Origin of the sequence: Acinetobacter sp. ANC 3929, from assembly GCF_000369405.1 — a bacterium.
GTDB lineage: Bacteria > Pseudomonadota > Gammaproteobacteria > Pseudomonadales > Moraxellaceae > Acinetobacter.
This window is the reverse complement of sequence record NZ_KB850000.1, coordinates 1,012,768-1,128,110: the sequence shown is the minus strand read 5'-3', so window position 1 is coordinate 1,128,110 and position 115,343 is coordinate 1,012,768. Positions and strand designations below refer to the sequence as shown.

The window sequence follows — 115,343 nt, the reverse complement described above, 5'->3', positions numbered from 1 at the left end:
ATATGAAAAAATAAACCAAGTAGAAAAATAGGTTTATGGCGTGTTAAAAACAGAACGCTTATAAAAAGAGAGAATATATAGAAGAGGAGGGCGGTGCAATGGTGCGCTCAGCGGGACTCGAACCCACGCCACAGGCTTCGGAGACCTGTACTCTATCCAGTTGAGCTATGAGCGCATGCGTGCCACATGATAGGCAAAAAATACAGGCAGGTAAATATATACCTTTCAATAAAGCTGCTTCTTGTTTATTAAAACATCAATTTTATTCTCGACTTATCAAGATTCTGCACATCTAACTATAAATGCTGTACTGAATAATTGATTAATTTCAGCGTTTGATTCAATTGGCTTGGTGGAATTCGTGATTCTTGTAATGAAGTAATCCATTGCATTTGACAGGCTTTGAGCTGTTGTAGCGAACTAATCGATTGAATCTTTTGTACTAAGGGACGAGCCATCAGACCACAATACGTGGTGAGTGTCTGAATCATTACTTGTTGAATTTCTACAAAAGGAAGTTTCTCTAGCTCTATGATTTCGCGCTCGACTTGCGCTTCAGGTTGAATAGATGTTGGTGCAAATGCTGTAGTTTCTTGTGCCGCAACAGGTGTTGTTGATGCAGTTTTGAGATGATTGTTTTTTTGTTCTGGCTCTATACTTTCTTTGCTAGCGATAGACGTTACTTGTTCTGCTAACAGTCCCATATCAATCAATTGCTGAACCAACTCCGTGGGTGCAATCCTTTCCTTATAGTCTTGATCCAGTTCTTTGAAGTCTTCATGATCAATTAAAAGCAATAAACGACGTTGACGCGCAGTCAGTGCAATACTACGTTCTTGTAAGGCTGTTTGCCCGAGCTCTGTTTTAAAAAAATGTGACATCTCTTAATCTCCCCCAATCAAGATATAGACGGAGATTAAGATAAGGTTAAAAAATGACAATAATGTTAACAATTTATTAAATATCATTGCCTTGTTTAAAGTAACTGGCAAATAACTTACAAACTGAGAACTTTATCCTTTATTTTACTAGTTTTGCTTCTAAGGCTTTGCGTAAATATGGGTCAAGATCATCCTGACGCATCAGCCATTGAATATAGTCAGCAGGGAGGTCTTGAATGGCTGTACCTTTGTGTTTGCCAAAGGTAATCGTTTTGGGAATACGCGCTTCTTCTGAAGCAATATAAAGTTGTTCAATATCTTGAATGTTAAGTTGATGGATGATATGCATCAAGATATTCGCAGTCAGGATAATATCGGCATCTGCACGATGTGCACCTTTGAGCATTTCACGTGCTTTGTCACTGCCTTTTGAGATCAAGTAAATCAAGGCTGAAATGTTATGTGCTTCGGCATCTTCCCAAACACGACGGGCTAAAGCCAAGGTACAAATTGGTTTTAATTTTGAGGTGTCAACACCACAACGCGCAATAGCTGCAATATCGTAGTCAACATTATGTCCAATGATATAAGTGGTTTCAGAAGGAAGCTGAAACTCATTATAAAAAGGTTGATCAATGAGATCCGACTCTAAAATATGATGTACCGCCATCGCAGCGAATGAGATGGGCTGACCCACTTGATAAAGCTGATCAAAAATTTGTTTTTTATCGAGACTTAATTTTCCGTTTTCAATTTCAATTGGGGCATAAGCAATTTCAATTGGCAAACCATTTAGCGTATGTGTTTCAGTATCTAAGATGATTGCTTGCATAAAGTTGACCTAGCTGGAGTTGAGAGTTTGACTATCTTACAAGAAATCCGTAGCAAGCTGTGTTGAATGAGAACACATCAATTTCAATTTTTAGAAATTTGCTAAGGGGTTTGAATAAATAAGCAGCAAAATGAAAAAATACTTGAACAATTTGTTATTAAGCGCATTCTAATGGAAGCATTTGCCTTAGTAAAAGAAATGCTAAGCATTAAAATGACAAGAAATATAGTTAAGGAAAAACTACATGAATATGAAATTACTAACAATTGCGATGTTAGGCTCTAGCCTGTTATTAACTGCCTGTGGTGGCGGTGATGGTGATACAACTTATACCTTTAAACCAGAGGTTCCAGAGAACAATATCAAAGATCCAGTGGTTGGTATTCCAGTTAATTATACATTAGACGGGATGGCAGCCGTATCAACAGATAGTGTTGTCATGACATATAAAATGCTCGGGGTGAATGGCAAGGAAGTACAGGCTACAGCTCTTGTCTTTACACCACAATCACCAGCACCCGCAAATGGTTGGCCAATTGTTGTTTGGGCCCATGGTACGACTGGGGTAGCAGATCAATGTGCACCAAGTAAACAGGGTTTAAAAGGCAATGAATACCTTCTAAAAGCACTTTTGGCTTCGGGCTATGTCGTTGTAGCACCAGATTATGAGGGATTAGGTGAGCCAAGTGGACAAGAAGCCCATCCGTTTTTAAATGTTAAAAGTGAAGCATATTCAATTACCGATGCTGTGGTTGCAGCTCGTGCTTATTTAACTGGTTTAGGTAAAAAAACCAATGGACAATGGCTTGCAGTCGGTCATTCACAAGGCGGACAAGCTGTTCTTGGTGCTGCACAATATCAAAGCCGAGCAAAGTTGGATTATAAAGGTACTATTGCAGTTGCACCTGCATCTAATCTGACTTTAATTTTGGCTGGAGGAGAGAATAAAGCTAATAATGAACCAGATCCAAGTAAGAAAATAAGTATTTTAGCTCCTCTTGATACGTTTACAGCATTAATTACAGCAGGGTTAAGAAATCAGTATCCAAATCTAAGATTTAGTGATGTATTTAACTCACCGACAGATCTAATTGCAGCAACAGCAGAAACTTCCTCTCCAAACTCTGTTTGTTATGATGGTTTGGGCCAAGCTTTGGGGGGAGCTATGTTCAAATATCTAGGTGATAATAAAACGCTTAATGGATATCCAAGAACCAAAACCAATTTTATGGCAATACCAAGTATAAATACTTTCTTGACTACTGATTCACAGCCTTTACAGAAAAAAGTAACTATGCCTGTAATCATCTATCAAGGAACAGGAGATGAAACTGTACCTAAACAGGTAACGGATATTCTTGTGTCATCGGCAAGAACAGTGGGAACATCAATCCCTGATGCAAATTATCGGGTTGGTGCATGGGATCATACAACAGCTTATAGTTCAAATATTGCAAAAATCGTGCAAGATGTGAATATTTTAATGTCGGTGAAATAGTAAAATTTCATAGAGTCTAGCTCTCTTATTAATAGAGAGTTAGACTCTATAGGTGGTAGAGTAAAATTAAAATGTCTAAAAAAATAGCTTATTGATTTTAGTCTATTAATGCCATTGGCAGTAATGAATAAAATTCACGAATAATTAAGTAAATATCAATCTCTGAAACCACAAACTTCGTGCTACAATATGTGCCAATCTTTAGCACGGCTTAAAAGCCCTAATTTATAGGACCCTCCGCTAATGTTTGCCAATATTTCTATTGCTGAATTTGATCCAGAATTAGCTCAAGCGATTGCTTCTGAAGGCGTACGCCAAGAAGCGCACATCGAGTTAATCGCATCTGAAAACTATTGCTCACCAGCTGTTATGGAAGCACAAGGATCAAAACTTACGAATAAATACGCAGAAGGCTATCCTGGCAAACGCTACTATGGCGGTTGTGAATATGTGGACGTGATTGAACAGCTTGCGATTGACCGCGCTAAAGCATTGTTCGGTGCTGACTATGCAAACGTTCAACCACATGCAGGTTCACAAGCAAACTCTGCGGTTTACTTGGCGCTTCTTAACCCAGGTGATACCGTTTTAGGTATGAGCTTGGCTCACGGTGGTCACTTAACTCACGGTGCTAAAGTAAGTTTCTCCGGTAAAACATATAACGCGATTCAGTATGGTTTAAATACTGAAACTGGCGAAATTGATTATGAAGAAGTAGAACGTTTAGCGTTGGAACACAAGCCACGTATGATCGTTGCTGGTTTCTCTGCATATAGCCAAATCGTTGATTGGCAGCGTTTCCGTGACATCGCAGACAAAGTAGGTGCGTACCTTTTTGTTGATATGGCGCACGTTGCTGGTTTGGTTGCTGCGGGTGTTTATCCTAACCCAGTGCAAATTGCAGACGTAACAACGACAACAACGCACAAAACACTTCGTGGTCCACGTTCAGGTTTAATCCTTGCTAAAGCAAATGAAGAAATCGAGAAGAAACTTCAATCTGCTGTATTCCCAGGCAACCAAGGTGGTCCTTTGATGCATGCAATTGCTGCTAAAGCAATCTGTTTCAAAGAAGCAATGTCTGATGAGTTCAAAACTTACCAACAGCAAGTGGTGAAAAATGCTCAAGCGATGGCTGAAGTATTAATTTCACGTGGTTTTGATGTTGTTTCTGGTGGTACTGAAAACCATTTATTCTTATTGTCTTTGATCAAACAAGACGTAACGGGTAAAGAAGTTGATGCTTGGTTAGGCGCTGCTCACATTACAGTAAACAAAAACGCGGTTCCAAATGACCCACGTTCTCCGTTTGTGACTTCTGGTATCCGTATTGGTACACCCGCTGTGACGACTCGCGGTTTCGGTGAAGCTGAAGTACGTGACCTTGCAGGTTGGATCGCTGATGTGATCGACAGCAAAGGTGATGAGAAAGTGATTGCTGACGTAAAAGCTAAAGTAGAAGCTGTTTGTGCAAAATTCCCAGTATATGCAAACTAATTTGTATATCTAAAAAAGCGCCGTAAGGCGCTTTTTTTATGGATAAAGAAAACCTAAAAGTATCAATCATTTCAATCCCGCAGCATCATATTGGTGCTTTCTTTTTAAAAGCGCACCCAGAACAATCTAAAAATGATCATTTTAGTATTACGAATATGGAAAATCGTATTACTAAACTGGCATGTCTTTTGCTTTATAACAACATAGATAAAGTTGTCTAGGGTTCCGATGTGTCCGCATGGAGACATGACTGGTCCGAGAGATAACGGTTCGATAGAACTACACGGAGGGATAAAAGCCCGGGAGGACAGGCATATTGCCATAACGAGGTTAAGCATCCGCAAGAGGTTTGTTATGAATCAATCGTTCTATCACGACAATAAAATACTGTGGGAAGAAACATTACCCGGTGGCCATCATTGGTCTGGTCGCATTCAACGCGGTGCAGTTTTACAACTGGAAGCACTGGAGCATCATGCCAATGTGTCTTTGTATTGTGTCAATGCAGATGACAAGCTCGAGCGTTTTAATATGCCCGATAGTCTGAAAGCACAACATACGGCTTTTCTCTCGACAGGGCATGTTTTGTATTCTGATCTGGGGCGGGTAATGGCTTCCATTGTTCAAGATCAACATGGCTGGAATGATGTGTTTTGTGGCCCGAGTACGGCACAGCATATTGCAAAACAGTTTGGTCAGAAAAATTTTCAGAATGCACGTAATGACATGCATCAAAATGGTCTAGATAGTTTGTTGGTGGAATTGACCAAATTTGGTCTAGGCCAAGCGGACCTGAGCGCGACGGTGAATTTATTTTCAAAAGTCCAGCCCGATGATCATGGCCGATTAAGCTACATCACAGACGATAATCAAAATCAAAAGATTGAACTGCGCTTTGAAATGGATTGTCTCGTCTTTCTTTCTGCGGCACCACATCCGCTGGATTCATCGACACATTATCAACCCTCCGATATCCAGCTTCGCCTATTTAAAGCCAATGCCTTAACTGAACAAGATGTCTGTCGGGATTCATGTGCTCAAAATCAGCGTGGTTTTGCCAATAACACACGCTATTTCGCATTGTCGAATTAAGGTGAGGAGCGAGAAAATGACAGCATCAGCAAAAATTGAACAGATTGTTTTAGATGAGATTTGCCTTGCGGGCGAAGCATGGATGGGCGAAGTGAAGCAAGGTCAGTACTTTCGTATTATTGATCTGGAAGGAAACCAGGCAGTGGACACCTTATTCATCAGTGCCAATAATGCCGAAGAGCGTTATAGCGCGACCGATACCTTGGCGCAAAATCAGCAGCTTTATCTGGAAAAAGGCACGACCTTATTTAGTAATTTTGCCCGTCCAATTGCCAGCATTGTCGATGACACTTGCGGCAGACATGACACATTGGGCGGTGCATGTTCTTGTGAAAGCAATACGGTACGTTATGCACATGATAAATATCCGATGCACAGTTGCCGTAATAATTTCATGTATGCCTTGGCACAACACCCAATTGCCAAAAAACATCAGCTCAATGTCCGTCATATTGGACCCAATATTAACTTTTTTATGAATGTACCCGTGACCGCTGAAGGCCATTTAAAGTTTGAAGATGGGGTTTCTGCACCGGGTAAATATGTAGAGATCAAAGCGGAAATGGATTTGATCGTTCTGATTTCAAATTGTCCGCAATTGAATAATCCTTGCAATGCCTACAATCCGACGAAAATCCAACTTGTTATACGTGACGCGTGAGGTAGCATAATGTTTAAAAAAGTACTCATTGCTAATCGTGGTGCGATTGCCTGTCGCGTTATTCGTAGCTTAAAGAAACTTGGGATTCAATCTGTTGCGGTCTATTCCGAAGCGGATAGAGATTCTTTACATGTCAGTTTAGCGGATGAAGCGATTTTTATCGGTGACTCACCTGCACAGCAAAGCTATTTAAATATTGAAAAAATCATTGCCGCAGCACAGCAAACCGGGGCTGAAGCGATTCACCCTGGTTATGGTTTTCTATCAGAAAATGCTGCATTTTGTGATTTGTGCGAGCAACAGGACATAGTCTTTATTGGTCCGACCTCAGAGCAAATGCGTGATTTTGGTCTAAAACATACCGCACGAGCATTGGCAATTCAGAACCATGTACCCTTGCTACCCGGCAGTCAGTTGCTGCTCGACTTGGATGATGCACTGCTTCAGGCCGATCAGATTGGCTATCCGGTGATGCTGAAAAGCACAGCAGGTGGTGGTGGTATTGGTATGCGACTGGTCTGGAATGAGCAGGAGTTAAAAGAAGCCTATCAAACTGTTTCCTATCTGGCGCAAGCCAATTTTAAAGATGCAGGCTTGTATCTGGAAAAGTTTGTCGAAAATGCGCGTCATATTGAGGTACAGATTTTCGGTGATGGTCAGGGCTATGTCATTGCGCTTGGTGAGCGTGATTGTTCAGTACAACGCCGTAATCAAAAGGTGATTGAGGAAACACCTGCACCGCATTTGAATGATGAACAACGCAGGTATATTCAACAAATAGCCATTCAATTGATGCAGTCGGTGCAGTATCGTTCTGCGGGTACAGTTGAATTCGTGATGGATACCGACACACAACAGTTCTACTTTTTGGAAGTGAATACACGCTTACAAGTGGAACATGGAGTGACAGAACAGGTTTATGGCGTTGATCTGGTTGAATGGATGGTGACCTTGGCCAGTGGGGATTGGCATGCACCGCAACAGATTGCGCCACCCAAAGGCCATTCGATTCAAGTGCGTTTATACGCCGAAGATCCGATTAAGAACTTTCAACCTAGCGCAGGCTTATTGACCAGTGTCAAATTTGACGCTCAATCTCGGGTAGAAACATGGGTCGAAACAGGCTCGAATGTTTCCTCATTCTATGACCCGATGATTGCAAAAATTATTGTGACGGCTGAGGATCGCGAGCAGGCGCTTGCTGCCATGCAAAATAGCCTAAGTAATACCGAAATTGCTGGAATTGAAACCAATCTAGAATATTTACAGGAAATTATCGGTGGGGCAGTGTTTCAGCAAGGCACACAGACAACGCGTTTCTTGAATAGTTTTGAATGGAAAACCCAGAAAATAGAAGTGTTGCAAGCAGGAATTCAAACCGCAGTACAAGATGTAACAGGTCGCTTGGGTTATTGGGATGTCGGTGTCCCACCTTCAGGCGCGATGGATGCATTGAGCTTGAATGTTGCCAATCAATTGTTGGGCAATGCATTTAACAGTTCGGGACTAGAGTGTACTTTGCTTGGTCCGACTTTAAAATTTCATTGTGATAGCCTGATTGCCATCACTGGTGGTGAGATGGAGGCTAGATTAGATGGTCAGCCTGTCGCGATGTGGTCAACAATCAATGTCCGCAAAGGTCAGGTGTTAAAATGTGGTCGTATCAGTACGGGTTGTCGTAGTTATATTGGGATTAAACATGGCTTTAATCTGCCTGCTTATTTGGGCAGTTTAGCTACGTTTACCTTGGGGCAGTTTGGTGGACATGCCGGTCGTAACTTACTCATTGGCGATATGTTGCCAATCACCGAGGCGAAAACCGAGCAAACAGTTGCATTAACACCTGAACAGATTCCAAGTTTTAAAACTGAATGGGAAATCGCAGTCATGTATGGCCCGCATGGTGCACCTGATTTCTTTACGCCGAATGACGTTGCCATGTTTTTTGATCAAGATTGGGAAATTCATTTTAACTCGAGTCGTACCGGCATTCGCTTGATTGGGCCTAAACCTCAGTGGGCACGGATTGATGGGGGCGAAGCGGGCTTACATCCGTCGAATATCCATGACAATGCTTATGCCATCGGTGCAATCGATTTCACTGGGGATATGCCGATTATTTTAGGGCCAGATGGTCCGAGTTTAGGCGGCTTCGTTTGTCCTGCGGTAGTGATCAACTCTGAGTTATGGAAGTTAGGGCAGCTCAGAGCAGGCGATAAAGTGAGATTTATTCCTGTTAGTTATGCACAGGCGCAACAGCTAGAACAACGCTATCAATCCGCCTTACAGGATGAGACGCTATTGCAGGTCAATTTTGCGCCTGTATTTAAAGCAGAACCCGTCACTTTAATAAATGCTGTGTTGGCGACTTTGGATCAAGGTGTCGATAAACCTAAAGTGAGTTATCGTCCAGCAGGCAACCAATATCTGTTGGTAGAATATGGTGAACTGGTCTTAGATCTCAATTTACGTTTTCGTATCCATGCTTTAATGCAATGGGTACAACAACAGAATATTCAGGGCATCATTGATTTGACCCCAGGCATTCGTTCATTGCAGATTCATTATGATTCGACTGTATTAGAGCAACTGGATTTACTGCGATTGCTACAGGTGGCTGAAAGCGAATTACCTGATATTGAAAATATGCAGGTGCCTTCAAGAACCGTGTATCTGCCATTAGCTTGGGAGGATTCACAAACGCAGCTTGCAACAGAGAAATATAGTCAATTGGTTCGTTCAGACGCACCGTGGTGTCCAGACAATATCGAATTTATTCGCCGTATTAATGGCCTTGCATCTAAGCAAGCGGTAAAAGATGTGGTCTATGACACTGCTTATTTAGTGATGGGTTTGGGGGATGTCTATCTGGGTGCACCTGTTGCCACACCGTTAGACCCAAGACATCGTTTAGTCACCACCAAATATAATCCTGCACGAACATGGACACCTGAAAACGCTGTCGGAATTGGCGGTGCTTATATGTGTGTTTATGGTATGGAAGGGCCAGGTGGCTATCAATTTGTAGGACGTACCACACAGGTATGGAGTCGTTATCGTCAAAATCCGAATTTTGAACAGCATAAGCCGTGGTTGCTCAGATTTTTTGACCAAATCCGTTTTTATGAAGTATCTGAGCCCGAGCTGTTGGAAATGCGTGAAGACTTTAAAGCAGGACGTTTGCAATTAAGGATTGAAGAGGGGGTACTTAATCTCAAAGACTACAATGCCTTTCTGAAAGAAAATGAAAGTAGTATTCAAGCCTTTAAACAGGTTCAGCAAAGCAATTTTGAAGATGAGCGTCGTCGATGGCATGAAGCTGGCTTGGCTGAATATGTTTCTGAAAGTATGGATGCGGTATTGGATGATTCAGAAATAACAGTTCCGAGCGGTGGGATGATCGTGGAGTCGCATATGCCAGGCTCGGTCTGGAAAATTGAATGTACCGTGGGAGATATTATTGAAGAAGGTGAAACCTTGGCTGTGATTGAGGCAATGAAAATTGAGATTCCAATCCTTGCACCTGCAAAAATGAAAGTGGACAGTATCTTGATTGACAAAGCCCAAACTGTAAAAACAGGACAGGCGTTGTTTACACTTGCACCCGCTATTGAGTGATCAAAATCCATGATGCAGAAAAGGCCCTATGATGAAACATCGGGCTTTTTTTATGTGCATTTACTCAGTATTCCGCGCTTTTTCTCGACCAAATTTGACTAAAAAACTGGCATAGATACTGCATTGAATATTACGAATTATAAATTTGGTATTACTAAGGCTGAGGTGGTTATGAATACGCAATCAATCCTAATTCAGTATTTCAAAGTTGTAGTGTGCTGTGTTGCTAATTTACTGAGCGTCCGAGCAGGTCTGTATGTAAAGCAAACTCAGCGTCCTAAACCGTAGTCTGATCATTATGAATGCTCGTCCTAAACTGACTCGAATCAGTATTACTGTACCTGAAAAGACGGTTGAAGCCTTAGATCAAACCATTGTCGAAGCGCATTATGAAAGTCGTTCTCAGGCGATAGTCGACATGATCAACAAGCATTTAATTGCTGAACAGGCACAGCAAAATGCAGTCATGGTCGGCACACTGACCTTGCTGTACGACGCTAGTTGTATGCCATTGCGTATGCAACTTTTAGATTTACAGCAAAAATTTTTAGAACAGGTGATCAGTTCATTACATATTCAACTGGATCAACAAAAAATATTGGAAGTCATGCTGTTACAAGGTGGCAGTAATGACCTCAAACAGATTAGCCAACAGTTTACTGCTTTAAAAGGGGTCATAAAGGGGCATCTAGAACTCATGGATGCCGTGATGCCACCCTTACAGCAAAATGATTAGGACGCAGCGGCATCCGTATTGTCGCTAAACACATGATTTAAATGATTTCACGGCAAAATTTTTAAAAAAGATAGGGGGTGATTATGAAGCAAGCATTAGCAACATTATCTGTTTCAATGCTGCTGGGACTAGGTCTGACAGCTTGTGATAATTCGGCTAAGATACCAACAGCAGAGAAAGCAACGGAGTCCAAAGATTCGATGTCGACGACTCCAATGACGATTGGTTATAGTGATTGGCCAGGTTGGGTGGCTTGGCAAGTGGCGATTGAAAAGGGTTGGTTAAAAGATGCTGGCTTAAATGTTGAATTTAAATGGTTTGATTATTCAGCATCGATTTCTGCCTTTGCCGCTAATCAACTCGATGCGGTGTTTATTACCAATGGTGATAATTTGGTGAATGCCTCTGGGGGGAGCAAGGGCATGATCATTATGGTTACAGATTATTCTTCGGGTAATGATGTGATTATTGCCAAGAATGGCATCAACAGTATTCAGGATTTAAAAGGAAAATCGATTGCAACGGAAAAAGGTTTGGTGGATCACCTACTATTATCGACGGCTTTAACGGATGCTAAGATTCCTTTTTCAGACATTAAATTGGTCAATTCGGTGACCAATGAACTGCCTCAAGTGTTTGGTAGTCAGGATATTGATGCAATTGCAGTTTGGCAACCCGTTGCCAATCAAGCCCTAAAAGCCGTTGCAGGTTCCAAAATTATTTATAGTTCCAAAGATAAACCCGGCTTGATCTACGATACCTTGGCAGTAAATCCAAGTCATTTGTCTGTGCATAAAGAGGATTGGAAAAAGCTGATCCAAGTGTGGGATAAAACAGTAAAGTATATCCAAGACCCTGCAACACATGCCGATGCAGTAAAGATCATGGCCAACCGTGTTGGTGTTGATCCTCAACAGTATGAGCAATTTATTGAGGGGACACATTTATTGGATATTGCTGCGAATAAGAAAGTGTTCCAGAAAGGAACAGGCTTTGACTCGATTTATGGTTCGACCTATCACGTCAATCAATTCAATCTCAGTAATGGCATTTATAAAACTGAAGTGGATGTAGATGGCTTGATTTATCCAGCTTTGGTGGATGAGTCCAAATAGTGCTTTGTTTGATCAGATTTATTTTCAATGCATCCAAAATAAAAAATCATAGCGGAGTCATATATACATCTCGTCTTATTATTAAATTAACCTTCGGTTTTGCCTACCTTACGAAACGATGTTTCTCATTTCGGGAAAAGTAGGCAAAACCATTGTCATTTGCAAAACCTGTTCTCTTGTTTCATTTAAATATAGATATTGCAAAGACAATAGTTTTATAGATCGCAGGCAGGTTGCAGATGACATTTTCGAGTATCATTTTGTTGATGAATTTAGATTTGTAATATTTAACTTAGTTGAAGAGCGATTTTTTATATTCTCAGATTCTAAATCAACAGGACGATTGTGATAGAACTATTTGTCACAATCGTCCTTGTCCAGATCAATCGCATACAAACAGGATTAGTAAATCCCTGTGGCATTTTTTAATAAATGCTTATGTTCAGCAGCCAACCATTGTTGTGTATCCGTGGTGGTTGCGGTTGTGGTATTAAATACAAAATCAGGTTGATACATATCCAGGTGAAAATAAAGTCGATACAACTCACCTTCAATCTGTTTCAGTTGGGTCAGGGTGGTGGCATTTTCCATTTCAAAATCATCGAGTGAAATTGATTGCTGCAAACGACTGCTGATTGTACTAAAACTGATATTGCAACCATTTAAAGCGACAGACACTTCATAGCTTTCAATTGCTTTTAGATCATTTTCAGGATGATTAATCGGGCCTTTTTTCAGTTGATTTTGTCGTTGTGGAAGGCGTGATTGTGCATAAGCGATATGCTGATCTGTGATGATCAGACCACCGTCCATAGGTATCATCTGTTGTGTTGCCGCATGTTGCATTTGAAATAGACGTAAACCGAGCAATAAGCCCTGTTGAGCCTGTTGCCGCCAATCTTCTACGTACGCATGGGAAGGTGAAAACTCTAAAATACTGTTGCCTATTGGGTAAAGCTTAGCAGGTTCAGGCCATTGAATATGATTCTGATAGTTTTGATGAACCTGCCAAGAGAGTAATTCGCGATCTGAATCCCATAGAGTATCGCCAATCCATCCTTGTCGATCATGTACTGTGGTTTGATTGGCATCGATCAGTCGTAGGTCAATGCTGAAAGATTTGGACTGAAACCAATACACAATGGTTTTTTCGTCCGTCATGCCGTTGAAGAAGCTGATACTTTTACGTCTAAAGCATCCCAGTAAGTAGCGTGGTATAGGCAAGTGCTCATCAATTGGTGTGGGGGCAAGTTGCGTTAATAAATTGATTAGATTCATTCACTTGCTCCTTATTCACTTAAACCAAAGGAGTACAGCGGACGGGCATTTTCAAGTACCAGTTCACCTGATTTAATTCGTTGCTTGAGGTACATAAAGGTTTGAGCGGTTTGATTGAATAGATGCTCACCACCTTTCATTGGCGGATATAATGGTGCTTCATTTGGAATCAGTGGCTGAATCAGATAGTCATAATCACAGGAGAAGAACAGCGGAAAAGAGTAACGTTCTTGCTGAACTCGTCGAACACGATGCTTGGTTGCCAGATAACGGCCATTGGATAAGATTTCCATCATGTCACCAATATTCATCACCATAGTATTTTCAATTAAGGGAATATCGATCCATTCACCTTGTTTATTCAGTACTTGTAAACCATCAGCCGTTGGAAATAAAAGGGTAAAACATTCATAGTCGGTATGTGCGCCAATACCCGATTGATCTTGTGCCTCTGGGTTATAAGGATAATGAATCAGTCTCAATTGGCTTGGTGCATGCTTTAAATGCGGTTCAAAAAAATCTTCATTCAAATCAAGTACTAAGGCGAAAGCTTTAAATAGCTGATTGCCGATGGCTTTGATATGTTGATAATAATTTAAGACGGTGTGTTTAAAGGAGGTGTCCTCAGGCCATAGCGTTGGGCCAAGCAAAGGACGACGATGCAGCTCACCGAGATAGTCATAATTAATGTCATAAGATTCTTTTAAATCATAGACATTGGCTTTGAATTGTTCTTCACCGATAGGCACATAACCACTATGATTTTCGGAAAGACCAATATAATGCTGCATTTTAGTGGCTTGGTCTTGGCTAAAATATTGCTGCGCGGTTTGTTTTAACTGATCGAACAGTTCGGGTTGAAATTGTTCCCCTTGAATGTATAAGAAGCCGATGTCTTTACAGGCTTGATCAAGTTGCTGCACCACCTGTTTACGATCTTCTAAACTCGCGCTGTTTAGGAGTGAAATATCAATTAAGGGCAACACATAATCATGGTTCATGAGATTCACCATTGGCTGGTCGTCCAGCAATAAATGAAGCAGATTGGGTCGTCCCAAACGCTATTTTATTTGTGTGTACTCATTTGGGTCATACGTGGGATTTTAGGTAAATCTTGTAGCGCAGGATCGAGTTGTTCCTCTTGATGATGCACCAACAGATCAACACGCTGCCGTAGTTGTTTAAATTCAGGTGAATGCATCAGTTCCATACTTCGTGGACGTGGTAAATTGACCTCAATAATCTCTTTGACCTCACCTGGATTCGCTTTTAAAGCCACAATACGATCTGCCAATAAAATGGCTTCATCCATATCATGCGTGACAAATAAAATGGTGATATCAATGTTTTGCCACAAGTCCATCAAATGCTTCTGCATTTTTTGTCGGGTGTAGGGATCAAGTGCACCGAATGGCTCATCCATGAGTAAAATTTTGGGTTCATTGACCAAGGCACGGGCAATGGCGACACGCTGTTTCATCCCACCTGAAAGTTCATGTGGAAACTGATTTTCATATTTTTCTAAGCCAATAATATTGATCCATTCACGCGCCATTTCTTCGGCACGAGTTTGACTGATGCCTTTCATCAAAGGGCCAAACATGACATTTTCTTTAACGGTTTTCCATGGAAATAAGGTATAGCCTTGAAACACCATGCCACGCTCCGAACTTGGGCCTTTAATCTTTTGTCCTTCAACCAGAACCTCACCACTGTGGTAGTCATCTAGACCTGCAACCACTCGGCTTAAGGTTGATTTTCCACATCCAGAAGGACCAATCACACAGACAAACTCACGTTTATGAATACGTAAATCAATTTGGTTGAGCACAATTCGTTCTGAAGCACCATGCTGAAAAATTTGCGTCAGTTGCTTGGTTTCCAACATCACGGGACGCGTATAAATATGCTCAAAATATGTTTTGGCATCAAAATCATCCGTCATATTTATACTCCCTTTTTCCATTTAAATAGGTAGCTGCCGAGTTTCATTAGAATCAAATCACATAACAGTCCAATCACCCCGATAATCAGGATAGCTGCATAAACATTGTCAAAGTTCTGATAACGCGCTTGCTGCGTAATGAACCATGTAATTCCTGAGGTCGCACCGATCAGTTCAGACACAATCAAATAGGTCCATGCCCAACCGAGTAATACACGTTGATCGCGATAAATGTCAGGTAGTGCGGCAGGAATCACTACATGAAATAGGCTTTTGAGCTTATTGGTGCCAAGGGTATAACCTGCTTCAACCAAGCCACGATCGACCATACGGGTGGTATTGGCAATAATCAGAACTTGCTGAAATAATGTACCAATCACGATAATGGCAATTTTCGGGGCATCATTAATGCCTAAAATTGCCACTGCCAATGCCCCAAAGGCGGGTGCAGGCAAATAGCGAAAGAACTCGACAAAGGGTTCTGTTAGCTTGGAGATGGTATTTGAGAAGCCACACAGAATGCCAAGCGGTACACCGATCAATGAAGAGATAAAAAATGCTGTAAAAACAATTTTGATACTATGCCATAGGCTTTGATGTAACCAAGGTGCGTCAGCCTGTTGTGGTGGCGTCGTAAACGAAGTAAAAAGTGCTTTCGCTACTTGATGCGGTGCAGGCAAATAAATTGGATTGACTAGAATACCTGTAGGTGGTGTTTTGCCTTGATTGACGGCATCTTGAGCCTCTACATAATAAGCCTGCTTATCTATTCGGGTTCCAGCTTGTAGATAAGTGGCTGAGCCTGCATTGGTAATTTGAACTTGTGGATGCCAGATAAAAGGTAAGTAACTGACACAGCTCCAGATCAGGATGGGAACGAGAAAAGACCCCAAACTCAAATAAAGCTTTTTCCTTTTTGACAATACTGAATGATGCATAGGTGCACACCCGTAGTAATACTAATTGAATAAAACGTAATACTAATTAGCAATTTTGATGCCAGTACTGGGCTTAAAGAGCCAAATCATGATGAGCTGTTGTGCGTTGAGGATGGGATGGGCGCTTTCCATGCTTTTAACGGATTTATATTTATCTGTAAGTAAGTCTTTAATGCTTGAATAAATTGAGGTTATTGAATTTAATTCGTAGTTGCTCTGGAGATTCCACCCACACAGGGTCAGGCTGAATACAATCGATGGGACAGACAGCTAGGCAGGTGGGTGCTATGTAGAAACCGATGCATTCAGTGCAACGTAGTGGATCAATTTCATAGACTTTTGCACCTTCATTAATCGCTTGATTGGGACATTCAGGCAAACACATATCACAATTGATACAAGCATTGGTAATCAGCAGTGCCATATTAATCTGCCGAATAGGCCAAAGTAGCAGATTGCAACTTGGTTGTGGCATGTGGCAGATTGCGAATCAAGAGTGCATATTGAATATCAACTTCTGGGGAAAATGGAATTTCCACGATATGTCCCGAACCTTTGGCACTTTCAATGGGATTGTCTTTGAGATCACGCATCTGTTTTAATTTGAAGTTGATATTACCTTTGGGTGTCATCAACTCAAGCGAATCACCAATCACAAAGCGGTTTTTAACCTCGATCTGGATATAATCACCATGACGTCCAATCACTTCACCACAAAATTGTTGATAGTCAAAATGTGATGATCCGTCTGCATAATTTTGATAATCGCTATGCACATGGCGTCGCAAGAAACCTTCGGTATAACCACGGTTCGCTAAACCTTCTAGTTGCGTCATTAAGCTTGGGTCAAAAACTTTACCTATAAGTGCATCATCAATGGCTTTGCGATAAATCTGTGCAGTGCGGGCACAATAAAAATAAGATTTGGTCCGTCCTTCAATTTTTAAAGAAGCAACGCCGATTTGAGTCAGATGATCCACATGTTGCACTGCGCGTAAGTCTTTAGAGTTCATAAAATAAGTGCCATGCTCATCTTCTTCAGCGGCAAACATGTCTTCATCATTACGTTGTATCAAAACAGTTTGGGCAAGTTCTGTTGACTTTGATGTTTGTGAGCAACATTGCTGTTGAGTATCGACCTGCTGAACTGGAATGACATCACCATTGGCATCTTCTTGCGCTGCGTGGATTTTATAGTCCCAACGACAGGCATTGGTGCAAGCACCTTGGTTAGCATCACGTTTATTCATATAGCCAGATAACAAGCAACGACCTGAATAGGCCATACAGAGTGCACCATGCACGAATACTTCCAGTTCGATTTCGGGGACATAGCTTTGGATTTCTGCAATTTCTTCGAGTGAGAGTTCTCGTGAAAAGATCACGCGACTTAGACCGTAGTCTTTCCAGAATTTTACCGTGGCCCAGTTAATAGCATTGGCCTGTACAGATAAATGAATCTGCATTTCAGGGAAATGTTCGCGCACCAGCATAATCAAACCAGGATCAGACATAATCAGTGCATCTGGTTGCATGGCAATAATGGGTTCGATATCTCGGATAAAGTTTTTTAGCTTGCTGTTATGCGGCTGGATATTGACCACCACATAAAATTTTTTGCCTAACTCATGCGCCTCATCAATACCGATTTTTAAATTGTCATGGTCAAATTCATTGTTGCGCACGCGTAAGCTATAACGTGGTTGGCCTGCGTAAACGGCATCGGCACCATAAGCAAAGGCATAACGCATATTTTTAAGTGAACCAGCAGGAGAGAGTAATTCAGTATTCATGATGCAGAATAAAAAAGGCATATAAAAAATAAGGAATTATTCTAAAAAGTTCAGCGCAAGGATTCAACCTAGCATTTTACTCAGGATTTTATAGATGTTTAGGGAAAATCTGGGCCATAAAAAAGCACCCGAAGGTGCTTTTGGAATTAGTGATGACGGTGCTTTCTCTTTTTCTTGTATTTCTTAGACTGATAATTGTCATAGTCACGGTCTTGACCGACTTTACGCCCTAGAGCAGAACCACCTGCAGCACCAGCAGCAGCACCGATATAACCACCTGTAGTGCCACCAAGGTTTTTACCCACAGTATAACCACCAACGCCACCTAGACCACCACCAATAGCAGCTTCTGTACGTGTACGTTTGCTACTTGCAGCTGCTGCACCACCAGCACCACCTAGGGCAGAACCAATCATTGCACCGTTGTTTCCACCCATTTCTTTACCAATTGCAGTACCTACAACACTACCAAGTGCAGATGTTGCAGCAACACGCGTTGCATTATCAGCATGAGCGGCAGTAACGAGTGATGAACTTGCAAAGATTGCAGCACATAACCAAGCATTTAATTTCATTTTGACTCCGTGTCCGAAACAAAGCGGACCTCTTTCTAATGGCAGCAAATGTAACAAAGTTTGAGTATAAAAATATGGAGAAGCTTCCCTGAATTATTATTCTTTAGTGTCTAGATTGTAGTGTTTTGTTGCTGATAAGAATGAGTAATGAGAGATAAGTTTGATTAAACAATAAGATAGTTAATCGATGCACAAAAAAATGAAACCTTATTTTAAGGTTTCATTCATTTTTTAATTAATCTAATTGATCATTTTTTATAGATTGATCTTCGAGTTTTAGTTGTCGGGGATTGAGTTCAGATTGCAGACGTAAATAATTTAAGTCACGAATATTCTTTTGCGTTGCGACGACACCAAATAGGCTTAGTAGAAACGACATGATATAAAAGCCTTTTTCACTCATGGTGAGTTCTGCATTCCATAAGCTAATCAGTAAAAGAACGATACAAACGGCCATTGAAGCCCAACATAAACCGTAATAAATGGCAGTGACTGGTATTTCCTCAAGTTGGTCACGTACAGTTTTCTGTAAAGAAGCCGCAGAAAAAAGTCCATAAAGCAAGATCACAAAATAGTAGCTTTTTCATGCAGCGGCATATTGGCGTTCCACAAACCAATCATAAAGCCTACTGCTCCAGCGAGTAAGGCTACCCAGCTCGCTGCAATAAAGGCCGAGGTTGGGCGATTTATAAAATTATTCATAGATTATCCTATTGTTTTATCTTTCTATTTATCCTCCATTATTTATATATAAGCCTACACAAGAGAACAAGTCGTAAAGACTAAAACTGAACAATTTGTGATGAAATGAGTGTGGATGAGTAAGTTGGCTGGATTGTCTATGTCTTTTAAGCGGTAGAGTCTGTAAACTATGCGCAATTTTTTGATTTTACTCGTGCTTCATTATTTTTTTGATCGCACTGAGTCTTTAGTTTTGAGATATTCCGCCCATGAAAGCATCACTCCGTTTAAGACTTGATCAACTTTGTGATCGTCACGAAGAGCTGACTGCATTGCTTGCTGATGTAGAAGTGATTTCAGACAATAAACGTTTCCGTAAATTGTCTCGTGAACATAATGACCTAACTGAAATCACCGAGGTTTGGGGTAAATATCGTCAAGCTGAAGAAGATATCGAAACTGCTGAAATGATGAAGTCAGATCCTGATTTTAAAGATATGGCAGAAGAAGAAATCAAAGAAAATAAAGCACTTTTGGTTGCGCTTGAAGAGCAGTTAAACGTGTTGATGATTCCTAAAGATCCAAATGATGCCAATTCTGCTTATCTTGAAGTCCGTGCTGGAACGGGCGGTGATGAAGCTGCGATCTTCTCGGGTGATTTATTCCGTATGTACAGTAAATATGCCGAAACCCAAGGTTGGCGTATTGAAGTCCTTTCTGAAAATGAAGGTGAACATGGCGGCTATAAAGAGATCATTTGCCGTATCGATGGTGAAGGTGTCTATGGTCGTTTGAAATTTGAGAGTGGTGCACACCGTGTACAACGTGTGCCTGCGACTGAATCACAAGGTCGTGTACACACTTCAGCGTGTACCGTTGCGATTCTTCCAGAAGTCGATGTGGATACCACAGTTGAAATTAACCCTGCCGATTTGCGTATTGATACGTATCGTGCATCTGGTGCAGGTGGTCAGCACATTAACAAGACTGACTCTGCGGTACGTATTACCCATATTCCATCTGGTGTCGTGGTGGAATGTCAGGAAGAACGTTCACAGCATAAGAACAAAGCCAAAGCGATGGCTTTGCTAGTCTCTCGTTTAGAGAATGCGAAACGGGCGGCAGCTGATGCAGCAACCTCGGAAATGCGCCGTGATTTGGTCGGTTCAGGTGACCGTTCAGAGCGTATTCGTACTTATAACTACCCACAAGGTCGTATGACGGACCACCGCATCAACTTAACTTTGTATAAATTGGATGCGGTTATGGAAGGTGATTTAACTGAATTGCTGGATAGTTTACATCGTGAATATCAGGCAGATCAGTTAGCGATGCTTGCACAGGAAAATGGCGGCTAATGAATATTGCTCAAGCTTTAGAAATCAAAGGCGAAATTGATAGCTATGAACGTCAAGAGGCGGCATGGCTACTCGAGCACCTTTTAGGTGTGAATGCCTTGGAACTTAAATTTCGGCTTGAGCAAGAACTCACAGAAATGCAGGAGCAGGCCTATTTAGATGGGCTAGCTCGCATTGAACATGGCGAACCTTTAGCCTATATCACGGGTTCACAACCTTTTTGGACGCTCGATTTAAAAGTTACACATGACACTTTAGTGCCGCGTCCCGATACTGAAATATTGGTGGAAACGGTGTTGAAACTGCCGTTAAATCCTCAAGCCAATATTGTGGATTTAGGTACAGGAACGGGTGCAATTGCCTTGGCGCTTGCAAGTGAACGTCCACAGTGGCAAGTCACGGCAACGGATATTTATGCCCCAACTTTAGAAGTGGCTCAGGACAATGCTGTTCGACATGGTCTAGTGCAAGTGAAGTTTGCCTGTGGCGCTTGGTTTGAAGCTTTAGAACAGCAACAGTTTGATTTGATTGTTTCTAATCCACCATATATTGATCCTGACGATGTCCATATGCAAAAGCTTAAGTCTGAACCTGAGCGCGCGTTGATTGCTGACAAGCAGGGCATGGCAGATATTGAAACTATTATCATCCAAGGGAAAGACTGGCTCAATTCACAGGGGTGGATTGTGCTTGAGCATGGTTATGACCAAGGTCAAGCAGTACGAGATATGTTTGAGCAACAAGGTTTTAAGCAAATTCAGACCATCAAGGATTATGGTGGTAATGATCGCGTGACTTTGGCTTGTTGGGCTTAAGTTTGTTTGTGAATGGTATCACGCCAGCGTAATAATCGATTTTCCAGCAGTTTCATTAAACTGTCAGATACTTTTCCAAGCAAAGCCAATAGAATAATCGCAATGATGACAATATCTGGTCGGGATGTTTCTCTACCATCACTGAGTAAATAGCCAATACCTTGAGTTGCCGCAATGAGTTCAGCCGCAATCATAAACATCCAAGAGAGACTTAAGCTATTACGCAAACCTGTCAGGATGCCTGAAGATGCGGCAGGTAACACAATCGATATCACGCGTTGCACTGCATTTAGATTGTAAACTTTTCCAACTTCCACGAGCTTCCGATCTACATTGTGTATTGCAGCAACTGTATTGGTATAGGTTGGAAAAAAGGCACCAATTGCGATGAGCGTAATTTTAGAAGATTCATCAATCCCTAGCCAAAGTAATAATAACGGAATCCAGGCAAGGCTTGGAATTGATTTGAGTGCCGAAAATGTTGGCTCCAAATAAGCTTCCGCCTCTTTGCTTAAACCGACCCAAATTGCAAAAATTAAGCCTAAACCACATCCTAGCGCGAAACCGACGAGAACCCGCCAAGTACTGATATAAATATGCTGCAGTAAATCACCTTGAGTCAATTCCCAAAAGGATTGCCATAAGCTGCTCGGTGCTGGCAGTAAATAGGCTTCGATATAGCCATTTCTGACTAAAAACTCACAAAGTATTAACAACAGGATTGGCAGCAGCAGAGCTTTGAACCAAAGGCTAAGGTTTGGGTGAAAACGTTTTTTATTTGATTGTGCGTTTTGCTGAGTTATAAAACTTGTTAACTCAGCTTTGTTGCTTGAGTTGCGCATGGATTATTTCACAGCTTTTTGAGCAAAACGTGGGTCAAGCAGTTGATCCACCACTTGATTGACATCGGTGCCTTTTCTGACTAAGTCTTCTTCCGTTAAGATTTTTCCTGAGCGTTTCAATGCTTGAGCATGTGTAGCTGATGGAATGTTTTGTTCAAAGTTGGTACGGCTCAATTGTAATTGGGCAACTGGTAAAGGAAGTTTAGATTCACGCGCTAATAATGCTGCAACTTTATCAGGATTGGCTTTTGCCCATTTTCGTGCTTGTTCATATGCTTTAATCACGGCTTCAACAGCTTCAGGACTTTGCTTGCTAAAGTCTTCTTTGACACTTAAGACACTATAGCTATTAAATCCCACATTACGATAAAGCAGTTTAGCACCAGATTGAATTTGGGCTGATGCCATGAGTGGATCAAGCCCCGCCCAAGCATCAACTTGACCACGTTCCAAGGCCGTTTTTCCATCTGGGTGTTGTAAGTGTACTAATTGTACGTCGCGTTTACTGAGTCCAACTGTCTCCAGTGCTTGTAAAGTGAAAAGAAAAGGATCTGTTCCTTTGGTCGCAGCAATTTTTTTGCCTTTGAGGTCTTTTAATGTCTTAATACTTGAGTTTTGAGAAACCACCAAGGCAGTCCATTCGGGTTGGCTTTGTACATAAACGGTTTTAATCGGGCTGCCATTGGCGCGACTGAGTACAGCAGCCAGTCCAGCGGTCGAGGCAAAATCAATGCTGTTACTATTCAGATATTCAAGTGAACGATTACTACCTTGGCTAAACACCCATTTGATTTGCGTGTTTGGCAGTGCTTTTTCTAAAAGTTTTTGGTCTTTAACCACTAAACTTGTGGGAGCATAGTAAGCATAGTCAAGTTTAAGTGTTGTAGGAACAGCCGCAAAGGTTGATGAGACAAATACAAATGCCAACGCTGAACTTAGGGTGATTTTAGATAAAGCAAATTTTGATGTGAATGACATGATGTAAATAGAGCCGCATAAATAAATATAATAGGCAATCTTTACATGGGCGATGTAGGTTCCAAACCGAGTTATTGATGCGCGCCGAGATAATTTCGGCATAATTTTGAGATAATTGGAGATTTAAACAGTTTCATGTGTTGAAAACAAATTTCAATTTTTTATCTTTTAAAGCATTATCCAAAACAGTCACTACATACTCAGCATCAAAAGTGATTGCTGAGTATGTAGTGACTGTTTTGATTGTAGGATTCATGCTGTGCGTCTCCAACGTGCATCAATTATGGATGGTTGCACATTATTGTGAGCTTCATTTGATCCCAAGCTTTCAGTTCGCTGCCTAAAGGCAGTATCTGCTGATCCATCTTTCGCCCAGCCAATATCATCATGATTAAGAATTTCTTCGACATCAGGAGGTGTTGTTCCAGCCCATTGATTAGCAAATACAAAGTAATGTGATGGTAATTGAGCGATTGATAACTGATGTGTAAATGAACCAAAAGTAGAACCTACTGATTTAGTCCATAAAGGATCAGATTCTTGATCAGACAAACCTACAGATGCTTTACCTTCACCATGTCGAACCCACGTTGTCCCAACGTATTTGACGTTTGGATTAAAGTCAGGAATACCAAAATCAATAATTACACCAACTGGATAAAAGTAATCGACAATATTTTCAATGAAGTTTTCAATTGCTGTAGTACGGTCATTAATACCTTTAACAACCATATAAACTTGATTTTTTTGTGCAGGATTTAAAGCTTCGCCAAAACCCTCAATTATATTGGCAATTTCTTCCTGAACATGATTACACCATTCAGGACTGATATAAGTTGCGTCTTGTCCCGAAATATCAGCATTATCATGAAAGCCTTTTTTACCAGCTCCATTAACATCAGGTCGAGCATTTATAGTATTGATACGTTCCATTAGATCACCTCTATGTCATAGCGCAGGAAAGCTGGTAAATAGTTTTGAATAATGCATTGCATGTCTGCATTGACGGGACTTTGTAATTTCAATTTAACTTTGAATCTCAATAAATCGGTATTCACTGGAGCGTTGCATGGTGCTGTACATTGCATCGGCTTGTATGTCACCAACTCAACTAAATTCACATTAAAAACCGTGAGAAGCTGCTCTAAATAAGCAGTATTTAAAACGTTGCGTGTGCTTCTAATCCAATTCACGACTGCCAAACGTTCTTCAAAGGTTTGACCGACATTGGTCTGACATTTAAGTGGCAAACCATACTCACGCTCATATTCCTCTAGTAGTTCTGGTGGAATGGACTCAAGCACGTTCAGCAGGCGTTTAGCGTCAAGATCGGCTTGCGCCAACGCTTTAGCATGACCATAGATGTCATCAGCAATATTGGTATTAGGTGCTTGATCATAACCACCTATGGGCAGCAATGATCGCAGCAAGATTTCATACAATTTTGTTGTTTCTTCTAAAGTCATGGCGCAGCACTCATTGTTAATGTGCCGAGACGTAGCCAATAGGTATGGAATGGATTAACTGTCGGGACAATATTCACTGAAGGACTTAAAACTAAGTCAGTAACTCCAGCAATTGCGACAATGCGTGCAGTTAAAATTGCTGCCTGATAAGGCTTAACAGGTGCAATTTCAGAAAAATAATCACGGATAACTTGTCGTACCAGATTTAAATTTGCTGTACCTGAAATCAACGCTGTGACTGGCACAAGCTGCTCAGTCGGTGAATACGCTCTACAATCCGCCCAAAAGCCAGCATAATCATCAAGAACCGTTTGAACCGTTGCTATTAATGCTTCACTCGGTAAAGTTGGTGGATTTCCAACAGCAGTGATCGCCACATCGAGCGAACCAAGACCACGACGTTTAGCGTAAATATAAGCATCTTTCACATTGGGAACTGAACGTACCAAGGCTTCTAAGTCTTCAGCGCGGTATCGAGATAAACCAAGTTGTTTTTGTTCTAATAGACGTGCACGCCAATCTTCAAGTTCTTCCTCATCTGTACCACCACCAATCGACACATCAGTTGCAGTACCACTGAGACCAGCCAATGGACTCACCCATAGCAAAGTACCTGTAAAATTCCAGCTAGCACCAACACGATCCGCCACGACATCAACTGCTTTGACTGTGTTAGCAACCAATGTCGTATCATTGGTTACTGTCCAATAATGTGCTTTACCGTCTGTTAATTTACTACCAGCAACAATGGTCAAATTCACATTAGATTTAGCCAAAACCGAACCAGAGGCTTGAGTTCCTCCGAGACGTGGTCGACCTAACTCATCTGCATGAATATATAGAAAAGGCTCATCAGCAGTCGCAACGAAAAGCTGTTTCTGAATATAAATTTGATGGTGATATAGACCTTCAACAGTTGCAGCAGTTCCATCTGCACGAATACCAGCATCGCTATCATCAGGAACAGATAAGCCAGTTGAGTTTCGAATTTCCTGTGCAATTTGATTGCGTATTTGAGCAAAGGTTTTAACTGGATAAGCCATATCAACCACCCACCGCAACAAAGTAAGGAATAGACTGCTTTTCACCAGTCAAACGAGTGATCTCTATGTTTAGATCAATTCTGCTTTTGACAGTTTGAGTCGCTGAAACCACCAAAGACTCCAATCGAGCTGGTATTAAGTCTGCCAATGCCTCTTCAGCATATTGTTTCACTGTCTGTATCATGCGTGGTACATCTTTTGACCGACGCAATAGATAAAACCGACTCCCCAAAGATGGATCAGCCCAATACTTTCCACGATGAATATTCAGTCTTAAACAAACTGATTGAACAACATCGTCATTAAAAGCAGCATCCAGACTTGTGAGCACATAGTCTTTTGTTTCTAAATTAATTGTTCCCATGATTTACTCCATTGGTGGTGCAGCTGGTGGACTATTGCCATGCTTATGTTCGTTGTAAACATCACGCATGGCTTGCATTGAACTTGTTTGGTCAAAGACATCACCGTTGGGTACGCGCACATTGCCGTCATCAACAATCAAGTCACCGCCTTTAATATGTGTGCCGTCTTCCTGAAGCCAAACAGAATGCCCGAATTGGTCATAAACACAGGTTTCGCCTTCATCGACATTGATTAAGATTGCGCCTCCAGTCGTGGCAACAATGACTGATTTTGCAGTTGTCCCCTGAAGGGGAATAAGTACAACTTTTGCATTATCAGGAATGTATGAACTGAAGCCGATTTGCTGAAGTAGCTCAACATCGTTCAATGTTTCATTTCTTAAGCCTGTAACTTGAAGTGCTTTTGAGCCACCACGAGCGACCATTCCGAACAATGGGAATCGCAATTTTCTAATGGCTTTTTTTACCTGAGCCATGCTGATCATGCTTTTGCTCCCTTGGTGGTTTTGCCTTTTTTCTTGGTAGATTGTGGGTCTTTATAAATGAGCGGTTGCGCCCAATCGCCTTGGCGTTTGAGTTTTAAACGTGTGGTTTTCCCTTCAGCACGAGACAGCATCAACGTGCGCCCCATGACAGCCCATTTGCCAGTAGCATGGCTCAATGCATTGGTTTCAACATTGACATACCAACCAGCTCGCCACACCTTGCCATCGATAACCCAATCATCAACTGTAGCGGTCAGGCTATACGCCTCTAAATCATTGTCTTTTTTGATTTTCAACAATGCAGCTTCGGCTTCAGCTTGGCTTTCGACATCGCTTAAAGTGATTATTTTTAGACGATTAAAACTGTATTGAGTTTGAGCAAAAGTTTGTGCAAGCAAACCATTTGCTTCAGCGTCTTGGCTTAATATTTGAAGCTGTGTGAATACACTGGACACATCATTGTCGTACTGAAGGCTCAGCAGATTATTTTCATTATTTAGCGGCTTCATTAACCGTAAAGGCTGTTGCACTTGGTATGGGTTAGCAAATGGATCGCCAATATTTAAGTTACCATCTGGCTCAAACCACACGTGCTGGCCAGTGACCTGAGCTGCCTTAATAATTGAGTCCCAAAGTGCCTCACTAGGCTCTACCGACACTTTGTTCTTCAGCCAGCTATCATTTTGAATACGCACTTCATGGATGATTGAGGCAAAGTCACCAGCGAGAACAAAACGTTCCATCAACTCACCCAATGTGACTTGGCGACCATTGAAAATAGGCACAGAGCAATCAATCAGTTGACCAGCTAAATCACGACCTGAAATTTGAAGACCATAACCGTCACGTTTTATGCCTTCAGAGATACGGTCTGCTATTGCAGTTAAAATGATTTCATCACCATAGAACAACTGGACTCTAGCCGCACCTTGCACACTTTCAGGCAAAGCCAAACTATCTTGACGGAATAAAGTTAAATTCCAGTCATCTGCTGGCGTATCAATTTGACTGTCACAGCTCACATTGTCCCAACCATTGATTTGAATATCACCAATGATGAGCCGAATATCCTTACCTGAATTATCTTGCATAGACGGTCAACTCCATGCCGATTTGAAGTAACGCTGGATTCAATAAATCAGGATTTAAATGACGGATTTCTTCAGCACGATCCATGTCTCCATACAGCATGTGAGCAAGCGAATGAAGAGTACAAGGCACAACAATTTGAGTTTTAGTGATTGGTGGGCGTACTTCAATTAACTCTTGAATCTGTAGATGAACCTGATCTGCAACCTCTTTAAAGACTTGTACTTGATTGACTGTTTCAAAGTCTAAAGCAGTGGTTGCCTGTTCACGTTCAGCCTTAATTGCTTGCTGTAATTGAGTTCTGGTCTGTTGACGAATGATCGCAAGGTCAACAGGCGAAAAACTTGGCTGTTTTTTCTCAGCCATTTCCTTGCGTACAGCTGTGACTACGTTTTGAGAAATCGTAACGGTGCTTGCAATTTTAGTTGCACGCCATGTTTGCTTGAGTTCTGGTAAATCGTCATCTTGAAAAAGCCTTTCAAAACGCTGCACGCGCTTGAATAAATCACGCCATTTTGAAATCGCTGAAATGTTGGAGTTAAATGCTGCTATCTTGGTCACTTCATCGACTAATCCAACAATTGACTCAGCTGGAGATAGAGCCGACTCAACCGCATTTTTCGCAATACCAAGGTATTGATACGCTGTATTAACAGCGTTACGGATATTATTGACGATAGTAAAAAACTTATTCGGATCAGTATTTTCAAGCTTATTTAAAGCAGCCTGAAGTGAACGAGCTGGTGTATCAGTGATTGCCTTTGTATCAATTGCTGTAGGTGTTGCAACAGGAATAAATAAAGGACGTTCTTTGTCTTCAGCCTGAATAAACTCAATTGCAATTGTGCATGTATTTACGTCTTCAGCTTTATGAACAATGTTGTAATTTTCGGCATTGACCTGCATCACACCATGAACTGGATGAATGAGTTCGCCAGAGCCTGTTGCGACCAAAGCCGCCCAGAGCGCGTCCATTTCAACTTTGTAGTTTTCACCAGTAAAAACAGCATCAATGCTAATTTTGAGGGGATTATTTCCCATATCCTCAATTGATGCCTTATTCGAATAAGGTGCTTGCTTGATAGCTAAAGACTTTGAGCCAGACTCATTGGTTGAAGTACATTCAAAATGCACACCACGAAAACTCGCATCCTGTAATTCATCTTTCCAGCCCATAACAATAAACCTCACTTTAGTGAGGTTTATTGTGCGAAAAGTTAGGCTTTAATATTAGGCGGAAAGACTTCCTTTTATTTTTGCCCATATGACAATAAATCAAGACCATGTCGCTTTTGCTCGGCTTGGGCATGTTGTGTGATTTGATCCATCAAACCGCCACCCATCATCATTGGCTTGTTTTGTTGAGTGACTGAAATCAAGGTATTGAGTTTATTGACCATATCAGCACTCATTTGAGTCTGTTTCTCAATGAGTTGATTTTGTTGCTCTAATACAGTTTTTTGCTCTTGGCTTTTATCAATTGCCATTTGCATAAAATCAGGACGATCCTCTGAAGCACCAAACAAGCCTGCAATTTTTCCATAGAAAAAGTCATCTAAAGGCTTAAACAGTTCATATCCCAAGTATCCAGCAGCTGCCACTCCAGCAGTTTTAGCTAGTCCAGTAGTTCCTTTTGTAGCAACACCACCGCCAGTATTAGTCCCAGTCGGCAGAGGCAGATTACCTTTACCCATTGTAAAAGCTGCAATTCCAGCTGCTGCACCTAGTCCAGCAATTGCAACTGTTGCACCATAAGTTGTAGCTGCTAACTTCTCATTACCTTGAGACCACTCAACAATCCTATCCTTAGCATTACCCAATGACTCAGAGACAGCATCATAAGCTTTGGATTGGGCAAAAAGTTTTTCTTGCTCCATCGCCATATCTTTTGCCCATTCAGTTTGACGTACCATTGCGGAGTCGGCATCCACAGTACCTCCAGCAGTGGTGAGTCCTTGGCGAATGCTATTTAACTGATCCTTCTTATAAACCACACTTAATGCAGCCATTAACGCTTGTCGATCTGCAATAATTTCACCAAGCTGGCTACCCATTGCAATGTTGCTCATATCTTCAATTGCAGCTTTCCGCTCAGTTGAAGTACCTTTTTTTGCCATAGCCTGTAATCGTTGATATTGCTTATCTCCAGCGAGCTGACGGTCAAGCAATTGCACAAATGCCTCAACACCATAAACGCCTTGGTCACGTTGCTGGATTGAATAAGTGCCCCAATCAAAAACTTGCTTCGGCTTTTTCTTGCCGTCGGATTTAGTTGGATCGCCAGCAACAGGCACAACAGAATCACCAATCGCTTTGCTAAATTCACGACTGGAGAGCTTGGTCAATAAGTTGACTAAGTTATTACCAGCCTCATCGGCAGTTCCAGCTGTAGACATTGCAACCTGATTCATTGCGACCAGCTCCATGAGTCCTTTTTCACCGCTATAACCAGACGCACGTGCGGCAGCCATTTGCTGTGCCAACCATTTCGCTTGATCTTTATATTCAAAGCTACCTAGCTGACCGCCACGCACTGCAATGTCATGACCACGCTGCAAATTATTCACACCAAAATCTTGCATCCGCACAGTCAAAGCTGCGGCATCTGTTACAGCAGCATCAGTTGAAAAGGCAGTTTTTACCGCTGCATTTAATGCAGGGGCAACATTGCTCAGCTCATACTTGCCTGAAGCAATCAATGTGTTTGCAGCAGCAGCTGCATCTTCTCGCGTACCGCCACCAGATCGAACCGCTGACTTAATGTAATCATTCAATTGCGAACGTGCAGCCAAGCGATCTGCAACCGCCATATTCTGACCACCCGTGGCAGTAGCCGCGATGTAGGTTAGCTGTTGGTCATAATCACGGGGTTTCTGCAATGCACTCGATACAATCGCTCCGCCTGCAATTGCGCCCATCGTTGCAGCTGAACCTCTTTGCAAAGCATTGTATCCACTACCATTTGCACGCTGGATTTGTTGAATTTGCTTCTCAGCAGCTACCGTTTTGCCTAACTCTCTATTTAGCTGAGCAACCTTGCTATTCATAGAGGCATAAGCACGCTCCATGTCTTTTGTAGTTGCCAAACCTTGCCGTTGCAAAATACCAAGCTGGGCATATGTGCTGCGCGTCTGTTTAATTTCATTATGAATTTGTTGTTCTGTTCTAATGCCAAGCTTTCGTGCTAGATCAATTGCAGTAACTTCTTTTTTTTGACCGCCTAAAGCCTGACCTTGCTTGGTTAGCTCATCTGCAATCTTTTTAGAATTGCTTACTGAAGTGGCTTGAGCATTGCCGATCTGCGTCCATTGCTGATTGATTTGCTTGGTTGCAGCTATTTGTTGATCAGAAAACTTTTTCATTTCCTGACCAGCTTGTTGACCTTTGATCTGAAGCGTCAAAGAAACTGTAGAATTACCGTCACTCATTTATCTCTCCAGTCTTGGGTTTAGAGTGTTTTCGCTCAGTCGCAACATAAGATTCTGTATTTGTAGATTGTTCTGGTGGTGCTGCATGAGTACTATTTTGCCGCTCATGCTTGAGTCTCTCTAGGGATTCCATCTTTTCAGACAAAAATGCCAACGCATAGTGCGCTGGCATTTGTTCAGCAGTTGATAATTCAACGCCCACATTATGAAGCGCGGTTATTAACTTGATGGGGTCTCTGAACTCTCGGCTTGAAGCTTTACCAATAAATCAAAATCAAGCTCTTCAAGTTTTTTCAGATTTGCACTTGTTGTAAATGCTAATACATCATAAGGCACATCATGCTTATTGCCTTTTTCATCAATGAGTTTGATCTTGGCGCAATACTCAAGAATCTGTAAAAAATCACCAGCCACCGCTTTGCTGCGAGCCTTCAATAAATCAGATGAGTTAATATCAGCAAATTCAATTTTCTTTGAACTGATTGGCTTACCTTTCACCATCACTGTTAGAGCAACAGGCAGAGTATCTACAATACATATTTCCATGATTCACCCAATTAGAAAGTTTCTGTTAAACAATCCATTGCAAACAATGAGAGGTCACGCAATGTTTCACCATTTACATCGTAATTATCGCCAGAGCTAACGACATTACAGTCGGTAAAAGTTTTACGAAAACCACCGTCTGGTGATTCAATTGAAATACGAGCATCTTCAATGCTGTCCCAATCAACCTTATCTTTGCTATTAGGAATCACGACAGTACAAGTCAAGTCATAAACCGTAATACCTTTAGACTTATAATTTGCCTTCAGTCTACGATTCATTGTGAGAATACGTTTGTTACCCGTTGATTTAGTTGAACTAAACTTAGTGCAATCATAATCAAGACCATTTACGCTCATTACAATTGAGCCAACAGCATTTTCAGCCATTTTAAGAGACCTCATAAAATCATGAGGCTATTGTGCATAGAATGATTTTTATTTATTAGGCGGAAAGACTTCCATAAATATTAAAGGCTGCATAAGCAGCCTTTAAAAGTGGTTGTAGTTGGGTCAATAGACATCAATTGTACCAGCAACAACATGCATACCACGCACCCAATCCGCAGGGATTGCAACATTAACGCGAGAACGATCAATTTTATCTTCAACAACCGTTAATTGATCAGCATTCGCACGAACGTTTTGCAATATTTCAGCATCATCTAATTGAATTAAGCGATTCAGAATAATTGAACGTACATTGCGACGCTGGGCAGCTGTATTCTTGCGACGACGTTCCTTTTTCAAATCAGTGCGAATCACTTTTCGTGTGTAATCCACAATCAATGCAGCATTAATATCAACCATCAAATCATCATCTTCTCCAGAGTCTGGATTAACTCGATAAGTGGAAACAGCACGGACGATTTCAGGAATGCCATCTGCACCTGTATCAATCATGCAAATCCCTAGATTGAGTGCAGCTTCAATGCGTTCAAACGTGAGTTTATATTCATCTGCGACAGCAGGAATACCGCCTAAATTGACTCCATCATATGGCAATGCTGGATCATTTGAATTAGCCAATGCCGCTGCCATTGCGCCCGCCAGCTCAGGCTCATAACCTTGAGCACCATGATAGCAAACGCAAAGCACACGATAAGACGTTTCAATCTGAGAATTGACGACAAAATCCTGAGCCTGATCAATATCTGAAAATGGAACAATTAAAATTGCTGGTTTCGCATTAATTGCATCACTTACAGAGTTTAAGTGCTCAATCCATGCTTGCACCGTATTTTCACCTACTTCATCCAGAGGAGCTGAAGATAAAGCGATGATTGTATGCCCAAGTGGGGCGATTTTTGATTGAATAGTCATTTCTGATTAATCCTTATTTCAACTAGGTTTTTTAGCAAAACATATAAAAAATGAACCTCTGTGCCTTACAGCATCCCCTTGGGTAATATCCACATCTTCAGATATTCCCATTGTTGGGTGAAGTTCGATTGCACGACTGTTTACTCCATCCATACTCGAAATTTGAATACGACGATTTGTTTCATCTACGGCAACAACTTCTAGTCCTATGGCTTGCATAGCAGCTAGATTCAATAATCCTTTTTCATGTGCGATTTCGACTCCGTTTTCAAAAATATTAAAAGCTACGTTGGAGAATGACAGAAATGGCAAAGTATCTCGCGCTTTATGTAATTCAACCATTTGCTGTGAATTTTCAAGTGAACAAGAAAATTGAAATTGATATGGCGAAAGACAAAACTCGAAAACCTGATTATTCGGACTATGCAAAGTAGGATTTTCATTTTCTGGAGCAATTGAAAAATCAGTTGCACTTGTCCAAGGTACAAGACTAATTCTTAAATTCACATTTGAAATATTTTTAATAGTCCAATCTGTTCCAAAGCCAGAACCTTCCGTTGTGACCATTATTTTGTCAGAAAGATAATTCTCGACTGCATGCTCTAAATATCCAACAAGAGAAGTATCACCACTCCAATTGAAATCTCGGTAATTAAAACCATTAACGATAAGGTTGTATCCTGTGTTGTAACTACTTACACCAGAAGATTTAAACCTAACTGTATCTGTTGCCCCAACACAGGATATTGATTCATCTTCATTATTGCTAAGACAAACACCAACGCGCTCTCCGAGACTAGGAGTCATTTGAATCGCAGTAGGATTCTCACTTACAACCGATCTAAAGAATTCAGGGTTAAGAATTACAAACTCTAATCGATGAGGTATGGAATCATTGTTAGTGAACTCGTAAACACCATTACCTACTAAAAACCCTTCTGGCACTTCACCCACAGGCATCTCATCCAATAACTCTTTAGAAAGCCAAACTGGAGGATTGTTAATAATATCGACTTGGATTCCATCGACTAAAGTCATTAGTGATATTGCTTGTGATGTCTCATTTTTAACAGCATAAGCCCATTTAAGAATTGAGTTTGCACCAGCACAGCTAATCACGACTGCTGTGCTGGCTTTCCCAAGCATTGAACACTCACAACACGATTTGTCTTAATCGCAGCTGTAATCATACGACCAGCTTCGCTAGTTGTTTCACCATTACCGAAGAGTAAATCAGCTTGTGCTTTATCATAAATATCAACTGGCATAACTTCAGTATTGGGTGGCTGTGCTTGCTGATCATTCGTTATAAACAAAACTTTCTGCGTATTTTCAGGCAAACCACTGCGCTGAGTATTGGTATTTACTTCCAGATAAACACCTGGCGTTTTAATTTGAGAAACAGGCATTGCTATACTTCCTTTAATTCAATTAAATCAGACGCATCTTTAACGCCATCATCTGGCTCAAAGAAATAATCGACATTAATTTTGATGAGATCAGCTTCAGTTTCTTCTTCCTCACGGACGCGATCTGAAGCTTCAATGACATATTGAGTGTGAAATTCTTGGGATAGCACACTGATAGAATTACTTTGAGTCTTGCCATTAAAAATGGTTTTAGTACGTCCAAGGCTAAGCGGAGCTAGACCTTTCACATCTTCAGATGACAAGTCATTACCAATTAAAAGCTTTTGCACATGCTTGAGCATTAAATAAGTGCCAATGTCATTTAACACTCCATGACGTTGTACTTCTTCATTACGCAAAGAACGTGCGCCAACTAAAACAACGAAAGTCACAGGGTACTCGGTTGTGCTATTTCCAATTTTTTTAGGTGTCCCCGAACCTTGAAACGTCACCCAAATTGCTGGGAACGTTTTAACCCATGAAAGTGCGCCATCATCAAACTCGCCACCATAAGTTTTGATTTCTCGAATCCAGTTCCACTTTCCTTCTTTAACTTGTTTAGCCATAACATCTTTGATGCCTTGCTCAACAATTGAAAGGTCTAGGTCTACCATCCACGACCTCCAAAATCCCGACGACCAACAGTAATCATGACGTTATTAGACGAGGATTCTATAGGTGCAGATTCACCAGCTGGCGCACCACCTAAAGCCACTTCTCCTTTAGAAATGGCTTTAAGCGTTTTGACTGCATCGTTGTATCGAATTTTGATCGGATCATTCTCGACGATGATCATTGTGCAAAGATGGTATCGGGCAATGTGACAACCAATAGCAACCAAGAAAGGTGGAATGACTTGTAACGGCAGTTTATAGCGAACTTGCACATAACCATCGATTTCACTGTTTGCTTCACTCAGTGCAGCATTAAGCTTGTCAAAGTTAATTCCGCCTAGGTATGGCTCACGGTTATCTGTCAACTCAACAAGCTCTTGATCACCAAAGCGTTCACGCATTACTTCTGCCGTTACATAAGTCATTTCAGCACCTACCTTTTATGGTGTACCAGAGGTTGTACCAGTTGAGCCGACAGCTAGATGAGGTAAGCTATATCCAGCCTCACCACGTGCTTCAACACCAAATAGATACTCACCACGTTTGAAAACGTCATCGGACTGGATATCAGTTTTCGACATCAGTTCAGGTTTTTGGCGGTTTTGGTAAATAATCGGTTTAATGACTTTCTTTGTTGATAACAAATGCCATTCAGTATCAGTAGCCAATCCAGCATCAACCAATACTTCAGCATTACCTTTGTAGATATTTTCTGTACCATCAGCAAACTTTGAAGCGGTCATTAAAGCTGTAGCAATCGATTCAAGTGCTGGAGGCACAACCAACAAAGTAGGTTTAATTTTAAGACTACGACCATTTCCGTCCTTTAAACTCGTCATCATAGTTTTAGCTGCACCGAAGCTTGCCTCTGCATCTGCCAAACTTGCCCATGACAATTTGTTAGTTAGTTTATTGGAAAAGGTCGATTTAGCTTTATCCCCAACAGGATGGTCAGTTGCATAAAAAGCCTTGCCGTCAAAGCATTTATTTTTAAACCCTGTAGTTAAAGCCTCAAAAACAATATCTTGTGGAAATTGTTTAGCTTCTTCGCCCATTGAAGAGAAAATAATTGGTAGCCCAAGAATATCGCCATCTTCAATTTCATGTTTATGGACAGCTATCGTTGATTCAAAACTTCTGTTGGTAATGGTATAGCCATAACCTTCAAGACGTTTAATGACCTTTTCACCAATCCACTCACGCAACTTTGGAAACTTGCCGAGCCAAGCATAATTTTCTGCTTTGCCCTTAGAAGGAACTTCTGTAGCGATTTGCTGCCAAGTAGTTTCTGTTTCTGTAAATGTTTTATTAAAGGTTGTTTTAAAACCCGTGTATAAATGCGCCAGTACTTGCTTTGCATTTTCTGCGGTAAATTTCATTATGTGATCTCCACCCAAACGTGGGTTGTATATTCAGTGTCAAAGCCCATAAAGATGCCAGCAACAGAACGAGTTCCAGCACCATCCGTTTTTGCAACGGTCTGGTTATCTTCGATATAAATTAATGATCCCAATTCAGCCTGTGTCACTGGATCGGTTGAAGAGTTGGCGACTAGAAAGTGTTTATTACGGCAAACCACACCAAATGCTTCACCATTTGCACCAGTGTTTTCTGCGTCAAACTCCCAGATACCTATACATTTTTGATCTTCACCACCGACATCAGCTGACGAAATTGCATAGCCATTCAAGCCAACAACTGCAAATGTCCCTTGGAGCACGATTGCCGAGGCAAGTAATGCGAGAGGAAATTTAATCCCATCACGATATTCGGTATTGATTCCTGCGGTAGCTTTAGTCATTAGATTGCTCCATATTTTTCGATATCAGCCTTTGACACACCCAGCATGTTGAAGACATCATCTTGCAATTCATCTGTCTTCTCTTGTTGAGTAGTGAGGTCAACAGTGGACGTTTGTTTTTGGCTCAAAGCCGCAATTTTTGGAACACCTTCAATATGAGTTTTGAAGCCTTCAAAATCACGTTTAGCAAAATCATTTGCCCAATCAAGTGATGCTTTACCACCTGTCAAACGACCATCGCTACAAGCTGCTGTAATCAGCTCTTTAATTTCTTTTTCCTGACCACTAGCAGCTACAGAGACTGCTTGTGCTTTGGCTTCGTTGTACATTTCAATCGGCACAAACTTTGATGGATCAGGAGATGACGTACTGTTTGCTGCAAGTTTTAACTGATCAATCGCAGCCATCGCATCAAAAAGGTTTTTACTATTGGCAGCGACGGCTACACCTGTTTTTTCTTGAATTTGTTGCTGAAGCTTATTGAGTTCTGCTGTGATTTCTTCCGCAGTTGCGGATAACGGCAGATTCAGCATCCAACGCAATTGTTCTAATAACTCTTCCATAGAGGAATCCTGTGGTAAATTTTGGGCAAACAACTCCTGAGCCGCAGCAGCAAGACGTGCTTCGGGCAAGTTGTCTAAATTGGGGGTATTGGTTAATGCAAAACTGTGAAGTCCGAGGATTTCACCAGTCTCCATATAGAAAAAAACAGGCGAAGTGTATTTATATTCCTTCGCTGCTATGAATTCCTTGGCTTTATCTGTCCACTCGAATTGATTACTACATAATCCGACTCCCTCTACATAGTGAAATCCAGCAGGTTTAAGCCAGCCAGATGCTGGTGCAGGATCACCAGACTCTTGAGCTTTTAAAGTCGCATGCTCATAGTCAACCACTAAGTCAATAGAACGCTGGCTTAATGCAGCGGCAATTTGACGACCACGTTCTGGCGTTAATATCCAGTGTGGGGCATCAGTTGGACGACCATCTACACCTCGAAAAATTCCTTCAGGAATTAGCACAAGGTATTGAGATGTCGCATCGAGGTCGAATGAGCACGCGGCTACTAATAAGTTCTTTTTCATGCTGGCAGAATCGCACTACCAGCTTTTTTTTATTAGGCGGAAAGACTTCCGTTTATTTTTATGGTGTAAAAATTTTATGCCAGTAATGATCTACATCTAAAAAAACCTCTTGTTCAGCTTCAGGTTGAAGAAATCCATCTTTATCCATTGGCATATAAGGACGAGCTGGAATATCCCCAAAGGGAATAGGTGCACCTCGTGTCGTCTTGCCTGAAGCACCTTGCTTGATCCCAAACTGCATGGCAGCGGCATATGGCATATTGTTGCTGATCATGGCTTCATCTTGGGTGTTGCTGGTCACAACTCTAGCTCTTAATTCACCTGAAGCTTGTAAAACACCACCAAATTTAATGCCTTTACGCTCATAGATTTTCAACGTTGTTACAGAGCGTCCAGCCCACTCAGGACGACCACCATGATCAAAGTTATCATCGGTTACGGTTGCAAATGTTCCTGCAATTGCAGCTGCCAATGGACTTGTATCAAACAGGCGGTCAGCGACCTGATTTAGCCGATCAATTAAAACCTGATCATTAATTTGCATGAAACTCATGTTTATCGAATCACCTCTAGGCTTGTTCCAGCACTTGATTTTTCAATGCTCAAAACCTGCATTACGCCATCTTTAGAATGAATTGAAAGACGGATGACTTCAGTTGCATCATTTTCCATAGCTGGGAGCAAATACAATAGACTCTGACTTTGCGCGTCCCACTGGACTTGTTGAACTTGCTGAAGCAGCTTTGGCAAAGCCAACCATTCTTCAGTACTTAATACATTGGCTGTTTGACCAACTAAAAGCTGATCTGAAATGGTTATCACTGGACTTTCAATCACAACGCTTTTGTTTGTTAATGCCTGAATATCTTGCAGATCAATCACACCAACGGTGCTGGTTTTATTTTGAGGTTTAGCAAAACTCAAAGTATTTTTGACAAATGCTTCATGTGCCTTGATGCGCGGCTGGCTCAACAGCATTTGCTGAACTTGTTGCACAGCTGACTGAGCACCTACCAGATCGGCAGCACGTTTAGCCAGTTCAACATCGAGTAAATAACTTGCGGCTGGATGACTATTAAATCCAGCTCCAAGGGTAAAGTAGCTCGTTTGACCTTCAGCTTGCTTAACTCGAATGCGGGTCTGAGTCGCCACTGCATCTTGACCAGTAAAGCTACTTTTACCGATGACGACCTGTTGCTGTTCAATATCTTCAGGCTGAGTTTCAACATAATTCAAATCTAAATCGGTTACATCGCTGCCACGACGAGCACGCACTTTACACTTGCAACCAAATTCAGTTGGTGGGTAGGCATACAACCAGAAAGGATCATCATATCGACGTGTCTCACCATTACGGGCCAGATGCACTTTTCTTGGGTTAGAAATAGAAATATGTACCCATTCCCACAGGGGACGAGTATCAACTGTTGCCATCAGTGCTTTATATCGACCAGCTGCTAAGCTCTTATGTACATTGGTATCAAAGATGGTTTTTAAACGTCGAGGACTCCCAAGTTGAACCGTTTGCTCGATACCTGCTGGATTGATGACCGCCTTTTTTCCCCACCAACCTTTGTCTTGCAATGTCGGAATAATTGATGCTTTCCATTGTTCAAGACCTTGTCCTTTCTCCAAGGCAGTTATCAATGAGCTTTTGATATCCTGAAGCAAATCAATTCGTGCGACTTTGGCAACAGTAAACGCACGGCTATGCGCTTCATCCAGTGTTTCATGCCAGTCCCAACCGATCTTAAAACCTTTTGATTCTAGGTAGGCAATGGCATCGGCTGGAGGTGATTTAAATAGAGCATTTAGCTCTGGTCGTTGAGGTACTTTAGCCATTTTCAGCCTCAGTACTTAATCGACCAAATACTTCAGTCGCAAAAAATAGCTTGGTTAATTTGTCCTGTAATGCTGGCTCATCATCAGTAGGATATAAATCAGACAAGATTGCTAAAATTTCCTCATCACTTTGCCCAGCTTGAATTTTTTTAATTAAATCCTGTGTCCATTCTTCAGCTGTTTTTTGAGCCTGCTCAGCTTGATCTTTCAGCAATAGCTGTACAGCTTGCTCTTCAAGCGGTATCTGATTATTGGCTGCAATCAAGCCATTTAGCAATTGAGGCAAATAGATATTGGCAGCTAAATTAGGAACTATGGAATGCGCTGAGCTGACTGGATTTTGATTTAATGCAGCAAGGTACTCAGCAGGCGATGCAAAACGATTGGCAGTAATTTGCGCCTGCTCTTTAACCAAAGCCAACACAGGCTCTTTATCATCGGCTGGCTCAGGAATACCCAGCTTTTCATGCGCCCAAGTACGTGGGATTTGAAAGCCAATTTTCACAAGTTCTGGCAGTGCTTCACTGAAGACCTGAATATCCTCGGTTTCAGTCGTATCAAAATAAAACTCAGGGTATCGGTCTTGGGTAACGTTAGGATGATTAAGTCGCATCAAATTAGGAATTAAGCAGTCAGTGATTGACCGAGCAAGCTGCTTGGCATCGGATTTCTTAATGACCTCAAACCCAAGCTCATGGGTGTGACTTTGAGCATTGGTACTGGTTTTGCCATCTGCTTGAGAAAGTAACGTTCCACCCACAATCACTTTTGACTGAGTCTGTTCACACCATTTGACCAAGTCAAAATGATTCTTTGTGTCGCCATCAGTTGCCGCTTGAAAATCAATGCTCATGCCTTGAGGAATAATACCGCCAGCATTTCGACCAATACTCATAATTGCACGGAGTAAGGTTAATTTTTCTTTTTCAGTTGCACCAGAAGGATACTTACCAATTTTGCTCGGCAAGCCATAAGTCTCTAAAAACTCCATTACATCGCGGATGCCATAGTTCTTAAATAAGAACGGCCATGCAAGCACACGATGCAGACCAGAGCGAGCAATATAACCAGACTTAGCCTTATGCCTATGAATAAACCAACCAAAGTCCCAAAAATCCGCACCTTCTGGTGAGCCATCATTCAACCTTAAATCATTGGGCGCATTGTATGGAGTCATGAAATTACGAGGGTTTACATGATCAAAACTTTTAGGCAGCCATAAGCTACCGAGTTGATGCCATTCAATCTCTTGGCATGAATAGCCATGACCGACACCATCCATTGCATCGAATAAGAACATTTCAAAATCTTTGATGTCATCAATCCATTCGGCAACTTCTTCAGCAATTTTACGTTCAGCTTCAGAGGCGTTTTTAGGTGGCTTGACTCCCCAAGACAAACCATTCAAACCCTTTTTACGCTTATCCATTTCACTGAAGATATGACCATCACGCTCTTCCATATCAGAAAACAAATCTGCTTGAGCTTGTAAGTTACCTTGTTCAGCATCAGTCAAAAGGCGATGCATTGCTGTTGGAGTTAAACCGACTACAGGATGGTCTTGCCACTGGTTAGCTAACCAAGCGACCTCGGCAGTCTGGTTTTGTTCCAGTGCAGCTCGATCTTGAATTTTGGATTTAGGTTTTTTCTTAGCCATAGCGCAAACACAATTTGAGGATTTTGCACCATTATTGTTTTTTGGCTTTTTTAAAATTAGGCGGAAAGGCTTCCCTTTATTTTAGATTTTTTATTTCGCGCAGAATGGGCGATTTTAGCGATCCAAAAGCAATTACAGCTCATTGATGCAGAATTGTCTTTAAATCGCCAAAAACGCGTTTATAAACGTTTATAAATCTATAAAACAACCTGATTAATAATTGGTGATGATTAATTCCTGTTTTTCATCACGACTAGATCCAACTTTTCCCACCGAATAATTAATTTTAGTGGTGCTGATTTTGAAGTCGGAAAAGGCTTTTCGTATGTCAGGATGATCGTTAATTGATAGCATAACTTTACTCTGGCAAGTTTTCATCAGCTCAGCCATCCTCAAGTAATGATCCCAACCGAACTCAACTCCATAACCAGCCAATTTCCAATAAGGTGGATCGGCATACATAAAGCTGTGAGGTCGGTCATACTTCAACCAGCATTCTTCCCAGCTCAGATTCTCAACTGTAACACCAGACAGCCTGTAATAAGCATCAGTCAATTGATCTTCAATACGCAGGAAGCTCGGAGCTTTTGAAGTTGTTGCAGTGCCAAAAGACTGACCAGAAGCCTTTGCCCCGAAAGCAGTGTGCTGCAAATAATAGAATCGTGCTGCACGCTGGATGTCAGTCATTAAATCTGTGCTGGCTGCTTTCAGCCATTCAAACATCTGACGGCTAATGATTGCATATTTAAACTGACGTACAAATTCTTCAAGATGGTGCTGCACGACTCGATACAGATTCACCAGCTCACCATTTACATCATTAATGATTTCAACTTTTGATGGCTGCTCACGCATAAAAAACAACGCTGCACCACCAGCAAACAACTCCACATAACACTTATGTTCAGGCATCTTTTCAATCAATTGCGACACCAGACGACGTTTACCACCTAACCACGGAACAATTGGCTTGGTTTTCATGTTTTCACCTACTGCAAAAGCTTTTCATTTTTGATAGCCTGCTATGACTGTGTGCACAGTAGCGAGGCTTAGCCTGCGGTAGTCACTTACCAAAGGGGGCGATTCTTGTTGGAGCAAGGATCGTCACCTCGTTTTCAATTATTAAAAAATTAGAAATGTAGAATTAGGGGGAAATACTTCCATGAAAGATTGGTTTAAAACAAATTTAGGGCTTTTATTGATACTTATAGCCACGGTTATATATTTATACGTGGTGTTATCTATTACTGATCTAAGCTCTTATCATGCACTTAGATTAAATGAGAAAGGCGATTTACTTGCAGGAATTTTTTCACCACTTGCATTTTTATGGCTGGTTTATGGTTATCTTCAACAAGGTAGTGCTATAAAGCTTAATAATGAAAATATTTCAAAACAATTAGATCAGCAAAATGAAATGTTAAAATTACAAATACAAGAACGATTAGAACGCGAACATGCAGTTCAACCTATATTTGATTTCAAAGCTACACCTTCAAGCCACAATAATAATGAAATGTTAAAAATTGATTTAAAAATAAAAAACGTAGGCGAGAAAATTACAGCTTTTCAGCTATTTTTGGGTGCACCTTTATCTCAGCAGCTTACATTTAAGCCATTTTTAAATGTTGAAGAAGAATATACAAGACAAACACTAATCAGTCGTGAATGGATTAACCAATTTAAAGACAAAGTGTATGTACAATTGCCAGTTGAAATTTTATATAAAACTTCAACTGGGCTTCATTATAAGGTTGTTTATGTTTTAAATATATCAACAACAGAAACTGGTTTATTTTATGAAATGTATTCTGATTATATTAAATTAAATTAAAAAACTTCTTTCAAATACAACCAGCTTCACTGTACCACCCATCATAATCATCATGATTCAACTCCAACTCTTCACGAGTTGGAAGTGCCATAAACTCAATAGGACTCGATAGGTGCAGGCTGGCAAACCATCCAAGGATCATTGCCACTGCACCATCACCATGACGATATAATTCAGGGTCTTTAATATCTTTCGCACGTGCTTTTGACACCATATAAATCCCGTCGACTTCCTCAATTGCAGAACAGTCATTTTTTAAATCCGCATCTATTGGCAAGTCAATCATATCTTCCTCAAAGGCTGTGACCAGTTTTGGAGTCCACAAACCATACCATGCTCGGCTGAGTTTAATTTGATGCACCATATGTTCACCAAATTTCTCAGCTGTATTTTCTGCCAAGGTTTCACCATTACCAGTGGCATCCATTGCAATGCCACCAAAGCGCGGTAATCGCTCTAACATGTACCAGAGAATTTTTTGCTGTAAGCGCGAAGGCACTTTGTGCATCTCAATCACAAAAGGTGCGATCCGTCGTAAATCCTGAGCTATGTAGAATGGCAGAATAAAACTAAAGTCACGATGACGGGCATAATCTTGCCCAGCACAATGCTGTTTGGATTTATCAAGCTTTTGCAGCTCAGGCTCTAAATAACGTTGAATCCAGTCATCAATGTACGCATCACGCTCATCTGGTGTAAGTGCTGTGAAATCATCACCAAGGGATAATCGAAGCACTGTCCGTACTTCTGTCATGGCACGCTCAACCCAAAGTGTCGGCAAGCACACTGACGATCCATCACGTGGAATAGCATCTAGCTCTTCACGCATAGCAGCCTTACGGCTACCATAAGCTTTGCGAATTTTCTTATACCATTTCTGCTTACCTTCAATTGTTGCCTCTTTACCTTGCATAAAGCAGACACGCTCATACAAACCATTGGCAACAGCATCATCAAAGGTGACAGTCAATACTTGAGCATCCTCCCCAAATACACCAGCTTCAATATCCTTAACAAATTGGTTAAAGGCATTGTTTTTACCATTGTGAGAACTAATGATAACAATACGCCCCCCCCAAATCAGCAATGCTGTGGCGGCTTCAATCACACCTTGTACGTTCGGGTGAAAGGCTGCTTCATCAATTACAACTTTACCTTGCAGACCGCGAATATTTTCAGGTCGACTGGAGAGAGCCACAACCTGAAAGCCACTTGAATATCGAATACGATAGGCTGTGATCTTACGTGTTTCACCTTTTTCATCCTGATCATCAAATAGAAATTCTTCTATCTGTGATATGCCTTGACCTTGTGCCTCAGCAATCACACGGGAGAACTTAGCACAGTAGCCAACAAACTCCAGACCTTTTTCTTTCGTGTCACCAATATAGTAAACACTCATGCCACCAGCTTCCTTACTCGCTGCGGCAGTCAAAACTGAATCAAAGCTCTCAGCAAATGTAATACCAGTACGTCGACCTTTTGGACAGGATTTAATATCTGATTTAATTTTTATCCACTCAATCTGGTGCTTCATTAAGACACCATCTTCAAACGGATTAAAGTTATTAGGGATATTACGGGCACGTTCTGGAAGTTCATCCCATTCAATGACGCGAACTGTATCTTGGCGAGGCTTTGATGTATTTAACATTATTTAATTCCCAACACTTTCTCACGCCAGAACTGAAGTTGCTCTTCACCTAGACCTTGAGAAATAGCTGCTTTTTTAAGATTTTCATCTTGTTCTTTCAGTAATTCTTCACGTGCCTGACGTCGAATCTCATCACGGTTTTCCATTGCTTTTGACTTGGTCATAATGGCTGCACGGGCAGCACGTGCCAAAGCACCGACATCATCAATACCCATCTGCGGCTTGAGTGGATCATCACCTGTGTTAGTCAACTCATCCATTGCACGTTTAGTGACTACAGCTTGGACAGCCTGAGCCAATAACATACCGCCTTTGTCATCAGGGTCTTCGCCAAATTCTTTTACCAAGACTTCAGACATCGCAGCGATTTGTCTAAATTCTTTAGCTTCAGCTATATAGTTCTGTTTTTCACGACCTAGAGCTGATCGGCTAGGAATGCAGTCCGATGGAAATTCAGCACGAATTTCATCCAGCATTTCATTCAGTGTTAGCTTGTCTTCCTCAAGCATCTTGAAAATGAATTGGCGTTGATCATCAGTAAGTTGGCGCATAAAAGATTTGCTCATGCTTCACCCATTAAGCAGATGGACGTTTCACACCATGAGTAGTGGAACGACCATTCGCAATGTCTTGTCCACGCTCAGTTAATTTGACAACTAAAACAGAGCCAAGATCATCTTCAATTTCAATCAGTCCTTGCTCAGCCAACCAATTAAGCTGTGTCTTAATTCCATCTCTAGTCATGGAAATTGCGTAAGTATCTAACAATGCCGTCAAAGTACTGCTGTTTGCTCGATAACTCGGAAGCTCAACAAGACAACGTAAAATCACAAGTCGAGCTTCTTCAATTAGTTTGTCTAAATATTTTTTAGTCATGATCATTTACTCTTATCAATCAAATGGGATTCGATACGTGTAACAGCCTTATCAACTTTCTCAACAGAATTAGCGATACTTCCAATATTGGCCGTTAAAACTTTAATATCACCTTCAATTTCGGCTAGCTCTTCTTTGGATGGCATATCCTTAATGCTGTTTTCAATCTGAATTACACGTACCCGTAATTCAGCTAATTCTTGTGCAGAGGCGCTATATTTTTTAATTACCCATCCATAAATCCCTATAGCAGTGACAACCAACCAATTAACTTCAGCAAAGCCTAGTTTTAAAAAATCAAACATCGGCACTCTCCTTAAGCGTGTCAGATGCTGGAGGCAAAGGCTTAGATTTGCTTTGATTAATAAAGCGACCTACAAACCCAATTAAAGCGATCAGACCTATCACTTTTAATTGATAAGCTTCAGGTATTAACACAAGGATTTCTTGAGGGATGCCAAACACAGCAATGTATCCGATCAATCCAAACGCCCAAGTCGAAATCCATTTCCATGCGGTATGCCAGTTTTTGACGATCCAGCCTGTATGCAAAGCTTCTTCAAAAATCCCTGCTGTATAATCTGGAATGATTTGTGTAGGTTGTTTTGATGCCTTTTCAAGCTCAATTCGTAACTGCTCAATTTCAATATCATCACGAACTTTTACTTTCACATAAGCTTGATTTTGCTGTTTTAATGCTGCCTCAACAGCAGCATCTACTTTACGTTGCGTTTTTACTGATTGTGGTACTTTGCGACCTTTACCTAAACCCATACATCACCCCTTTAATTCAAAATGTGGATAATCTTTTGAGCTGCGCCAATCGCCACCCCAATCCAATGCAACACCAAGGTCTTTTGCTGCCTGTTTCATGGCTACTGAAATTTTCTTGAACTTATTTAGATCGTTCCAGTCCACTGGATAAGGCACTAGGTCAACAGCGTGACCAGTAACATGCCTGCTAGAAAGAGGGTTATTGAGCCAAGTAACTTTTGCTACTTTAGGCTGAGCATATTGCGCTGGTACGCCTTTGGCTTTGCATTGCTCAGCAGTTCGACCTTTACCGTAATTGATGTAGCATTGCTCTTTAGTACGAACACCTTCAACCACCACAAAATCTTGTTCAGTGATTTCGATTGCACGCTTAACAACAGACTCAAGCTCGACATGCAGTCCGACTAATCGACTAAGACTAAGCTTAGATAAAATATATTTTTTTCTCACAACAAAAAACCTCATCAAATGATGAGGCTAGTTTGTCTAGTTGGTACTTTTTATATTAGGCGGAAAGGCTTCCGTTTATTTTTAATTTTTATCGTATGCAATGGCACATACTACTGGATATCCATCTTTAAAATGACTTGCATCAAGATTAAATCTATATCCATTGCGGACTTGTATCGTTGCTGCGGTTGAATCAGATTTTTCATAACCTTCTATTTTTGCAGCAAGCTCATCAATGATGGCAGGCACACGATTATCTATGTTTTTCCAAACATCCTTACAAGCATTAAATGAAGCTTTTTTAGACTGTTCATAACCTTGCTTATCTAAAACCTCAACTAAAAAGCTTTCCCATTTTTCTGAATCAGCATCTCTAATTATTTTAACGCTATACCAGTCATTAAACTTTTCAAACTTACTATCAGAGGCGGTGTTCTTAGGTAAGAATTTAACTTCTGTAGCATTGGCATTATAACTAGCTTGTGCATGGGGCAAGCTATTAATTGCGACCTCTGTAAGTTGTAAGAAATCAATCTGAGCAGCTGGCTCATTTTCACCGTAATGCTTATTGATATAAGACTTTATCTCACGACCATCTTGAGTATCAGTTTTTGGTAATTCTTGCTTTGAACAAGCTGCTAATAAAATCACACCTAACAATAAAAACTTTTTCATTTCTAAAGACCTAGTTAGTAGAAAGTTGCACGACTTGGTGGAATCCAACGACCAATGATCTCCACATCATTTGCTTCATTCAAATCAAGTTGCATAGGTGGATACAATTTATTATCAGAGATTAAAAGCAACGATCCATCAAATTGTCGCTGCACACGTTTCACCCAATAATTCTCATTATTACGAATTATATAAATAAACCCATCAGTTAATTCTTTATCAGCAGAATTAACGAGTAGCTTTTCTTTATCTTGGATTGTCGGGAGCATTGAATCTCCCTTCGCGTAAACAATTAATAAATCTTTTGAATATAGACCATTTTTTGAAAGCCAATCTTTTCTGAATGCTAAACGGCTCACAGGCTTTGCATCACCAGCACATATTGATCCATGACCAGCGGAAATATCTACATCAAAAACATTCACAAGTGCAAATTCATCTTCAAAGTGAGAATTTGAAAATGCTACCTCATCAAACTTCTTACCTAGTAGAACAAAAACAATATCAAAGCCTTCATTAGCGCATTGAGCAAGCTTGTCACTTGGAATAGACGCACCGTTCTCCCAACGCTTAATAGTCGACTCGCTCACATCTATGAGATTTGCCAAGGCTTCTTGGCTCAGATTTAACCTCTTTCGCTCAGATTTAAATCTTTCGGAAGTTAAAATTGGCATAAATAGACCTAAAATAAGTTGAAATAAGGTTATATATGAACTAATATCAGATTAATAAGGTGCATATGTGCACCATTTCAACACTGATAGGAGTTCATAAAATGTCTAGTGAAGCAACGCTTACTAAAGCAGAGGTCAAAAAGAACCTAAATGCTCAAGGCAAGACACTTAAACAATTCGCAATCGAAAACGGCTTTGATCCAAATGATGTCTATCGAGTAATGACAGGTGCTCGAAAAGGCTTTTATGGAAAGGGGCACGAGATTGCAGTTGCCTTGGGTTTAAAAGTCATTCCAAAACCAACCGATATAGATTAACCGCTTTTTAACCTTTTTTTAACCCTTTTTTTAAAAATTTAGGAAGAAAGTGTCATGAATACATTAACAGGGATCATTTTTGCACTGATGGTGGTTGCATTTATGGGCTGGTGTTTTGCGGAAAATGACAATGAGTTATTGCTCCAAGAAAACAAAATCTTGTCCATACAACTGGAGAGCATGAAGCATGAGCACCGTTAAAGCAGCAGAAAAAGTCCTCAAAGTTCTAAAGGCTTTAAGTGGGCACAGCTTGCAAGGTGTAACCAATCAAGACCTTGCAAAACAATTAGATGAATCGCCTGCACAGATTCATCGCCAATTACAAACACTCATTGCTGAAGGCTTAGCCAAGCAAGAAGACGACGGCTCATACACTTTAGGCACAGCAGTTGTGCGGATCGCCAAAGCGCATGACACAGAAATCGAACGTGCAAAAGCACGTATTGCTGAAATTGAACAACGTACAAGAGCTTATTGAGGTCATCATGGATTTAGAACAAACAACAGAAATTGCTATTTCTGAACATGCACAAAAGCTAGGTCAATTAGCTGTATCACTTGGCTATGAAGGCTCGCTGACTGTAGGCGCATTAGAAGACGAGATTCGCTTTTACCAACGTCGCACAGTTGAAGCTTGCTTAGAGTTGGGTAAGCGACTTGTTCTTTTAAAAGAAGTTACCCCACACGGTGAGTTTAAACAACGCACTGAAATGCTCAACATCAATGAGCGTGCGGCTCGTCGCTTTATGTCAGCAGCTCTTAAATTTTCCAAAACGGACAATTTGTCCGTTTTGAAAGCCGCAGGCAACCAGTCAAAGTTGCTGGAATTACTTGTTTTGGATGATGACGAAATTGCAGAACTTAGTGCTGGTGGCAGCGTTCACGATATCACCCTAGATGATATTGATCGTATGACCACAAGTGAATTAAGAAAAAACTTAAGGGATGCTAAATCAGAAAGTGCTGCAAAAGATCAGCTGATCCAAGCTAAAGACCAAAAAATAAACAAGCTTGATACTGAGCTAAGCAAGACCTCAAGCCAAGCGACGATCTTAAAACGCCAACAAACTGAACAACAGCAACTTCAAAGCAAGGTATTAGAAGAACTCAATAGTGCTTGCCTAACCATGCATAACAACACTGTTCGCTTTACCAATGAGATCAACTCATTCATTGATGCAATTGATGAACACAGTCTTTTCGATCTTCAAGATCAGCTTGAGGCTTCGGTGGTTGCGACTTTCCAGCAGATTGCTCAAACGAGCCTTGCACTTGGTATTCAAATTGATTTTGAAGCGATGGTTAAGCCTGAATGGATGCCAGCAGATCAGATGATAACTGTTGAACCTGAAACAGTATTGGAGCAGTAATTATGACTACTCCAAACTTAGCAAAACAAGACTACTTGCGCGAAGTTGCAGCCAAACTTAAGGCAGCTAAGTTTGGTGGCAAAGCTGAAATTATCAAAATTGCATGTGACTTTCTACAGCTCAGTCGACCACAACTCTATCGTGAACTTGAATCAGTAGGTTTTAAATCTGAGAGAAAGCCACGCTCAGACAAAGGTAAAACCATAGTTTCAGCTCAAGTAGCAGAAACCATTGGTGGCATGGTGCATGTGGCAACACGTGCAACCGGGAAAAAGACTTTACCAATCACAACAGCATTAGAAATTCTCAAGGCTAATGGCAAAGCACCCGACGTTTCAGCTGCGACTATTGCGCGAGTCATGAAGCAGAACATGTGCCATCCAAAGCAACTTGCAACACCAACTGCACATACTCAGCAAAGATCATTGCACCCAAATCACGTCAAACAAGTTGATGCATCAGTCTGCGTACTTTTCTACCTTCCAAAAGGCGGTATGCAAGTGATGGACGAGAAAAAGTTCTATAAGAACAAGCCTGCAAATGTTAAGAAAATTGAGAATGACAGAGTGATCCGTTACGTGATCACCGACCATTTCAGTGGCTCAATTTATGTCGAATATGTGACTGGCAGTGAAAGCTCTGAAAACTTAATTCAAGTTTTTCTAAATGAAATTCAGAAACGCTCTGACCGTGAACCAATGCACGGTGTACCAAACATTTTGTACACAGATAAAGGTTGTGCCAACACTTCAGGCTTATTCAAAAACTTGCTTGAACGTTTAGATGTCACTTTGATCGCCCATGCAACAGGCAACTCACAAGCTAAGGGGCAAGTGGAAAATGCTCAAAACATTGTAGAGACACAGTTTGAAAGCCGCTTACGTTTCATGGAAATCATCAATATTGAACAGCTCAATCAATTGGCTGCTGAATGGCGAATTTCTTTCAACGAAAAAAATAAGCACAGACGTACAGGTCAAACACGTAATGCAGTGTGGCAAACCATTAAGCCAGAGCAACTTCGCAAAGCTCCACCAATGGCACTTTGCAAAGAGTTAATCAGTACTACTCCAGTTGAAAAAACTGTTAAGGCAAATCTGACGGTTAGCCACTCAATTGTTGGTTATGGCTCTCAAGATTATGACGTGCGCCATGTTGACGGTATCTATCCAAAGGCAAAAGTCAAAGTAGTTGTAAACCCATACCGTGCACCATGTATCGATGTGCTGGGGATGGATCAATACGGCAATGAGATTGCATTCACTTGTGAACCATTACAGGTCGATTGGGTCGGCTTTAGCCAAGATGCGGCAATCATTGGTGAAGAAATGAAAACGATGCCACATAGCCCGATTGACGAAAACCGCAAACGTATCCTGAAAAATGCATACAACGCCAACACCCTAGAGCAAGTTGATAAGGCTATTGCCAAGAAAAAGCCAGCCTATCAAGGACAAATCAATGCGATGGCAGATGTCCGCGCAACAGAAGTACCAAACTACATCACCCGTGCTGGTGAACAAATCACCACGCCAGAACAACGTCGCCAAACAGCACCAATCAACCTGATCCAAGCAGCAAAACAGATTCGCGGTTTAGTTGGTGACTTATGGAATGCAGACATCCACATGACTGCCTTAAAACAAACCTTCACAGATGGTCAAGTTCCACAAGAAGCGATTCAAGACATCGTGAATGGAATTAAAGCAGCTGCGGAAAAGCCAAAACCTACTTTACGAGTAGTTGGAGAGTAATCAATGAGCGCATTAAAACAACTACTTTTAAAGCATGACCTGAAGCAAAACCGAATTTCAAAGGCAATTAATGTCAGTGGTGCAACGATCAATTTATTCGTTTTACACGGACAAAAGCCAAAGAAAAAACAAGAGCAGTTTTTAGCGCAATTCATTGCATGTTTAGAGAGCAATGGCATTGCAAAAGAAGACATTCAACAAGCATTAGCGGCTGACCAGCATGCTCGAAACGACCAAGAGCCAAGCATGCCAGCAGCAACTACTCAACCAGAGGAAGAGCAACTTATGCTACTACGCAAACAAACACTAACACCAGCCGCTAAGAAGAAATTCAAGCTATTTAAGGACATTTTCACCGAAGAACTTCGTGAAGCCAGTGAACTTTATAGCAATCCAGATATCAACTATGTCCGTGAGGCAATGTGGCAATGCATCAAAGGCAACAGCACTTTTATTGCCGTTACAGGTCAATCAGGTGCAGGCAAAACCACACTGCATGATGAAACTTTGGATCGTATTGAACGTGAGCGCACACCAACGATAGTGATTAAACCTTATGTGATTGGTGCTGAAGCTGACGACATTAAAGGTAAAACACTTAAAGCCAGTCATATTGCCTCTGCGATTTTGAGAGCTGTTGCCCCAAGTGTGAATCCAAAGCGTTCAATTGAAGCCTTGTATCAACAAATTCACTCGGTACTTAAAGAGTCCAGTCGTGCTGGCTATCACCATGTCATTTTGATTGAAGAAGCACACAGTTTACCGCTACCAACACTCAAACACTTAAAACGATTCATCGAGTTAAAAAACGGATTTACGCCTTTGATATCTGTGATTTTGATTGGTCAAGATGAGTTGAAAATCAAACTTGCAGAGAACAATCCTGAAGTCCGAGAAGTTGTTCAACGTTGTGAAATCGTGACGCTTGAAGCCTTCACACAAAATCAATTATGCGAGTACTTAAAGCACCGTTGTAACTCGGCTGAACGTGACCTTTCAGAATTTATTGACCAGTCTGGTCTTGATGCCATCTGCGAAAAACTTACTCGCAGCGTTGGGCGCAATAAAAAAGAAGAAAGCCTTTTATACCCATTGGCAGTGGGCAACCTCTTAGTTGGTGCGCTCAATGTTGCAGCAGAACTTGGTGAGGCAGTTGTTACCCGTGACGTAGTGATGGAGGTGTAACGATGAATAAAGCATTGATCATAGTTTGGCTGCTAGTTGCAACTTGCATCATTTGTTTAGCCTTAACTGAAATGTTCGGAGGTTGCCATGCCTGATTTTGCAGATGTAGCAGCAGATATTTCTCAAACTGATCTTGACCACGCTTTGCACAATGCAAAGCGTGAGGAATTTACCATCTATTTCCAATGTGAAGAATGCGGCACAGAAATTCCTGAACAACGACGCAGACTTGGCAGCGTGACATTATGTATTGGTTGCCAGACTGCACTCGAAGCAAAACAAAAACATTTTCGAGGATAAACCTATGGGAACAATGACTCCAGTACAAAAAGGCATGGTTGAACGTAAATCTTACCGCCTTGAAAGATTCAAAATTGCGTTTGCAACAACTTCAACTTTTGAGGTGTTGAACTCTCAGTTTCCAATCATGGAAATCTTTGAAATGAACAATGAGAAATTTGCAATTTCGACTGTTCAACAAGCTTATGAAGATTGGCTTATCGAATTAAGACCAACCAAGCGATCAAATTTTATTAAAGATTTAGACAAGTTGTTGAGTGGTGACTATGTCCTTGTCCCAATACAGCCGTCAAAGGAAATGGAACAAGCAGGGATTGGAATTGTCGGATTTAAGGCAAGACAAGCTTATAAGGCAATGATTGCTGTTGCTCAAGGAGTAACTAAATGACTGACCTAAGACATAACAAACCTTTTACCAATAAAGAGCTTGATCTACTCAAAACCATGTATCTCGCTGGAAAGGCTTCAGCAGACATTGCTGCTGCTGCAAAACGCTCCAGAAGTGGGGTTTTAGCTGCTATTCACAGAATGATTCGCACACAGCAAATCCCTGTTGTGAGAAGCATGGCCGTGATCTGCCTTGGCGGTATTAATGCAGCTGAAATAGAACTCCAAAGAGCGAAACATAAAGGTTTCAAACGCATTACCTATCTCACTCCGAACTGCCTCTACAGCAATATTTCTGTCGAAGCATTACAACAACAAATTTCACGTTACAAGCAAGTAAGCCACTTACTTTAGGAGCAACACAATGACAACTCACACCGTGCCAGAAGGCTTTTGGGAAAACGCACAAGGTGCATTTGTTCCACCAGCAAATGTCAAAGAAATTGACAAATTACGCGATCAAACAGTTCGTAAGCTTTTTGAAAAAGTGACTGAACTGCATGAGCTTTTGAAGGATTTCAAAATTCAAAGTTTTGAAGATATAGCCAACTTTTGCGCCATTTCAGCAGACCAATACGATGTAACCGTTGGTGGCAGTAAAGGAAATGTCACGCTCATGAGCTATGACGGACGTTTAAAAATTCAGCGCAACATCGCGCAAACCATCAACTTTGATGAGCGACTGCAAGCAGCCAAAGAACTGATTGATCAGTGTCTTGAGGAATGGACTGAAGGCAGCCGTGACGAAATCAAAGTCATCATCAATAACGCTTTTAACGTAGATAAAAAAGGAGAAATCAGCACGACCAAAGTACTCGGACTCAAAAAAATTGAAATCAATCACCCGAAATGGAAGCACGCAATGCAAGCCATTTCGGACAGCATCAACATTATCGGCAGCAAAGCTTATCTACGCTTTTATACCCGTGATGACGCAACTGGTGGTTATTTACCACTCTCACTCGACATCGCATCGATTTAAAGGCTCTAAAAATGAAACAGATTTCTATTGCAATTATTACCTGTGGATTCATCGCAGGCAGCTTACAAGCAACTGGCTTTACAGAATTTGTTTATGTGCTTTTTGCACTTCTGTCAGCTAGCTCAACTCAACTAAAAGGTAATACACCATGAATAAATCAGAATTAATTAGCCACATCGCAACTACCGCTGGCATTTCAAAAACTCAAGCAACAGCAGCTCTTCAAGCAGTTGAAACAGGTGTCATTGATACCTTGGCAAATGGTGGTCAAGTTGCGTTAACAGGCTTCGGTACTTTCAGCGTTAAAGAACGTGCTGCACGTACAGGACGCAATCCTAAAACGGGTGAAGTACTCCAAATTAAAGCAAGCAAAGTACCTAGTTTTAAAGCAGGTAAAGGTTTGAAGGATGCGGTGAATTAATGGCGACCAATACTAAACATTCAGAGTGCGAGCTAAGCATGCATGGATTACGACTTGAGCGAAAACTCAACCTCAGTGGTTTTTTTGAATGGCACGTTTTGAACGATGCAAATCAAACAATTGCAAAGAATACCGTTCAACACTTTGCGATTGATATAGCTCTAAACACCCTTCAGGCATAAGGATTAAAAATGAAATTTAAAGTTGAAGTTTCCAAGACATATACGAAAGACCACATCGTAGAAGCTGATGATGCAGATCATGCCAAAGAAATAGCAAAAGAAATTTCTGACTTGATGCCGATAAATCATCAAACATTTTATGAAAGTACATGGGATGTAACTCAAGTTGATGACTTAAATAAAGTGACTTACGAGCCTGAGCAAAATTATTTGAAATAGCGAAACACAGGCATTCGTGCCTGTGTCTGCTGGATGTCGTGATCCAGTACTGACGAGCAGCGAGGTAACTATGTTGACCCACGAAGAACTTGAGAATTTACCCGAAGAAATTAAGTCCAGTATCGGTGAAATTCCATGAAAGAAAGACCTATAAGCCGACGTAGAAAACGCAAGTTAAGCAAAAAAGGCAAATGCGTTTACTGGTCAAAAAAACTTGAAACTTATGTATATGTTATGGAGCAAAAATAAATGGGTATGTCACGAGAAGAAGCGATTTTAAAAATCAAAAAGTGCTTAGCACTATCAAAATCAAGCAATGAAAATGAAGCCGCTACTGCTTTACGCATGGCACAGTCATTAATGAAAGAGTTTCAGGTTGATCCAGACTTGCTGGATATTATGGAGGCTAGTTGTGAGAGTAAAGCCACTAAAACGCCACAAGCTTGGGAAGCCAGTTTAGTAATGACTATTGCACGTGCCATGCAGTGTAAACCTATTTTTAGCACAGGCAGTAGTTCTTGGGGCATCAAAGCATCATGGACATTTATTGGTGTCGATCCAGCACCAGAGGTTGCCTCGTATACCTTTGACGTACTTTATCGCCAAGTAATTCGTTCAAGAAAAAGCTTTATTGAAACAACATTAAAACGTGTCACTGTCAAAAAAAATAAGGTCGCTCGTGCTGATTTATTTTGCGAAGGCTGGGTTGATTCTGTTAAGCACTTAATAACGGATTTAAATATTGAAGTGCCAACAAACACCAATGAACGCATAAAAAAACATATGGATCAGTCTCGTGGAGAACTTAGCTCATTTACACCTAAAGACCGCAACAAAGGGAAAGCTTTTAATGATAGAGCTGCTAATGACTATCATGCAGGCAAGCAATCAGGTAAATCTGCCAAGCTTAATCAGGCCATGAATGCTGGTGAACAATATGCCAGATTGGAGACAAAAGCATGAATGAAACTATGAATTGCTTGAGCGTCTTAGCTTTATTTGCTGTTTTTGGCATCGGCTTGGTTACTTGCTGCGCTGAAGCAAAAAAAGCATGGGCAGCACGCAAAATAACTGGTCAGACAGTCTTTGAGCGTAAAGCTTATGGTCTAAAAGCAGGATCATCTTTAAGCCTTGCAGTACTTGCTTTGATCGGTCTTGCAGACGCAGCTAAGGGAGTGTTCTGGTAATGAGCAAACTGACCCTAAAAACGACAACAATAGCTTTAGAAGAAATTCAAGAAGCTCTTGCAGAGTTACGTAATTGTCAGGATGAAATCCGCAAAGGCTTAACCTGTAAAACGTATGTGGATATAGCGAATGGAAAACTATCTACAGCAATTCGTCATATGCTTAATGCTCAGGACTGGATAGATGCTCTAAATAAGGAGAATGTTCAGTGAAATTCAATAAGAAAGCAAACCTGATCAAACTGATCCACGTGGCAAAGACCAAGCTAGGTCTTGATGATGACATTTATCGTGACATTCTCAAAAGTACTACTGGAAAAGACAGCTCTAAACTTTTAACACCAGCACAGCTTGATGCTGTGCTGGACAGATTGAAACAATTAGGTTTCGAAGTTGAGTCAAAAGATAAAACAGGCGTTAAAAACTTAGCTGACGATAAGCAAAGCAAGCTAATTCGACACTTATGGCTGCAACTACATGAAGCTGGCGCAGTCAAAAATGGTAGTGAGCAAGCACTGGCAAAGTTTGTAGAAAACCGTGTCCATGTAAGTGCATTGCAATTTCTGAGTTCTAAAAATGCCGATATGATCATCAATCATTTGCGCTCTTGGTGCAAACGATTGGGCATTGAACGTCTCATAATCGAAGCATAGGAGGTTTAGATTATGGCTTATCGTCCGCATATTATAGATGCCCAACAGGTTTTCTCAGACGATGAGATCATTAACTTGATGCCTAAAAATTTCATCTTCATTGCACGATTGATCAAGGTCGAAAATGCACTGAATTTAATTGATGGCTTTGGTGGTACTAAAATCTATATTCCAGTTCGTCAGGCATTAAATGTGAACTCTAAACTTGCACAGGTGATTGGCTTTAATAACCTACAGTTGCTTTCAGATCAGCTTGGCAATAATCACATTGAAATTCCAATGGGTACACCTATCACTGTTGCAATGCGAAACCGAGCGATCCGTAAACAAGCTTCAACCATGTCAAAAGAAAAGCTTGCTCGTAAATTCAGCGTGACACTTCGAACAATTCGCAGTATCGTAAACTCTGAAGAGAAGCTTAATGTTCAGGAAGACCCCAATCTTGATCTATTCGATGAATAAAATAAGCGGACAAATAGTCCGCTTTTCTATTTCACCAGATGTAAAACCTTTTCAAAACTCATCCCATTCAATCCCACAATATCCCATCAAATCCCACAATTATCTCGTTACTCTTATATAGTTATATTATTAGTACTCAAGTTATTTCGATTTATAAATCAGCATAGAAGATAAACACCAAATTAAATATAAGTCCTAATTTTATATGTTAAAAATATGGTGTTTATCTCGTGAATCAAAAATGACGCTTATCACAAGCTCAATCTTCAATATATTGCTGTACTGCTTTTGCCAAATTCTGATTTCCTTGTTTTTCAAGTCCATCAACAACACCTAATGCATCTGCTTTTTCTCGATTTTGACTAAGTTTAAATTTGCCTATGATCTGGGTGATTGGAATTTCTATTCCAACAATCGCTTCAATTTTCTGTGCAATATAGGCACTAGGTGCATCCGACATTTTCCATGGATTGGCTTGTTTTGCTTCATGGGTACGTGTGAGTCTGGCCAAGATACTACGTAAAGATTTTTCATCATGCAGGAAATTTATTTTTCCTTTTACATGAACAACTTGGTAATTCCATGTCGGGACATCCTGATGGTGTTGCTGCTTGCTTGGATACCAATTGGGTGAAATATAACCTTGCTCGCCCTGAAAAATAATCAGAACTTCCACGCCATTTTCTACTTGCGTATGTAGCGTATTCTTTTTTGCAATGTGAGCGACCAGTGTTGCTGTTTGGTTTTGCTCATCACGCAATAATTGAAAAGGTAGATGATCGGCATTTAAATCCGCATCATTCTGAGTGATCAAGCTTGCAAAAGGGAAATCTTGAATGAGCTGATATAGTTTTTCAAGATCTGTTTCTTCATATATTTCAGGAGTATACATTTGTCTTAATCCTTGAGAAGCACAGGGGAAATCCACATTTATTTTCAATGCTGTATGCAAATATACATCGATCATGGAAACTAAAGTCAGCATACGTTGATTGAAATTATCTGTCTTTGCTTATTCAATACCAATAACTCCAATCTATATCATTTTTTCTTTTGTTGTTTTAAGAGGAGATTGCCAAAAACCGAAGGATTTCTTCTTTTACCATGTTCGGTTGTTCCCAAGCCGTCCAGTGCCCACAGTCTTCAAGTTCGACCGCCTTTGGATTTGGAATCAAAGCTTTATAACGTGTAGCCATGTATTGTCCTGAATTAGGATCATTCTTCCCATTGATGAGTAACATCGGAATTGTACTGTTGGTCATTGCATTTATCAGTCGATCGCGATGTTTAAATCGTGCAAAAATGGATCGATTTAAACTAAGCATACATTTTTATAACGCGCTGTGGATCGTTCGCTTTAGTGTTTTTGCACGATAAGCACCTGGACTCACACCTGTCCATTTTTTAAAGGCACGATGGAACGCGCTCGGATCATGGAAATGCAGATCGTCACTAATCGTTTGAATCGAATCATTGCTTTTACTCAGTCGTTCGATGGCAATATCACAGCGAATATCATTCTTCAGTTGCTGATAACTGACACCTTCTTGTTTTAAACGCCGTTGAATGGTTGCAGTCGACATATTTAACTGTTGAGCTATCTCTTTTAGTTCATCCCAGTGTGAGGGAGGTTGTAAAAGTAATTGCCGACGAATTTGCAAGCTCAAAGAGTTTTCATTTTTAAAACGGACAATCAGGTTATAAGGTGTATTCCTTAGAAAATCATTGAGGGCCTGTTTATCTTTCTTGATTTTATGCTTGAGATAATGGGCATCAAATTCAATCCGATTTTGTTCAGCATGAAAGTGAATATTTTCACAAAAACGCACCCGATAATCCTGTATCTCTACAGGAGGATGGCATCTAAATGCCATTTTATGAAAACCTATGCGTTGATCACTCAACCAGCACATTAAACTATGCACTAACATTAAATAGGTTGAATAGGTAAACATCCGCTTTGGCTGTTCACGATCATGTAAGATCAGATAAGCTTTGGAACCTTGTTGCACCAGTTCACCATGGATATCATCGAGGACCAAACTCAAAAATTTTAAAATCTCTTGAATCGCTTGCTCTAAAGTTTCGGCACCAAATGCAAGTTTTGCTAATAATTTATAACTTCCTCGACGCATTGGATGGCTATCCATACCCAAGAACTCATCATTCATGCTTTCTGCAAGTTCAACCCACAACTGCGCACACTGCGTAACAGGAACACGTGCCTTGGTCGAAGTGAGCAACTCTGCAGAAATGCCTGCACGATTTGCAATATTGACAATATTTAAACCGCGACTCGCCGCGACACTCAATGCTTCACGGATTAAAGCATTTGAAATCGTATCTTTTGCCGAAGTAAGATCGAGGTTAAAGTTTTTGTTCATATACCAATGAAATACAGGAGAATAAATAGGTCGAATGCTCAAAAGCTGCATCAAATTTGCTACTTTTTGAAATTGTATCGGAAAAAAGTTGCCATTACGCTTAGTTATAAAAATTTATATCTTTAATTTGATAGGAAACGTAAATGAAAATTCAGGGAAAACATTTTGTTATTACAGGCGGTGGTTCTGGTTTGGGAGCTGCAACAGCTGAGTGCTTAGTTGCAAAGGGTGCTTCTGTCACTTTAGTGGATATGAATGTTGAAGCGGGAGAACAACAGGCCCAAGCATTGGGTGCTCAAGCTGAGTTTGTAAAACTTGATGTGACTGATGAACAAGCTGCAGAACAATTCTTTAAAGATGTTGTTACTCAACATGGTGGTTTATACGGTTTAGTCAATTGTGCAGGCATTGGCCCATCGGCAAAAGTGGTTGGAAAAGATGCTGTACATGATTTGGCAATGTTTTCTAAAACCTTGCATATCAATGTGACTGGTACATTTAATATGCTGCGTTTTGCAGCAGATGCCATGAGTAAAAATAGCGTACTTGAAGGTGATGAAGATCGTGGTGTGATTGTGAATACTGCTTCAGTTGCAGCTTTTGATGGTCAGATTGGGCAAGCAGCTTATTCTGCATCAAAAGGCGCAGTGGTTGCGATGACATTGCCAATTGCACGAGAATTGGCTCGCCATGATATCCGTGTCATGACCATTGCCCCTGGAATTATGGAAACACCAATGCTGAAAGGTTTGCCACAAAATGTACAAGATGCATTGGGACAAATGGTGCCTTATCCATCACGTTTAGGTCGCCCAGAAGAATTTGGTCGTTTGGTCGTTCATATTGCTGAAAACTCCTATTTGAATGGTGAAGTGATCCGTTTGGATGGTGCAATTCGTATGGCAGCGAAATAAGTTCATCAGAATGCTTAGAATTGTATTTTAGTTAAACCGTTGTGGAGAAAGCTCCACAGCGGTTTTTAAAATTTTGACTTTGGCGTAGTTTGCTATTTGATATTGTTTCTTGATCAATTTCGTTTTAAGGTCGAATCAGGGTATTGATCTGGATGATAATAAAAACGATGAAAGCGATGATCTTTTTATCTGCTGCAATGGCTATATCTTTAGTCGGCTGTGTGGGCAATATGAACCCGACGGGTGGCAACTCAAGACCGAATTATCCGTACTACGTGACGCAACAACCGATGTTGGTCAAAAAGATCTATGTTCCAGCAGGCACTATTTTAACCTATGAGGAACAGCTTTTTAAAAATGGAAAGCAGTCACAGATTATGCCAGAAAGTAAATTGACGGATATTTTGCTGCCTAAAGATGAAACCATCAATTGGGGTGGTGTACCTGTTACCATGATTTCCCAATTTTTTAATTCATCTATGCGTGGCTATTCTGTATATGCCGACTTTAAAAAATTGGATGCAGACAAACGAACTAGATTTTCTCAGCTATGGCAGAGTTGTGATGATGATCTAGGGATTAGCATTAAAGATCGAAAGGATTGGTCATTTAATAAAGCCAATATTGCTGATGTTCAAAGCTGTAGTGGTCTTTATCAACGCTATTTTAAAAATGATAAAGAGCAGCAGCAGTTTTTAGACAGCATGTATAGTGAGTTGATGAAGATTAATGTTGAATAAAAAGGCAAAGCTCATTTGGCTTTGCCTTATATTCAAGCCTATTTTACTTTGACTTCTTCACCAATCAAATAGAATGTACCACCTGCAATGTAATGAAGACTGCGCAACTCTTTGCTGGCTTCTTGGAAGTGCCAGTGTCCATCGCGGAATACACGTGAATCGGCCCAAGCACCCACCACCGAGCCGATAAATAAATCATGGGTCTGTTGATTATGTGGCTCAGGAATCACTTTACAGATCAACCAACCCAGACTGCCTGCAACCAGTGGAACAGGAAAATCATCCAGATAAAACAGTTCAGTTTTACAATCTTGCAATTTGGTCGGCTGATCAAACTGACTGATCGTTCCCAGTTGATGCACCATATCAATCTGAGCATAGCAGGGTACTTGCAAAGCAAAATAACCACTTTGTTCAACCAGTTGCCGAGTCTTGGTACTTTTATCCAACACCACAGTCACTTTAGCGGGTGTTAATTCTAAAGCACACGCCCAAGCCGCAGCCATGACATTGGTTTCTTGTTCATGCTGTGCAGAGACTAAAACGGTTGGACCATGATTGAGTAGACGATAAGCTTTGGAAAGTTCAACAGCGCTAATATCCTGTGTGTGCATACAACATCCGAAAGATTGATATATCAGATTATTGTTGCATAAACTTGTGCAAAGTTTTATTCAATTTCCCAGCGTTTAAAGGCGCGGTTAAAACTTGAGAGGGATGAATATCCCAATTTTTTTGCAACTTCATCTTTGGTGATAAAAGGATTAAGCAGTAATTTCTTGGCTTTTTCTCTGCGAACTTCATCATACAGCGTCTGAAAGCTGATATTTTTTTCCTGCAGCATTCGCTGCAACGTTCTTTTAGTCAGAGTGAGTCTTTGTGCGACTTGGTCAATACTGAGTAAACCTTCTGTTTTATCGTCAATCAAATATTTAATACGTTGCAAAATGTCTTGTGTTGCAACCAATTCATCCAGTTCTTTTTGGCACAGTAATTTAAACTTTTCAGCGGTGAGTGGATCAGCCATGCTGAGAGGTTCATCTAAAAAGGTTGCAGCGGCAATCAAGCGAGTATGAGGCTGTTGATATCGTATTTCTGTAAAAGTTGAAGACAAAATGTCATTAAAGCGGACAAAGTAATCTGGACATTGGCATTGTAGATCCACACTTGGCTTAAATTCTGGAATAAAAAATCTGACCAAATGAACAAAGCCTGTTAAAAAGAAAATGCAGCTAAACTCATAGGCTTGCGTATCTAAATCATCATTAAAATTCAGCAGCGAACTGTCGTAGGCAATATTGTAATAGGCGAGACCATCTTCAACCTTAAAATTTAATTCGACGAACGAACATTGCAAACTTACAAATTGATTAATTGTTTCTATCGCTTCCAATGCATTTTTTGAAATGGCAACGGTAAAACCCAGCAGACCATGAGAGCTAATTTTTAATTGTGTACCTGCATAAAAACCAACACCTTGTTCTTGTGTCAGTTCAATGGTTCGAGTAATGACTTTTTTAAAGGAGTTGAGACTAATTTTATAATTCAAATCATGTAGTTTATCGATCTCAACGCCAGTACCCCAAAATAATGTTTCAACAGAGACATGCCATTGTGAAACCACTTCACTAAGTAAGTGAGCATACGAACTGCTAATAAAATGCTGATTATGAAGACGGGGAATACTCATAGTGTGAAGCAAATTCCATTTTAAAGCTGATCCAATTCACTCCGAAATTAAAGTAGTGTGACGGATTTGAAAATGGACATTCATCGGAATTTTTTGAATCAATCGTAATTTTGGCATGTATTGTTATGATTTTGGCACAGTTTGTTTTAGTCTAAAAATCACGCAATATTTTGAAGGAGTATAATTCTGCCAGTCGTTTGTATATTTGGAATGACTCCATATACAAATATAAAAGACTAAATCTTTGTAATAAAAATGAAAAATGCTAGGAGCAACAACGTGAAGAAAAAATATTTAAATGTCATGGCGCTGATGGCAGGCATGGTGGTGAGTAGCGGATCTGTGGTACATGCAGGTTTGTTTGATTTTTTTGCACCCAAAGCATCATGGCAAAACTGTAATGTGAACTCTTGTTCAGTCGGCGGTAGTACCAGCGTTACATCAAGCTATGCAAAAACCAAGTACCCAATTCTTTTGGCGCATGGGATGGCAGGTTTCTCTGCTGTTGGTCCTTTGCAATACTGGAATGGCATTACTGAAGACTTGGTGGGTAATGGTGCAAATGTCTTTGTCGCACAGCAAGCTTCGTTTAATTCATCAGAAGTACGTGGTGAGCAACTATTGCTGCAAGCAAAACAAGTTTTAGCAATTACAGGTGCAGAAAAAATCAATTTAATTGGCCATAGTCATGGCTCTCAATCGGTTCGTTATGTTGCAAGTTTGTTGCCTAATAAAATTGCATCGGTTACAGCAGTCGGTGGTCCAACCAAAGGTTCTGATGTGGCAGACGTGGTTGACTCAGTGGTGAAATCACCTGTTGGCCCAGCACTTGCGCCTATTATCGCAGCGGGTGTAAATGCCTTCTTCTCACTCGTGGGTATTGGTTCTGGACACTATTATGATCAAGATGCAATCGCGGGATTAAACTCACTGACTACCAAAGGATCTGCCAATTTTAACCAACGTTTTCCAGCTGGTGTACCAACGACGGCTTGTGGGGCGGGAGCCGAGTTGGTGAATGGGGTTCGCTACTATTCTTGGAGTGGGACTAGTCCATTTACCAATGCTTTAGATCCGATGGATTATGCATTAACAGCAACATCACTGCTGATTGCAGGGGAAAATGATGGTTTAGTGCCACGTTGTTCGAGCCACTTGGGAACAGTGATTCGTGACAATTATGCATTTAACCATCTAGATGAGGTAAATCAAATTCTTGGTTTGGTTGGATTCTTACAGAACCCAGTGACACCATATCGTACACAGGCAAATCGTCTAAAAAATCAAGGTCTATAATTCTTTTGCTGAAGGGGCAATACGTTGCTCCTTTGGCTTTTAACGGTTCAAAGAAAGAATGATAAATAGAGCAAGGGATTATGAACGGTAAATTTTTGAATAATAAAACCATCAGTTTAATTTTAATTGTGTGTTTATTGCTCTTGTTGGCTTTAATTTATTGGATATTTAAACCAGATACTCAAAATACAGAGCACCCACTCAATCAACAAACGCAATCTCAGATTATGGGCAACACATCAGAGACCAGTCAACAGAATAATCAGAAAGGGAAAATGCCTGTATTGGCGGCATCATTGCAAGGTACAGAGATTGACTGTCCAATTCAGGTCGATTCCAATGGCAAATTAATTTTAACCGTTGGTATTCGTAGTTGTTTTGATTATTTTTTTTCAAGTTTGGGTGAGAAAACCGAAACTGAATTGGTTGCTGATATTCGCCAGTATCTTACCGCGACTTTACCTGACAGCGCATCTCGTTATGCGATTTATCTGCTAGATCAATATGTGGCTTATACCCATGCTTTAAAAAATATTAAACCGAGTGGTAATTTCAAAACAGGTGATATTGATGGTTTTCAGAAAGTGATTGATCAGATGTATAAAGTACAACAGCAGTTTTTTAATGCGGCAGAGATCAATGCTTTTTTTGGCAATGAACGTAATTTGAACCAGTTTAATATTGATCAAATGCGTATACATGCCAATAAAAGTTTGACTGCTCAGCAAAAGGCAGCAGAATTGGCGAAATTAATAGATCAATTGCCTTCGACCTTGGCAGATGGTGTTCGAGTTTCGATGCAATTTGCCGAATTGCAGCAGTTAACGCAAGAGGTTCGGGAAAAAGGAGGGTCTTCACAGGAACTTCGTAATATGCGTGAAAGTTTATTAGGACCTGAAGCGGCAGATCGTTTAGAAAAAGTTGATCAAGAAGAAGCTGGATGGCAAACACAGGTTAATGGTTATTTGGCAGCGCGTGATCAGATATTAAAAAGTGATGCGAGTATTGAAAGTAAACAACAGTCAATCAATCAGCTACGCAATCAGTCTTTTGGCAGCAAAGAAGATTTATTAAGAGCACAGTCCTATGAAATGATACATGATCGTAAGTAGATAAATCGTGTGATCAGTCAGGCCTGTCGTCGAATCTTACGACAGGTCGTAAGTCATTAAATAAAAATATAAGATAATGCATTGATTGAAAGGAGGAGGTTGTTAAAACAAAGGCGCGATTATAGTGGAATTTCGCTTTCCTCCAATCCCACATCGACTTAAAATCAGCATACCCTTGCAGATAAAGAAGCCATTCACGTGTCAAACCATTTTGAAAACGAATTTGAGCTAAGTAATGAGGAAATGCATCTCTATAGCCGTCAGATTTTATTAGATGGTTGGGATATCGAAGCACAAGAAAAATTAAAACTCGCCAATGTACTGATTATCGGAGCAGGTGGAATAGGCTGTACCAGTGCAGAACTACTGGCTCGTGCTGGCGTGGGGAAAATTACCATTGTCGATGCCGATACCATTGAAATAAGTAACCTGCAAAGACAGATTGCTTTTACTGCAAATGATCTAGGACGCTACAAAGCTGAAATGTTGGCAAAACGTTTGCGAGAGATTAATCCGCATATACAAGTCAGCTATCAAAATATACGATTTGATGAAACGAATGCTGATGACTTAATACAGCATCAAGATGTAGTGTTAGATGGTTGTGATAACTTTAGCACCCGTTATTTAGTCAATGCAGTATCTAGAAAGCATCAAGTGCCACTCATCAGTGCTTCAGCCATTGGTTTTGAAGGACAGATGTTTATGGTGGATTCAGAATCAGCTTGTTATGAATGCTTGTTTCCAAAAGAAGATCATGTCAATGAAGGACTGCGTTGTGCTGAGTCAGGCGTGTTGGCGACCACTCCTGTAATGATGGCGTCATTACAAGCACATCACACTTTGCTGTTTTTAGGGCTTAGTTTGACGCCACTCAAGCAAAAACTGCTGCTTTGGAATGGCTTGAGTTTATCGCAACGTATTCTTAAATTTGAAAAAGATGTAAATTGTCCGATTTGTCAGGCAACTTGATCGGTAAATTGAACAAAATTTGCTAAACTAATGCCATCTGTGAGGCAAGAAAGATTATGAAAAGAAATATTTTATTCGATGGATTACGTTCTGTTGCACGTATTGGCGAAACAGTGGTGGTTGCAGCACAAGCAGGTGTGAAATATGCAACTGAAAAACCGAGCAATGCCAAGCTTATGCGTGAGACATTTGAGTCGCTTGGATCGACTTATATCAAATTGGGGCAATTCATTGCGAGTACGCCATCTTTATTCCCTCGTGAATATGTTCAAGAATTCCAAGGCTGTTTAGATCAAACGCCTAGCTTACCATTTAGTTATATTCAACAAGTTTTGGCTGATGAATTTGAGGGTAAAAATCTCAATGAAATTTTTAGCTTTATTGATGAAAAGCCATTAGGTTCTGCTTCAATCGCCCAAGTCCATGCTGCAAGATTGGTGACTGGTGAAGATGTCGTATTGAAGGTACAAAAACCAGGCGTTGAAACCATTTTATATACCGACTTAAATGTGGTGCATTGGGCAACCAAGCTTTTAGAAAAAGCGGTACCGAAAATCAAATTTGCATCTCTGTCTGATATCGTGGATGAGATCAAAACACGTATGGAGCGTGAAGTCGATTTTATTGAAGAAGCGCAAAACCTCGATGACTTTATTCAATATCTGAATATTTCGGGAAATCAAGCCGCAACAGCACCAAAGGTATATCACCAGTATTCGACTCGTCGCGTCCTCACCATGCAGCGTTTGTATGGGGTGTCATTGACTGACTTTGATGTCGTTAAACAATATGCCAAAGACCCAACACAGGTATTGATTACGGCCATGAATACTTGGTTTGGTAGTTTAATGCTGTGTAAAAGTTTCCATGCAGATTTGCATGCGGGCAATCTGATGTTGCTCGAAGATGGTCGTATTGGCTTTATTGATTTTGGTATCGTTGGTCAGTTAAAACCCGAAGTTTGGACTGCATGTATGGCCTTTATGGATGCATTACAGCACACCAATTATATCGCAATGGCTGAGAACATGCTGAAAATGGGGATGACCCATCAAAAAATTGATACTCAGGTTTTAGCTGATGATTTAGAACGTTTGTTTAGCGGTGTATTACTGGCAGATCCGCAAGAAATTCTGAGTTCGAATCCAGCAGATTTGAATGACATCATGATGGATATGGTGGCTGTAGGTGAGCGTCATGGGATCAAATTCCCTCGTGACTTCGCGTTATTATTCAAGCAAATGTTATATTTTGATCGTTTCATGCGTGTTCTTGCGCCATATACCGATATTTATGCTGACCAACGTTTAAAAATGGTTCACAATATTGAACCTGCTTCGTTTTTAAAGCACTAATTTATTTATCGGTTCATTTAGGTCATTATGGATGCCATTATAATTGAAGGGTTGAAGGTTGATACTGTGGTTGGCTGTTTCAATTGGGAACGCCAGATTATTCAACCTTTAATGCTAGATCTCACCATTCATAATGATCTATCACAAGCTGCCCATTCAGATGAGTTAGAAGATACACTCAATTATGCGCAGATCTGCGCGCTTGCAGCCCAAGTCATACAAGACGCGAAACCGAAACTGATTGAGCACGCTGCACAATTGGTACTTGAATGTCTATTTACGACTTTCCCCTCGATCGAATTGATTAGTATCACCATTCGTAAACCCGCCATCATTGCACAAGCCAATGCAGTAGGAATTCGCCTTGAACGCAACAGAAACAATTTTTGCGCTCGCACTGGCGAGTAATGTCCAGCAGCAACAAAATTTCACTTTTGCTTATCAACAAATCGCAAGTTTGGGCGCAGTGGAATTTTCTCCAATTTATGAAATTCCGTGTCGGGATGGAATCGGTGCAGACTATTGGAATTCTGCTTGTTTATTAAAAAGTCGGCTTAGCGTTGATGAAGTATCGGATATCCTTAAAAAATTAGAAGCACAGTCTGGTCGTGTTCGTCCTTCGCATGATATTAGTTTGGATATAGATGTGATTGCTTGGGGAACAACTTTGGCACATATGCAATTTAATCCAAAAAAGTTACCATTGGCCTTGGATGTTAAAATTCCTTTATATGATTTATGGCAGCACATAGATTTGGTACATCAAAGTACGCATTATCCTGTCATTACAATGTAATACTTTAATCAAGTAACACGATAATAATAGGAAGAATTTTCCATGAAAATGATTTTACTTTTATCTACTTTAACGGTTTTACTTTCGGGCTGTGCGGCCATGAGTGTCGAACAATGTAAAACTGCAAATTGGTTCAATGTGGGCGAGAAAGATGGTTCTGCTGGGCATGATTCACGTTTAGATAAGTACTATTCCTCATGTCAAAAAGCCAACATTGTGCCAAATCAAAAGCTATATGAACAAGGCTATCAAAAAGGTCTGGGGTATTATTGTCGCCCTGAAACTATTTTTAATGAAGCCCTGGAAGGACGTGGGGATTTCCGTGTTTGCCCTATTGAAAAGCGTGAATCTTTACGTAGCTACTATCAAGTTGCCAATGACTATTACCAAGCGGATTCAGAGTTTAATCGTTCGCAAACGGATATGAATCATTATTTAAAAGAATTAGAGCGCAACGATCTGTCGATTAAAGATCGTGATGATTACAAAAAGCGTCTATACGACCTGCGCATCAATAGTAGTCGAGTGCAGTCTCATTATCAGGATGCAGTACGAAACTTAGAGCGTTTTAAAGCAGAACATGGCCTGAACTAATTATTAAAAATCCCCCGATGCCAAAAACCTATGATCTCGATCATGGGTTTTTTTATTAAAACATTTGAATTACATACTCAAACATAGGGGGATGTTTAAATACTTCATCAAGGAAGCGTGAAGGACGGATTAATGCAGACCAAATTACTTATTATTTTAGGTTTTATTGCTTGTGGCAGCATGAATACAGCTTATGCTATTGATGCCAAATATAGACAACAATTAGAACAATCAGGCTGTACACAAGTCAGTGAAATGCAAGGCTGTGATATTCGCAAAAGCAAAGAAGAAAATAGCAAGGCGGGACTTATCGAACAACCCGTAGACGTAGCAAATTTGAGTATATCAACACAGCAACCGCAGTGGATTGCAGAAAGATCAGATGGTACAACTTTGGCTCTGATTAAAATTGATCAGCAACAACGGGTATGGGTCAATGACAGCAGAGTCATTGCTATAAAAAAGAAAGATCAGTTGACGTTCCGACAGGGTAAAATCGACTACACCATTTTTACTGATTTAGATAAACAAGCACAAAGTTTTTGGAGTGATCGTTATTCAACAGATAAAGGTAAAATTGTATTTCGTTAATTTTGATTGTGCCAGCTAAAAGAAAAGGGAATCACCTTGCAATTCCCTTGAATAAGTTAAAGATAATAACTGGTTTTGGTCATTAATTTTGATATGGCGGTCATGGTGATACGTACAGGTGCTGGTAAATCAACGCCTCCTGCTTCTAGAGCTGTATCGCGATGATGTAATTCATCTTCATTCATTTGTAGCAGGATTTTACGTGAACGTTCATCATGTGCAGGAAGTTGTTGAATATGTTCCTGTAGGTGTTGGCTAACTTGACGTTCAGTTTCTGCAACAAAACCTAAACTATATTTGTCGCCAGCGATACCTGCAATTGCACCCATACCATAAGACAGACCGTACCAAATTGGATTTAACATACTCGTGTGGCTATCTAGTTCTTTTAAGCGATCTTCGCACCAAGCCAAATGGTCTTGTTCTTCAATCGCGGCTTGCTGCATTTCTTCACGGACATGCGGTAGTTTTGCAGTCAATGCCTGACCATGATATAGCGCTTGAGCGCAGACTTCACCGCTATGATTCACCCGCATCAAGCCTGCAACATGGCGGGCATCACTCACGCAGAGTTGTGATGGTTCATCATTGGCAGGGTTGCTGCGTTGTGCATTGGTTGCACCTGGTACCAAACTACGTAAGGCTTGATCAAAAGAATGAATAACTTTATCGAGACCTGTGTAATGACGCATATATCAATCCTCTAAAGTATTGGGAGCATTTTCCAATAAAGGTTTTAGGCGTTTTAATAACCAAAATGAAAAAATTGCACTTAAAACAGCGGTAATCGTAAATAATATTTTAATATCAATTTTCAAAATGCTTAAGATTAAAATTGAGAAAACTGCAGAAGAGACCATAAATACAGCATTTAAAATGTTATTTGCTGCGACAACACGTGCTCGGTGTGAACGTGGTGAATAAGCTTGCATCATGGCATAGAGTGGCACGATATAAAATCCACCGCTAATCCCTAATAAAGTCACCGCAAGCATGACATGGTAATAGACTGCACCGAGCGTAAACATATCTTTTAAGCTGAGTAATTCACCCGTACGCTCAGGCACAAAGGCCAGACTTACTGCTAGATATAAAGCGAAAACAGTTAAGCCAATTGCACCATATGGCACCATCTTGATATTGATGTCTGAACCGCCAATTCGTCTGCAAAGTAAAGAGCCGACCCCAATTCCAACAGAAAAGAAGGTGAGTAGAAGGCTAACCACATTTTCAGAAGCATGCAGATTTTGCTGGGTCAGTTGTGGAATTTGGGTTAAATAGGTTGCACCATAGAACCAATACCAAGAGTTCCCCAACAAAATGATGAACACGATTGGAATACTTTTCGCGTATTTAATAGTTTGATGGCTGGTACGCAGGAAGTTCCAATCAATTTTTAAATCAGGTGCTGCAACTTTCTGAGGAAGGATAAAACGACTGCATAAATAGCCTAAGCAAGCAATAGTAACAACAGTCACACTAATCCAGAGCAAATTACCTTCTGACGTGGCAATCACCGCGCCACCTAAAATCATCCCCAGCAAAATTGCAATCGATGTGCCTGACTGGAATAGTGCATTGCCTGACATCAACTCTTGTGGTTTTAATATCTCAGGCAAAATCGCATATTTGATCGGGCCGAAACAGGTTGAATGTGTGCCCATTAAAAATAAGGCAAACAGCAATAACCATAAATTTCCCAGTAGGAAGCCTGCGGTACCGATCAACATGATCACAATTTCTAATATTTTAATGAAGCGAATCAACTGCGATCGTTCGTACTTGTCTGCAATTTGACCAGCAGTCGCTGAAAAGAAAAAGTAGGGCAAAATAAACAATAAGGCAGCTAAATTATTTAAGGTGCTGACAGGCGCACTTTGTTGTTGAATCCACCCATAGGTAATAACCAAAAGCAGCGCTTGCTTATAAACATTATCATTAAGTGCGCCAAAGAACTGAGTGAAAAACATCGGGGCGAACCGACGTGATGTCATTAAGTGCTCGTCTTGTTTCATCGTGTGTTCACTTCATTGTGATTTATAAAAAAATGTGACGAACTGTAAAAATGTGATGAAATGCATGTATGATAGCTCTGTCTGATTGGATGAAAAATCAAAGATTTGAAGTTATTTCACCCATCAAAAACGATAAATTAAAAAACAAATTTAGAGTTTTACATGCCATCTAAAACGAAGTTTAAACAGTCGACACTGGTTCATTCTATGCATTTAATTTTTAAAATGCAGGGTTTTCCTAAACTTATTTGTAGTGGTTTTTTAATTAGTTCTTGTATATCAGTTGCTTATGCTCAAGAGCAAAATCCAGACGTGCCTGAAAATCAAGCAATTGAACAGGTTCAACAGCCTGCTGAGCTTGCTGTTGTTGCCGCTGCGCCAACTCAGCAAGTACAGAATACTGCTGTTGAAGGGGTATTGCCGGGACAGGACAGTTTGGCTGCTTTAAAAGAGCAAGAACAATCAACGCATCAGATTAATGAATTAAAACCAATCCAGCTTGACGACAATTTAGAAAATTTGCCAGTGATTCCGGTGGATCAAAGTATGGCAAATGAAATCTTCCGTGTGGCTGAAGATGCGAAAAATGAAGCACAAACTTATCGTGAAAACACGGCAAGAAATCCTGAACCGATTATCACCGATGCATCACAGACAGAATTGACTGAAATTAAACAGGCACCGCTAAATATTGATCAATTGATGGGTGAGATTCAGGCAGACAGCAAAATTGTGGTTGAGGCCAATGAAACAGGGAAAACATTAGCTGATTTGCAACCTAAGTCTGATCAACCACAGGAAAAAGTTGGATTCTTTAAGCGAATTGTTAATCGCTTCCGCCCAGAAAACCTATTAAATACCGATAAAGTTCCACGTATTACAGCGGATGTAAGCGGTGCGCCACCTATTCTTGCCCTCAATATTAAGGCAAAGCTCTCAAGTTTTACTCAAGAATCATTTGAGGAGTTTAATGTTGCATTGCCTCAACTCCGTGCACTGACCAATCAGGCAGCACAAGCGGTCGGTTATTACAATGCAACGTATACCTTTGTGAAAGAGAGCGACAGCAAAGTTAAGGTGATTGTGGTTCCAAATGAGCCGGTCAAAATTAAAGAACAAAATATTGAATTTACGGGTGCAGGCGCAAATACACCACAGTTTCAGGTCATTCGCTTAATTCCAGAACAAGATGTAGGTGATATTTTTAATCATGGTTTATATGAAGCGACCAAAACTAAAATTACCACGGTTGCCTCTGACAATGGTTACTTTGATGCTTTTTGGCGCTTACATGATGTCAAAATTAGCCAACCTGAAAAAATTGCCGAGATTAATTTAAATTATGAAACAGGCGAGCGTTATAAGTTAAAGCAAGTTGAATACAGGATGAGTGATCCGAGTAAGCCATTGCCACTCACCCAGAAAGTTTTAGATAGCTTAGCTCCATGGAAAGAGGATGATGATTATGCGTTCTGGCGTGTTAATCTTTTGGCGAATAACTTAACCAACTCACGTTATTTTAACTACACCTTGGTTGATACAATTAAACCTGATGCAATTCAGCCGCCTTTAGATTTACCACCTGACCTACAGGCTTTGGTTGATCAACAACGTGTGCAAGAATCGCAATTGATGAGCAGTCAGCAGAAGGCAGATCTGGCTCGTGCAAAAATCACCTCTGCGCAAGAAGTTACACAGGACGTGGTGGATGAATCACAGTTCTCTGGTTCAGAACCAGCGCAACCTGCTTTGGCGCGTTCAATGCCAGTGTTACCAGCACATGACGACGACGATGAAGAGCGTCAGAAGCTCGAAGAACAAGCACGGGCAGAGCGCAAAATTCCTGTGGTCGTGACGCTAAATGCTGATCGTTTAAACAGCCTTGAGACAGGTATTGGTTATGGTACCGATACTGGAGCACGTATTCGTACGCAATACCGTCGTGCCATTGTCAATAAATATGGTCACTCTTTTGACGCGAACGTCGAAGTTTCTGAAATCCGACAATCGATTGATGGTCGTTATAGTATTCCTTATAAGCATCCGTTAAACGACTATTTCAACCTTGTTGGTGGTTATGAGCGTGAAACGCGTGATGATATTGGTCCAGGTGTCAACTTGCTGATCGAGTCCGCTGTTGCGGGCGGTGAGCGTGTCATTAAAAATCCATTGGGTGATTGGCAACATACTTTTGGCCTACGTTATCGTTTAGACCGTTTAACTGAACAAGGTATTGTGGATATTGATGAAATTCCTGATGCTTTTAAAGTTTCGCAGCCTGAGCAAGAATCTTTGCTTTTGAGTTATGAAGCATCTAAAACCAATAGCAATACCCGTTTGAATCCAACCAAAGGTTTTAAACAAACCTATAAAGTGGAATTGGGGACAGAGTCTTTACTCTCAGATGCCAATATGGCAATTGTTAGTGCAGGGTGGCGCTTCATCTATTCATTAGGCGAAAATGACAATCATCAATTTGTTGGTCGTGGTGATGCAAGCTATATTTTTACTGATGACTTTAATAAAGTACCTTATAACTTGCGTTTCTTTACGGGTGGAGATCAGTCTTTACGTGGTTTCGACTACAAAAGTTTATCACCTGAAGAAAATGGCTATAAATTAGGTGGCCAAGCTTTAGGGGTTGGCTCATTAGAATATAATTATCAGTTTAAAGATGGCTGGCGTGCAGCGGTGTTCTCGGACTTCGGTAATGCCTATGACAAACAATTTAGCAACCCAACAGAATATAGTGTGGGTGTCGGTATCCGCTGGAGATCACCAATTGGACCAATTCGATTAGATATCGCATCTGGCATTTCTAATGACAACAATCCAATTCGTTTGCATTTCTTTATTGGTCCACAGCTTTAAAACTTTATTGAGCCCTTTACTTTATAAGGGCAAAACAATCTCGGGTTGATTATGACGGAAGTAGAACAGCAACTTACCCCTCCAACTGAACCAAGACAACAGCGACGTATTTTACGAAATATTCTGCTGATTATACTGATCATTCTTTTATTGTTGGTCAGTTCTCTTGCGGTGATGATGTCAACGGACAAGGGTAGTCGTTTTCTATTAGATCGTGTGCTTCAAAGCCAGAAAACCATTAAATACGAATATGAAAGCGGTAATCTGATCTCAGGCATTATCTTAAAAAATGTGTTGGTACGATTGGAAGGAATTGATGTTTCCTTAGACCGTGCCGAAGTGTCTTTAGGCTGGAGAGCAATCCTTAAAAAAGAAGTACATCTCAGCCATGCCGATGTTCGTAATCTAAAAATTCTTGATAAGAAACCACCATCAGGCAAACCGTTTGGGTTTGATCCAATCAAACTTCCTTTTGTATTGCGAGTCGATGAAGCTAGCCTAGACCATTTGCAACTGCAAACCACTACATCTAAAGTCGATTTTAGCGACATTTATCTAAAGGATGCTTTATGGTCAGAAACCAAATTAAAGTTCAAAGATTCACGCATGAAGATGGAGTTTTTGGCAGTAAATAAGGCAACAGGAGAAATGGATTTTAGTGGTAAATATCCACTCAATGCGACTGCCGATCTGATCATTCCATCACTCAAAAGTCTAGATATTGATGTTATTAAAGTTGCAGCACGAGGCTCTTTAGATACCTTGAAAGTAGGAGTTGCAACACGTACTCCAGACTTACTTACAGGTTGGGCAATTGTTCATCCTGTGCGTGAACATGTACCGATGAATGGCGAGCTGTTCTTTAAAAACTATCATTTACCATTGTTGAAAGATCAAAAACTTTTTGCCAAAGATGGTGTAGCAAAATTTAATGGCGATATCCAAAAATTAGCTTTAAGTTTGAATACAGATTTAAAAGGCGAGCAAGTTCCAGAGGGGCAATATACGGCGCTGATGGATACCGATTTAACGCATCAATTGAATATTCGCGAATTTAATGGTCAGTTAATGGGGGGAGCAGTGAGTCTGCTAGGTTTTGTTAACTGGCATGACCATGTTTCTTGGGATGTAAAAGGTCGTTTAGATCGTCTGAATCCTAAAGATAAGACTGTACCGCAAATTGCACAAGATTTCTTACCAGCGAATTTGGACGCGAGCTTGAGCTCAACGGGTTCAATGGAAAAAGGCTTAGTGCTGAATGCACAACTTGCATTTGATAAATTTGAAACTTGGGCGGTTAAGCTGAATCAAGCCGAAGAAAAAGACAATAAAGTACAACCAATGTTATTAGATGTCTCTTGGAAAGGCATTGATCGTGCTATGCCTTATATTGGCTGGTTAAGCAGTGAGGAAGGTCATACCAACCTGACTTTAAAAGAGGGACAGCAAGATATTTATTTGACCACCACAATCCGTCCGCACGAACAAGCTTTGTTGCCAACTGGTAAATACGATGCACGTTTGAATGTGAACGGTGATCTCTTAAATGTCGAGAACTTCCGTTATGAAGCAGAAAAAGGCAGTTTGTCTGGACAAGCCAAAGTTAAGTTACCGACCGAAAAACAACAACTGTCGTGGCAAGCACAGCTTAAAGCACAAGATTTTAATCCGCAAACCGTAGCTGCGGCAGCACCAGTAAATTTATTGAATGGGGAAATCAAGGCCACTGGCTTTGCAAAACCAAACCAACAAATTATTCAGCTTGAGCAGATTGATTTATTAGGTCAACTGGCGCAAGCGAATCAAAAAGAAACCATTGCCTTAAAAGGCAAAAGTACTGCTGCATTGATGTTTAATGACGAAAAAGCAGGTGGTGGATTTAAAAGTTTTGCAGTCAATTATGATGGCTCTTTAAATGCATTGAACCAAGGTAATGGTGTATTAAAAATCAAGGTTGCAGGAACGCCTGATTACATCAAGATTAATGAGTTAAATCATGATGGTGTGGCAGGAAAAATCTATGCAACAGGTGCTGTCAATCTTAAAGATAAATTGGGCTGGGATATTGATGCTTCTTTAGTACGTTTTAAGCCACAATATTTTGTTTCCAGCGTTAAAGGTGAAGTCTCAGGACGAGTTAAATCGCAAGGTGTATGGTCAGATAAGCTTAAACGTATTGATATTCGTGAGCTTAATGCAGCAGGTTTTATCAATAACAAGCCAATTCGTGGTCGTGGAAATTTAAGCTTATTGCTGGATTCAAATCAAGAAGGGTTTTTACCACAACAATTTGAAGCTAATGACTTATTTTTCGCATACGCCCAGAACCAATTGCAAGCAACTGGCAATGCGCAAAACTTACGTATTAAGCTGAATGCTCCTGCACTATATGAACTTTATCCAGGTTTACGTGGTCGTGCTTATGGAAGCCTAAATGTACAGTCGCAACCGCGCTTAAAAGCGACGGCGAATATGATTGTTGATAATTTTGCATTTAATGATCTGGTCAGTATCCGCTCATTGCGGGTACAGGGTGAATTACCGACCTCTGAAACCATGGCTACACAGTTAACTGCAACCTTGGATCAACTTCGTAATGGCAATCGTGAAATTGAACATGCCACTGTGAATTTGGCAGGTACACGTAAAGCACATGTATTGAAGGTGGAAAGTAAAAACCGTCAATCTAATTTTTATGTACAACTTGCGGGTGGTTTTAATCCAAAGAATGATTGGTTAGGACAAGTTCAAAAAGGCAACTTTAAATCTCGAAATATCAATTTGGTACAAAATCAAAATGCACCAATTATTTATTCAACTGCACAGACTGAGCTATATGTAGGCCAGCATTGCTGGCAGAGTGCAAATAGCCAATTGTGTTTGGATCAGCCAGCACGTATCAGCAAAGTAAAAGGTAGTTTCTCATTTATTACCAAAAATCTGGATTTGAAAGACTTTACTGCGTTTATGCCAGAAGGTTTGGCTGTGACAGGCCAATTGAATGGTTATGCCAAAGCATCATGGGCACAAGGTAGTCATCCAAAACTGGATGCGCGTTTAGTGACACGTAAAGGTGAGATTGGATTGGCTGCAGATGATCCACAAGACCCTGCTACAACGGTAACTTATGATGAGTTAAGCCTTATCGCGAAAAGCATCAGTGAAGGTTTATTATTCCGTGTAGATATGAAGACACCAGATATTGGGACTGGTTATGCCAATGTCATTATCAATCCGTTCCAAGCCAATATGCCAATGCGCGGTGAAGTAGCATTTGATGATGTGCAGCTCAAAGTCTTTAAGCCATTTATTAAAGATGTACGCTCTATGTCGGGTACGCTTGCATTAGCAGGTAAAATGAATGGTACTTTGACGCAACCTGAGTTTGTGGGTGAGATGCGCTTGAAAAACGGTGCAATTTCAATGATCTCGTTGCCTGTCAATCTCAGTAATATTCAACTGTATTCTTCTATACGTCAACAGTCTGCAAGTATTGATGGTGCATTCAATAGTGGACAAGGTGTCGGGCGCTTAAAAGGTAATTTTGACTGGCAGAATGATCCACATTTAAATCTGACTTTAAAAGGCGATAACTTATTGGTTCGTCAAGCGCCAATGATCACAGCGATTGTAGAGCCAGACCTGACACTGGATGTCTATCCGTTTAATCAACGTTTAAGTTTAAAAGGTAAGATTGACGTACCACGAGCACGTATTTCGATGCCAGAAAGTTCTGCAACGGTTGTAAATTTATCACCAGATGTGCGTGTGGTCCAACAAGGACAGGACTTACTTGCAACACTGAAAGCAGCCAAACCTTGGGATATTCGTGCAGATATGACGGTAACCTTAGGTAATCAAGTGATTTTCCAAGGCTTCGAAAGTACCATTCCATTGGTTGGCCGCTTACACCTGTCACAACGCGGTTTAGAGACTGCAATGCGTGCCAATGGTGCGATTGGGGTCAGTCAAAAAGTGAAGATCGAAGCCTATGGCCAAAGTCTTGATCTGAATCGTGCAATTGCACGTTTTAATGGGCCGTTGGCAAACCCGACACTGGATATTGATGCTAATAAACCAGTTCAGGGTAGTATGGTCGGGGTCCGCGTAACTGGTACAGCCACTGTACCTAATATTCAAGTCTATAATGATGCAGGTTTATCTGAACAAGAAGCATTGAATGCTTTACTTACAGGTCGTATTAATGAAGGTAACAGCGGTTTAAGTAATACCGAAGGCTTTAAGTCAGATGTAAACAATACCATTGCTGCAGCAGGTATCAGTATGGGCTTGGGTGGAACACGTGCCTTGACCAACCAGATTGGCCGTACCTTTGGTTTGAGTGGTTTGGCTCTCGATGCACAGGGTACGGGGGATGATACGCAGGTCAGTCTGACGGGTTATATCACGCCAGATCTGTTTATTCGTTATGGTATTGGTGTGTTTACCCCAGTGAATAAATTGACCTTGCGTTATCAGATGAATCGTCGTTTATATCTGGAAGCGAGCCAGTCTTTAGAACGCGCGATTGACGTATTCTATAACTGGCGCTTCTAATCAAAGAAAACAAGAACCTGCTTTAAAGACTTAAAGCAGGTTTTTTTATTGCTGCTTATTTTTGAAAATAAAAAATGTGATAGAATTAATATAAGTTATTGAAAATAAAAGATTTTATGACATTTTTTGGAGGAAATAAATGAAATCTGTCACTTTTGGTCAGCTTTGGGCAGTACTTGGCTTTGTACTACTCAGCTCTATACTCCAAGTCCATGCAAAGGAATACTATAAGTGGGTCGATGCTAAAGGGATCACCACTTATTCAGCAACGCCACCGCCTGCACAAAAACAAGAACCTCAGCTTGATCCCGTCAAAAAGAATAGCAATACCTCAGCAGTCCAACAAGCAAGTACACAAACTGTGACTGCATTCAAAGAAGCAAAAATCACAACCGTGACTGCGCCAGTCGCAACGACATCGAAATCTGTAAGCAATGGGACAACGGCTAATATTGCTGCAACAAGTGAAGTGCTTATCCCCGTAAAAAATTGCAATGGGGTCAGATGTTGGGATAGTAAAGGTAAACATTTTAGTCTGGTCGCAGGGACAACCTATCTCTCAGCGAATGGTGGAAAATGTCAAAAGTTAGGCAATAACATGCGCTGTAGCAAATGATTTGTATGTTTTTATTACGGAAAGCATTGTTTTAAAGGCTTCCTTTTGCAAAATAAACAAGTTTCAGTATGATGTGTGCATCAAATTCGCCGCAGTATGATGATGAAAAAAGTTTTGTTTATTGCAATAGGTTTAGTTTTGGCTGGTTGTGCTGAGAAAAAGCCGTTAACCCCTGAAGAACAATGGCATGGCTATTGTGTCAGTGTGGGTAACGCTGCGCGTTCGATTACGCTAGATCGTCAAAATGGAATTGAGCAAAAACAAGCAACGGAATATGCGGCTAAGATTGAAGATGAAATGACACGCAAATTTATCTTTAAAATTTTGGACACGGTTTATGCGCTTCCTGCCGATCAACTGAAAAAAGATCCAGAAGCATTACGTGAAAATTTAAAGAAACAGTTTATGCAAGAATGCTTGGTTACTCCACACGACAAGCTACCAAACTATAAACTTTTTTAATGTGTATATAAAAAAGACAACACCGTTTGTCTTTTTTTATGGATGTAATTTATTGTTTTATTAGACTTTAACCTAAGACCAAAGCGGTATTTCAAAGGGATGAACATTTCGCTATAAAATAATGGGCATCACGTAGAAATACGGTAGTTGCATTAACATTTAACGCGAAGTCTAGTAAAATTTTGCTTGTCCACATTACTTGTAAAGCTTGTAGCAAGCTGGAACTTACAAGTAATTTTTTAAAAAAGAGGAATAACACTGTGCTAGAAGCTTACCGCCAACACGTTGAAGAACGTGCCGCACTCGGAGTCCCACCGAAGCCGCTTGATGATGCTCAAACTGCTGAACTCGTAGCCTTATTAAAAAATCCACCAGCAGGTGAAGAAGCTTATTTAGTCGATTTACTAGAAAATCGTGTTCCAGCAGGTGTTGACCAAGCTGCATATGTAAAAGCTGCTTTCTTAGCTGCTGTTGCAAAAGGCGAAGCAACCTCTCCACTCGTATCTAAAGAACGTGCAGTTTACTTACTAGGTACAATGCTTGGTGGTTATAACGTAGCACCACTTGTTGAACTTCTAGACAATGCTGAGCTTGCAGAATTAGCTGCTGAAGCGTTAAAGAAAACACTTCTTGTATTTGATGCGTTCCATGACGTAGCTGACAAAGCAAAAGCAGGCAATGCTGCTGCTAAAGCAGTATTACAATCTTGGGCTGATGCAGAATGGTTCACAAGCCGTGCTGACGTTCCAGAAGAAATCAAAATCACTGTGTTCAAAGTAACCGGTGAGACCAACACTGATGACTTGTCTCCTGCACAAGACGCTTGGAGCCGTCCAGACATCCCATTACACGCAAACGCAATGTTGAAAAACGAGCGTGATGGTATCAATCCTGAAAAACCAGGTGAAGTTGGCCCATTAAACCAAATCAAAGAATTGATCGCGAAAGGCAACCAAGTTGCTTACGTGGGTGACGTTGTTGGTACAGGTTCTTCTCGTAAATCTGCAACTAACTCTGTTCTTTGGTTCTTCGGTGACGAACTTCCACACATTCCAAACAAAAAAGATGGCGGTGTGTGTTTAGGTACTAAGATCGCACCAATTTTCTTCAACACAATGGAAGATGCAGGTGCATTACCTGTAGAAATCGACGTTGCCAACATGAACATGGGCGACGAAGTTGTATTGAAAATTGATCATGCTGCTGCAAAAGTAACTGCATTCAAAGATGGTGCACAAATTGCAGAAGCTGAGCTTAAAACACCTGTACTTTTAGACGAAGTACGTGCTGGTGGTCGTATCAACTTGATCATTGGTCGTGGTTTGACAACTAAAGCACGTGAAGAATTAGGTCTTGCACCATCTACATTGTTCCGTACACCTGTACAACCTGCTGACACTGGCAAAGGCTTCACGCAAGCTCAGAAAATGGTTGGTCGTGCATGTGGTTTAGCTGAAGGTCAAGGTATCCGTCCGGGTACTTACTGTGAACCGAAGATGACCACAGTTGGTTCTCAAGATACTACTGGTCCAATGACGCGTGACGAGTTAAAAGACTTGGCGTGCTTGGGCTTCTCAGCTGACTTAGTGATGCAGTCTTTCTGTCACACTGCTGCGTATCCAAAACCAGTTGACGTAACAACTCACCATACATTACCTGACTTCATCATGAACCGTGGTGGTGTGTCTTTACGTCCAGGTGACGGTATTATTCACTCTTGGTTAAACCGTATGTTACTTCCAGATACCGTTGGTACTGGTGGTGACTCACATACACGTTTCCCAATCGGTATTTCATTCCCAGCGGGTTCTGGTCTTGTTGCTTTCGCAGCTGCAACTGGTGTTATGCCACTGGATATGCCTGAATCTGTACTTGTTAAGTTCAAAGGTAAAATGCAACCTGGTATCACTTTACGTGACCTTGTACATGCAATTCCTTACTACGCAATTCAAGCGGGTGACTTAACTGTAGAGAAGAAAGGTAAGAAAAACATTTTCTCTGGTAACATTCTTGAGATTGATTTATCAGAAATGGAAAATGACTTGACTGTTGAGCAAGCGTTCGAACTTTCTGATGCATCTGCTGAGCGTTCTGCTGCTGGCTGTTCAATCACACTTTCTGAAGAGAAAGTTGCTGAATACTTGCGTTCTAACATCACCATGTTGAAGTGGATGATCGCAGAAGGTTATGGCGATGCTCGTACAATGGCGCGCCGTGCTGAAAACATGCAGAAGTGGTTAGACAACCCAAGCTTGTTAAAAGCTGATGCTGATGCTGAATACTTAAAAGTTTACGAAATCGATCTTGCTGACATCAAAGAACCAATTCTTTGCTGCCCGAACGATCCAGATGACGCGAAACTTCTTTCTGACGTTCAAGGTGACAAGATTGATGAAGTATTCATCGGTTCTTGTATGACGAACATTGGTCACTTCCGTGCAGCGGGTCAGTTACTTGATAAAGTACCTGGTGGTTCATTGTCTACTCGTTTATGGTTGGCTCCACCAACACGTATGGACGAGCATCAATTGATGGAAGAAGGCATGTACAACATCTATGGTCGTGCTGGTGCGCGTACTGAGATGCCAGGCTGTTCATTGTGTATGGGTAACCAAGCGCGTGTAGCACCGAACACAACATGTGTATCGACTTCTACGCGTAACTTCCCGAACCGTTTAGGTCAAGGTGCAAATGTTTACTTGGCTTCTGCTGAGCTTGCATCTGTCGCTGCGGTTCTTGGTAAATTACCAAGCCCAGAAGAATATCAACAGTACGCGTCGCAAATTGACAGCGCTTCTGCTGACATCTACAAATACTTAAACTTCGACAAGATGAGCGAATATACAAAAGAAGCTGATCGAGTTGATACTAAGAAAATCCAAGCAGCTCAATTGACTTAATTTATTGATTTAGCTAAAAATAAGGGCTGAGTAATCAGCCCTTATTTTTTTGGTGCTGTACATGAAAAAATGCCAGATAAGACTTAACAATTTAGGCAAAGTAAATGTATTAAAAATGAAGAGTTACTTTTCGGAATAGCTTTAATCTGTATTTTTTCTTGAGTAATCTCAAGTTCGCTTCTTTTTCTATGCTAATTAAATCATTCATAAATTTTAATTATTTATGAACAATATATTTCCTATTTATGCTCAAGGCTGGTGTTCGCTGAACTGTAGCTTAAACATAAAGGGTTTTATTTAATTATATCAAAGGAGCGAGATGATGGAGACTTTACCCAAAGCTTATGTGAAAGCAGCCAGTATTGTTCTTGCAGGATGCTTATTGGCAGCCTGTAATGATGATGATAGCAAAAAAGTAAATTCAGAAATAAAGCTGCAAACCACAACCATGGCCTTAAACGCCTTAAGTCAGAGCCTCGTTTGGAAAAATGATCAGTGTGATACTGTATATCGAGCTGCGATAGAACAAAATAATAAAGCATTAACAGCCTTACAAGAATTGAAAGCAGTGCTCACCACGCAGGAAAATAATTTAGCTGCTTTTATTGATCAACGTATGTTACCTAAATTGACTCAGCTGCAATCAGAGGCCACTTTTATCCGTGAACGTTGTAATGCCCCAGATTATGATGGCACGGGTGTGAGCATAGAGCGTCCTGCAATGTTGCGTGAGATGTTGAATGAATGGCAGGGAACCATTGATTTACTCACGCGGCAGCTGAACAAACCACCTTTAATGAATGCCTTAATTCAACCTGCAAGATTGACCAATGTAGAGATCAATACGGGAACAGCAGCTTTCAAATTTAAAGATTGTTCAGATGGCTTTTGCCCTGAGATGACAGTGATTCCCGCAGGAAGCTATCAAATGGGTGGCACATTGGAAGAACAGGATAGAGAAGGCGTACCCGCACAGGCAAGACCTTATGAATTGCCTCAACATCGTGTCAATATCACTCAGCCATTTGCGATGGCATCTTATGAAACCACTGTTGCTCAGTTTCAGCAGTTCCAAAAGGAAACAGGCTGGGAGGTACAAGGCTGTCGAAGTTGGGAGGTACGAGATGGTGAGTTTAATATGTGGTATCGAAAGGATTTAAACCCAAGTCATCCTGGATTTACTCAAACTGCTCAAGATCCAGTGGTGTGTGTACGCCGTGAAGATGGTCAGGCTTTTGCTGAGTGGTTATCCCAAAAAACAGGAAAAACCTATCGGTTACCGACTGAAGCTGAGTGGGAGTATGCAGCTAGAGCAGGCTCATCAACGACCTTTTTCTGGGGCAATGATCCTGAACGCGACCAAGCCTGCAAATATGCCAATGTTTTGGACTTATCTACAACCACAACAGAAACCAATACTGCGGCATGGCGAGCATTTAACTGTAATGATGGTTATGCTTATACCGCACCTGTGGGCTCATTTTTACCAAATGCCTTTGGATTGTACGACGTACTTGCAAATGCGCGTGAATGGGTAGATGACTGTTGGCATGCCAATTATCAAGGTGCACCTACGACACAAATACGTTGGGGGGCAGAAAATAATGGTCTGTGTAATTTCCCTGTATTGCGTGGCGGTGCATGGATTTATAACGTACATAATGTTCGTACTGCTTATCGCAATGCTTATTATTCGTCTCAGGCGCGTTCAACCATGTGGGGATTCCGTGTTGTTCGGGATATTTAAATCTACAGGTAAAGTTGATATTTAGAAAATCTAATAAGTTTTAAAATTGACCTAATTAACTGTTTTTGCTAAAAATAGGCTGAGACATCAGCCTTTATTTTTGAGAAATTAGAATGAAAGACTTCAATGATTTAAAACAAGAATATTTAAAAATACTCTCTAAAGTTGATGAGTCTTTTTTTAATACTGTACATGAATATAGCAAGTTTAAAGAAGGATTATCTGGTCTTTTCCTAGCAAGTGAGCCAAATCATTATTGGGCTGCGAAAAATAAGATTATGATAATGGGAGCTGAAACAAGAGGTTGGAATATTCAGTTGGATCAGGCCTATACTCTAGACCATTACATGCTTCAATCTATTGAAAAGAACAAAAACTTTTTCCAAAAAATGATGCTTGAACCCAGAACCAAAAAAATTACTTTTCATGATTTTACGCGGTCAGTTGCCGATAAATCTGGTGCAGAAGGTTTAATCTACAGCAATTTATTTTGTTTTGCATGGAAGGAAAAAAGCCCTATAAAATCAAAATACTTTGAGCAAATAAAAAGTATCTCATTTGAACTGTTGAATGCGCAAATTAAGTATTTTGAACCTAATATTATTATTTTCGCGAATGGAAGTCAGAATACGATTTATAGAAGGGAGTTTTTTAATCCTAAATTATATTCAAAAGGTCAAGATTATAGTGATGAGAGTATAGAGAAGAACCAGCTTTATAAGTTTATTTATGATGAAAAATTTCTATGTTACAGAATACAGCATCCATCTACGATTAAAGGGAAAACAGCGGCTTTCGCTGCCCGTAAAAAGTTATTGGAATTACTGCCTGAATAATCATTTTTTTAATAAATAAAAGTAAAGCTAGAAATAACAGATTTTAGAGATAGAGGAGCATTCCTATTCACACAGAATGTTCCTCAGCTTTTCAAATCACCAATAACCCAACACTTTCCACCAAAGTCCACCAATCACAACAAAGATAATGATATTGACCACACTCATGACAAAGCCAGCTTTCCACCATTCACCGAGTGTGGTGTAACCCGAACCGAACACTACAGGCGATGTGCCCGTTGCATAATGAGTTAAGGTCATCATGATGCTAGAAGCCGCTGCCATCATTAAAGCAAACAACATAGGTGGCGCGCCCAACGCCAGTCCAGCTGTATAGAAGGCCGCGAACATGGCAGTGATATGTGCCGTGGTGCTGGCAAACATATAATGTGCATATAGATAGGCCAGCATCAATAACAAACAGGCAGGCATCCAACTCAAACCTAAATGACCAATCCCAGTTTCTAACACTCCTGAGAACCATGTGATTAAACCGAGCTTATTTAAATAAGTCGCCATCATCACCAAAGCTGCGAACCACGTAATGGTATCCCACGCGCTTTTTTGCGTCAGGATATCTTCCCAAGTCAGTACGCCAGTAATGAGTAGTAATCCTAAACCAATAAAGGCTGTTGTAGTTGGATCAACTGCCCAAGCTGAACCAAAGATCATGGCAGGGATACCTGCCCATAACAGCAGTAAAATCCCAAATACCCCAAGCATGATGATTTCATTTTTGCTGACAGGCCCCATTTCCTGCAACTTGGTTTTGGCAAACTGAGCAGCATTCGGGGTTTCTTTCACTTCAGGTGGATACATCCAATACATAATCAATGGCATGATGATCAAGGCAATTAAACCCGGTAATAACATCGCCAGTGCCCAAGTACTCCAACTCAATGAAATTTCACTATGGGTCGCTTTTGCCACCAGATCAACCACCAATGGGTTAGGAGCGGTCGCGGTAATAAACATGGCAGAAGTAATCGGGTTGGCTTGATAGTTCACCAAAGCTAAATATTTCCCCATACGACCTTCGGTGCCTTTGGCAGGGTCAGAGTCATAGCTAGTCGAAATGGCACGGACAATCGGATGAATAATCCCGCCGCCACGAGCTGTATTACTTGGGGTAACAGGTGCAAGAATCAGTTCAGACAGCACCATGCTATAACCGATACCAATAGTTTTCTTGCCCCACACCGCGATGAATAAATAGCCTAAGCGTGCACCCAATCCAGTTTTTTGCAAACCTTTCGAGATCATGATCGAAATACCAATCAACCAGATCAGCGGATTGGAAAAGCTACTGAGCGCATCTTGAATTGCGCCACTTGGACTGTCATTGGTGACACCTGTTACGGCGACTAAGGTAATCGCGATAATGGCAATTGCACCAATTGGCATGGCTTTACCAATAATCGCGGCAATGACACCGACAAACATGGCCAATAAATGCCATGCATCAGGATCAACTCCAGCAGGTACAGGAATGACGAACCAGATCAGCAATGCAATAAATAAAGAGATAAGCGTCGGGAGAGCTTTAAATCCCATGTAAATTCCCCTTGTTGTCACGGGTTTAATAAAATTTATAGTTCTTTATGAATGAATCGTTAAAGAAATAACCACGAAGCTTTTATTATCGGTGAATGAGGTATCAAAATTCAAAGAGAGTTTTGTTGAAATAGCATGATATAGATCAATGAATTGGCAAATGATTTTACTTTTTCAGCAAAAAACAGGCTTTGGTGAAAATCTCTTATCAAACAGCAGGGCAACGTGCTACATTTTTAACTTGCTGAATCGAACAATAAGTATGGTATGACTCAACTTTCATGGCAACAATTAAGACGCTTTGTTTATAACAACTTACATAATGATGATTATAAAAGCCTTATTAGTCGTTGCATCAACTATGTATTGATTGCTCTGATTATTGGCAACGTGGCTGCGGTGTTACTTGAATCCGTCAATGAGTTCTATAAGCTATATCAGCCATATTTTGATGTTTTTGAAAATCTATCGATCATTATTTTTAGTGGGGAATATCTATTACGGTTATGGAGTATTGTTGAGAAAAACCCTCAAGAGAGCGCTTGGAAACAGCGTCTCCGCTGGATGAGAAGTGGTGGAGCAATCATTGACCTATTGGCAATTTTACCTGCTTATTTAAATTTCTTTGTCCATATCGATTTACGTTTCCTGCGTGTTTTACGGTTGGTCAGATTGCTCAAATTGACTCGTTATTTTGTTTCCCTGCAAATTTTATTGCGCGTCATTCAACGCGAAAAAGGCTCATTCCAAGCGGTTATTTTTATCTTGGTGATTATGATCGTGATGACTGCTTCTGCGATTTATGTGGTTGAGAATAAAGCCCAACCTGAGGCGTTTAGTTCAATACCACAATCCATGTGGTGGGCAGTGGTTACCTTAACCACTGTCGGTTATGGTGATGTAACTCCTGTGACTAACTTGGGTCGGATACTTGGTGCATTTATTACTATTCTTGGTGTTGGTATTGCCGCTTTACCGGCGGGTATTTTGGCCTCAGGTCTAGCCAATGAATTGAATATGCGTAATCAGCGATTGGAGCAAGAGTTTCGGGAAGTACTACAGGCTAAAGGTTTAGACCTGCTGCATGATCAAGTGGAAATTGAACGGATTCGCAAAAAGGTCGGTTTACCCAAAGAGCAGACCCATGAAATTATTATGCAACTGGTCAGAGAAAAGTTGCTTGAAGATCAGGAGCAGGAAAAGAAGCAGTACCGTTTTTGTCCGCATTGTGGTGAAAAACTTTCAGAATAATTTGAAATTTATTATAAAAATGTAGACCAAGCTTTAAGCACAGGTTAGCAATCCTAAGTTATTTATATTTTCAGATATGGGCCAAATCATGCGCTGGCACTCAGCACTGCTGAGGCTTAGGTATTTTTATATCAATATAAAAGATTCAATAAATTAAGTTTTACTTCATAGCTAGTCGGTCTTGTTTAAAAAAGTTAACAATAATCTTTATCATTTGTGATAGTTTCTTATTATCTGTTTTGTGTTTATTAAGCTTATTTTAAGTTTACGCATCATATGAAGTTCTCCCAACATGATTAAGCGGCGTTACCTGATTTTATTATTGCTTCCATTGGCATTTATTTCCCTTTTTGTCGGTGTGGGCGAGATGAGCCTTGCTGGTCTGTGGGGTGGCAATCCCCAAGACTGGCAGTTGTTCTGGACCAGTCGTTTACCACGTTTGATGGCGATTATTGTGGCGGGTGCAGGTTTGAGTGTCTGTGGTTTGATTATGCAGTCACTGAGTCGTAACAGATTTGTCTCTCCAACCACCGCAGGTTTATATGACTGTGCGCGTTTAGGGGTACTGGTTTCGATTATTTTACTGCCTAGTGCTTCAATTTTTACTAAAACGGGCTTTGCCATTGTTGTGACGCTCATTGGTGCGATGGCATTTATGAGTATTCTAGCGACTTTAAAGCATCGTGATACGGTTTTTGTTCCGCTGGTGGGGATGATTTTTGGCAGTATCATTTCTGCATTTACCACCTTTATTGCGTTACAACTGGATTTATTGCAGAACTTGGCAGGTTGGTTGCAAGGGGACTTTTCCACCATTTTAAATGGTCAATATGAGCTGATCTATCTCAGTGTGCCTGTTCTGATTTTGATTTATATGTTTGCCAATCGTTTTGTTTTGGCAGGATTAGGGCAGGATTTTGCGACGAATCTTGGACTGAATTATAAGCAGACCCTCTTTATTGGTCTGTTACTGGTCTCGGTTATTACCGGTGTGGTGATTGTCACTGTGGGCGCGATTCCATTTCTTGGTTTGATTGTACCGAATCTGGTGAGCCTGTATCTGGGCGACAATATCCGTAGAACGCTTTCGCATACTGCATTGTTGGGTGCTTTGCTGGTTCTGCTTTGTGATGTATTTGGCAGGGTGGTAATTTTCCCTTATGAAGTCTCTGTCAGCCTAATTATGGGTGTGGTGGGAAGCGTGATTTTCCTGTGGTTGCTACTCAGGAGATATCGTTATGCCTCATAAAACCAAGCTGATTGTTTTGACTGTACTGGTGCTTGCAACGATTGCGATCTACCTCGGCTGGAATTTAGGTGTGGCATGGCAATATGCCTTGAATCTACGCTTAAAAACGGTTGCTGCCATTATCGTGGCGGGTGTGGCGGTCGGTGTTTCGACTTTGGTTTTTCATACTATTGTGAATAATCGGGTGGTGACACCACAGGCTTTAGGATTAGATAAATTATACGAACTCTCCAAGACCGCGATTATCTATTTCTTTGGTGCCAGTACGTTATTGTCACTGAACTTTGTCACAGATTATCTGATCAGTTTGCTGTTAATGGTGACCTTTGCCTTGTTGCTGTATCGGTTTATTTTCCAGAAAGTCGCACAGCAAAATATCTATTTCCTGCTGCTTGTTGGCCTGATCTGCTCAACTTTATTCGACAACATGACCACGTTCTTTCAGGTTTTGCTAGATCCAGATGAATTTCAGATCGCGGCTTATGCAGGTTTTGCCAGTTTTAATGTGGTGAAAATGGAAACCGTGGAGCTGTCATTGCTGACCAGTGTTCCGATTCTATTTTATAGCCTGAAGCATTATCACAAGCTCGATGTCATGGCGCTAGGACGTGATCATGCATTGAATTTAGGGCTGGATTATGACAAGACCAGCCGTCTGCTGTTGATCCTCGTGGTATTGGCACTGGCTTCTGCAACAGCGTTAGCTGGCCCAATGATGTTCCTCGGTTTATTGGTCCTCAACATCACTCTGGAACTGTTCAAGACCCATCAACATCACATCTTACTGCTTGGGATTATTCTGGTCAGCATTCTTTGCCTGATGCTTGGACAGTTTATGGTTCTGCATGTACTGAATTTCAAAACAACGCTCGGTGTGATTATTAACTTTGTCGGTGGAATTTATTTCTTCTGGATATTATTGAAGGAAAATAAAAAATGGCAATAGAGCTTAAGAATTTAAGTAAAAGCTATCAACAACAGCGTGTGGTAAATGCGCTTTCGCTGACGATTGCCAAAGGACAGTTTACGGCGTTTATTGGCCCAAACGGTGCAGGTAAAAGTACAGTACTTGCGATGATGAGTCGCTTAATTGAAGCAGATCAAGGTCAAGTTTTGCTGGATGGGCAAGATCTGCAACAGATGAAAAGTGCCGACATTGCAAAAAAACTGGCGATTTTAAAACAGTCTAACCATACCGAGTTACGTCTTAGTATTGAGGATCTGGTTACTTTCGGACGTTTCCCATATTCACAAGGTCGTCTAACGCAGGAAGATCGTGAGGTGATTGATCGCTCGATTGCCTATATGGATTTAGAAGCCTTAAGACACCGACAAATCAGTGAACTGTCGGGTGGGCAGCGACAACGTGCTTATATCGCCATGATTCTGGCACAGGACACTGAATATATCTTGCTCGATGAACCCTTAAACAATTTGGATATGAAGCACTCTTCACAGATTATGCGGGTCTTAAAAGATTTGGCTGAGAATCATGGCAAATCAATCATTGTGGTGATTCACGACATTAACTTTGCCTCCGTCTATGCCGATCACATCATTGCCATGAAAGAAGGTGAATTGGTGTATCAAGGGCATCCACAACAGTTGATGGATGAACGTATTCTGCAAGATATTTTCGATTTCCATATTCCGATCCAGCAGGTTCAGCAACATAAATTAGGTTTGTATTTTATTAGTTAGGAGTTCGTTATGCGTTTCAAAAAAACATTGCCAGTCATGATGCTGAGTGTGGCATTGGCTGCATGTGGCAATTCCAACACATCTTCGGCAAATCAGGACAGTCATACTGCTGCGACACATGAAACCTTAAGCTTTAACAGCAAGGCAGGGCAAATTACTATTCCAGCGAATTTATCGCGTATTGCGGTACTGGATACCAGTGCTTTAAATACCATTCATGCTTTGGGCGCGGACGATAAAGTGGTTGCTTTACCAAAAGGAACGCCGTTACCGAAAGTCTTGCAAAATTTCAGTGAAGGTAAATATCTGGATGTGGGGACGGTGAAAGAACCGAATCTGGAAAAGATTGCAGCCAGTCAGCCTGAACTGATCTTGATGAATGGTCGTATGGAAAATCTGGTGAGTCAAATCAAGCAGATCGCACCAACTTATTTTGTTGATGTTGATTACAACGATCAGTTCAATTCTTTTAAACAGCAAACCTTGAATATCGCTGAAATGGTGGGCAAGAAGCCAGAGGCCGAGCAGCAATTAAAAACATTAGAAAAAGATATCGATGCATTAAAAGCCAAGACTAAAGGCAAAACAGCTTTGGTGATTTTGGTGAATAACAGCAAGATCGCTGCCTATGGCCCGGGTTCGCGCTTTGGTAATATTCATGACCTATATGGATTTACCCCAGCAGATCCTTCAATTAAGGTGGGATTGCATGGTATGGCAGTGTCACATGAGTTTATTGCCCAGAAAAATCCAGATTATCTCTTTGTGATTGATCGCGGTGCAGCAATTACTGAAAATGGGGACGGTGCAAAGCGCGTATTGAATAACAAGATTATTAATGAGTCCAAAGCTGCGAAAAATGGCAATATTGTCTATCTGGATTCGAGCAACTGGTATTTGATGAATAATGGCTTGGGCGGCATGAAAGCCATGCTGAAAGAAGTTGCGGATGCAGTTAAATAAAGAATCAGTTGGATGATTTTATAATAAAAACCCGAAGTCTGGGCTTCGGGTTTTCTCTGTATCGTTATTTTATGATTTACCTTTAGGACACGGCAGATTCATTTTTTTGTGAATATTTGGCATAAGCCAGCGCAATTAATAAAATAGCCAAACCACCTAAACTCAGGACAAAACCAACCCAGATCGGTGCTAACCAGCCCATATTATGACTAAGTACCCATCCGCCCAAGAACGCGCCAAGTGCATTGGCCAGATTAAATGCCGAATGATTGAGAGAAGCTGCCAGAGTTTGTGCATCGCCAGCAATATCCATGAGATGTGTTTGTAATGCACCCCCTAAACCAATCACGGTAAAGCCAATCAGGAATAGAGCTGCGATCGCTGTATAAAGATTGGACATCATAAAACTGGCTGCGACAAAGGCGAGCGCAGAGCTGATTAGAATCCCGATAATGGTTTTAAACAGATTCTTATCAGCCAGCCAGCCGGCCACCAAGCCACCAATTACCATACCCACACCCCAAATCGCGAGGGCCACAGGCACCACTCGAATATCGGCATGGGTATATTCGGTCAGAATCGGTGACACATAGCTATACACCGAGAACATGCCACCAAAACCGATTGCGCCAACCGCAAGTGTCAGCCACATATTGATATTTTTTAGACCTGCCAATTCAGCTTTGATACTGGCACTCTTTTGCAAAGGGATATTCGGAACAAATAAGCTAACACCAATCAGGGTAATAAACGCAATTACCGCAGAAAATTCAAATCCTGCTTTCCAGCCGAACTGTTGGCCAAGCCATGTGGCAATGGGTACACCAATGACATTGGCAATAGTCAAGCCCATCATGACTTGTGCAATCGCGGTAGCACGACGTTGTTTTCCTGCCAGTTCAGCAGCAACCAGCGCTGCTACCCCAAAGTAAGCACCATGCGGAAAACCTGCAATAAAACGCGAAACTAGCATGGTTTCTGGTGTGGTGGCAAAAGCTGTGGCTGCGTTGGCTAAGCCATAAAAAAGCATCAGGCTCAGCAATAGCGTCTTACGCGGAACTTTTGCGCCGAGGATGGCAATAATTGGTGCACCGACCATGACCCCAAGCGCATAAGCACTGATGAAATAACCTGCATGAGGTACACTGACATTTAAGTCCGTGGCGATTTCCTGAATCAGACCCATAGCCACAAATTCAGTTGTTCCAATACAGAAACTACCGATAGCCAATGAAAAAATAACCAGAAATAAGGAATAGTTGTGTGGGGGAGATGAATGCAAGGGAGAGCTTGGCGAAGACATAATATCTCGAGTCTAAAAATACCGCCGTATTATATTCGAGTCGCTTTTAGAAAAGTGAAACAGGACACAATTTTTATCTCATTCTCTGTCGGATATTCGGTTAAAAAAGATAATGTATAATGATAATTATTTTCATTTGTGGACTATAATAAAGAACATACATATTTAGATGAAAACTTTCAGGGTGGAAAAGTGAAAAAATTATTAATCAGTTCATTGCTACTTGTTTCGAGCTATAGCGCTGCACATGAACCTTATGTTGCACCCATTGCTTATACAACTGAGCAAACGCAAGTGGCGATTATTTCTGGTTATGCAGAAGAAGCATTAAATAGCGAATATGCGTTGAAAGATGCAAATTTTGAGCTTACTGCGCCGAATAAGACCAAAACCACCATTCAAGCTGATTCCAAACTTGGTTCAGCGACAGTATTTGATTTGAAATTGCAAGAAGCGGGCACTTATCTGATCCAGACCAAAGCATCTTATCCATTGAAATATGTACAAGATCAAAAAGAATGGAAAATGTTTTTTGATATGTCCGCAGATAAAGCACCTGCCAAAGCTGAGCGTGATTTTGTGATTCCAGCAGATCTAAAAACTAAAAAAATTACACCAGTCGAAATCACGCGCGAATGGACTTTATTGACTTATGTGAGTAAAGCAAAACATACACCCGTTCAAGCGAGTACAGCACCAATTCAGGTTGAGTTTTTAACGCATCCAAACGAGCTGAAGGCCAATCAGGCAGTAAAAATTAAAGTTTCGAAAGCCAATAAAGCCTTAGCAAATGCCGACGTAGTGATTCGTGCTAAAGGAGCGACTGATAAGCAAGGAATCACCTTAAAAACGGCGGCAGATGGCAGTGCTGAACTGTTATTTCCAAAAACTGCTGAGTATTTGATTGAAGTCAGTGAAACGGTGGATGTGAAACAAAAGCCGAGCAATCAGTTCTATAGCATTATCAGTGTTTCTGTAAATTAAGATCTGAAAAGGCTAATTCTACTAGAATTAGCCTTTTTATTTCGACTTCATTTTTATTGATTGGACTCATCATCCATCGCATTGCTATAAAATTTTACACCTAGTTGAATTCGGTCACGGCCATTACTCATACGCCAGCGATTAGTGTCTCTGAGTGAATAGACGCAACCACAATATTCTTGTTGATAAAACTCTTCACGTTTACTGATTTCCAGCATACGTACGGCACCACCGTGTTTACGCCAGTTATAGTCCCAATATTGAATATCTGGATAATGTGCAGCTGCACGTAGGCCACAGTCATTGATTTGCTGCATATTCTTCCACCGAGAAATCCCCAACGAACTGCTGATCAAGCTAAAACCGTGTTCATAGGCATAAAGCGCTGTTCTTTCAAAACGCATGTCAAAGCACATGGTGCAACGAATCCCTTTCTCAGGTTCATTCTCCATGCCTTTGGCACGTGCAAACCAATTATCAGTATCGTAGTCGCAGTCGATAAAAGGAATATTATGTTTCTCGGCAAAACGGATATTTTCTTCTTTGCGAATCAGATATTCTTTGACTGGATGAATATTGGGATTATAGAAAAAGATTGAATAGTCAATGCCAGATTCAATCAAGGTTTCCATGACTTCACCAGAACATGGCGCACAGCATGAATGCAGCAATAGCTTATCGTGTCCTTCAGGCAGGCTGAGTTTTTGGCGTTCAAGCGTCTTTTGACTTTGATGGGTCATCGTAGGCATGGTCTGCAATAGGTAATCATATATTGTAAAAGTTTTAAAAGCCTAGAGCGGTTGAATTAAATGAAATGTTCTCAGTTCATGCTGAAAATTTTTTAATAATGATGACTTCCAAATTCAGAAAAGTTTTACTTTTCTATCCCTTTCTTGGCTCAAATGGTGTTTTCGATCCATAGCAGAATGTTCTCATTGGCTAAAATGAGTAAATTTCATGTGATATAAAAATAATGAAAGAAAATTAATAGTGAGACAATCTAATTAATTTAATGCTAAGATGAATTAAATTCAACAAAACTCCTCTCTAGCCTTTTATCAAGGATGGGCAACCCAGTATCAAAATCTGATTATGGGGTGGTAAATCTCTCTTAAAAAGGGGGATTTAGAGGGTTTAATCGCAAGGCCATTGCTATGTTAGAACTTCGTCATTTAAAAACTTTAATTGCTTTAAGAGAGCACGGTTCATTGGTATCTGCCGCAACAGATTTATGTCTTACGCCATCTGCAATTTCACATCAATTAAAAGAACTTGATCATTGGTATGGGGTCGAAGTTGTAAATCGTCGTAGTCGTCCAGTCAGTTTTTCCAATGTCGGTGAACGCCTACTTAAATTGGCAGATGATGTGTTACCGCAAGTTCAGATCGCGCAAACCGATATTACACGCATCGTACATGGGCAAACAGGACGCATAATTTTCTCATCTGAATGTCATAGCTGTTTTGACTGGTTGATGCCATTGTTAAATCAATATCGCCTACAATATCCCGATGTAGATCTGGATTTCGCAGCAGGTTTTGAATCCAATCCACATGAACTTTTGCAAAATGCGGAATTTGATTTATTGATTACGGCTGACCCCATTGCATTAAAAGGGATTGAATACTTCCCAATCTTTGAATATGAATCGCGTTTAGTGTTATCGAATACGCACCCTTTGGCCCGCGCTGAACATGTTTCGGTGCAAGATTTAGCTGAAGAAACCTTGATTACGTATCCTGTTGATAAACATCGCCTAGATATCATGGCGCATTTGTTTATTCCTGAAAATATTCAACCTAAACATATTCGTACCACTGATCTCACCCAAATGTTAATTCAATTGGTCGCCAGTGGGCGTGGTATTGCGGCTTTACCTGATTGGGTGGTCAATGAGTATGAACAAAAAGGTTGGGTGGTGAGTCGCCGTTTAGTCTGTGTTTCACCACAAGGTTTAAGACGTACCCTATACGCAGGCTATCGAACCGAAGATAAGGAAAAAAATTATTTTGAAGGGTTTATTAAGCAACTTGAAAAGTTTTCTAAGATGCGAACGGTTTATTATGAGCAATAACAAATTGTTAAAGCTTAAAAGGTAGGGGAAATGAACTTCTACCTTTCGGCAATAAGATGGCGTACTGCAAGCATGCAATATTTAAGACTTGCCAATCAGTAAGGATAAGATTCCTGCAGCAATGAGTGGCCCTACTGGGACGCCACGTAACAGCGCAACACCTGCCACGGTGCCAATCAATAATCCTGCAACTACATCAGGTTGGTTACTCATCAGCTTCACACCGCGTCCACCCAGCCAGGCGACCAATAAGCCCACAGCAATTGCAGCGAGGGATTTGATACTGATGAATGATTTTAGAATGCTTTCACCGCTGATTTTACCACTCGCAATCGGTGCAAGTACGCCAATGGTTAAAATAATAATGCCGATATTCAAACCATGATTTTGAATATAAGGGAAAAATTGATTTAAAGGCGTGAGCTTTACCAAGATCAGGCAAGCTGCCGCCACAGTCACCGCTGTATTTTGACTAAAGACACCACAGCCTAATAAAACAAGAAGAACCAATAAGTTGACATCAAATTGTGAAAACATGCGCTGGATATTTGCGGGAAAGAAAGTTGAATTATAACGTAAATTGCCAGCTGACTTTGACTAAATTAAGCACTGAACAGTTAGAGTGTAGAGCTTCTTTTTTTCTCAATCCATAAAAAAGCCATCTTTCAACAGAAACGTTGAAGATGGCTCCTTGTGGTAGGGAAATTAAGCCAGTTTTTTGAATGTTCCATAATATGCAATTTGTTCATCCCAGAATTGTTCCCACAAATCACAATATTCAAGACAAATTTGGCGAATAGATGCATATTCAGATTCGACACAGGCTTGAGCTAATACGAACCATAAATCGTCTTCATGATCATCATCGGCAGCTTCAGCAGATGCATCATGTGACACGCCATGCACATAGTAATAACCACTGTCTACATCAAAACCGACAGCCTTGGTTGCTTGACGCAATGCAGGGCTAAATAAAATCACCTCTTCTTCTGCGACTGCTAGCAGGGCAGAAACAGCTTGATAGCTGTGAAATGAGTTCTCCAGATAATTGCGAACACGTTGAGAAATTAATGAAGGTTGATAGTCATTCCGTTCCGATTGACTCAATTCAAAGTCATTTAACACATCTTCAAACAGCGGGTAATGTGCATATTCAGGATTGCCAGAATAGTATTCTTCTTCATCAAGGCCAGGACGGAATCCGAACTCATCCAAAATATTAAGATTAAGTAAAAAGCGCGGGAACATTTTTGAACCAGAAAGTAAGCGTGGTTCTAACTGTTTGGTTTGAAATTGTGCCATCAACAATGCATCGGTAAATACCTGTACGATGGCATGACGATATTCTAAGTGAATATGTTTCAAAGTTTCTTTGTCAATTACGCCGTCATTTAAAAGTTGAATAGCTGGATGGCGTGAAACAGGATGATTTGAAATCTCTGTACGTAATTGATTCAGAAAGTTCAGGTTCTTGTTCCATAGCTCAACAGAAATACTATTCTTCATTCCTTCAATAGCATTCTGTCTTGGGTTGTTAAAGTTTTCAAATTTTTTTGGCATAGTTTTATACTCGATGGATTAATAATATTATTGCTTTTCCAATTATTTAGTTAGATTTTTTTGGTTGCTTATGAATATAACTATTGGTTCAACCAAACATCTTTTTATTGGATGATTTAAATATAAAATGATTTTTTTGTGAAATCAATTTATTAAGAAGACTAAAAAATAGTAAGAAAGTTTATTAATTAACTTAACTGTTGAAAAAAGGTGAATTGATTCACGCTATATTTTTTTATTTTAAAAATAGAAAGATTTTTTTACAAATGATCTTGTGTATAGACAGATTTTTACATACCCTATAAGAGGGACAGTAAAGAAAATACGACTTTTCGATAATGCTCTTAAAATAACATAAACATACATAGTGACCAGAACTTTCCAGCATGTAAACTATGTCTAAATAATGCATTAAGTTTTTTGATAGAATTCTAAAAGGATAATAAAATGTCAAAAAAAGAAGATATTATTGCAACGGCTCTAGACCTTTTTAACCGCCATAACTACAGCTCTGTAGGTGTGGACCGAATTATTAGTGAGTCAGGTGTTGCGAAGATGACTTTCTATAAATACTTTCCTTCCAAAGAGAACCTGATTGAAGAGTGCCTATCTAGAAGGAATAAAAGTATTCAAGAGGCAATTGAACATGAAGTTAATTTGAAGCAAGAAGATGATTATTTGGGGAAAATTAAGGCCGTCTATTTTTGGCACTTAGGCTGGTTTAACTCAGATGATTTTCATGGTTGCATGTTTCAAAAAGCTTCTTTAGAAATATTACAACAATATCCATCTATTATTAAGCCAATCGTAGAGTATCGCGAATGGTTAATGGGACTGGTTGAAGCATTATTTGAAAAAGCTAAGGTATATCAACCACACGTTCTTACAGCAATGTATATTAATATATTAGATGGTATGACTGCTTATGCAAAAGTAAATAAGGATCATGCTCAAATAGAAGAGTGTTGGTATTATATTGAGCGATTAATTCATTTGGAAGCGGCTTAAGAGATATTATATTTAGTTTTATTAAATAGTATTTTTACTAAAATTAATATAAATAAAATCTTAAAGCTAATTTAAAAAGTATTCAAATAAAAAAACCGAGGATAAAACCTCGGTTTTTTATTATTTATTCAGTGTTATTTTTCAACAAATGCGCGTTCGATGACATAATCACCCATAACGCCCATACGTGGTGATTCTACTAAGCCATGTTCATCAAGCAATGCAGCAACGTCTTTTAAGAAAGCAGGGCTACCACACAGCATCGCACGGTCAGTTTCACGGTTGAAACGCGGTAAACCAATTTTTTCAAAGAGTTCGCCAGTTTCAATTGCAGTTGTTACGCGACCTTGGGTGTGGAATGGCTCACGTGTAACAGTTGGGTAGTAAACCAGTTTGTCTTTGATACCTAACTCTTCAAAGAACTCATGATTTGGAAGCTCATTTAAGATCAAATCTTGGTAAGCAAGTTCAGATACATAACGTGTACCGTGAACCATGATCACTTTCTCAAATTTTTCGTAAGTTTCTGGGTCACGAAGAAGTGAAAGGAACGGGGCAAGGCCAGTACCAGAAGATAAAAGGTATAAATTTTTACCTGGTAATAAGTCGTCGTGTACTAAAGTGCCTGTAGGCTTTTTAGAAATCAGGATTTCGTCGCCCACTTGTACTTTTTGTAAAATAGAAGTTAATGGACCGTCTTGTACTTTAATAGAGAAGAATTCGAGTTCTTCTTCATAATTCGCACTCGCGATCGAATAAGCACGCATTAAAGGCTTACCATTCACTTCAAGGCCGATCATCACAAACTGACCATTTTTAAAACGTAAGCTGGTGTCGCGTGTCGTTTTAAAACTGAAAAGCGTGTCATTCCAGTGGTGAACATGAGTAATGCGTTCAACGTTAAAAGCAGCCATTAAAGGTCTCGATCACAGTTAAAAGAAACAGATAGCTATTCTAATCTAAAATCATTCTCGATAAACTGAATATATTTAATTGTGTTTATAAGAAAAAGTGATGAGCAACTCTGTAGTCATGCCGATCATCGGTCATATGCATTCACCTTATCGTGAGAAGTTTGGTATTCCGCGACAGCCAAATCTCGTTCAAGTCGAGTCATTCATAGAGATGACAGAACCCTATAATGATATTTCTGCATTTGAGGGTATCGAAGATTTTAGCCATTTGTGGTTGCTTTGGCAGTTTCATGAAAATAAAAATCAAGATAACTCTTTGAATCAAATGTCTAAATTTCGTCCACAAGTGCGTCCGCCACGCTTGGGTGGGAATCAAAAAATAGGTGTTTTTGCAACGCGAAGCATGTATCGACCATCTCCAATTGGGTTGTCTGTGGTTCGTTTTCTACGGGTTGAGAAACATGGAAAATCTATTCGTTTGTATGTGACCGGCAGCGATTTATTGCATGGCACACCGATTTTAGACATCAAACCGTATATTCAATATTCGGATGCGATTGCGGATTCACAGAGTGGTTATGCACATGAACAACCCATTCGCAAAATAGTACGTTGGACAGAAACTGCACAGTCACAGCAGCAACAGCTATTAAAGCAAATGATTTTGGGCAAAAAGATATTCGATGAACTGGAACAAGTGTTATCTTTAGATCCAAGACCTGCATATCAACAGGATGCTGAACGGGTCTATGGAATGTGTTTTGCAGAATTGAATATTCGTTTTACAGTGGATGATCGGAACGTCACTGTGGTGGCTGTAGAACAAAGCTAAAACTTTAAAAAATATAATTGAGTTTAAAATTTGGGGAACTGACGGTCATGCAAGCGCAGGCAAAATTTACAAATTTTTCTTTTACCATTGATGTGACGTGGTGCTTAGAGCAACTACTGAAAGATGGTCGTATTACTGAACGAGATAAATTACTCGTTCAAACCACGCATCGTCAAAAAGAACAATTGAAATGGCATCCTTTGCAATGGATTGCCAATTTTAATTTAAAAGATCAACTCAATGCCAGCTCAACATTGACGCTTAACCGTTTGTGTCAGTGGCTGGCTGAAAAAGCAGAAATGCCGCTGTTTGTGATTGACCCACTCAAAGCGGATGTAGCTGCGCTTACCAGTGTCATGTCACAAGAATTTGCGGTGCGCAACCACATTTTAGCGGTCGATGTACACCCTGATCGAATTTTGATTGGTACCGATCAGCCCTTTACGACAGAATGGCTGAATAACCTAGAGCGTAGCTTAGCGCCGAAGAAGATCGAAAAAGTTCTGTTAAATCCAGAACAATTGCAACGTTATCTTGTTGAATATTACCAAGTCAGCCGTGCGGTCAGCTCGTCGCAGAATGCGAGTGTTTATGACCGTGAAAACAAGGGTGTCGAAGCTTTATTGCAGTTGGGTGATGCGCAAAATCCTGATGCCAATGATCAGCATATTGTCAAACTGGTGGATTGGGTACTGCAATTTGCTTTCGAGCAAGGTGCTAGCGATATTCACTTGGAACCGCGTAAAGATAAAGGCAAGGTGCGTTTCCGTATTGATGGTGTCTTGCATACCATCTATAACATGCCCGCAAATACACTTACCGCCGTGATTTCACGTATTAAGATTCTTGGTCGTATGAATGTGGCAGAAAAACGCAAGCCTCAAGATGGCCGTTTAAAAACGCGGACACCGAAAGGTCAGGAAACTGAACTCCGTCTTTCGACGTTGCCGACTGCATTTGGTGAAAAACTGGTGATGCGTATCTTTGATCCAGAAGTGTTGGTACGTAGTTTCCAGCAACTCGGTTTTGAAGGGCATTTGTTACAGAGCTGGCAGCAGATGACGCAGCACAGTCACGGTATTATCTTGGTTACAGGTCCAACGGGTTCAGGTAAAACCACCACGCTGTATTCATCTTTAAAACAATTGGCAACAGAACAAGTCAATGTTTGTACCATTGAAGACCCGATTGAGATGTTAGAGCCAAGCTTTAACCAAATGCAGGTCAATCCAAATATTGAATTAGGTTTTGCTGATGGCGTACGTGCGCTAATGCGTCAAGACCCCGATATTATTATGGTGGGGGAGATTCGTGACCATGATACTGCGAATATGGCGATTCAAGCGGCATTAACGGGACATTTAGTGCTTTCAACACTTCACACCAATGATGCACCATCGAGCTTAACGCGTTTACATGATTTGGGTATACAGCCATTCCTTACAGCAGCAACCATTCTCGGTGTTTTGGCGCAACGTTTGGTGCGTAGACTTTGCCCACATTGCAAACAAGAAACACACATGAATGAACATGAGTGGGAGCATTTGACCTTTGACTATATGATGGATATGCCAACCACCATGTACAAAGCAGTTGGTTGTGAAGCCTGCCGTCATACTGGCTACAAAGGTCGTGTCGGTATTTATGAGTTTATGCCTGTCAGTTTAGAGTCAAAGTCATTAATCAGCGCACATGGCACATTGAATGATTTAAGAGCACAAGCCAAGAAAGAAGGGATTGAACCATTGCGTATTGCAGGCGCCCGTAAAGTGATCGAAGGTGTGACCACATTAGAGGAAGTATTACGTGTGGTTCCTTTGAGTTAAACAGAAAATTTTAATCTTCAGATTCACCTCATCTTCATTTGTTTTAATGACTACATCGAAATGATGAACCATGATGAGGATATAAAGATGAACGTATTTTCTAAAGTTGCAGTGATTGCTGGTTTGGTTGGTGCAACAACATTTGCCGTCGCGAATACAGGTGCTGTCAATCAACAAGCTTTGGCTCCGACACAAACAACGACGGTGAAACAAGCATTAAGCTTGAAAGATGATACGCCAGTACAATTAAAAGGCTATATCGTAAAAGCAACAGGTGATGAGAAATATCAGTTTAGCGATCAAACAGGCAGCATCACGGTCGATATTGATGATGACTTATGGATGGGCAAACCAGTCTCAGCAAAAACACCTGTGACGATTATTGGTGAAGTTGATATCGACTATAAACCAGCAAAGCGTGTTGAAGTTGATGTAAACCAAGTTAAATTCTAAGCTGTATGACTTAAAAAAACCACATGATCAATCATGTGGTTTTTTTGCTTGCTGAGCAATTTAAGGGCATGATAAATCTGGGTGAGCAGATGGATGTATGATTTTATGCGAATTTTATTGGCTGAAGATGATGCATCTCAGGCAGAAAGTATCAAAGACTGGCTCGAGATGGATGGCTATAGCGTTGATTGGGTGGAGCGCGGTGATCATGCAATTCTAGCTGTCGAACAGCATCAATATGATTGTATCTTACTTGATCGTGGATTGCCGCAAGCTTCTGGAGATGAGATTTTGAAGAGCATTCGTCGTCAGAACTCGAAAACTCCCGTGATTTTTATTACTGCTAAAGATCATATTCATGACCGAGTTGAAGGTTTAGATCTTGGTGCTAATGATTATTTGGTCAAGCCATTTAATTTAGAGGAATTGTCGGCACGGGTTCGTTCACAGTTACGTCAGCATCAGGCTCAAGCGGGTCAGTATCTCAGTTTTCTGGATTTACAACTGGACCCACAGGCAAAAACATTAAGCAAGGCGGGACAAATCATTAACCTGACTGCAAAAGAGTTTCAAATTTTATATAAATTGATGCAAAAGCCAGATCATATTCTGACACGGGAGCAACTCGAAGAGTCTTTGTATGCATGGGGCGATGAAATCGAAAGTAATGCCATTGAAGTGTTTATTTATCAAATTCGGAAGAAAATTGGCGGGCAATATATTAAAACCATTCGTGGTTTAGGCTACCGCATGCATCAGGAATAACAGAATGAAAGTGGTGTCATTGCAAACTAAGTTGGTGAAAACCTCTTTGATCAGTTCAATTGTCGCTGGTTGTGTGGCATTACTTTTATTCGCCGTGATTTCAGTGTATCAAACCATGCAAGTGCAAGATGAAATCATGGATGAGATTTCAGACATGTTGCTGATTACGGATTTGACTACAACATCAGGGCAGCAGATTGATGAATTAAGTGAACAGTTTGATATTCAATATCGCTTGAGCAATCAGCGGCAGACGTTAACTCAGTCAGAAGATTTCCATCTTGATCCGCAGTATTACACTTTGATTAACGCAACACAGGGTGACTTTGGCCTGATTTGGCAGAAAGGTCAACTATGGCGGAGCTATGCAGGTGAAGGTGAGCATGCACCTATGCAGGTGTTGATTTTACAGCCGTTAGGCGAACGTTTTAAAGACTTGCTGAATAGTTTTGCGGGTTATGCACTGATTTTAATCTTGGTGTGGCTGATGCAATGGATCATGTTACATTTTTTGATTAAACGCCAATTTAAAGTCATTCATCAATTATCCACTGAAATTTCTGCAAAGAATGCTGATGATCTATCACCGATTCAAACGGGAGAGGTTGAGCTAAAGGAATTACAACCGATGCTGGGTCAATTAAATCGATTATTAAATCGACTAGATCATGCGTTGCTGGCTGAGCAGCGCTTTACTGCAGATGCATCACATGAGTTACGCTCGCCATTGTCCGCAATCCAGATGCGTTTACAATTGTTGCAGCGTAAATATCCAGAACGTGCGGTCGATTTTTCACAAATGCAGCAAGACGTGAGTCGTGGAATTCAAACTTTAGAAAATCTGTTGCTGTTGGCACGATTGGATCCTGAGCATTCAGACAATCTTCCCAAAACTAAGTTTGCATTGCAATTGGTGGTCGATGAGGCAGCCCAAGCATTGGGTTTATTTGCACATGAGAAGGCAATTCAACTCCAGCAAACGTCTAGTCTGCCTGACAGTACGATTTTAGCGAATCAACAGCTGATCTTTACCTGCATACGCAATATTTTAGACAATGCAATTCGATATACACCAGAAAATGGAACGGTCTATATTGCATTAAATCAGCGATCTCATGAGCGAGAATTGAGTATTGAAAATGATGGGAATGGTCTCAATACAGAAATTTTAGAGCGGCTGGGCGAACGTTTCTATCGTGTTTTGGGAACTAAGACACAAGGTTCAGGCTTAGGACTCTCGATTTGTAAAAAAATCATTGAATTGCATCATGGCGAAATTAGGTTTGCACAGTCTGAACATGGAGGGCTACAGGTTAAAATAAGCTTCAAAATATGAGCGTATTTTTTATTCAATAAGTAAACTAAAAAAGCAGTATGCGCTGACATACTGCTATTCCCACGTTTTTTATTGTTGTCCGATTATTATTATATTACTTCGTTAAAATGAGGCGGTTATTGCGAGTTAATCGTAAACGATATTCCTCACCAGCATGCATGATGCGGATTTCGCGACCTAAGGCAAACAGGTTGTTTGAATGCAACATTGGCAATGATTGAGCTGCATCTGTACTACGAGTGAAAAGGCTGAATGGTGCGTTCATTTGTTATGCTCCGTGGTGTGTTTTTTAATGGTTTAAATGATAATCATTATCGAATAGACCTGTCAACGGAAATTTTAAGAATTTACAAAACCATTCATTAATTTCGTTTTTTAACATGGGAATGCGGTGACATTTTCCTTAAAATGACTATGGAAAAATGAAGGAATTTAGACTGTTATGTCAAAAGCTACAGTTGATGTTGCGATCGCAATTTTATTACATAAAGCAAAAGTTTTGGTCGGTTGGAGACAGGCAAACCAACACCAAGGCAACAAACATGAATTTCCAGGTGGCAAAGTTGAACAAGGTGAAACACCTGAACAGGCTTGTCGTCGGGAAATTTATGAGGAAGTTGGGATTGGCTTAAAAGATTGGCATGCTTTTGATGTGATTCGACATGAATATGAAGACATCATTGTCAATTTACACTTATTCCATGCTTATGTTCCCGATGAACTGCTTGATCTTATTCATCAGCCTTGGGCTTGGTATAGCCGTGATCAGTTAATCGGTTTAAATTTCCCAAAAGCGAATGCAGCAATTCTGGAACGTTTAAATTGGCCGCATCTGATTAAGATTAGCGATCAGATCGATACTTTACCTCAGCAACAGGCACTATTTTATTGGCGTATACAAACTGATGATCTTGAGAAGGTTGAGCAGCAACTTGGTCGTTTAAATGATGAGCACTTGCAAAAATTGATTGTCAATATCGATCTCTGGCAGAAACTCAATGCAGCGCTGCAAAACAAAATACAGACGATCCATTTAAAGCAATCACAGCTGATGAATCTAAGTAAGGGTGGCTTGATTGTCGGCAAGCGTTTTATCGCCGCATGTCATGACGCCGTTTCTTTGCAACATGCTCAGCAGGTTGGCTGTGATGCGGCATTTCTCAGCCCAGTATCTGCGACAGAAACACACCCAGATAGTAAAGTGCTGGGATGGGATCGTTTTCAGGAATTGGCACAGAACAGTGATATTCCAGTATTTGCTTTAGGTGGGGTTGCACCTGCGGATGTAGAACAAGCCCAAAAACATCATGCTTATGGGCTTGCTGGGATTCGCCAATTTGGTTCAATTGACTAAGCTTAAAGGGCCTGAATCGCTCTTCGTGCTTCTTGGGCCTTAATCGTATGTCCTCGCGCTTCGCTTGCTTTAAGAATAATCATCCAGAGTTGCTTCTTCATGGCATTGCTTTGCGCATAACTTAAGCCTCGACGTGCCAGCGCTTCAGCATTGGCATATTCTTTGCGCTGATCTGCGATCATTGCTAAATATAAATAAGTTTCTGTGGCTTGTGGTGCAATACGTTGTGCTTGAAGTGCATAACGTTCTGCTTCTGCAAGTTGCTGTTGTTTATAAGCCACTTGAGTTTTTTGCATTAAGGTTTTAAATGCAGGTAACTGGCTGCCATCATTAAACTTTTGCTGAACCTTTTGTTGTGGTACAACCACTGGAACGCTCTGACGCTTAATTTCTTTTTGGTCATAAGGTGTAATTTTCACACCAGAAGAAGGTTGGGTTACCTTCTTTTTTGGCGGAACGTTAGTGGTGGGTTTTGTCACCACTTTTTCGGGTGCTGCTGTACAACCTGCAAGCAGCAACACACCAAGCATTACCGTGATTTTTTTCATCATGTCCAATCATCCTTATTAAACTTAATTCTCACCGCTGTAACTGCCGCTAGAGATAACGCGCGTTGGGGTGTGATTGGATAAATCTGTATCCATTTGATTTTCACTTTCGCGAATATAGTTGCCGATACCATCATTATGATCATCAGCAGGTGTTTCATCGGATTGAGGAATGTACGTCGGCTCAACTTCATAGTGAGATTGACCACACAGTGTGGCACGACGAGGTACTGTCTGACGTAGGAGTGGAATATACATTGCACCATCACAGCCTTGAGCAGACAAGTCACCACTTGCACTATCAATCCATTGCCATTGAACATTATCAGTTTGACGTAAATTGACAGGTTCTTGGCGGAGTTGCTTCATCACATTGGTCCACACAGGCAATGCACCTGACGAACCTGTTAAGCCTGTTACTTTATTGTCATCTAGGCCCAACCACACCACAGCAACATGATTACCCGAATAACCTGCAAACCATGAGTCTCTGGTGTCATTCGTCGTGCCTGATTTACCTGCTAAATTTAGTGATTCAGGTAAGCTGTTATAAGCAGAGCGACCCGTACCAGAACGCATCACTTGCTGTAAACCATAATTAATAATGTATGCAGCAGCAGGGTCAATGGTTTGTTGGACATTCAAGCCATAACGCTCAAGTAAATGTCCTTTTGCATCGACCACGGTACGAATCGAACGCGGTGGATATTTAAAGCCACCCGTCGCAAAGTTACCGTAAATGCTCAATACTTCCATTGGTGACATATTTACAGCACCAAGGTAAATCGCTGGGTAGGCAGGAATATCTGAACTCACGCCAAACTGTTTGAGTTTATTGCTAAATGCAGATAAACCAAACTCATTAGCCAAGCGTACAGTAGAAAGGTTATACGAGTTGGCTAATGCTTGTTGCATTGGCACGACACCATGTTCGCCACCACTATAGTTCTTCGGTGTCCAGCTCTTGTCACCATCAATCGGAATATTGACGGCACTGTCTTCAATTGGGCTTGCCCATGTATAGCGCCCAGACTCGATTGCATTTAAGTAGATGATTGGTTTTAACAGTGAACCGACTTGACGTTTTGCGTCTAAGGCACGGTTGAAGCCAGTAAAGTCTTGAGTTGAGCCCACAGCTGCAACCAGTTCGCCATTTTCAGGATGAGCAACTAATACTGCACCTTGTAAATTTTTCAGACGGGCAGGGTTCGCTTTGGCTAAACGATCAACAGTACTCTTAAACGCATTCTGCACTTGTGTTTGTGCAATTGGATCAAGTGTGGTGAAAATTCTTAGACCTTGATTGGTAATGTCACTTTCTTGATATTCGGTACGTAGTTGACGACGTACGATATCCAAAAAATCTGGGAATTTTGCAGGGCCCAAGGTTGGTTTACTGACCACATTTAAAGGACGGGCAATTTCATCTTGATATTCAGCTTCGGTTAAATAGCCCATGACTTTCATGTTATTTAACACAACATCACGACGCTTTTTCGCAGATTCTGGATTACGCCAAGGGTTATACAGTGATGGACCTTGCACTAAACCGACGAGAAAGGCTTGCTGTGAGATATTCAGCTCACGTAAAGGCAAGCCAAAATAAAATTGTGATGCTAGACCATAGCCATTGATCGAGTAGCTACCATTTTGGCCTAAGTTCACTTCATTTAGATAAGCTTCAAGAATTTCATCTTTGCTGTAATGCAATTCAATTAGCACCGACATCAGTGCTTCATTGACCTTACGTTTCAAGGTTTTTTCAGGTGAAAGATAGAAGTTTTTCACTAACTGCTGCGTTAAAGTCGAACCACCTTGACGACGGCCACCAGTGGCATTACTGACCAAAGCGCGCGCTGTACCACGAATTGAAATACCATGATGGTGATAGAAGTTACGATCTTCTGTTGAAATCAATGCTTCAATTAGCGTTTTTGGTACTTTATTTAATTTAATCAGAACGCGGTCTTCATTGTGTTGTGGATAAATACCGCCAATCAATAAAGGTTCTAAGCGTGCGACCCCTGTGCTCGAAGGCTTGGTGGAACGGATTTCGCTTACCTGACCATCAGCAAAAGCAAGTTCCAGCACTTGCTCGGGTTCATTACTATCACCATAGTCAAAACCACGGGTATGGACGTACATCTGGTTGCCTTGTACAACATAGCTACCAGATTTGTCGTAATTCGCTGTATTTTTATAACCCAGTAATTTTAACTCTTGGGTGAAATTCTCTTGAGTAATCGGTGCACTAGAATAGATTTCTAATGGGCGAGCAAACACCTTGGCAGGGATGTCCCAACGCTGACCTTCAAATTTGTCACGAATAATATTATCCAAGCGAATCAGATAGATACTAAAAGCAACAAAGACACCTATCACTAACATTGAGAAAATGAGTGCTAGAAAACCAATACCACGTTCAAACTTCATAGATTTGCGTTAAAACCAAAACAATGTTGGTAATGATGCGATAGCTTATTGTCATTTTGCAATCATAAAACTGTGAATAAATAGCAACATGCAATAAAAACTTTAAGAATGCGTTGACATTAAACGTATAAAAAAACAACGGATAGACATTTTTATACTTTTTAATCAATCATCAACGCAACATTGGTTGTTAATGATATGATAGTCAGTAATCGCGACGGAGCTGAATTATTCGTGCAAATTTCACATAAATCCTTTCGAAATATTGGTCTAATTGGACGACCAGATAAGTATTCTGTAGTAGAAACGTTATGTTTAATTCATGATCATTTGATCACTTTAGGTTTAAACCCCGTTTTTGATCAGGAAACAGCCAAACTGGTCCCGTATGGTCATGGGCAGACGGTGAGCCGAAATTTATTGGGTGAAGTTGTCGATTTAGTGATAGTGGTTGGCGGTGATGGTTCATTGCTCCACGCTGCACGTGCTTTGGTACGACATAATACGCCCGTGATTGGTATTAACCGTGGCCGACTAGGTTTTTTAACGGATATTAAACCTGCCGAAGCTATTTTTAAACTTGATCAGGTGCTACAAGGTCAATTCCAACTGGATCGCCGTTTCTTATTGGAAATGGAAGTTCGAACCAATGGTGAAACGATTTATGATGCGATTGCATTGAATGATGTGGTTTTACACTCAGGTAAATCGGTTCATATGATCGATTTTGAGTTGAATATTGATGGGCAATACGTTTATCGTCAGCATAGCGATGGTTTAATTGTTTCTACACCCACTGGCTCAACTGCGTATTCTTTGTCGGGTGGTGGGCCAATCCTGCATCCGAGTATGGATGCTATTGCACTGGTTCCGATGCATCCGCACACGTTATCATCACGGCCAATCGTGGTGGGTGGGCAAAGTGAGATTAAGATTACCATCCGTGAAAATCGTGTTTTGCCCATGGTCAGTGCTGATGGACAACATAGTGTTGCATTAAATGTCGGTGATACTGTGCATATTCGCAAACATCCGTTTAAACTAAGCTTATTACATCCACCTGGCTATGATTTTTATATGGCTTGCCGTACTAAACTGGGTTGGAATCAAGATTTTGAATCTTTTCAACAGGATGACTCATGAATATTGAACAAATGCTCGCTATTTTAAATCCTGAAATTGTTGAGCGTCTTCGGACAGCCGTTGAAATTGGCAAATGGCCAAATGGTATTGTTTTAACCAAAGAGCAACGTGAAATTTGCATGCAAGCCGTTTATGCGTGGGAAATGGAAAATTTGCCGAAAGAACAGCGTAGTGGTTATATCGATCGTGCTACCAAAGAAGAAGGTGAGGAATGTGATGATGATCATCACAAACACGAGCCTGAATTTAAGCCGATTCGGTTTGTTTAAAATGGATTGAAATATTTAAAATGCTCTCAATTTTGAGGGCATTTTTATTGAGCGGCTGATTGAAGGCAGTGGCCTGAAATGGTCGTAATCAAAATAAATTAAGTGAAGCTGTAATAAAAATAAGACAAAAAACGTCACTAATGGACAGAATAGTCTGGTCACAGCATCGTTTTTTTGAGTAAAATAAACAAAAGTTAATGAAATGTTCTATAAAAATGTTGAGTAATATTTTTCAGGCTTTGGAAAGTTTAGGCCTTACAGCACAAAAACGTGCCATTCATATTCAATTTTCGAATCAAAATTTAAATACCCAAGTTTTTCTGCAACGCATTGATGGACAGCATCAACTCAATGCAGGCTTTAAAGCAGAATTAATTTGCTTGTCGACTAATGCGACTATTCCCTTAAAACAATTTATTGGCAGTCAAGCTGCAATTGATACCGTCACTGATCAAGGTCAATTGACCCGTGTTACGGGGATCATCACCCAAGCCCTACAAGGGCAATCGGATGGGAGTTTAACTTTATATAAGCTCACGCTCGAAGATCCAACTGCACTGTGGAAACAACGCCGTAACAGCCGCGTGTTTATGAACAAGAGCGTGCGTGATGTGGTGGAAATCATCTTCAAAGAATGGCAGAGCAAAAGTCCTTTATTTGCATCCAGTCTCACTTTAGATTTAAGCGGACTCAGCCAAGATTACGATGTCCGTCCCTTTATCATGCAGTCCAATGAAAGTGACTATGACTTCCTGACTCGATTAATGCGCAGCGAAGGCATCAACTGGCTGATTGATGAAGCAGCGCACACAGTTCCACTCAGCAGTGCAGCCATCCAAGCACAAAAACTACGGCTGATTGATGACAATAGCCAGTACCAAGCCTTAGACCGTCGACAGATTCGCTATCACCGCAGCAGTGCCACTGAACAATACGACAGCATGACCAGCTTGATCGGACAACGCACACTACAGCCGAGCAGCGTGCATGTACAACGCTGGCAAGCCGATGCACTGGAACAGGAAGAAGGTGCAGGCAGTGTCCAAAGTACGCATCAACATAGCGAACAACATGACAATGCCAGTCTAGGCTTAGAGCAGGCATGGCACTTTTCACCCGCTTGGATGCAAGACCTAAATGGAGAAGATGGGGCAACTCAGTCAGGCAATGCCCAGATTGAAAAGCTCAATCAAAGCCTAGGACAATACTACGACCTACAATCGAAACAGTTTATTGCCCATACCACAGTACGAGATACCCATGTCGGTTACTGGTTTGAACTGGCAGAACATCCTGAAATCGATCAACACAGTGGGGCAGACAAAGAATTCCTGATCACAGGCAAAAACTTTTACAACCAAAACAATTTGCCTAAAGACCTCAATCAGCAGATTAATCAACTGTTGGCACAAAGTAATTGGCAGCCCACCCAATACAGCAACGCAGAAGAGCGCCAAGCCAATCAACTGACACTGCAACGCCGCAATATCAAAATCGTACCTGAATTTAATCCGTTACAACACCGACCTACGGCATACCCACAACGCGCTAAAGTGGTTGGACCCAGTGGTGAAGAAATCCATGTGGATGAATGGGGGCGGATTAAAGTTCGTTTCCTGTTTACCCGCAATGATGACCATAGTCATGATGGTGGTGCAGGTAGCAATGACAATGACACTGACTCCGCTTGGGTGGATGTACTCACGCCTTGGGCAGGTGAAGGCTATGGTGCACGCTTCCTGCCGCGTATCGATGAAATCGTGGTGATTGACTTCTTTGATGGCAACATTGATCGCCCATTTGTGGTGGGACGCATCCATGAAGCACACCGCAGCCCGACCAAATTCGACAACTCAGGCAAGTTACCTGATACCAAGAAACTGGCAGGGATCAAGTCCAAGGAATATCAAGGCGAAGGCTTTAACCAACTACGCTTTGATGACACCACTGGAAAGATCAGCGCCCAGTTGCAAAGTAGCCATGCAGCCAGCCAACTCAATCTCGGAAAACTGAGCCACCCCAAAGACAAAGCGGAAAGTGAAGACCGTGGTGAAGGGTTTGAACTACGCACTGACCAATGGGGCGCAGTCCGTGCAGGCGAGGGATTACTGCTTTCCACGCACAAACAATATCAGGCCCAAGGCGAACACCTTGATGCCCAAGTTGCCAAGCAACAGCTTGAAGGTAATCAGAGCAATGCCAAAGCCTTAAGTGAAGTGGCTAAGAATCAGCAAACAGATGAGATTGAATCGCTGGATCAACTCAAAGATTTTGCGGAGCAGATTCAAGCAAAAATCGCCCAGTTTAAAAAATCACTGTTATTACTTAATTCACCCGCAGGCATTGGTCTAAGTACCAATGAAGATATTCATCTCTCTGCTGATGGGCAGATCAATCAGTTTGCAGGCGACAGTATCAATCTAAGTACACAGAAAAATCTAATTACGCATGCGCAAAACCGAATCAGCCTGTTTGCCGCGCAAAATGGCATTAAGCAAGTCGCGGCAAAGGGTAAGTTTGAGGCACTGGCTCAAGGGGATGGAATGGATTTACTTGCCAAACAAGGGATCCAGATTATTTCGACTGAAGATCGTATTGAGATCACCAGTCCGAAAGAGATTGTGATTACCGCGGGCGATTCTCAAATCAAGCTGAATGCTTCAGGTATTTTCCCAACGACGGGTGGTAAGTTTGAAGTGAAGGCAGGGCAGCATTTGTTTATGGGGGGAAGTAAATTAGCTATACCGAAATATTCACTGCCTAAAATAGGTGAAATCAATCAATATAGTTTGAAATATCAAATGTTGGATGATAAAGGCAATCCGTTGACAAATAAAAAATATATTGCTTTTTTAGATTCTGGAAGAACTGCTGAGGGTGTAACTGATTCCAAGGGTTTTACCCATGAAATAAGAACTATACAAAAAGAAGATATATCAATTCATGTTTTTTTGGATAAGGAGTTAGATGTTGAGCAATAATATAAGAGAGTATGTTCCATATGTGAAGTTAAAGACTGAAGTGGATATCACTAAATTAAGCTATACTTTATCTATATTTGATACTGTAAATCAAAAATATAAAAATTCTGATTATAATGTTAAGTATCTTTTTAAAAAATCTGGTTCTAATTTTAGGACTGCAATGATAACTTTGAAGAATAATCGTTCAAGAGTTGAAGTTTTGAAGGATTATGTTTTAATTTTTAATCTTTATAGGTCCGATAATAGTGGGAATTGGCATCATGTAATAAAAAATTATTACGTGAATAATATGATTGAAGAGTTTGAAAAAAGTGTTGTAGAAAATGTTAAGTTAGATATTATTAAATACTCAGAAAAAAATGATGCAACTAAGGTTGTGCAGCCTAAAAATCCAAATACTGTGGTAGTCAATATTTCTACAACCCCAATATTTGTTTCCGTAGAGCATCCACCAGGTTCTAAAAAGGACCCTTTTACAAAAGAAGCAGTGGAAGCAAGTCTATTTAGCCGTTTAAAGGAACCTTATCCTGATCAAAGATTTACTTATTTATGTGGCCCAGCTGCTTTTTTTTATTGCGTATTAAATAGTAATAAAGAAATTTATAAAAAAATTGTTAAAGCTTTATGGGAAAAGGGAGAGGTTTTAATTGGAAGGGGCTTTGTTGCACAAACCTATCTGTAAAGGGTTTTTCAGCGATATAATTTTCAAATGAAGAAGCCTGCACACAAAATCTACCGCACAACCAATTG

At 40.7% G+C, this 115,343-nt stretch carries 123 protein-coding genes, 1 tRNA gene, 1 other RNA gene, 1 pseudogene and 1 riboswitch; of the genes and pseudogenes, 66 read left to right on the top strand and 60 right to left on the bottom strand.

Going from position 1 to position 115,343, the window contains the following annotated elements:
- Positions 1–99: 99 nt before the first annotated feature.
- The 3 genes from F909_RS02930 to F909_RS02940 form a co-directional block, all read right to left on the bottom strand.
- A tRNA-Arg gene (locus tag F909_RS02930) sits at positions 100–175 on the bottom strand.
- A 121-nt stretch (positions 176–296) separates the two neighbouring features.
- On the bottom strand, positions 297–881 hold the full coding sequence (locus F909_RS02935) for a hypothetical protein (protein WP_005153828.1): 585 nt from the start codon (positions 879–881) through the stop codon (positions 297–299).
- Between the two features lie 139 nt (positions 882–1,020).
- Positions 1,021–1,713, bottom strand: a complete 693-nt coding sequence (locus tag F909_RS02940) for a putative quorum-sensing-regulated virulence factor (RefSeq protein WP_005153826.1) — start codon at positions 1,711–1,713, stop codon at positions 1,021–1,023.
- A 244-nt stretch (positions 1,714–1,957) separates the two neighbouring features.
- Here F909_RS02940 and F909_RS02945 point away from each other — a divergent pair, with 244 nt between their 5' ends.
- From F909_RS02945 to F909_RS02980, 8 genes are all read left to right on the top strand, one after another.
- Positions 1,958–3,211 (top strand): alpha/beta fold hydrolase, encoded by a 1,254-nt coding sequence (locus F909_RS02945; protein WP_005153824.1) that lies wholly within the window; start codon positions 1,958–1,960, stop codon positions 3,209–3,211.
- A gap of 243 nt (positions 3,212–3,454) precedes the next feature.
- Entirely contained in the window at positions 3,455–4,708 is a 1,254-nt protein-coding gene (gene glyA, locus F909_RS02950; protein ID WP_005153821.1) for a serine hydroxymethyltransferase, read from the top strand.
- Between the two features lie 38 nt (positions 4,709–4,746).
- Complete coding sequence (locus F909_RS21175; RefSeq protein WP_005153820.1) at positions 4,747–4,929, top strand: hypothetical protein; 183 nt, start codon at positions 4,747–4,749, stop codon at positions 4,927–4,929.
- A riboswitch (guanidine-I (ykkC/yxkD leader) is annotated at positions 4,915–5,016 on the top strand. It overlaps the preceding gene by 15 nt.
- A 46-nt stretch (positions 5,017–5,062) precedes the next feature.
- Entirely contained in the window at positions 5,063–5,800 is a 738-nt protein-coding gene (locus tag F909_RS02960; protein ID WP_005153818.1) for an urea amidolyase associated protein UAAP1, read from the top strand.
- Between the two features lie 16 nt (positions 5,801–5,816).
- Complete coding sequence (locus tag F909_RS02965; protein ID WP_005153816.1) at positions 5,817–6,461, top strand: urea amidolyase associated protein UAAP2; 645 nt, start codon at positions 5,817–5,819, stop codon at positions 6,459–6,461.
- 9 nt (positions 6,462–6,470) lie between these two features.
- Positions 6,471–10,079: an urea carboxylase gene (gene uca / locus F909_RS02970; RefSeq protein WP_005153815.1), complete on the top strand. Its 3,609-nt coding sequence runs from the start codon at positions 6,471–6,473 to the stop codon at positions 10,077–10,079.
- 298 nt (positions 10,080–10,377) lie between these two features.
- A complete protein-coding gene (locus F909_RS02975) occupies positions 10,378–10,815 on the top strand; it encodes a CopG family ribbon-helix-helix protein (protein ID WP_005153814.1) in 438 nt (145 codons plus the stop codon).
- 80 nt (positions 10,816–10,895) lie between these two features.
- A complete protein-coding gene (locus F909_RS02980; protein WP_171067361.1) occupies positions 10,896–11,930 on the top strand; it encodes an ABC transporter substrate-binding protein in 1,035 nt (344 codons plus the stop codon).
- Between the two features lie 402 nt (positions 11,931–12,332).
- On the opposite strand, the gene F909_RS02985 is transcribed toward F909_RS02980, so the two are convergent.
- From F909_RS02985 to yiaA, 8 genes and pseudogenes are all read right to left on the bottom strand, one after another.
- Positions 12,333–13,208, bottom strand: a complete 876-nt coding sequence (locus F909_RS02985; protein ID WP_005153808.1) for a hypothetical protein — start codon at positions 13,206–13,208, stop codon at positions 12,333–12,335.
- An 11-nt stretch (positions 13,209–13,219) separates the two neighbouring features.
- On the bottom strand, positions 13,220–14,221 hold the full coding sequence (locus tag F909_RS02990; protein ID WP_005153805.1) for an isopenicillin N synthase family dioxygenase: 1,002 nt from the start codon (positions 14,219–14,221) through the stop codon (positions 13,220–13,222).
- A 53-nt stretch (positions 14,222–14,274) separates the two neighbouring features.
- Complete coding sequence (locus tag F909_RS02995; RefSeq protein ID WP_005153803.1) at positions 14,275–15,153, bottom strand: ABC transporter ATP-binding protein; 879 nt, start codon at positions 15,151–15,153, stop codon at positions 14,275–14,277.
- Between the two features lie 2 nt (positions 15,154–15,155).
- Positions 15,156–16,091: an ABC transporter permease gene (locus F909_RS03000; RefSeq protein WP_005153802.1), complete on the bottom strand. Its 936-nt coding sequence runs from the start codon at positions 16,089–16,091 to the stop codon at positions 15,156–15,158.
- Between the two features lie 169 nt (positions 16,092–16,260).
- On the bottom strand, positions 16,261–16,515 hold the full coding sequence (locus F909_RS03005) for a YfhL family 4Fe-4S dicluster ferredoxin (RefSeq protein WP_005153799.1): 255 nt from the start codon (positions 16,513–16,515) through the stop codon (positions 16,261–16,263).
- Between the two features lies 1 nt (position 16,516).
- Positions 16,517–17,884, bottom strand: a complete 1,368-nt coding sequence (gene yegQ / locus F909_RS03010; RefSeq protein ID WP_005153792.1) for a prephenate-dependent tRNA uridine(34) hydroxylase TrhP — start codon at positions 17,882–17,884, stop codon at positions 16,517–16,519.
- 146 nt (positions 17,885–18,030) lie between these two features.
- A complete protein-coding gene (locus F909_RS03015; protein ID WP_005153790.1) occupies positions 18,031–18,459 on the bottom strand; it encodes a hypothetical protein in 429 nt (142 codons plus the stop codon).
- 235 nt (positions 18,460–18,694) lie between these two features.
- Positions 18,695–19,161, bottom strand: a pseudogene (gene yiaA / locus F909_RS0120415) (inner membrane protein YiaA).
- A 248-nt stretch (positions 19,162–19,409) separates the two neighbouring features.
- Between yiaA and prfA the strand changes: the two are divergent.
- On the top strand, positions 19,410–20,498 hold the full coding sequence (gene prfA / locus F909_RS03020) for a peptide chain release factor 1 (protein WP_005153784.1): 1,089 nt from the start codon (positions 19,410–19,412) through the stop codon (positions 20,496–20,498).
- Positions 20,498–21,313, top strand: a complete 816-nt coding sequence (gene prmC / locus F909_RS03025; RefSeq protein WP_005153782.1) for a peptide chain release factor N(5)-glutamine methyltransferase — start codon at positions 20,498–20,500, stop codon at positions 21,311–21,313. The genes prfA and prmC overlap by 1 nt, the downstream gene beginning before the upstream one ends.
- Here the strand turns inward: prmC and F909_RS03030 are convergent.
- The 25 genes from F909_RS03030 to F909_RS03145 all read right to left on the bottom strand — a co-directional run bounded on the left by F909_RS03030 (position 21,310) and on the right by F909_RS03145 (position 42,266).
- Positions 21,310–22,155, bottom strand: coding sequence for an ABC transporter permease (locus tag F909_RS03030; RefSeq protein ID WP_005153779.1), 846 nt, complete (start codon positions 22,153–22,155; stop codon positions 21,310–21,312). The genes prmC and F909_RS03030 overlap by 4 nt on opposite strands.
- 3 nt (positions 22,156–22,158) lie before the next feature.
- Positions 22,159–23,133: an aliphatic sulfonate ABC transporter substrate-binding protein gene (locus F909_RS03035; RefSeq protein ID WP_005153777.1), complete on the bottom strand. Its 975-nt coding sequence runs from the start codon at positions 23,131–23,133 to the stop codon at positions 22,159–22,161.
- 133 nt (positions 23,134–23,266) lie between these two features.
- Positions 23,267–23,389: a hypothetical protein gene (locus F909_RS21670; protein ID WP_005153776.1), complete on the bottom strand. Its 123-nt coding sequence runs from the start codon at positions 23,387–23,389 to the stop codon at positions 23,267–23,269.
- Entirely contained in the window at positions 23,386–24,066 is a 681-nt protein-coding gene (locus F909_RS03040; protein WP_005153772.1) for a phage baseplate protein, read from the bottom strand. The genes F909_RS21670 and F909_RS03040 overlap by 4 nt, the downstream gene beginning before the upstream one ends.
- Positions 24,066–24,599: a DUF2313 domain-containing protein gene (locus F909_RS03045; protein ID WP_005153770.1), complete on the bottom strand. Its 534-nt coding sequence runs from the start codon at positions 24,597–24,599 to the stop codon at positions 24,066–24,068. The genes F909_RS03040 and F909_RS03045 overlap by 1 nt, the downstream gene beginning before the upstream one ends.
- Entirely contained in the window at positions 24,596–25,642 is a 1,047-nt protein-coding gene (locus F909_RS03050; RefSeq protein ID WP_005153768.1) for a baseplate J/gp47 family protein, read from the bottom strand. The genes F909_RS03045 and F909_RS03050 overlap by 4 nt, the downstream gene beginning before the upstream one ends.
- Before the next feature lies 1 nt (position 25,643).
- Complete coding sequence (locus tag F909_RS03055; protein ID WP_005153766.1) at positions 25,644–26,006, bottom strand: phage GP46 family protein; 363 nt, start codon at positions 26,004–26,006, stop codon at positions 25,644–25,646.
- Between the two features lie 3 nt (positions 26,007–26,009).
- The gene (locus tag F909_RS03060) at positions 26,010–26,492 is read right to left on the bottom strand and encodes a phage baseplate assembly protein domain-containing protein (protein ID WP_005153764.1); all 483 of its coding nucleotides are present in this window, start codon (positions 26,490–26,492) and stop codon (positions 26,010–26,012) included.
- The gene (locus tag F909_RS03065; RefSeq protein ID WP_005153762.1) at positions 26,489–27,583 is read right to left on the bottom strand and encodes a phage baseplate assembly protein; all 1,095 of its coding nucleotides are present in this window, start codon (positions 27,581–27,583) and stop codon (positions 26,489–26,491) included. The genes F909_RS03060 and F909_RS03065 overlap by 4 nt, the downstream gene beginning before the upstream one ends.
- Positions 27,573–28,757 carry a DNA circularization N-terminal domain-containing protein gene (locus tag F909_RS03070; RefSeq protein WP_005153760.1) on the bottom strand — a complete coding sequence of 395 codons (1,185 nt, stop codon included), beginning with the start codon at positions 28,755–28,757 and terminating at the stop codon, positions 27,573–27,575. Before F909_RS03070 ends, F909_RS03065 begins: the two co-directional genes overlap by 11 nt.
- 74 nt (positions 28,758–28,831) lie before the next feature.
- Positions 28,832–31,009 (bottom strand): phage tail tape measure protein, encoded by a 2,178-nt coding sequence (locus F909_RS03075; RefSeq protein ID WP_005153758.1) that lies wholly within the window; start codon positions 31,007–31,009, stop codon positions 28,832–28,834.
- A 219-nt stretch (positions 31,010–31,228) separates the two neighbouring features.
- Positions 31,229–31,555, bottom strand: coding sequence for a hypothetical protein (locus tag F909_RS03080; RefSeq protein ID WP_005153756.1), 327 nt, complete (start codon positions 31,553–31,555; stop codon positions 31,229–31,231).
- Between the two features lie 11 nt (positions 31,556–31,566).
- On the bottom strand, positions 31,567–31,944 hold the full coding sequence (locus F909_RS03085; RefSeq protein WP_005153755.1) for a hypothetical protein: 378 nt from the start codon (positions 31,942–31,944) through the stop codon (positions 31,567–31,569).
- A gap of 123 nt (positions 31,945–32,067) precedes the next feature.
- Positions 32,068–32,877 carry a phage tail sheath C-terminal domain-containing protein gene (locus tag F909_RS03090; protein ID WP_005153754.1) on the bottom strand — a complete coding sequence of 270 codons (810 nt, stop codon included), beginning with the start codon at positions 32,875–32,877 and terminating at the stop codon, positions 32,068–32,070.
- Positions 32,878–32,895: 18 nt separating this feature from the next.
- Positions 32,896–34,023, bottom strand: a complete 1,128-nt coding sequence (locus tag F909_RS03095; RefSeq protein ID WP_005153753.1) for a hypothetical protein — start codon at positions 34,021–34,023, stop codon at positions 32,896–32,898.
- Complete coding sequence (locus tag F909_RS03100) at positions 33,993–34,286, bottom strand: hypothetical protein (protein ID WP_005153752.1); 294 nt, start codon at positions 34,284–34,286, stop codon at positions 33,993–33,995. Before F909_RS03100 ends, F909_RS03095 begins: the two co-directional genes overlap by 31 nt.
- Before the next feature lie 2 nt (positions 34,287–34,288).
- Positions 34,289–34,900, bottom strand: coding sequence for a phage protein Gp37 (locus tag F909_RS03105; RefSeq protein ID WP_005153751.1), 612 nt, complete (start codon positions 34,898–34,900; stop codon positions 34,289–34,291).
- Positions 34,894–35,325 carry a gp436 family protein gene (locus F909_RS03110; RefSeq protein ID WP_005153750.1) on the bottom strand — a complete coding sequence of 144 codons (432 nt, stop codon included), beginning with the start codon at positions 35,323–35,325 and terminating at the stop codon, positions 34,894–34,896. Before F909_RS03110 ends, F909_RS03105 begins: the two co-directional genes overlap by 7 nt.
- A 15-nt stretch (positions 35,326–35,340) precedes the next feature.
- Complete coding sequence (locus tag F909_RS03115) at positions 35,341–36,279, bottom strand: Mu-like prophage major head subunit gpT family protein (protein WP_005153749.1); 939 nt, start codon at positions 36,277–36,279, stop codon at positions 35,341–35,343.
- Positions 36,279–36,701 (bottom strand): hypothetical protein, encoded by a 423-nt coding sequence (locus F909_RS03120; protein ID WP_005153748.1) that lies wholly within the window; start codon positions 36,699–36,701, stop codon positions 36,279–36,281. Before F909_RS03120 ends, F909_RS03115 begins: the two co-directional genes overlap by 1 nt.
- Positions 36,701–37,786, bottom strand: coding sequence for a phage protease (locus F909_RS03125; RefSeq protein WP_005153747.1), 1,086 nt, complete (start codon positions 37,784–37,786; stop codon positions 36,701–36,703). Before F909_RS03125 ends, F909_RS03120 begins: the two co-directional genes overlap by 1 nt.
- A 58-nt stretch (positions 37,787–37,844) precedes the next feature.
- Positions 37,845–38,339 carry a phage virion morphogenesis protein gene (locus F909_RS03130; RefSeq protein ID WP_005153746.1) on the bottom strand — a complete coding sequence of 165 codons (495 nt, stop codon included), beginning with the start codon at positions 38,337–38,339 and terminating at the stop codon, positions 37,845–37,847.
- A gap of 2 nt (positions 38,340–38,341) precedes the next feature.
- On the bottom strand, positions 38,342–39,628 hold the full coding sequence (locus F909_RS03135; protein ID WP_005153745.1) for a phage head morphogenesis protein: 1,287 nt from the start codon (positions 39,626–39,628) through the stop codon (positions 38,342–38,344).
- On the bottom strand, positions 39,621–41,285 hold the full coding sequence (locus F909_RS03140; RefSeq protein ID WP_005153744.1) for a DUF935 domain-containing protein: 1,665 nt from the start codon (positions 41,283–41,285) through the stop codon (positions 39,621–39,623). The genes F909_RS03135 and F909_RS03140 overlap by 8 nt, the downstream gene beginning before the upstream one ends.
- 213 nt (positions 41,286–41,498) lie before the next feature.
- Positions 41,499–42,266, bottom strand: a complete 768-nt coding sequence (locus F909_RS03145) for a DNA adenine methylase (protein ID WP_005153743.1) — start codon at positions 42,264–42,266, stop codon at positions 41,499–41,501.
- Between the two features lie 181 nt (positions 42,267–42,447).
- On the opposite strand from F909_RS03145, the gene F909_RS20540 reads away from it, so the two are divergent.
- The gene (locus F909_RS20540) at positions 42,448–43,119 is read left to right on the top strand and encodes a hypothetical protein (protein ID WP_005153741.1); all 672 of its coding nucleotides are present in this window, start codon (positions 42,448–42,450) and stop codon (positions 43,117–43,119) included.
- 10 nt (positions 43,120–43,129) lie between these two features.
- On the opposite strand, the gene F909_RS03150 is transcribed toward F909_RS20540, so the two are convergent.
- The 8 genes from F909_RS03150 to F909_RS03185 all read right to left on the bottom strand — a co-directional run bounded on the left by F909_RS03150 (position 43,130) and on the right by F909_RS03185 (position 48,222).
- Complete coding sequence (locus F909_RS03150; RefSeq protein WP_005153740.1) at positions 43,130–44,773, bottom strand: hypothetical protein; 1,644 nt, start codon at positions 44,771–44,773, stop codon at positions 43,130–43,132.
- Complete coding sequence (locus F909_RS03155) at positions 44,773–45,339, bottom strand: phage protein Gp27 family protein (RefSeq protein WP_032878145.1); 567 nt, start codon at positions 45,337–45,339, stop codon at positions 44,773–44,775. The genes F909_RS03150 and F909_RS03155 overlap by 1 nt, the downstream gene beginning before the upstream one ends.
- Before the next feature lie 10 nt (positions 45,340–45,349).
- Entirely contained in the window at positions 45,350–45,649 is a 300-nt protein-coding gene (locus F909_RS03160; protein ID WP_005153737.1) for a VpaChn25_0724 family phage protein, read from the bottom strand.
- Positions 45,650–45,651: 2 nt separating this feature from the next.
- Positions 45,652–45,954 (bottom strand): DUF2730 family protein, encoded by a 303-nt coding sequence (locus F909_RS03165; protein WP_005153735.1) that lies wholly within the window; start codon positions 45,952–45,954, stop codon positions 45,652–45,654.
- Positions 45,947–46,423 (bottom strand): DUF7940 domain-containing protein, encoded by a 477-nt coding sequence (locus F909_RS03170; protein WP_005153733.1) that lies wholly within the window; start codon positions 46,421–46,423, stop codon positions 45,947–45,949. The genes F909_RS03165 and F909_RS03170 overlap by 8 nt, the downstream gene beginning before the upstream one ends.
- A 3-nt stretch (positions 46,424–46,426) precedes the next feature.
- Positions 46,427–46,873 carry a M15 family metallopeptidase gene (locus F909_RS03175; protein WP_005153731.1) on the bottom strand — a complete coding sequence of 149 codons (447 nt, stop codon included), beginning with the start codon at positions 46,871–46,873 and terminating at the stop codon, positions 46,427–46,429.
- A gap of 81 nt (positions 46,874–46,954) precedes the next feature.
- Complete coding sequence (locus F909_RS03180; protein WP_005153730.1) at positions 46,955–47,548, bottom strand: hypothetical protein; 594 nt, start codon at positions 47,546–47,548, stop codon at positions 46,955–46,957.
- A gap of 14 nt (positions 47,549–47,562) precedes the next feature.
- Positions 47,563–48,222: an XRE family transcriptional regulator gene (locus F909_RS03185; protein WP_005153728.1), complete on the bottom strand. Its 660-nt coding sequence runs from the start codon at positions 48,220–48,222 to the stop codon at positions 47,563–47,565.
- 101 nt (positions 48,223–48,323) lie between these two features.
- Here F909_RS03185 and F909_RS03190 point away from each other — a divergent pair, with 101 nt between their 5' ends.
- The 20 genes from F909_RS03190 to F909_RS03265 all read left to right on the top strand — a co-directional run bounded on the left by F909_RS03190 (position 48,324) and on the right by F909_RS03265 (position 57,640).
- Positions 48,324–48,539: a DNA-binding protein gene (locus tag F909_RS03190; protein WP_005153727.1), complete on the top strand. Its 216-nt coding sequence runs from the start codon at positions 48,324–48,326 to the stop codon at positions 48,537–48,539.
- Between the two features lie 54 nt (positions 48,540–48,593).
- A complete protein-coding gene (locus tag F909_RS21335) occupies positions 48,594–48,740 on the top strand; it encodes a hypothetical protein (protein WP_005153724.1) in 147 nt (48 codons plus the stop codon).
- The gene (locus tag F909_RS03195; protein ID WP_005153722.1) at positions 48,727–49,017 is read left to right on the top strand and encodes a helix-turn-helix domain-containing protein; all 291 of its coding nucleotides are present in this window, start codon (positions 48,727–48,729) and stop codon (positions 49,015–49,017) included. The genes F909_RS21335 and F909_RS03195 overlap by 14 nt, the downstream gene beginning before the upstream one ends.
- A 7-nt stretch (positions 49,018–49,024) precedes the next feature.
- Positions 49,025–49,909, top strand: coding sequence for a DUF3102 domain-containing protein (locus F909_RS03200; protein ID WP_005153720.1), 885 nt, complete (start codon positions 49,025–49,027; stop codon positions 49,907–49,909).
- A 2-nt stretch (positions 49,910–49,911) separates the two neighbouring features.
- Entirely contained in the window at positions 49,912–51,663 is a 1,752-nt protein-coding gene (locus F909_RS03205; protein ID WP_005153713.1) for an integrase catalytic domain-containing protein, read from the top strand.
- Between the two features lie 3 nt (positions 51,664–51,666).
- Positions 51,667–52,848 (top strand): ExeA family protein, encoded by a 1,182-nt coding sequence (locus F909_RS03210; RefSeq protein ID WP_005153711.1) that lies wholly within the window; start codon positions 51,667–51,669, stop codon positions 52,846–52,848.
- An 87-nt stretch (positions 52,849–52,935) separates the two neighbouring features.
- Complete coding sequence (locus tag F909_RS03215; RefSeq protein WP_005153709.1) at positions 52,936–53,148, top strand: TraR/DksA C4-type zinc finger protein; 213 nt, start codon at positions 52,936–52,938, stop codon at positions 53,146–53,148.
- A 4-nt stretch (positions 53,149–53,152) separates the two neighbouring features.
- Positions 53,153–53,536: a hypothetical protein gene (locus F909_RS21625; protein WP_005153707.1), complete on the top strand. Its 384-nt coding sequence runs from the start codon at positions 53,153–53,155 to the stop codon at positions 53,534–53,536.
- A complete protein-coding gene (locus F909_RS03220) occupies positions 53,533–53,889 on the top strand; it encodes a hypothetical protein (RefSeq protein ID WP_005153706.1) in 357 nt (118 codons plus the stop codon). Before F909_RS21625 ends, F909_RS03220 begins: the two co-directional genes overlap by 4 nt.
- 10 nt (positions 53,890–53,899) lie before the next feature.
- Positions 53,900–54,517, top strand: coding sequence for a DUF3164 family protein (locus tag F909_RS03225; protein ID WP_005153705.1), 618 nt, complete (start codon positions 53,900–53,902; stop codon positions 54,515–54,517).
- 11 nt (positions 54,518–54,528) lie between these two features.
- On the top strand, positions 54,529–54,669 hold the full coding sequence (locus F909_RS21325; protein WP_005153704.1) for a hypothetical protein: 141 nt from the start codon (positions 54,529–54,531) through the stop codon (positions 54,667–54,669).
- The gene (locus F909_RS03230; RefSeq protein WP_005153702.1) at positions 54,666–54,938 is read left to right on the top strand and encodes an HU family DNA-binding protein; all 273 of its coding nucleotides are present in this window, start codon (positions 54,666–54,668) and stop codon (positions 54,936–54,938) included. Before F909_RS21325 ends, F909_RS03230 begins: the two co-directional genes overlap by 4 nt.
- Positions 54,938–55,120 carry a hypothetical protein gene (locus F909_RS03235; protein WP_005153700.1) on the top strand — a complete coding sequence of 61 codons (183 nt, stop codon included), beginning with the start codon at positions 54,938–54,940 and terminating at the stop codon, positions 55,118–55,120. The genes F909_RS03230 and F909_RS03235 overlap by 1 nt, the downstream gene beginning before the upstream one ends.
- Positions 55,121–55,129: 9 nt before the next feature.
- A complete protein-coding gene (locus tag F909_RS03240; RefSeq protein ID WP_005153699.1) occupies positions 55,130–55,339 on the top strand; it encodes a hypothetical protein in 210 nt (69 codons plus the stop codon).
- Positions 55,337–55,405: hammerhead ribozyme type II (locus F909_RS20955), an RNA gene on the top strand. The genes F909_RS03240 and F909_RS20955 overlap by 3 nt, the downstream gene beginning before the upstream one ends.
- A 183-nt stretch (positions 55,406–55,588) precedes the next feature.
- Positions 55,589–56,302 carry a DUF2786 domain-containing protein gene (locus F909_RS03245; RefSeq protein ID WP_005153696.1) on the top strand — a complete coding sequence of 238 codons (714 nt, stop codon included), beginning with the start codon at positions 55,589–55,591 and terminating at the stop codon, positions 56,300–56,302.
- Positions 56,299–56,526: a hypothetical protein gene (locus F909_RS03250; RefSeq protein ID WP_005153693.1), complete on the top strand. Its 228-nt coding sequence runs from the start codon at positions 56,299–56,301 to the stop codon at positions 56,524–56,526. The genes F909_RS03245 and F909_RS03250 overlap by 4 nt, the downstream gene beginning before the upstream one ends.
- Entirely contained in the window at positions 56,526–56,738 is a 213-nt protein-coding gene (locus tag F909_RS03255) for a hypothetical protein (protein WP_005153690.1), read from the top strand. Before F909_RS03250 ends, F909_RS03255 begins: the two co-directional genes overlap by 1 nt.
- Complete coding sequence (locus F909_RS03260) at positions 56,735–57,178, top strand: gp16 family protein (RefSeq protein WP_005153689.1); 444 nt, start codon at positions 56,735–56,737, stop codon at positions 57,176–57,178. The genes F909_RS03255 and F909_RS03260 overlap by 4 nt, the downstream gene beginning before the upstream one ends.
- A 12-nt stretch (positions 57,179–57,190) precedes the next feature.
- The gene (locus F909_RS03265) at positions 57,191–57,640 is read left to right on the top strand and encodes a Mor transcription activator family protein (protein WP_005153687.1); all 450 of its coding nucleotides are present in this window, start codon (positions 57,191–57,193) and stop codon (positions 57,638–57,640) included.
- A gap of 259 nt (positions 57,641–57,899) precedes the next feature.
- Here F909_RS03265 and F909_RS03270 read toward each other — a convergent pair whose 3' ends face one another.
- The 3 genes from F909_RS03270 to F909_RS03275 form a co-directional block, all read right to left on the bottom strand.
- A complete protein-coding gene (locus F909_RS03270) occupies positions 57,900–58,532 on the bottom strand; it encodes an FMN-binding negative transcriptional regulator (RefSeq protein WP_005153686.1) in 633 nt (210 codons plus the stop codon).
- A 169-nt stretch (positions 58,533–58,701) separates the two neighbouring features.
- A complete protein-coding gene (locus F909_RS0120395; RefSeq protein ID WP_032878140.1) occupies positions 58,702–58,902 on the bottom strand; it encodes an alpha/beta fold hydrolase in 201 nt (66 codons plus the stop codon).
- Between the two features lie 69 nt (positions 58,903–58,971).
- Positions 58,972–60,024 carry an AraC family transcriptional regulator gene (locus F909_RS03275; RefSeq protein ID WP_032878239.1) on the bottom strand — a complete coding sequence of 351 codons (1,053 nt, stop codon included), beginning with the start codon at positions 60,022–60,024 and terminating at the stop codon, positions 58,972–58,974.
- 143 nt (positions 60,025–60,167) lie between these two features.
- On the opposite strand from F909_RS03275, the gene F909_RS03280 reads away from it, so the two are divergent.
- Positions 60,168–60,938: an SDR family NAD(P)-dependent oxidoreductase gene (locus F909_RS03280; RefSeq protein ID WP_005153680.1), complete on the top strand. Its 771-nt coding sequence runs from the start codon at positions 60,168–60,170 to the stop codon at positions 60,936–60,938.
- A gap of 167 nt (positions 60,939–61,105) precedes the next feature.
- Positions 61,106–61,678, top strand: coding sequence for a hypothetical protein (locus tag F909_RS03285; RefSeq protein WP_032878138.1), 573 nt, complete (start codon positions 61,106–61,108; stop codon positions 61,676–61,678).
- Positions 61,679–61,716: 38 nt separating this feature from the next.
- Here the strand turns inward: F909_RS03285 and F909_RS03290 are convergent, their stop codons facing one another.
- Together F909_RS03290 and F909_RS03295 are read right to left on the bottom strand one after the other, a co-directional pair.
- On the bottom strand, positions 61,717–62,292 hold the full coding sequence (locus F909_RS03290) for a flavin reductase family protein (protein ID WP_005153674.1): 576 nt from the start codon (positions 62,290–62,292) through the stop codon (positions 61,717–61,719).
- 56 nt (positions 62,293–62,348) lie between these two features.
- Complete coding sequence (locus tag F909_RS03295) at positions 62,349–63,368, bottom strand: helix-turn-helix domain-containing protein (protein WP_005153668.1); 1,020 nt, start codon at positions 63,366–63,368, stop codon at positions 62,349–62,351.
- A gap of 279 nt (positions 63,369–63,647) precedes the next feature.
- Between F909_RS03295 and F909_RS03300 the strand changes: the two genes are divergently transcribed.
- The 8 genes from F909_RS03300 (at position 63,648) to F909_RS03335 (ending at position 70,084) form a co-directional block, all read left to right on the top strand.
- Positions 63,648–64,664 carry a lipase family alpha/beta hydrolase gene (locus F909_RS03300; protein ID WP_005153664.1) on the top strand — a complete coding sequence of 339 codons (1,017 nt, stop codon included), beginning with the start codon at positions 63,648–63,650 and terminating at the stop codon, positions 64,662–64,664.
- An 80-nt stretch (positions 64,665–64,744) separates the two neighbouring features.
- A complete protein-coding gene (locus tag F909_RS03305; RefSeq protein WP_005153663.1) occupies positions 64,745–65,776 on the top strand; it encodes a lipase secretion chaperone in 1,032 nt (343 codons plus the stop codon).
- Between the two features lie 243 nt (positions 65,777–66,019).
- Positions 66,020–66,748, top strand: coding sequence for a HesA/MoeB/ThiF family protein (locus tag F909_RS03310; protein ID WP_171067360.1), 729 nt, complete (start codon positions 66,020–66,022; stop codon positions 66,746–66,748).
- A 56-nt stretch (positions 66,749–66,804) separates the two neighbouring features.
- The gene (locus F909_RS03315; protein WP_005153661.1) at positions 66,805–68,103 is read left to right on the top strand and encodes an ABC1 kinase family protein; all 1,299 of its coding nucleotides are present in this window, start codon (positions 66,805–66,807) and stop codon (positions 68,101–68,103) included.
- A 27-nt stretch (positions 68,104–68,130) separates the two neighbouring features.
- A complete protein-coding gene (folB, locus tag F909_RS03320; RefSeq protein WP_005153660.1) occupies positions 68,131–68,511 on the top strand; it encodes a dihydroneopterin aldolase in 381 nt (126 codons plus the stop codon).
- Entirely contained in the window at positions 68,468–68,899 is a 432-nt protein-coding gene (locus F909_RS03325; protein ID WP_005153658.1) for a 2-amino-4-hydroxy-6-hydroxymethyldihydropteridine diphosphokinase, read from the top strand. The genes folB and F909_RS03325 overlap by 44 nt, the downstream gene beginning before the upstream one ends.
- 42 nt (positions 68,900–68,941) lie before the next feature.
- On the top strand, positions 68,942–69,493 hold the full coding sequence (locus F909_RS03330; RefSeq protein ID WP_005153657.1) for a DUF2799 domain-containing protein: 552 nt from the start codon (positions 68,942–68,944) through the stop codon (positions 69,491–69,493).
- Positions 69,494–69,625: 132 nt separating this feature from the next.
- On the top strand, positions 69,626–70,084 hold the full coding sequence (locus F909_RS03335; protein WP_005153655.1) for a hypothetical protein: 459 nt from the start codon (positions 69,626–69,628) through the stop codon (positions 70,082–70,084).
- Positions 70,085–70,140: 56 nt separating this feature from the next.
- Here the strand turns inward: F909_RS03335 and coq7 are convergent, their stop codons facing one another.
- Positions 70,141–70,776, bottom strand: a complete 636-nt coding sequence (coq7, locus tag F909_RS03340) for a 2-polyprenyl-3-methyl-6-methoxy-1,4-benzoquinone monooxygenase (RefSeq protein ID WP_005153653.1) — start codon at positions 70,774–70,776, stop codon at positions 70,141–70,143.
- Positions 70,777–70,779: 3 nt separating this feature from the next.
- The gene (locus F909_RS03345; protein WP_032878136.1) at positions 70,780–72,099 is read right to left on the bottom strand and encodes an MFS transporter; all 1,320 of its coding nucleotides are present in this window, start codon (positions 72,097–72,099) and stop codon (positions 70,780–70,782) included.
- Positions 72,100–72,261: 162 nt separating this feature from the next.
- On the opposite strand from F909_RS03345, the gene F909_RS03350 reads away from it, so the two are divergent.
- The 7 genes from F909_RS03350 to F909_RS03380 all read left to right on the top strand — a co-directional run bounded on the left by F909_RS03350 (position 72,262) and on the right by F909_RS03380 (position 86,088).
- Positions 72,262–74,970: an autotransporter assembly complex protein TamA gene (locus tag F909_RS03350; protein WP_005153650.1), complete on the top strand. Its 2,709-nt coding sequence runs from the start codon at positions 72,262–72,264 to the stop codon at positions 74,968–74,970.
- Positions 74,971–75,021: 51 nt separating this feature from the next.
- Complete coding sequence (locus tag F909_RS03355) at positions 75,022–79,527, top strand: translocation/assembly module TamB domain-containing protein (RefSeq protein WP_005153648.1); 4,506 nt, start codon at positions 75,022–75,024, stop codon at positions 79,525–79,527.
- Positions 79,528–79,666: 139 nt separating this feature from the next.
- Positions 79,667–80,143, top strand: a complete 477-nt coding sequence (locus F909_RS03360) for a DUF4124 domain-containing protein (RefSeq protein ID WP_005153641.1) — start codon at positions 79,667–79,669, stop codon at positions 80,141–80,143.
- Positions 80,144–80,245: 102 nt separating this feature from the next.
- Entirely contained in the window at positions 80,246–80,605 is a 360-nt protein-coding gene (locus F909_RS03365; RefSeq protein ID WP_032878237.1) for a hypothetical protein, read from the top strand.
- 260 nt (positions 80,606–80,865) lie between these two features.
- The gene (locus F909_RS03370; RefSeq protein WP_005153633.1) at positions 80,866–83,505 is read left to right on the top strand and encodes a bifunctional aconitate hydratase 2/2-methylisocitrate dehydratase; all 2,640 of its coding nucleotides are present in this window, start codon (positions 80,866–80,868) and stop codon (positions 83,503–83,505) included.
- A gap of 322 nt (positions 83,506–83,827) precedes the next feature.
- Positions 83,828–85,252, top strand: a complete 1,425-nt coding sequence (locus F909_RS03375; protein WP_005153630.1) for a formylglycine-generating enzyme family protein — start codon at positions 83,828–83,830, stop codon at positions 85,250–85,252.
- Between the two features lie 113 nt (positions 85,253–85,365).
- Positions 85,366–86,088 carry a hypothetical protein gene (locus tag F909_RS03380; protein ID WP_005153628.1) on the top strand — a complete coding sequence of 241 codons (723 nt, stop codon included), beginning with the start codon at positions 85,366–85,368 and terminating at the stop codon, positions 86,086–86,088.
- A 96-nt stretch (positions 86,089–86,184) separates the two neighbouring features.
- Here F909_RS03380 and F909_RS03385 read toward each other — a convergent pair whose 3' ends face one another.
- The gene (locus F909_RS03385) at positions 86,185–87,642 is read right to left on the bottom strand and encodes a DASS family sodium-coupled anion symporter (protein ID WP_005153626.1); all 1,458 of its coding nucleotides are present in this window, start codon (positions 87,640–87,642) and stop codon (positions 86,185–86,187) included.
- 267 nt (positions 87,643–87,909) lie between these two features.
- On the opposite strand from F909_RS03385, the gene F909_RS03390 reads away from it, so the two are divergent.
- The 5 genes from F909_RS03390 (at position 87,910) to F909_RS03410 (ending at position 92,806) form a co-directional block, all read left to right on the top strand.
- Complete coding sequence (locus F909_RS03390) at positions 87,910–88,893, top strand: ion transporter (protein ID WP_005153625.1); 984 nt, start codon at positions 87,910–87,912, stop codon at positions 88,891–88,893.
- A 292-nt stretch (positions 88,894–89,185) separates the two neighbouring features.
- The gene (locus F909_RS03395) at positions 89,186–90,142 is read left to right on the top strand and encodes an ABC transporter permease (protein WP_005153624.1); all 957 of its coding nucleotides are present in this window, start codon (positions 89,186–89,188) and stop codon (positions 90,140–90,142) included.
- Entirely contained in the window at positions 90,132–91,088 is a 957-nt protein-coding gene (locus F909_RS03400; protein ID WP_005153623.1) for an iron chelate uptake ABC transporter family permease subunit, read from the top strand. Before F909_RS03395 ends, F909_RS03400 begins: the two co-directional genes overlap by 11 nt.
- A complete protein-coding gene (locus F909_RS03405; protein ID WP_005153622.1) occupies positions 91,079–91,843 on the top strand; it encodes an iron ABC transporter ATP-binding protein in 765 nt (254 codons plus the stop codon). Before F909_RS03400 ends, F909_RS03405 begins: the two co-directional genes overlap by 10 nt.
- Positions 91,844–91,852: 9 nt before the next feature.
- Complete coding sequence (locus F909_RS03410) at positions 91,853–92,806, top strand: siderophore ABC transporter substrate-binding protein (RefSeq protein ID WP_005153621.1); 954 nt, start codon at positions 91,853–91,855, stop codon at positions 92,804–92,806.
- Positions 92,807–92,888: 82 nt separating this feature from the next.
- Here the strand turns inward: F909_RS03410 and F909_RS03415 are convergent, their stop codons facing one another.
- Positions 92,889–94,109 (bottom strand): MFS transporter, encoded by a 1,221-nt coding sequence (locus F909_RS03415; RefSeq protein WP_005153620.1) that lies wholly within the window; start codon positions 94,107–94,109, stop codon positions 92,889–92,891.
- A 192-nt stretch (positions 94,110–94,301) separates the two neighbouring features.
- Here F909_RS03415 and F909_RS03420 point away from each other — a divergent pair, with 192 nt between their 5' ends.
- Positions 94,302–95,093 carry a DUF4198 domain-containing protein gene (locus F909_RS03420; RefSeq protein WP_032878235.1) on the top strand — a complete coding sequence of 264 codons (792 nt, stop codon included), beginning with the start codon at positions 94,302–94,304 and terminating at the stop codon, positions 95,091–95,093.
- Positions 95,094–95,146: 53 nt separating this feature from the next.
- On the opposite strand, the gene F909_RS03425 is transcribed toward F909_RS03420, so the two are convergent.
- Complete coding sequence (locus tag F909_RS03425) at positions 95,147–95,842, bottom strand: epoxyqueuosine reductase QueH (protein WP_005153617.1); 696 nt, start codon at positions 95,840–95,842, stop codon at positions 95,147–95,149.
- A gap of 405 nt (positions 95,843–96,247) precedes the next feature.
- On the opposite strand from F909_RS03425, the gene F909_RS03430 reads away from it, so the two are divergent.
- The gene (locus tag F909_RS03430) at positions 96,248–97,168 is read left to right on the top strand and encodes a LysR family transcriptional regulator (RefSeq protein ID WP_005153614.1); all 921 of its coding nucleotides are present in this window, start codon (positions 96,248–96,250) and stop codon (positions 97,166–97,168) included.
- An 81-nt stretch (positions 97,169–97,249) separates the two neighbouring features.
- Here F909_RS03430 and F909_RS03435 read toward each other — a convergent pair whose 3' ends face one another.
- Together F909_RS03435 and F909_RS03440 are read right to left on the bottom strand one after the other, a co-directional pair.
- A complete protein-coding gene (locus F909_RS03435; RefSeq protein WP_005153613.1) occupies positions 97,250–97,705 on the bottom strand; it encodes a DUF441 domain-containing protein in 456 nt (151 codons plus the stop codon).
- A gap of 168 nt (positions 97,706–97,873) precedes the next feature.
- The gene (locus F909_RS03440; RefSeq protein WP_005153607.1) at positions 97,874–98,728 is read right to left on the bottom strand and encodes an iron-containing redox enzyme family protein; all 855 of its coding nucleotides are present in this window, start codon (positions 98,726–98,728) and stop codon (positions 97,874–97,876) included.
- Positions 98,729–99,175: 447 nt separating this feature from the next.
- Between F909_RS03440 and F909_RS03445 the strand changes: the two genes are divergently transcribed.
- Positions 99,176–99,736: a TetR/AcrR family transcriptional regulator gene (locus F909_RS03445; RefSeq protein ID WP_005153606.1), complete on the top strand. Its 561-nt coding sequence runs from the start codon at positions 99,176–99,178 to the stop codon at positions 99,734–99,736.
- A gap of 134 nt (positions 99,737–99,870) precedes the next feature.
- Here the strand turns inward: F909_RS03445 and F909_RS03450 are convergent, their stop codons facing one another.
- Positions 99,871–100,650 (bottom strand): ferredoxin--NADP reductase, encoded by a 780-nt coding sequence (locus F909_RS03450; protein WP_005153604.1) that lies wholly within the window; start codon positions 100,648–100,650, stop codon positions 99,871–99,873.
- Positions 100,651–100,750: 100 nt separating this feature from the next.
- Between F909_RS03450 and tsaA the strand changes: the two genes are divergently transcribed.
- The 5 genes from tsaA to F909_RS03475 all read left to right on the top strand — a co-directional run bounded on the left by tsaA (position 100,751) and on the right by F909_RS03475 (position 105,862).
- Positions 100,751–101,482, top strand: a complete 732-nt coding sequence (gene tsaA / locus F909_RS03455; RefSeq protein ID WP_032878131.1) for a tRNA (N6-threonylcarbamoyladenosine(37)-N6)-methyltransferase TrmO — start codon at positions 100,751–100,753, stop codon at positions 101,480–101,482.
- A gap of 47 nt (positions 101,483–101,529) precedes the next feature.
- Entirely contained in the window at positions 101,530–103,308 is a 1,779-nt protein-coding gene (locus F909_RS03460; RefSeq protein ID WP_005153600.1) for a type IV pilus assembly ATPase TfpB, read from the top strand.
- An 87-nt stretch (positions 103,309–103,395) separates the two neighbouring features.
- Positions 103,396–103,761 (top strand): NirD/YgiW/YdeI family stress tolerance protein, encoded by a 366-nt coding sequence (locus F909_RS03465; RefSeq protein ID WP_005153596.1) that lies wholly within the window; start codon positions 103,396–103,398, stop codon positions 103,759–103,761.
- 105 nt (positions 103,762–103,866) lie between these two features.
- Positions 103,867–104,526, top strand: coding sequence for a response regulator transcription factor (locus F909_RS03470; protein WP_032878128.1), 660 nt, complete (start codon positions 103,867–103,869; stop codon positions 104,524–104,526).
- 4 nt (positions 104,527–104,530) lie between these two features.
- Positions 104,531–105,862 carry a sensor histidine kinase gene (locus F909_RS03475; protein ID WP_005153591.1) on the top strand — a complete coding sequence of 444 codons (1,332 nt, stop codon included), beginning with the start codon at positions 104,531–104,533 and terminating at the stop codon, positions 105,860–105,862.
- A 94-nt stretch (positions 105,863–105,956) separates the two neighbouring features.
- On the opposite strand, the gene hemP is transcribed toward F909_RS03475, so the two are convergent.
- Positions 105,957–106,127 carry a hemin uptake protein HemP gene (gene hemP, locus F909_RS03480; protein WP_004653932.1) on the bottom strand — a complete coding sequence of 57 codons (171 nt, stop codon included), beginning with the start codon at positions 106,125–106,127 and terminating at the stop codon, positions 105,957–105,959.
- A gap of 177 nt (positions 106,128–106,304) precedes the next feature.
- Between hemP and F909_RS03485 the strand changes: the two genes are divergently transcribed.
- A complete protein-coding gene (locus F909_RS03485) occupies positions 106,305–107,216 on the top strand; it encodes a thiamine phosphate synthase (RefSeq protein WP_005153589.1) in 912 nt (303 codons plus the stop codon).
- A gap of 2 nt (positions 107,217–107,218) precedes the next feature.
- Here the strand turns inward: F909_RS03485 and F909_RS03490 are convergent, their stop codons facing one another.
- On the bottom strand, positions 107,219–107,767 hold the full coding sequence (locus F909_RS03490; protein WP_005153588.1) for a hypothetical protein: 549 nt from the start codon (positions 107,765–107,767) through the stop codon (positions 107,219–107,221).
- A gap of 21 nt (positions 107,768–107,788) precedes the next feature.
- Positions 107,789–110,197: a penicillin-binding protein 1B gene (mrcB, locus tag F909_RS03495; RefSeq protein WP_005153586.1), complete on the bottom strand. Its 2,409-nt coding sequence runs from the start codon at positions 110,195–110,197 to the stop codon at positions 107,789–107,791.
- A gap of 234 nt (positions 110,198–110,431) precedes the next feature.
- On the opposite strand from mrcB, the gene F909_RS03500 reads away from it, so the two are divergent.
- The 4 genes from F909_RS03500 (at position 110,432) to F909_RS03515 (ending at position 115,275) form a co-directional block, all read left to right on the top strand.
- The gene (locus tag F909_RS03500; RefSeq protein ID WP_032863147.1) at positions 110,432–111,340 is read left to right on the top strand and encodes an NAD(+) kinase; all 909 of its coding nucleotides are present in this window, start codon (positions 110,432–110,434) and stop codon (positions 111,338–111,340) included.
- On the top strand, positions 111,337–111,609 hold the full coding sequence (locus tag F909_RS03505) for a YeaC family protein (protein WP_005153583.1): 273 nt from the start codon (positions 111,337–111,339) through the stop codon (positions 111,607–111,609). The genes F909_RS03500 and F909_RS03505 overlap by 4 nt, the downstream gene beginning before the upstream one ends.
- Positions 111,610–111,824: 215 nt before the next feature.
- Complete coding sequence (locus tag F909_RS03510) at positions 111,825–114,590, top strand: type VI secretion system Vgr family protein (RefSeq protein WP_005153582.1); 2,766 nt, start codon at positions 111,825–111,827, stop codon at positions 114,588–114,590.
- Positions 114,577–115,275, top strand: a complete 699-nt coding sequence (locus F909_RS03515; protein WP_005153581.1) for a hypothetical protein — start codon at positions 114,577–114,579, stop codon at positions 115,273–115,275. The genes F909_RS03510 and F909_RS03515 overlap by 14 nt, the downstream gene beginning before the upstream one ends.
- Positions 115,276–115,343 lie beyond the last annotated feature (68 nt).

Excerpts from the sequence above, each read along its gene's own strand:
- F909_RS21175 (WP_005153820.1), top strand. The coding sequence starts at position 4,747 with ATGGATAAAGAAAACCTAAAAGTATCAATCATTTCAATCCCGCAGCAT.
- folB (WP_005153660.1), top strand. The coding sequence starts at position 68,131 with ATGGATGCCATTATAATTGAAGGGTTGAAGGTTGATACTGTGGTTGGC.
- F909_RS02935 (WP_005153828.1), bottom strand. The coding sequence starts at position 881 with ATGTCACATTTTTTTAAAACAGAGCTCGGGCAAACAGCCTTACAAGAA.
- F909_RS02985 (WP_005153808.1), bottom strand. The coding sequence starts at position 13,208 with ATGAATCTAATCAATTTATTAACGCAACTTGCCCCCACACCAATTGAT.
- F909_RS02995 (WP_005153803.1), bottom strand. The coding sequence starts at position 15,153 with ATGACGGATGATTTTGATGCCAAAACATATTTTGAGCATATTTATACG.
- F909_RS03105 (WP_005153751.1), bottom strand. The coding sequence starts at position 34,900 with ATGGTAGACCTAGACCTTTCAATTGTTGAGCAAGGCATCAAAGATGTT.
- F909_RS03310 (WP_171067360.1), top strand. The coding sequence starts at position 66,020 with ATGCATCTCTATAGCCGTCAGATTTTATTAGATGGTTGGGATATCGAA.
- F909_RS03090 (WP_005153754.1), bottom strand. The coding sequence starts at position 32,877 with ATGACTATTCAATCAAAAATCGCCCCACTTGGGCATACAATCATCGCT.
- F909_RS03250 (WP_005153693.1), top strand. The coding sequence starts at position 56,299 with ATGAATGAAACTATGAATTGCTTGAGCGTCTTAGCTTTATTTGCTGTT.
- F909_RS03195 (WP_005153722.1), top strand. The coding sequence starts at position 48,727 with ATGAGCACCGTTAAAGCAGCAGAAAAAGTCCTCAAAGTTCTAAAGGCT.
- F909_RS03085 (WP_005153755.1), bottom strand. The coding sequence starts at position 31,944 with ATGGCTGAAAATGCTGTTGGCTCAATTGTAATGAGCGTAAATGGTCTT.
- F909_RS03505 (WP_005153583.1), top strand. The coding sequence starts at position 111,337 with ATGAATATTGAACAAATGCTCGCTATTTTAAATCCTGAAATTGTTGAG.
- F909_RS03065 (WP_005153762.1), bottom strand. The coding sequence starts at position 27,583 with ATGCAAGATAATTCAGGTAAGGATATTCGGCTCATCATTGGTGATATT.
- mrcB (WP_005153586.1), bottom strand. The coding sequence starts at position 110,197 with ATGAAGTTTGAACGTGGTATTGGTTTTCTAGCACTCATTTTCTCAATG.
- F909_RS03365 (WP_032878237.1), top strand. The coding sequence starts at position 80,246 with ATGAAAAAAGTTTTGTTTATTGCAATAGGTTTAGTTTTGGCTGGTTGT.
- F909_RS03515 (WP_005153581.1), top strand. The coding sequence starts at position 114,577 with ATGTTGAGCAATAATATAAGAGAGTATGTTCCATATGTGAAGTTAAAG.
- F909_RS20540 (WP_005153741.1), top strand. The coding sequence starts at position 42,448 with ATGAAAGATTGGTTTAAAACAAATTTAGGGCTTTTATTGATACTTATA.
- glyA (WP_005153821.1), top strand. The coding sequence starts at position 3,455 with ATGTTTGCCAATATTTCTATTGCTGAATTTGATCCAGAATTAGCTCAA.
- F909_RS03255 (WP_005153690.1), top strand. The coding sequence starts at position 56,526 with ATGAGCAAACTGACCCTAAAAACGACAACAATAGCTTTAGAAGAAATT.
- F909_RS03265 (WP_005153687.1), top strand. The coding sequence starts at position 57,191 with ATGGCTTATCGTCCGCATATTATAGATGCCCAACAGGTTTTCTCAGAC.
- F909_RS03210 (WP_005153711.1), top strand. The coding sequence starts at position 51,667 with ATGAGCGCATTAAAACAACTACTTTTAAAGCATGACCTGAAGCAAAAC.
- F909_RS03270 (WP_005153686.1), bottom strand. The coding sequence starts at position 58,532 with ATGTATACTCCTGAAATATATGAAGAAACAGATCTTGAAAAACTATAT.
- F909_RS03450 (WP_005153604.1), bottom strand. The coding sequence starts at position 100,650 with ATGGCTGCTTTTAACGTTGAACGCATTACTCATGTTCACCACTGGAAT.
- F909_RS03430 (WP_005153614.1), top strand. The coding sequence starts at position 96,248 with ATGTTAGAACTTCGTCATTTAAAAACTTTAATTGCTTTAAGAGAGCAC.
- F909_RS03285 (WP_032878138.1), top strand. The coding sequence starts at position 61,106 with ATGAAAGCGATGATCTTTTTATCTGCTGCAATGGCTATATCTTTAGTC.
- F909_RS03445 (WP_005153606.1), top strand. The coding sequence starts at position 99,176 with ATGTCAAAAAAAGAAGATATTATTGCAACGGCTCTAGACCTTTTTAAC.
- F909_RS03220 (WP_005153706.1), top strand. The coding sequence starts at position 53,533 with ATGACTGACCTAAGACATAACAAACCTTTTACCAATAAAGAGCTTGAT.
- F909_RS03240 (WP_005153699.1), top strand. The coding sequence starts at position 55,130 with ATGAAATTTAAAGTTGAAGTTTCCAAGACATATACGAAAGACCACATC.
- F909_RS21335 (WP_005153724.1), top strand. The coding sequence starts at position 48,594 with ATGAATACATTAACAGGGATCATTTTTGCACTGATGGTGGTTGCATTT.
- F909_RS03185 (WP_005153728.1), bottom strand. The coding sequence starts at position 48,222 with ATGCCAATTTTAACTTCCGAAAGATTTAAATCTGAGCGAAAGAGGTTA.
- F909_RS03290 (WP_005153674.1), bottom strand. The coding sequence starts at position 62,292 with ATGCACACACAGGATATTAGCGCTGTTGAACTTTCCAAAGCTTATCGT.
- coq7 (WP_005153653.1), bottom strand. The coding sequence starts at position 70,776 with ATGCGTCATTACACAGGTCTCGATAAAGTTATTCATTCTTTTGATCAA.
- F909_RS03130 (WP_005153746.1), bottom strand. The coding sequence starts at position 38,339 with ATGAGTTTCATGCAAATTAATGATCAGGTTTTAATTGATCGGCTAAAT.
- F909_RS03465 (WP_005153596.1), top strand. The coding sequence starts at position 103,396 with ATGAACGTATTTTCTAAAGTTGCAGTGATTGCTGGTTTGGTTGGTGCA.
- uca (WP_005153815.1), top strand. The coding sequence starts at position 6,471 with ATGTTTAAAAAAGTACTCATTGCTAATCGTGGTGCGATTGCCTGTCGC.
- F909_RS03440 (WP_005153607.1), bottom strand. The coding sequence starts at position 98,728 with ATGCCAAAAAAATTTGAAAACTTTAACAACCCAAGACAGAATGCTATT.
- F909_RS03075 (WP_005153758.1), bottom strand. The coding sequence starts at position 31,009 with ATGAGTGACGGTAATTCTACAGTTTCTTTGACGCTTCAGATCAAAGGT.
- prfA (WP_005153784.1), top strand. The coding sequence starts at position 19,410 with ATGAAAGCATCACTCCGTTTAAGACTTGATCAACTTTGTGATCGTCAC.
- F909_RS03170 (WP_005153733.1), bottom strand. The coding sequence starts at position 46,423 with ATGGGTTTAGGTAAAGGTCGCAAAGTACCACAATCAGTAAAAACGCAA.
- F909_RS03000 (WP_005153802.1), bottom strand. The coding sequence starts at position 16,091 with ATGCATCATTCAGTATTGTCAAAAAGGAAAAAGCTTTATTTGAGTTTG.
- F909_RS03100 (WP_005153752.1), bottom strand. The coding sequence starts at position 34,286 with ATGCCTGTTTCTCAAATTAAAACGCCAGGTGTTTATCTGGAAGTAAAT.
- F909_RS03375 (WP_005153630.1), top strand. The coding sequence starts at position 83,828 with ATGGAGACTTTACCCAAAGCTTATGTGAAAGCAGCCAGTATTGTTCTT.
- F909_RS03355 (WP_005153648.1), top strand. The coding sequence starts at position 75,022 with ATGACGGAAGTAGAACAGCAACTTACCCCTCCAACTGAACCAAGACAA.
- F909_RS03040 (WP_005153772.1), bottom strand. The coding sequence starts at position 24,066 with ATGGAACGTATCAATACTATAAATGCTCGACCTGATGTTAATGGAGCT.
- F909_RS03190 (WP_005153727.1), top strand. The coding sequence starts at position 48,324 with ATGTCTAGTGAAGCAACGCTTACTAAAGCAGAGGTCAAAAAGAACCTA.
- F909_RS03045 (WP_005153770.1), bottom strand. The coding sequence starts at position 24,599 with ATGACTTTAGAAGAAACAACAAAATTGTATGAAATCTTGCTGCGATCA.
- F909_RS02965 (WP_005153816.1), top strand. The coding sequence starts at position 5,817 with ATGACAGCATCAGCAAAAATTGAACAGATTGTTTTAGATGAGATTTGC.
- F909_RS03115 (WP_005153749.1), bottom strand. The coding sequence starts at position 36,279 with ATGAAATTTACCGCAGAAAATGCAAAGCAAGTACTGGCGCATTTATAC.
- hemP (WP_004653932.1), bottom strand. The coding sequence starts at position 106,127 with ATGAACGCACCATTCAGCCTTTTCACTCGTAGTACAGATGCAGCTCAA.
- F909_RS03205 (WP_005153713.1), top strand. The coding sequence starts at position 49,912 with ATGACTACTCCAAACTTAGCAAAACAAGACTACTTGCGCGAAGTTGCA.
- F909_RS0120395 (WP_032878140.1), bottom strand. The coding sequence starts at position 58,902 with ATGACCAACAGTACAATTCCGATGTTACTCATCAATGGGAAGAATGAT.
- F909_RS03180 (WP_005153730.1), bottom strand. The coding sequence starts at position 47,548 with ATGAAAAAGTTTTTATTGTTAGGTGTGATTTTATTAGCAGCTTGTTCA.
- F909_RS03400 (WP_005153623.1), top strand. The coding sequence starts at position 90,132 with ATGCCTCATAAAACCAAGCTGATTGTTTTGACTGTACTGGTGCTTGCA.
- F909_RS03305 (WP_005153663.1), top strand. The coding sequence starts at position 64,745 with ATGAACGGTAAATTTTTGAATAATAAAACCATCAGTTTAATTTTAATT.
- F909_RS21325 (WP_005153704.1), top strand. The coding sequence starts at position 54,529 with ATGAAACAGATTTCTATTGCAATTATTACCTGTGGATTCATCGCAGGC.
- F909_RS21670 (WP_005153776.1), bottom strand. The coding sequence starts at position 23,389 with ATGAATCCTACAATCAAAACAGTCACTACATACTCAGCAATCACTTTT.
- F909_RS03055 (WP_005153766.1), bottom strand. The coding sequence starts at position 26,006 with ATGGGAACAATTAATTTAGAAACAAAAGACTATGTGCTCACAAGTCTG.
- F909_RS03435 (WP_005153613.1), bottom strand. The coding sequence starts at position 97,705 with ATGTTTTCACAATTTGATGTCAACTTATTGGTTCTTCTTGTTTTATTA.
- F909_RS03385 (WP_005153626.1), bottom strand. The coding sequence starts at position 87,642 with ATGGGATTTAAAGCTCTCCCGACGCTTATCTCTTTATTTATTGCATTG.
- F909_RS03050 (WP_005153768.1), bottom strand. The coding sequence starts at position 25,642 with ATGGCTTATCCAGTTAAAACCTTTGCTCAAATACGCAATCAAATTGCA.
- F909_RS21625 (WP_005153707.1), top strand. The coding sequence starts at position 53,153 with ATGGGAACAATGACTCCAGTACAAAAAGGCATGGTTGAACGTAAATCT.
- F909_RS03470 (WP_032878128.1), top strand. The coding sequence starts at position 103,867 with ATGCGAATTTTATTGGCTGAAGATGATGCATCTCAGGCAGAAAGTATC.
- F909_RS03485 (WP_005153589.1), top strand. The coding sequence starts at position 106,305 with ATGTCAAAAGCTACAGTTGATGTTGCGATCGCAATTTTATTACATAAA.
- F909_RS03335 (WP_005153655.1), top strand. The coding sequence starts at position 69,626 with ATGCAGACCAAATTACTTATTATTTTAGGTTTTATTGCTTGTGGCAGC.
- F909_RS03155 (WP_032878145.1), bottom strand. The coding sequence starts at position 45,339 with ATGAGCAAATCTTTTATGCGCCAACTTACTGATGATCAACGCCAATTC.
- F909_RS03395 (WP_005153624.1), top strand. The coding sequence starts at position 89,186 with ATGATTAAGCGGCGTTACCTGATTTTATTATTGCTTCCATTGGCATTT.
- F909_RS03490 (WP_005153588.1), bottom strand. The coding sequence starts at position 107,767 with ATGATGAAAAAAATCACGGTAATGCTTGGTGTGTTGCTGCTTGCAGGT.
- F909_RS03110 (WP_005153750.1), bottom strand. The coding sequence starts at position 35,325 with ATGACTTATGTAACGGCAGAAGTAATGCGTGAACGCTTTGGTGATCAA.
- F909_RS03360 (WP_005153641.1), top strand. The coding sequence starts at position 79,667 with ATGAAATCTGTCACTTTTGGTCAGCTTTGGGCAGTACTTGGCTTTGTA.
- F909_RS03095 (WP_005153753.1), bottom strand. The coding sequence starts at position 34,023 with ATGCTTGGGAAAGCCAGCACAGCAGTCGTGATTAGCTGTGCTGGTGCA.
- F909_RS03160 (WP_005153737.1), bottom strand. The coding sequence starts at position 45,649 with ATGACTAAAAAATATTTAGACAAACTAATTGAAGAAGCTCGACTTGTG.
- tsaA (WP_032878131.1), top strand. The coding sequence starts at position 100,751 with ATGAGCAACTCTGTAGTCATGCCGATCATCGGTCATATGCATTCACCT.
- F909_RS03275 (WP_032878239.1), bottom strand. The coding sequence starts at position 60,024 with ATGAACAAAAACTTTAACCTCGATCTTACTTCGGCAAAAGATACGATT.
- F909_RS03165 (WP_005153735.1), bottom strand. The coding sequence starts at position 45,954 with ATGTTTGATTTTTTAAAACTAGGCTTTGCTGAAGTTAATTGGTTGGTT.
- prmC (WP_005153782.1), top strand. The coding sequence starts at position 20,498 with ATGAATATTGCTCAAGCTTTAGAAATCAAAGGCGAAATTGATAGCTAT.
- F909_RS03510 (WP_005153582.1), top strand. The coding sequence starts at position 111,825 with ATGTTGAGTAATATTTTTCAGGCTTTGGAAAGTTTAGGCCTTACAGCA.
- F909_RS03030 (WP_005153779.1), bottom strand. The coding sequence starts at position 22,155 with ATGCGCAACTCAAGCAACAAAGCTGAGTTAACAAGTTTTATAACTCAG.
- F909_RS03235 (WP_005153700.1), top strand. The coding sequence starts at position 54,938 with ATGGCGACCAATACTAAACATTCAGAGTGCGAGCTAAGCATGCATGGA.
- F909_RS03080 (WP_005153756.1), bottom strand. The coding sequence starts at position 31,555 with ATGGAAATATGTATTGTAGATACTCTGCCTGTTGCTCTAACAGTGATG.
- F909_RS03200 (WP_005153720.1), top strand. The coding sequence starts at position 49,025 with ATGGATTTAGAACAAACAACAGAAATTGCTATTTCTGAACATGCACAA.
- F909_RS03280 (WP_005153680.1), top strand. The coding sequence starts at position 60,168 with ATGAAAATTCAGGGAAAACATTTTGTTATTACAGGCGGTGGTTCTGGT.
- F909_RS03410 (WP_005153621.1), top strand. The coding sequence starts at position 91,853 with ATGCGTTTCAAAAAAACATTGCCAGTCATGATGCTGAGTGTGGCATTG.
- F909_RS02940 (WP_005153826.1), bottom strand. The coding sequence starts at position 1,713 with ATGCAAGCAATCATCTTAGATACTGAAACACATACGCTAAATGGTTTG.
- F909_RS03140 (WP_005153744.1), bottom strand. The coding sequence starts at position 41,285 with ATGGCTAAGAAAAAACCTAAATCCAAAATTCAAGATCGAGCTGCACTG.
- F909_RS03120 (WP_005153748.1), bottom strand. The coding sequence starts at position 36,701 with ATGACTAAAGCTACCGCAGGAATCAATACCGAATATCGTGATGGGATT.
- F909_RS03225 (WP_005153705.1), top strand. The coding sequence starts at position 53,900 with ATGACAACTCACACCGTGCCAGAAGGCTTTTGGGAAAACGCACAAGGT.
- F909_RS03215 (WP_005153709.1), top strand. The coding sequence starts at position 52,936 with ATGCCTGATTTTGCAGATGTAGCAGCAGATATTTCTCAAACTGATCTT.
- F909_RS02990 (WP_005153805.1), bottom strand. The coding sequence starts at position 14,221 with ATGGTGAATCTCATGAACCATGATTATGTGTTGCCCTTAATTGATATT.
- F909_RS03415 (WP_005153620.1), bottom strand. The coding sequence starts at position 94,109 with ATGTCTTCGCCAAGCTCTCCCTTGCATTCATCTCCCCCACACAACTAT.
- F909_RS03035 (WP_005153777.1), bottom strand. The coding sequence starts at position 23,133 with ATGTCATTCACATCAAAATTTGCTTTATCTAAAATCACCCTAAGTTCA.
- yegQ (WP_005153792.1), bottom strand. The coding sequence starts at position 17,884 with ATGAATACTGAATTACTCTCTCCTGCTGGTTCACTTAAAAATATGCGT.
- F909_RS03145 (WP_005153743.1), bottom strand. The coding sequence starts at position 42,266 with ATGAAAACCAAGCCAATTGTTCCGTGGTTAGGTGGTAAACGTCGTCTG.
- F909_RS03345 (WP_032878136.1), bottom strand. The coding sequence starts at position 72,099 with ATGAAACAAGACGAGCACTTAATGACATCACGTCGGTTCGCCCCGATG.
- F909_RS03245 (WP_005153696.1), top strand. The coding sequence starts at position 55,589 with ATGGGTATGTCACGAGAAGAAGCGATTTTAAAAATCAAAAAGTGCTTA.
- F909_RS02960 (WP_005153818.1), top strand. The coding sequence starts at position 5,063 with ATGAATCAATCGTTCTATCACGACAATAAAATACTGTGGGAAGAAACA.
- F909_RS02975 (WP_005153814.1), top strand. The coding sequence starts at position 10,378 with ATGAATGCTCGTCCTAAACTGACTCGAATCAGTATTACTGTACCTGAA.
- F909_RS03070 (WP_005153760.1), bottom strand. The coding sequence starts at position 28,757 with ATGGGCTGGAAAGATGAATTACAGGATGCGAGTTTTCGTGGTGTGCAT.
- F909_RS03475 (WP_005153591.1), top strand. The coding sequence starts at position 104,531 with ATGAAAGTGGTGTCATTGCAAACTAAGTTGGTGAAAACCTCTTTGATC.
- F909_RS03330 (WP_005153657.1), top strand. The coding sequence starts at position 68,942 with ATGAAAATGATTTTACTTTTATCTACTTTAACGGTTTTACTTTCGGGC.
- F909_RS03015 (WP_005153790.1), bottom strand. The coding sequence starts at position 18,459 with ATGAAATTAAATGCTTGGTTATGTGCTGCAATCTTTGCAAGTTCATCA.
- F909_RS03005 (WP_005153799.1), bottom strand. The coding sequence starts at position 16,515 with ATGGCACTGCTGATTACCAATGCTTGTATCAATTGTGATATGTGTTTG.
- F909_RS03135 (WP_005153745.1), bottom strand. The coding sequence starts at position 39,628 with ATGGCTAAAGTACCTCAACGACCAGAGCTAAATGCTCTATTTAAATCA.
- F909_RS03380 (WP_005153628.1), top strand. The coding sequence starts at position 85,366 with ATGAAAGACTTCAATGATTTAAAACAAGAATATTTAAAAATACTCTCT.
- F909_RS03150 (WP_005153740.1), bottom strand. The coding sequence starts at position 44,773 with ATGTTAAATACATCAAAGCCTCGCCAAGATACAGTTCGCGTCATTGAA.
- F909_RS03295 (WP_005153668.1), bottom strand. The coding sequence starts at position 63,368 with ATGAGTATTCCCCGTCTTCATAATCAGCATTTTATTAGCAGTTCGTAT.
- F909_RS03230 (WP_005153702.1), top strand. The coding sequence starts at position 54,666 with ATGAATAAATCAGAATTAATTAGCCACATCGCAACTACCGCTGGCATT.
- F909_RS03390 (WP_005153625.1), top strand. The coding sequence starts at position 87,910 with ATGACTCAACTTTCATGGCAACAATTAAGACGCTTTGTTTATAACAAC.
- F909_RS03405 (WP_005153622.1), top strand. The coding sequence starts at position 91,079 with ATGGCAATAGAGCTTAAGAATTTAAGTAAAAGCTATCAACAACAGCGT.
- F909_RS03125 (WP_005153747.1), bottom strand. The coding sequence starts at position 37,786 with ATGAAAAAGAACTTATTAGTAGCCGCGTGCTCATTCGACCTCGATGCG.
- F909_RS03425 (WP_005153617.1), bottom strand. The coding sequence starts at position 95,842 with ATGCCTACGATGACCCATCAAAGTCAAAAGACGCTTGAACGCCAAAAA.
- F909_RS03460 (WP_005153600.1), top strand. The coding sequence starts at position 101,530 with ATGCAAGCGCAGGCAAAATTTACAAATTTTTCTTTTACCATTGATGTG.
- F909_RS03060 (WP_005153764.1), bottom strand. The coding sequence starts at position 26,492 with ATGATCAGCATGGCTCAGGTAAAAAAAGCCATTAGAAAATTGCGATTC.
- F909_RS03350 (WP_005153650.1), top strand. The coding sequence starts at position 72,262 with ATGCCATCTAAAACGAAGTTTAAACAGTCGACACTGGTTCATTCTATG.
- F909_RS03315 (WP_005153661.1), top strand. The coding sequence starts at position 66,805 with ATGAAAAGAAATATTTTATTCGATGGATTACGTTCTGTTGCACGTATT.
- F909_RS02945 (WP_005153824.1), top strand. The coding sequence starts at position 1,958 with ATGAATATGAAATTACTAACAATTGCGATGTTAGGCTCTAGCCTGTTA.